This window comes from Buttiauxella sp., assembly GCF_049686335.1.
In the GTDB taxonomy this organism is placed as follows: domain Bacteria; phylum Pseudomonadota; class Gammaproteobacteria; order Enterobacterales; family Enterobacteriaceae; genus Buttiauxella.
In genome coordinates, this window is sequence record NZ_JBAVHX010000034.1 from 1 (window position 1) to 115,343 (window position 115,343).

97 protein-coding genes and 2 pseudogenes (1 of these 99 running past the window's edge) are annotated in these 115,343 nt (G+C 50.5%); 36 read left to right on the forward strand and 63 right to left on the reverse strand.

The window, feature by feature from the left end:
- The first annotated feature begins 57 nt into the window (after positions 1 to 57).
- Together selA and selB are read left to right on the forward strand one after the other, a co-directional pair.
- Positions 58 to 1,446, forward strand: coding sequence for an L-seryl-tRNA(Sec) selenium transferase (gene selA, locus WBL83_RS19940; protein ID WP_424590897.1), 1,389 nt, complete (start codon positions 58 to 60; stop codon positions 1,444 to 1,446).
- Positions 1,443 to 3,293 carry a selenocysteine-specific translation elongation factor gene (selB, locus tag WBL83_RS19945; protein WP_424590757.1) on the forward strand — a complete coding sequence of 617 codons (1,851 nt, stop codon included), beginning with the start codon at positions 1,443 to 1,445 and terminating at the stop codon, positions 3,291 to 3,293. The genes selA and selB overlap by 4 nt, the downstream gene beginning before the upstream one ends.
- An 882-nt stretch (positions 3,294 to 4,175) precedes the next feature.
- Here the strand turns inward: selB and exaC are convergent.
- The gene (exaC, locus tag WBL83_RS19950; protein WP_424590758.1) at positions 4,176 to 5,714 is read right to left on the reverse strand and encodes an acetaldehyde dehydrogenase ExaC; all 1,539 of its coding nucleotides are present in this window, start codon (positions 5,712 to 5,714) and stop codon (positions 4,176 to 4,178) included.
- Between the two features lie 189 nt (positions 5,715 to 5,903).
- Between exaC and WBL83_RS19955 the strand changes: the two genes are divergently transcribed.
- Entirely contained in the window at positions 5,904 to 6,773 is an 870-nt protein-coding gene (locus WBL83_RS19955) for an ROK family protein (protein WP_424590759.1), read from the forward strand.
- 113 nt (positions 6,774 to 6,886) lie between these two features.
- Here WBL83_RS19955 and WBL83_RS19960 read toward each other — a convergent pair whose 3' ends face one another.
- A complete protein-coding gene (locus tag WBL83_RS19960; RefSeq protein ID WP_424590760.1) occupies positions 6,887 to 8,854 on the reverse strand; it encodes a glycoside hydrolase family 127 protein in 1,968 nt (655 codons plus the stop codon).
- A gap of 9 nt (positions 8,855 to 8,863) precedes the next feature.
- Positions 8,864 to 10,267, reverse strand: coding sequence for an MFS transporter (locus WBL83_RS19965; protein ID WP_424590761.1), 1,404 nt, complete (start codon positions 10,265 to 10,267; stop codon positions 8,864 to 8,866).
- Positions 10,268 to 10,503: 236 nt separating this feature from the next.
- On the opposite strand from WBL83_RS19965, the gene WBL83_RS19970 reads away from it, so the two are divergent.
- Entirely contained in the window at positions 10,504 to 11,328 is an 825-nt protein-coding gene (locus WBL83_RS19970) for a helix-turn-helix domain-containing protein (RefSeq protein WP_424590762.1), read from the forward strand.
- Positions 11,329 to 11,373: 45 nt separating this feature from the next.
- Here WBL83_RS19970 and WBL83_RS19975 read toward each other — a convergent pair whose 3' ends face one another.
- The 15 genes from WBL83_RS19975 to WBL83_RS20045 form a co-directional block, all read right to left on the reverse strand.
- Entirely contained in the window at positions 11,374 to 12,813 is a 1,440-nt protein-coding gene (locus tag WBL83_RS19975; RefSeq protein WP_424590763.1) for a capsule assembly Wzi family protein, read from the reverse strand.
- Positions 12,814 to 12,891: 78 nt separating this feature from the next.
- Positions 12,892 to 14,058, reverse strand: coding sequence for a nucleotide sugar dehydrogenase (locus tag WBL83_RS19980; protein WP_424590764.1), 1,167 nt, complete (start codon positions 14,056 to 14,058; stop codon positions 12,892 to 12,894).
- Between the two features lie 108 nt (positions 14,059 to 14,166).
- Positions 14,167 to 15,156 (reverse strand): hypothetical protein, encoded by a 990-nt coding sequence (locus WBL83_RS19985; RefSeq protein WP_424590765.1) that lies wholly within the window; start codon positions 15,154 to 15,156, stop codon positions 14,167 to 14,169.
- Entirely contained in the window at positions 15,146 to 16,303 is a 1,158-nt protein-coding gene (locus WBL83_RS19990) for a glycosyltransferase family 4 protein (RefSeq protein WP_424590766.1), read from the reverse strand. The genes WBL83_RS19985 and WBL83_RS19990 overlap by 11 nt, the downstream gene beginning before the upstream one ends.
- Entirely contained in the window at positions 16,300 to 16,872 is a 573-nt protein-coding gene (locus WBL83_RS19995) for an acyltransferase (RefSeq protein ID WP_424590767.1), read from the reverse strand. The genes WBL83_RS19990 and WBL83_RS19995 overlap by 4 nt, the downstream gene beginning before the upstream one ends.
- A complete protein-coding gene (locus WBL83_RS20000; protein ID WP_424590768.1) occupies positions 16,865 to 17,950 on the reverse strand; it encodes a glycosyltransferase in 1,086 nt (361 codons plus the stop codon). The genes WBL83_RS19995 and WBL83_RS20000 overlap by 8 nt, the downstream gene beginning before the upstream one ends.
- Complete coding sequence (locus WBL83_RS20005) at positions 17,940 to 19,163, reverse strand: hypothetical protein (RefSeq protein WP_424590769.1); 1,224 nt, start codon at positions 19,161 to 19,163, stop codon at positions 17,940 to 17,942. Before WBL83_RS20005 ends, WBL83_RS20000 begins: the two co-directional genes overlap by 11 nt.
- Positions 19,164 to 19,166: 3 nt before the next feature.
- Positions 19,167 to 20,381: an oligosaccharide flippase family protein gene (locus tag WBL83_RS20010; protein ID WP_424590770.1), complete on the reverse strand. Its 1,215-nt coding sequence runs from the start codon at positions 20,379 to 20,381 to the stop codon at positions 19,167 to 19,169.
- A 174-nt stretch (positions 20,382 to 20,555) separates the two neighbouring features.
- A complete protein-coding gene (locus tag WBL83_RS20015; RefSeq protein ID WP_424590771.1) occupies positions 20,556 to 21,665 on the reverse strand; it encodes a glycosyltransferase family 4 protein in 1,110 nt (369 codons plus the stop codon).
- A 79-nt stretch (positions 21,666 to 21,744) separates the two neighbouring features.
- Positions 21,745 to 23,892 (reverse strand): polysaccharide biosynthesis tyrosine autokinase, encoded by a 2,148-nt coding sequence (locus WBL83_RS20020; protein ID WP_424590772.1) that lies wholly within the window; start codon positions 23,890 to 23,892, stop codon positions 21,745 to 21,747.
- A 23-nt stretch (positions 23,893 to 23,915) separates the two neighbouring features.
- Positions 23,916 to 24,350 (reverse strand): protein tyrosine phosphatase, encoded by a 435-nt coding sequence (locus tag WBL83_RS20025; protein ID WP_424590773.1) that lies wholly within the window; start codon positions 24,348 to 24,350, stop codon positions 23,916 to 23,918.
- A 2-nt stretch (positions 24,351 to 24,352) separates the two neighbouring features.
- Positions 24,353 to 25,486, reverse strand: a complete 1,134-nt coding sequence (locus tag WBL83_RS20030) for a polysaccharide export protein (protein ID WP_424590774.1) — start codon at positions 25,484 to 25,486, stop codon at positions 24,353 to 24,355.
- 73 nt (positions 25,487 to 25,559) lie between these two features.
- Positions 25,560 to 26,657: a UDP-N-acetylglucosamine--undecaprenyl-phosphate N-acetylglucosaminephosphotransferase gene (gene wecA / locus WBL83_RS20035; protein WP_424590775.1), complete on the reverse strand. Its 1,098-nt coding sequence runs from the start codon at positions 26,655 to 26,657 to the stop codon at positions 25,560 to 25,562.
- A gap of 1,259 nt (positions 26,658 to 27,916) precedes the next feature.
- Positions 27,917 to 28,387, reverse strand: coding sequence for a hypothetical protein (locus WBL83_RS20040; RefSeq protein ID WP_424590776.1), 471 nt, complete (start codon positions 28,385 to 28,387; stop codon positions 27,917 to 27,919).
- Entirely contained in the window at positions 28,377 to 29,186 is an 810-nt protein-coding gene (locus WBL83_RS20045; protein ID WP_424590777.1) for a winged helix-turn-helix domain-containing protein, read from the reverse strand. The genes WBL83_RS20040 and WBL83_RS20045 overlap by 11 nt, the downstream gene beginning before the upstream one ends.
- A gap of 612 nt (positions 29,187 to 29,798) precedes the next feature.
- Between WBL83_RS20045 and WBL83_RS20050 the strand changes: the two genes are divergently transcribed.
- Both WBL83_RS20050 and WBL83_RS20055 read left to right on the forward strand, forming a co-directional pair.
- Complete coding sequence (locus WBL83_RS20050) at positions 29,799 to 30,233, forward strand: winged helix-turn-helix domain-containing protein (protein ID WP_424590778.1); 435 nt, start codon at positions 29,799 to 29,801, stop codon at positions 30,231 to 30,233.
- Between the two features lie 242 nt (positions 30,234 to 30,475).
- A complete protein-coding gene (locus WBL83_RS20055) occupies positions 30,476 to 32,410 on the forward strand; it encodes a methyl-accepting chemotaxis protein (RefSeq protein WP_424590779.1) in 1,935 nt (644 codons plus the stop codon).
- A gap of 129 nt (positions 32,411 to 32,539) precedes the next feature.
- Here the strand turns inward: WBL83_RS20055 and yajD are convergent, their stop codons facing one another.
- The 7 genes from yajD to hypA form a co-directional block, all read right to left on the reverse strand.
- Positions 32,540 to 32,887, reverse strand: a complete 348-nt coding sequence (yajD, locus tag WBL83_RS20060; RefSeq protein WP_034460453.1) for an HNH nuclease YajD — start codon at positions 32,885 to 32,887, stop codon at positions 32,540 to 32,542.
- A 42-nt stretch (positions 32,888 to 32,929) separates the two neighbouring features.
- Positions 32,930 to 35,014, reverse strand: coding sequence for a formate hydrogenlyase transcriptional activator FlhA (flhA, locus tag WBL83_RS20065; RefSeq protein ID WP_424590780.1), 2,085 nt, complete (start codon positions 35,012 to 35,014; stop codon positions 32,930 to 32,932).
- Positions 35,015 to 35,152: 138 nt separating this feature from the next.
- Positions 35,153 to 36,163, reverse strand: a complete 1,011-nt coding sequence (hypE, locus tag WBL83_RS20070; RefSeq protein WP_424590781.1) for a hydrogenase expression/formation protein HypE — start codon at positions 36,161 to 36,163, stop codon at positions 35,153 to 35,155.
- 99 nt (positions 36,164 to 36,262) lie between these two features.
- Positions 36,263 to 37,384 (reverse strand): hydrogenase formation protein HypD, encoded by a 1,122-nt coding sequence (gene hypD, locus WBL83_RS20075; RefSeq protein ID WP_424590898.1) that lies wholly within the window; start codon positions 37,382 to 37,384, stop codon positions 36,263 to 36,265.
- Positions 37,384 to 37,644, reverse strand: coding sequence for a HypC/HybG/HupF family hydrogenase formation chaperone (locus tag WBL83_RS20080; protein WP_424590899.1), 261 nt, complete (start codon positions 37,642 to 37,644; stop codon positions 37,384 to 37,386). Before WBL83_RS20080 ends, hypD begins: the two co-directional genes overlap by 1 nt.
- Complete coding sequence (gene hypB / locus WBL83_RS20085) at positions 37,635 to 38,498, reverse strand: hydrogenase nickel incorporation protein HypB (RefSeq protein ID WP_424590782.1); 864 nt, start codon at positions 38,496 to 38,498, stop codon at positions 37,635 to 37,637. The genes WBL83_RS20080 and hypB overlap by 10 nt, the downstream gene beginning before the upstream one ends.
- The gene (gene hypA / locus WBL83_RS20090; protein WP_424590783.1) at positions 38,491 to 38,850 is read right to left on the reverse strand and encodes a hydrogenase maturation nickel metallochaperone HypA; all 360 of its coding nucleotides are present in this window, start codon (positions 38,848 to 38,850) and stop codon (positions 38,491 to 38,493) included. The genes hypB and hypA overlap by 8 nt, the downstream gene beginning before the upstream one ends.
- 359 nt (positions 38,851 to 39,209) lie before the next feature.
- Between hypA and hycA the strand changes: the two genes are divergently transcribed.
- From hycA to WBL83_RS20155, 13 genes and pseudogenes are all read left to right on the forward strand, one after another.
- Complete coding sequence (gene hycA, locus WBL83_RS20095; protein WP_424590784.1) at positions 39,210 to 39,665, forward strand: formate hydrogenlyase regulator HycA; 456 nt, start codon at positions 39,210 to 39,212, stop codon at positions 39,663 to 39,665.
- A gap of 87 nt (positions 39,666 to 39,752) precedes the next feature.
- Complete coding sequence (locus WBL83_RS20100; protein WP_424590785.1) at positions 39,753 to 40,358, forward strand: 4Fe-4S dicluster domain-containing protein; 606 nt, start codon at positions 39,753 to 39,755, stop codon at positions 40,356 to 40,358.
- Positions 40,355 to 42,163: a formate hydrogenlyase subunit 3 gene (gene hycC, locus WBL83_RS20105; protein WP_424590786.1), complete on the forward strand. Its 1,809-nt coding sequence runs from the start codon at positions 40,355 to 40,357 to the stop codon at positions 42,161 to 42,163. The genes WBL83_RS20100 and hycC overlap by 4 nt, the downstream gene beginning before the upstream one ends.
- A 10-nt stretch (positions 42,164 to 42,173) precedes the next feature.
- The gene (locus WBL83_RS20110; RefSeq protein ID WP_424590787.1) at positions 42,174 to 43,100 is read left to right on the forward strand and encodes a respiratory chain complex I subunit 1 family protein; all 927 of its coding nucleotides are present in this window, start codon (positions 42,174 to 42,176) and stop codon (positions 43,098 to 43,100) included.
- 17 nt (positions 43,101 to 43,117) lie between these two features.
- Positions 43,118 to 44,827 (forward strand): NADH-quinone oxidoreductase subunit C, encoded by a 1,710-nt coding sequence (locus WBL83_RS20115; RefSeq protein ID WP_424590788.1) that lies wholly within the window; start codon positions 43,118 to 43,120, stop codon positions 44,825 to 44,827.
- 170 nt (positions 44,828 to 44,997) lie between these two features.
- Positions 44,998 to 45,540, forward strand: coding sequence for a formate hydrogenlyase complex iron-sulfur subunit (locus WBL83_RS20120; protein WP_424590789.1), 543 nt, complete (start codon positions 44,998 to 45,000; stop codon positions 45,538 to 45,540).
- Positions 45,540 to 46,307 (forward strand): NADH-quinone oxidoreductase subunit B family protein, encoded by a 768-nt coding sequence (locus WBL83_RS20125; protein WP_424590790.1) that lies wholly within the window; start codon positions 45,540 to 45,542, stop codon positions 46,305 to 46,307. Before WBL83_RS20120 ends, WBL83_RS20125 begins: the two co-directional genes overlap by 1 nt.
- Positions 46,304 to 46,690 (forward strand): annotated as a pseudogene (locus WBL83_RS20130) (formate hydrogenlyase maturation HycH family protein); the annotation flags it as partial. The gene WBL83_RS20125 and the pseudogene WBL83_RS20130, both read left to right, overlap by 4 nt.
- A gap of 90 nt (positions 46,691 to 46,780) precedes the next feature.
- Positions 46,781 to 47,305, forward strand: a complete 525-nt coding sequence (hycI, locus tag WBL83_RS20135) for a hydrogenase maturation peptidase HycI (protein WP_424590900.1) — start codon at positions 46,781 to 46,783, stop codon at positions 47,303 to 47,305.
- Positions 47,306 to 47,586: 281 nt separating this feature from the next.
- Positions 47,587 to 48,132: an electron transport protein HydN gene (gene hydN / locus WBL83_RS20140; RefSeq protein WP_424590791.1), complete on the forward strand. Its 546-nt coding sequence runs from the start codon at positions 47,587 to 47,589 to the stop codon at positions 48,130 to 48,132.
- Between the two features lie 35 nt (positions 48,133 to 48,167).
- Positions 48,168 to 50,318, forward strand: a complete 2,151-nt coding sequence (gene fdhF, locus WBL83_RS20145; RefSeq protein WP_424590792.1) for a formate dehydrogenase subunit alpha — start codon at positions 48,168 to 48,170, stop codon at positions 50,316 to 50,318.
- Positions 50,319 to 50,490: 172 nt separating this feature from the next.
- Entirely contained in the window at positions 50,491 to 52,728 is a 2,238-nt protein-coding gene (gene hypF, locus WBL83_RS20150; RefSeq protein ID WP_424590793.1) for a carbamoyltransferase HypF, read from the forward strand.
- Positions 52,729 to 52,732: 4 nt separating this feature from the next.
- Positions 52,733 to 53,755: a HoxN/HupN/NixA family nickel/cobalt transporter gene (locus WBL83_RS20155; protein ID WP_424590901.1), complete on the forward strand. Its 1,023-nt coding sequence runs from the start codon at positions 52,733 to 52,735 to the stop codon at positions 53,753 to 53,755.
- Positions 53,756 to 53,918: 163 nt separating this feature from the next.
- Here the strand turns inward: WBL83_RS20155 and avtA are convergent, their stop codons facing one another.
- Complete coding sequence (avtA, locus tag WBL83_RS20160; protein WP_424590794.1) at positions 53,919 to 55,172, reverse strand: valine--pyruvate transaminase; 1,254 nt, start codon at positions 55,170 to 55,172, stop codon at positions 53,919 to 53,921.
- Between the two features lie 202 nt (positions 55,173 to 55,374).
- Positions 55,375 to 57,393 carry an alpha-amylase gene (locus tag WBL83_RS20165; RefSeq protein ID WP_424590795.1) on the reverse strand — a complete coding sequence of 673 codons (2,019 nt, stop codon included), beginning with the start codon at positions 57,391 to 57,393 and terminating at the stop codon, positions 55,375 to 55,377.
- 314 nt (positions 57,394 to 57,707) lie between these two features.
- Between WBL83_RS20165 and WBL83_RS20170 the strand changes: the two genes are divergently transcribed.
- Positions 57,708 to 58,556, forward strand: coding sequence for a protein bax (locus WBL83_RS20170; RefSeq protein WP_424590796.1), 849 nt, complete (start codon positions 57,708 to 57,710; stop codon positions 58,554 to 58,556).
- Between the two features lie 81 nt (positions 58,557 to 58,637).
- Here WBL83_RS20170 and xylR read toward each other — a convergent pair whose 3' ends face one another.
- The 4 genes from xylR to xylF form a co-directional block, all read right to left on the reverse strand.
- Entirely contained in the window at positions 58,638 to 59,816 is a 1,179-nt protein-coding gene (gene xylR / locus WBL83_RS20175) for a D-xylose utilization transcriptional activator XylR (RefSeq protein ID WP_424590797.1), read from the reverse strand.
- Positions 59,817 to 59,912: 96 nt separating this feature from the next.
- Positions 59,913 to 61,094 (reverse strand): xylose ABC transporter permease XylH, encoded by a 1,182-nt coding sequence (xylH, locus tag WBL83_RS20180; RefSeq protein WP_424590798.1) that lies wholly within the window; start codon positions 61,092 to 61,094, stop codon positions 59,913 to 59,915.
- A complete protein-coding gene (locus tag WBL83_RS20185) occupies positions 61,072 to 62,613 on the reverse strand; it encodes a xylose ABC transporter ATP-binding protein (RefSeq protein WP_424590799.1) in 1,542 nt (513 codons plus the stop codon). Before WBL83_RS20185 ends, xylH begins: the two co-directional genes overlap by 23 nt.
- 58 nt (positions 62,614 to 62,671) lie before the next feature.
- On the reverse strand, positions 62,672 to 63,664 hold the full coding sequence (gene xylF / locus WBL83_RS20190) for a D-xylose ABC transporter substrate-binding protein (protein ID WP_424590902.1): 993 nt from the start codon (positions 63,662 to 63,664) through the stop codon (positions 62,672 to 62,674).
- 376 nt (positions 63,665 to 64,040) lie between these two features.
- Here xylF and xylA point away from each other — a divergent pair, with 376 nt between their 5' ends.
- Together xylA and xylB are read left to right on the forward strand one after the other, a co-directional pair.
- A complete protein-coding gene (gene xylA / locus WBL83_RS20195) occupies positions 64,041 to 65,363 on the forward strand; it encodes a xylose isomerase (protein ID WP_424590800.1) in 1,323 nt (440 codons plus the stop codon).
- A 175-nt stretch (positions 65,364 to 65,538) separates the two neighbouring features.
- Positions 65,539 to 66,993 (forward strand): xylulokinase, encoded by a 1,455-nt coding sequence (gene xylB, locus WBL83_RS20200; protein WP_424590801.1) that lies wholly within the window; start codon positions 65,539 to 65,541, stop codon positions 66,991 to 66,993.
- A 220-nt stretch (positions 66,994 to 67,213) separates the two neighbouring features.
- Here the strand turns inward: xylB and gntU are convergent, their stop codons facing one another.
- The 5 genes from gntU to WBL83_RS20225 all read right to left on the reverse strand — a co-directional run bounded on the left by gntU (position 67,214) and on the right by WBL83_RS20225 (position 72,424).
- The gene (gntU, locus tag WBL83_RS20205) at positions 67,214 to 68,554 is read right to left on the reverse strand and encodes a gluconate transporter (RefSeq protein ID WP_424590802.1); all 1,341 of its coding nucleotides are present in this window, start codon (positions 68,552 to 68,554) and stop codon (positions 67,214 to 67,216) included.
- Positions 68,554 to 69,084 (reverse strand): gluconokinase, encoded by a 531-nt coding sequence (gntK, locus tag WBL83_RS20210; RefSeq protein WP_424590803.1) that lies wholly within the window; start codon positions 69,082 to 69,084, stop codon positions 68,554 to 68,556. The genes gntU and gntK overlap by 1 nt, the downstream gene beginning before the upstream one ends.
- 383 nt (positions 69,085 to 69,467) lie before the next feature.
- Positions 69,468 to 70,463 (reverse strand): gluconate operon transcriptional repressor GntR, encoded by a 996-nt coding sequence (gene gntR / locus WBL83_RS20215; protein ID WP_424590804.1) that lies wholly within the window; start codon positions 70,461 to 70,463, stop codon positions 69,468 to 69,470.
- A 104-nt stretch (positions 70,464 to 70,567) separates the two neighbouring features.
- A complete protein-coding gene (locus WBL83_RS20220) occupies positions 70,568 to 71,263 on the reverse strand; it encodes a pirin family protein (RefSeq protein ID WP_424590805.1) in 696 nt (231 codons plus the stop codon).
- Between the two features lie 123 nt (positions 71,264 to 71,386).
- The gene (locus WBL83_RS20225) at positions 71,387 to 72,424 is read right to left on the reverse strand and encodes an oxidoreductase (protein WP_424590806.1); all 1,038 of its coding nucleotides are present in this window, start codon (positions 72,422 to 72,424) and stop codon (positions 71,387 to 71,389) included.
- A gap of 509 nt (positions 72,425 to 72,933) precedes the next feature.
- Here WBL83_RS20225 and yhhY point away from each other — a divergent pair.
- Positions 72,934 to 73,431 carry an N-acetyltransferase gene (gene yhhY / locus WBL83_RS20230; RefSeq protein ID WP_424590807.1) on the forward strand — a complete coding sequence of 166 codons (498 nt, stop codon included), beginning with the start codon at positions 72,934 to 72,936 and terminating at the stop codon, positions 73,429 to 73,431.
- A 94-nt stretch (positions 73,432 to 73,525) separates the two neighbouring features.
- Here the strand turns inward: yhhY and ggt are convergent, their stop codons facing one another.
- Positions 73,526 to 75,292, reverse strand: a complete 1,767-nt coding sequence (ggt, locus tag WBL83_RS20235; protein WP_424590808.1) for a gamma-glutamyltransferase — start codon at positions 75,290 to 75,292, stop codon at positions 73,526 to 73,528.
- Positions 75,293 to 75,438: 146 nt separating this feature from the next.
- On the opposite strand from ggt, the gene WBL83_RS20240 reads away from it, so the two are divergent.
- A complete protein-coding gene (locus tag WBL83_RS20240; protein ID WP_424590809.1) occupies positions 75,439 to 75,828 on the forward strand; it encodes a DUF2756 family protein in 390 nt (129 codons plus the stop codon).
- 83 nt (positions 75,829 to 75,911) lie between these two features.
- Here the strand turns inward: WBL83_RS20240 and ugpQ are convergent, their stop codons facing one another.
- The 10 genes from ugpQ to livK all read right to left on the reverse strand — a co-directional run bounded on the left by ugpQ (position 75,912) and on the right by livK (position 86,086).
- A complete protein-coding gene (gene ugpQ, locus WBL83_RS20245) occupies positions 75,912 to 76,652 on the reverse strand; it encodes a glycerophosphodiester phosphodiesterase (RefSeq protein ID WP_424590810.1) in 741 nt (246 codons plus the stop codon).
- Positions 76,649 to 77,734, reverse strand: a complete 1,086-nt coding sequence (locus WBL83_RS20250; protein WP_424590811.1) for a sn-glycerol-3-phosphate import ATP-binding protein UgpC — start codon at positions 77,732 to 77,734, stop codon at positions 76,649 to 76,651. Before WBL83_RS20250 ends, ugpQ begins: the two co-directional genes overlap by 4 nt.
- Before the next feature lie 4 nt (positions 77,735 to 77,738).
- Positions 77,739 to 78,584: a sn-glycerol-3-phosphate ABC transporter permease UgpE gene (ugpE, locus tag WBL83_RS20255; protein ID WP_424590812.1), complete on the reverse strand. Its 846-nt coding sequence runs from the start codon at positions 78,582 to 78,584 to the stop codon at positions 77,739 to 77,741.
- A complete protein-coding gene (gene ugpA / locus WBL83_RS20260) occupies positions 78,581 to 79,468 on the reverse strand; it encodes a sn-glycerol-3-phosphate ABC transporter permease UgpA (RefSeq protein WP_424590813.1) in 888 nt (295 codons plus the stop codon). The genes ugpE and ugpA overlap by 4 nt, the downstream gene beginning before the upstream one ends.
- Before the next feature lie 212 nt (positions 79,469 to 79,680).
- A complete protein-coding gene (gene ugpB / locus WBL83_RS20265; RefSeq protein ID WP_424590814.1) occupies positions 79,681 to 81,000 on the reverse strand; it encodes a sn-glycerol-3-phosphate ABC transporter substrate-binding protein UgpB in 1,320 nt (439 codons plus the stop codon).
- 195 nt (positions 81,001 to 81,195) lie between these two features.
- Positions 81,196 to 81,909: a high-affinity branched-chain amino acid ABC transporter ATP-binding protein LivF gene (livF, locus tag WBL83_RS20270; protein ID WP_424590815.1), complete on the reverse strand. Its 714-nt coding sequence runs from the start codon at positions 81,907 to 81,909 to the stop codon at positions 81,196 to 81,198.
- Positions 81,910 to 81,926: 17 nt separating this feature from the next.
- Positions 81,927 to 82,694: a high-affinity branched-chain amino acid ABC transporter ATP-binding protein LivG gene (gene livG, locus WBL83_RS20275; RefSeq protein WP_424590816.1), complete on the reverse strand. Its 768-nt coding sequence runs from the start codon at positions 82,692 to 82,694 to the stop codon at positions 81,927 to 81,929.
- Positions 82,691 to 83,977 carry a high-affinity branched-chain amino acid ABC transporter permease LivM gene (locus tag WBL83_RS20280; RefSeq protein WP_424590817.1) on the reverse strand — a complete coding sequence of 429 codons (1,287 nt, stop codon included), beginning with the start codon at positions 83,975 to 83,977 and terminating at the stop codon, positions 82,691 to 82,693. The genes livG and WBL83_RS20280 overlap by 4 nt, the downstream gene beginning before the upstream one ends.
- Complete coding sequence (gene livH, locus WBL83_RS20285) at positions 83,974 to 84,900, reverse strand: high-affinity branched-chain amino acid ABC transporter permease LivH (protein WP_424590818.1); 927 nt, start codon at positions 84,898 to 84,900, stop codon at positions 83,974 to 83,976. The genes WBL83_RS20280 and livH overlap by 4 nt, the downstream gene beginning before the upstream one ends.
- Before the next feature lie 73 nt (positions 84,901 to 84,973).
- Positions 84,974 to 86,086, reverse strand: a complete 1,113-nt coding sequence (gene livK / locus WBL83_RS20290) for a high-affinity branched-chain amino acid ABC transporter substrate-binding protein LivK (RefSeq protein WP_424590819.1) — start codon at positions 86,084 to 86,086, stop codon at positions 84,974 to 84,976.
- 419 nt (positions 86,087 to 86,505) lie between these two features.
- Here livK and panM point away from each other — a divergent pair, with 419 nt between their 5' ends.
- A complete protein-coding gene (gene panM / locus WBL83_RS20295) occupies positions 86,506 to 86,886 on the forward strand; it encodes an aspartate 1-decarboxylase autocleavage activator PanM (RefSeq protein ID WP_424590820.1) in 381 nt (126 codons plus the stop codon).
- 96 nt (positions 86,887 to 86,982) lie between these two features.
- Here panM and WBL83_RS20300 read toward each other — a convergent pair whose 3' ends face one another.
- The 5 genes from WBL83_RS20300 to ftsY all read right to left on the reverse strand — a co-directional run bounded on the left by WBL83_RS20300 (position 86,983) and on the right by ftsY (position 92,996).
- A complete protein-coding gene (locus WBL83_RS20300) occupies positions 86,983 to 88,086 on the reverse strand; it encodes a branched-chain amino acid ABC transporter substrate-binding protein (protein ID WP_424590821.1) in 1,104 nt (367 codons plus the stop codon).
- Between the two features lie 423 nt (positions 88,087 to 88,509).
- On the reverse strand, positions 88,510 to 89,364 hold the full coding sequence (rpoH, locus tag WBL83_RS20305) for an RNA polymerase sigma factor RpoH (RefSeq protein ID WP_034499532.1): 855 nt from the start codon (positions 89,362 to 89,364) through the stop codon (positions 88,510 to 88,512).
- Between the two features lie 257 nt (positions 89,365 to 89,621).
- Positions 89,622 to 90,677, reverse strand: coding sequence for a permease-like cell division protein FtsX (gene ftsX, locus WBL83_RS20310; RefSeq protein ID WP_424590822.1), 1,056 nt, complete (start codon positions 90,675 to 90,677; stop codon positions 89,622 to 89,624).
- The gene (ftsE, locus tag WBL83_RS20315; RefSeq protein ID WP_216375999.1) at positions 90,670 to 91,338 is read right to left on the reverse strand and encodes a cell division ATP-binding protein FtsE; all 669 of its coding nucleotides are present in this window, start codon (positions 91,336 to 91,338) and stop codon (positions 90,670 to 90,672) included. Before ftsE ends, ftsX begins: the two co-directional genes overlap by 8 nt.
- Positions 91,339 to 91,340: 2 nt before the next feature.
- A complete protein-coding gene (gene ftsY, locus WBL83_RS20320; protein WP_424590823.1) occupies positions 91,341 to 92,996 on the reverse strand; it encodes a signal recognition particle-docking protein FtsY in 1,656 nt (551 codons plus the stop codon).
- 160 nt (positions 92,997 to 93,156) lie between these two features.
- On the opposite strand from ftsY, the gene rsmD reads away from it, so the two are divergent.
- A complete protein-coding gene (gene rsmD / locus WBL83_RS20325) occupies positions 93,157 to 93,732 on the forward strand; it encodes a 16S rRNA (guanine(966)-N(2))-methyltransferase (RefSeq protein ID WP_424590824.1) in 576 nt (191 codons plus the stop codon).
- Positions 93,733 to 93,743: 11 nt separating this feature from the next.
- Positions 93,744 to 94,013: a DUF1145 family protein gene (locus tag WBL83_RS20330; RefSeq protein WP_424590825.1), complete on the forward strand. Its 270-nt coding sequence runs from the start codon at positions 93,744 to 93,746 to the stop codon at positions 94,011 to 94,013.
- Between the two features lie 13 nt (positions 94,014 to 94,026).
- On the opposite strand, the gene WBL83_RS20335 is transcribed toward WBL83_RS20330, so the two are convergent.
- Complete coding sequence (locus WBL83_RS20335; RefSeq protein WP_424590826.1) at positions 94,027 to 94,383, reverse strand: DUF2500 domain-containing protein; 357 nt, start codon at positions 94,381 to 94,383, stop codon at positions 94,027 to 94,029.
- Between the two features lie 248 nt (positions 94,384 to 94,631).
- Between WBL83_RS20335 and WBL83_RS20340 the strand changes: the two genes are divergently transcribed.
- Both WBL83_RS20340 and zntA read left to right on the forward strand, forming a co-directional pair.
- On the forward strand, positions 94,632 to 95,258 hold the full coding sequence (locus WBL83_RS20340; RefSeq protein ID WP_424590827.1) for a lysoplasmalogenase: 627 nt from the start codon (positions 94,632 to 94,634) through the stop codon (positions 95,256 to 95,258).
- A 164-nt stretch (positions 95,259 to 95,422) separates the two neighbouring features.
- Positions 95,423 to 97,621, forward strand: coding sequence for a Zn(II)/Cd(II)/Pb(II) translocating P-type ATPase ZntA (gene zntA / locus WBL83_RS20345; RefSeq protein ID WP_424590828.1), 2,199 nt, complete (start codon positions 95,423 to 95,425; stop codon positions 97,619 to 97,621).
- 189 nt (positions 97,622 to 97,810) lie between these two features.
- Here zntA and WBL83_RS20350 read toward each other — a convergent pair whose 3' ends face one another.
- From WBL83_RS20350 to tusA, 4 genes are all read right to left on the reverse strand, one after another.
- Positions 97,811 to 99,097: a TRAP transporter large permease gene (locus tag WBL83_RS20350; protein WP_424590829.1), complete on the reverse strand. Its 1,287-nt coding sequence runs from the start codon at positions 99,095 to 99,097 to the stop codon at positions 97,811 to 97,813.
- A gap of 14 nt (positions 99,098 to 99,111) precedes the next feature.
- Positions 99,112 to 99,621, reverse strand: a complete 510-nt coding sequence (locus WBL83_RS20355) for a TRAP transporter small permease (RefSeq protein ID WP_424590830.1) — start codon at positions 99,619 to 99,621, stop codon at positions 99,112 to 99,114.
- A 33-nt stretch (positions 99,622 to 99,654) separates the two neighbouring features.
- A complete protein-coding gene (locus WBL83_RS20360; RefSeq protein WP_424590831.1) occupies positions 99,655 to 100,638 on the reverse strand; it encodes a TRAP transporter substrate-binding protein in 984 nt (327 codons plus the stop codon).
- Positions 100,639 to 100,839: 201 nt separating this feature from the next.
- Positions 100,840 to 101,085: a sulfurtransferase TusA gene (gene tusA / locus WBL83_RS20365; protein ID WP_424590832.1), complete on the reverse strand. Its 246-nt coding sequence runs from the start codon at positions 101,083 to 101,085 to the stop codon at positions 100,840 to 100,842.
- Positions 101,086 to 101,387: 302 nt separating this feature from the next.
- Between tusA and WBL83_RS20370 the strand changes: the two genes are divergently transcribed.
- Both WBL83_RS20370 and WBL83_RS20375 read left to right on the forward strand, forming a co-directional pair.
- Positions 101,388 to 102,053, forward strand: coding sequence for a 7-cyano-7-deazaguanine/7-aminomethyl-7-deazaguanine transporter (locus tag WBL83_RS20370; RefSeq protein WP_424590833.1), 666 nt, complete (start codon positions 101,388 to 101,390; stop codon positions 102,051 to 102,053).
- Positions 102,054 to 102,125: 72 nt separating this feature from the next.
- Positions 102,126 to 102,683, forward strand: a complete 558-nt coding sequence (locus WBL83_RS20375) for a DcrB family lipoprotein (RefSeq protein WP_424590834.1) — start codon at positions 102,126 to 102,128, stop codon at positions 102,681 to 102,683.
- Here the strand turns inward: WBL83_RS20375 and WBL83_RS20380 are convergent, their stop codons facing one another.
- On the reverse strand, positions 102,684 to 103,907 hold the full coding sequence (locus tag WBL83_RS20380; protein WP_424590835.1) for an MFS transporter: 1,224 nt from the start codon (positions 103,905 to 103,907) through the stop codon (positions 102,684 to 102,686). It abuts the gene before it with no gap.
- Positions 103,908 to 104,049: 142 nt separating this feature from the next.
- Between WBL83_RS20380 and WBL83_RS20385 the strand changes: the two genes are divergently transcribed.
- Entirely contained in the window at positions 104,050 to 105,099 is a 1,050-nt protein-coding gene (locus WBL83_RS20385) for an AI-2E family transporter (RefSeq protein WP_424590836.1), read from the forward strand.
- A gap of 63 nt (positions 105,100 to 105,162) precedes the next feature.
- Positions 105,163 to 106,551: a M24 family metallopeptidase gene (locus WBL83_RS20390; protein ID WP_424590837.1), complete on the forward strand. Its 1,389-nt coding sequence runs from the start codon at positions 105,163 to 105,165 to the stop codon at positions 106,549 to 106,551.
- Here WBL83_RS20390 and WBL83_RS20395 read toward each other — a convergent pair.
- Together WBL83_RS20395 and WBL83_RS20400 are read right to left on the reverse strand one after the other, a co-directional pair.
- The gene (locus WBL83_RS20395; RefSeq protein WP_424590903.1) at positions 106,548 to 107,789 is read right to left on the reverse strand and encodes an MFS transporter; all 1,242 of its coding nucleotides are present in this window, start codon (positions 107,787 to 107,789) and stop codon (positions 106,548 to 106,550) included. The two genes, WBL83_RS20390 and WBL83_RS20395, sit on opposite strands and share 4 nt — an antisense overlap.
- A gap of 28 nt (positions 107,790 to 107,817) precedes the next feature.
- Complete coding sequence (locus WBL83_RS20400; RefSeq protein WP_424590904.1) at positions 107,818 to 108,735, reverse strand: LysR family transcriptional regulator; 918 nt, start codon at positions 108,733 to 108,735, stop codon at positions 107,818 to 107,820.
- 186 nt (positions 108,736 to 108,921) lie between these two features.
- Between WBL83_RS20400 and WBL83_RS20405 the strand changes: the two are divergent.
- Positions 108,922 to 109,899: pseudogene (locus tag WBL83_RS20405) on the forward strand (NAD(P)H-dependent flavin oxidoreductase).
- Positions 109,900 to 109,993: 94 nt separating this feature from the next.
- On the opposite strand, the gene WBL83_RS20410 reads toward WBL83_RS20405, so the two are convergent.
- Positions 109,994 to 111,187, reverse strand: a complete 1,194-nt coding sequence (locus tag WBL83_RS20410) for an NAD(P)/FAD-dependent oxidoreductase (protein ID WP_424590838.1) — start codon at positions 111,185 to 111,187, stop codon at positions 109,994 to 109,996.
- A 229-nt stretch (positions 111,188 to 111,416) separates the two neighbouring features.
- Here WBL83_RS20410 and pitA point away from each other — a divergent pair, with 229 nt between their 5' ends.
- Positions 111,417 to 112,919: an inorganic phosphate transporter PitA gene (gene pitA / locus WBL83_RS20415; RefSeq protein ID WP_424590839.1), complete on the forward strand. Its 1,503-nt coding sequence runs from the start codon at positions 111,417 to 111,419 to the stop codon at positions 112,917 to 112,919.
- Positions 112,920 to 113,164: 245 nt separating this feature from the next.
- Here pitA and uspB read toward each other — a convergent pair whose 3' ends face one another.
- Positions 113,165 to 113,500, reverse strand: a complete 336-nt coding sequence (uspB, locus tag WBL83_RS20420; protein WP_183272359.1) for a universal stress protein UspB — start codon at positions 113,498 to 113,500, stop codon at positions 113,165 to 113,167.
- A 489-nt stretch (positions 113,501 to 113,989) separates the two neighbouring features.
- Between uspB and uspA the strand changes: the two genes are divergently transcribed.
- Positions 113,990 to 114,427 (forward strand): universal stress protein UspA, encoded by a 438-nt coding sequence (gene uspA, locus WBL83_RS20425; RefSeq protein ID WP_424590840.1) that lies wholly within the window; start codon positions 113,990 to 113,992, stop codon positions 114,425 to 114,427.
- Between the two features lie 236 nt (positions 114,428 to 114,663).
- Here the strand turns inward: uspA and rsmJ are convergent, their stop codons facing one another.
- Positions 114,664 to 115,343: the 3' portion of a 16S rRNA (guanine(1516)-N(2))-methyltransferase RsmJ gene (gene rsmJ / locus WBL83_RS20430; RefSeq protein WP_424590841.1), read on the reverse strand. Its footprint extends 73 nt past the window's final position; only the last 680 of its 753 coding nucleotides appear in the window; its start codon lies off the right edge, out of view; it ends in the stop codon at positions 114,664 to 114,666.

A 115,343-nucleotide genomic window follows, 5' to 3' on the forward strand; every position in this document is an offset into this window, starting at 1 on the left:
CAGGGGGCCAACTCCCCCTGTAAACTATCAGGATATTTCACCACTCTGCGGCTTGTTATGACTACCCATCGCACCTTGTACAGCCAACTTCCGGCCATCGACAAACTGTTACGTGACGCCTCATTCAACACTTTGCTTCACACATTCGGCCACACTCAGGTGGTCAATACCTTGCGTGAAATGCTGGAGACTGCGCGGGAGCACATCCGCTCGCAAGAGCTGCTGCCAGCGTGGAATGACGACTGGGCAGCACAGGTGCAGTTGCGTCTGGAATCCCACCAGCGCAGCGCGTTGCTGCCGGTGTTTAATCTGACTGGCACGGTGCTGCACACCAATCTTGGCCGTGCATTGCAGGCGGAAGCGGCGGTTGAAGCGGTTGCGCAAGTGATGCGTCATCCCGTCACGCTGGAATATGACTTACACGGCGCTGCCCGTGGGCACCGTGATAAAGCGCTGGCCTCCCTGCTTTGTGAGCTAACCGGTGCCGAAGATGCCTGCATCGTGAATAACAACGCGGCGGCGGTACTGTTGATGCTGGCGGCCTGCGCCAGTGGTGAAGAAGTGGTGGTATCTCGCGGCGAGCTGGTCGAAATCGGTGGGGCATTCCGTATCCCGGATGTGATGCGCCAGGCGGGCTGCCAACTGGTGGAAGTCGGCACCACCAACCGCACACATTTGAAAGATTACCGCCAGGCTGCAGGTGAAAACACCGCACTACTGATGAAAGTTCACACCAGTAACTATCAGGTGGCGGGCTTTACCAAAGCCGTCAGCGAAGCAGAACTGGTTGCACTCGGCAATGAGCTAAATATCCCAGTTGTCACCGACCTTGGCAGCGGCTCGCTGGTTGATCTGAGCCAGTGGGGTTTGCCGGAAGAACCGATGCCTCAACAGCTGATTGCAGCGGGTGTGAGCCTGGTGAGTTTCTCCGGGGATAAACTGCTCGGTGGGCCTCAAGCGGGCATTATCGTGGGTAAAAAAGAGCTGATTGCCCGTATTCAGCAACATCCGCTTAAACGCGCATTGCGTGCCGATAAAATGACACTCGCGGCACTGGAAGCGACATTGCGCCTGTATCAGCATCCCGAAACGCTGGTCGAAAGATTACCGACTTTGCGCTTACTCACCCGCAAAGCGACTGACATCACCGAACAAGCCCATCGTCTGCTGCCCGCGCTAAAGGATAAGTATGGTGCGCAATTTACGGTGCAAGTCGAGGCGTGTTTATCGCAGATTGGTAGCGGATCGCTGCCGGTTGACCGCTTACCTAGCGCAGCGCTGACCTTCACCCCCAAAGATGGCCGCGGCACCACGCTAAGTACGCTGGTAGATAGCCTGCGTGACTCATCGACACCGATTATTGGTCGTATCAATGATGGACGTTTATGGCTGGATTTACGTTGTCTGGAAGATGAAGTTCAATTCATGGAGAGTCTGAACCGATGATTATTGCTACTGCCGGTCACGTTGACCATGGCAAAACCACCCTGCTGCAAGCCATAACCGGCGTGAATGCTGACCGTCTGCCGGAAGAAAAAAAGCGCGGCATGACTATCGATCTCGGTTACGCCTACTGGCCACAACCCGATGGCCGCATCCCCGGTTTTATTGATGTGCCAGGCCATGAAAAATTCCTCGCTAATATGCTGGCGGGCGTTGGCGGCATCGACCACGCGCTGTTAGTGGTGGCTTGCGATGACGGCGTGATGGCGCAAACGCGCGAGCACCTCGCTATTTTGCAACTCACCGGAAAACCGTCGCTCACTGTCGCCCTGACCAAAGCCGACCGCGTCAGCGAAACGCGTATTGAAGAAGTGCGCGAAGAAGTGATGGAAGCCCTGCGTGAATGGGGCTGGCACGACGCGGCTTTATTTGTGACGGCGGCCACCAGCGGTAACGGAATTGACGAACTACGTGAGCACTTACTTACATTGCCCGAGCGTGCACATCCGCGTCAGCATCGTTTCCGTCTCGCCATCGATCGCGCTTTTACCGTGAAAGGTTCCGGCCTGGTAGTCACCGGCACCGCGTTAAGTGGTGAAGTGAACGTGGGCGATACGTTATGGCTGACAGGTGCCGATAAACCGATGCGCGTGCGCGGTTTACATGCGCAAAACAGTAAAACCGACACTGCCTTTGCCGGGCAGCGTATTGCTCTGAATATCAGCGGTGATGCGGAAAAACTGGATATCAAACGTGGCGACTGGTTACTGGCTGAAAAACCTCTCCAGCCTGTCGAGCGCGTCATTGTTCAGCTGCAATGCCACGCTCCGTTACAGCAATGGCAACCGTTGCATATTCATCATGCCGCAAGCCATATCACGGGGCGTATTTCGCTGCTGGAAGACGACCTCGCCGAACTGGTGTTAGATGTCCCGCTATGGCTTGCGGATAACGACCGCCTGGTGCTGCGCGATATCAGCGCTCGGGTCACACTCGGTGGAGCGCGAGCCATTCTTTTGCACGCCCCACGTCGTGGCAAACGCCAGCCAGCATTTTTGGCGTGGTTACAGCAACTTAAACAAGCTGAAACCGACCAGCAGGCGCTCGATACGCATTTGCAACGCAGTGCCGTCACGCTAACGGACTTCGCGTGGGCGCGGCAGCTGACATCTGAGGGTTTGCAGGCGTTGCTGACCGACACCGCCGCTTTACGCGCAGGCAACAGCCTGCTCAGCGACGCAATGGCGGCGCGCTGGAAGCAGAAGCTGCTCGACACCCTCGAGCGTTATCATCAACAACATGACGACCAACCCGGCCCTGGGCGCGAACGCCTGCGCCGCATGGCGCTGCCAGGTGAAGATGAGCCGTTAGTTCTGGCGCTGATTGAAAAAATGCGTCAGGAAGGATTACTCGCAAGCCGCCAGGGCTGGCTGCATCTGCCCGAGCACAAACCAGGTTTTTCTGCTGAACAGTTGGCTGTGTGGCAAAAAGTGGATGCGTTATTTGGTGATGAACCCTGGTGGGTGCGTGATCTGGCTCGTGAAACGCAGCAAGATGAACAAGCCATGCGCCAGCTGTTGCGCTTTGCCGCACAACTTGGGCTGGTCACGGCGATCATAAAAGATCGTTATTATCGAAATGATCGGATTCAGGTGTTCGCCAATTTGATCCGTGAATTAGATCAAACGCAAGGTGCCACCAGCGCTGCGGATTTCCGCGATGTTCTGGGCGTGGGTCGCAAACTTGCGGTGCAAATTCTTGAATATTTTGATCGTATTGGTTTTACCCGCCGTCGTGGGAATGACCATTTATTGCGTGATAAAGCATTGTTTATGGTTGAGAAACCGTAGGTCGGATAAGCGTCAGCGTCATCCGACAAAAACGGTGAAAATGGTGGATGACGCCTGCGGCTTATCCACCCTACAACAACTCTCCGTAGGTCGGATAAGCGCCAGCGTCATCCGACAAAACGGGCACAAATGGTGGATGACGCCTGCGGCTTATCCCCCCTACAACAACTCTCCGTAGGTCGGATAAGCGTCAGCGTCATCCGACACAACCGGTGAAAATGGTGGATGACGCCTGCGGCTTATCCCCCCTACAACAACTCTCCGTAGGTCGGATAAGCGTCAGCGTCATCCGACACAAACGGTGAAAATGGTGGATGACGCCTGCGGCTTATCCCCCCTACAACAACCCTTCGTAGGTCGGATAAGCGCCAGCGTCATCCGACACAACCGGTGAAAATGGTGGATGACGCCTGCGGCTTATCCACCCTACAACAACCCTTCGTAGGTCGGATAAGCGCCAGCGTCATCCGACACAACGGGCACAAATGGTGGATGGCGCCTGCGGCTTATCCACCCTACAACAACCCTTCGTAGGTCGGATAAGCGCCAGCGTCATCCGACACAACTGGCACAAATGGTGGATGACGCCTGCGGCTTATCCCCCCTACAACAACCCTTCGTAGGTCGGATAAGCGCCAGCGTCATCCGACACAACCGGTGAAAATGGTGGATGGCGCCTGCGGCTTATCCACCCTACAACAACCCTTCGTAGGTCGGATAAGCGCCAGCGCCATCCGACACAAACGGTGAAAATGATGGATGACGCCTGCGGCTTATCCCCCCTACAACAACCCTCCGTAGGTCGGATAAGCGCCAGCGTCATCCGACACAAACGGTGAAAATGGTGGATGACGCTAACGCAAATCCACCCTGGCAAACCCGTTAGAACAGCCCTAACGGCTTATCGGAATAACTCACCAGCAAACATTTAGTTTGTTGATAATGCTCAAGCATCATTTTGTGAGTTTCGCGCCCGATGCCCGATTGCTTATACCCGCCAAACGCAGCGTGTGCCGGATAGGCGTGATAACAGTTTGTCCACACGCGACCCGCCTGAATGCCACGCCCCATTTTGTACGCCAGATTGCCGTTGCGGCTCCAGACACCTGCACCCAGGCCGTATTCCGTATCGTTCGCCAGCTCAAGCGCCTCTTCCATGGTCTTGAAGGTAGTGACGGCGAGAACAGGGCCGAAGATCTCTTCCTGGAAGACACGCATGTTATTTTTACCAAACAGAATCGTCGGCTCGAGGTAATAACCGGCTTTCAAATCACCTTCCAGGGCCTTACGACGCCCACCGGTAAGCACATCAGCGCCCTCTTTTTTGCCGATATCAATGTAATTCAGGATAGTTTCCATCTGCCCTTGTGAAACCTGCGCACCCATTTGCGTGCGGGAGTCCAGCGGGTTACCGCTGCGGATAGATTCGACGCGGCGAATGGCGCGTTCCATAAAACGTTCGTAGATGGATTCTTGCACCAGCGCGCGGCTCGGACAGGTACAGACTTCGCCCTGGTTAAAGGCAAATAGCGCGAAACCTTCCAGCGCCTTGTCGAAAAACGCATCCTCTTCGTCCATCACATCGGCAAAGAAGATGTTTGGGGATTTACCACCCAGCTCAAGTGTCACCGGAATAATATTCTGGGTCGCGTACTGCATGATCTGCTGACCCACTTCGGTTGAACCTGTGAACGCAACTTTGGCGATGCGTTTTGAGGTCGCCAGATATTCACCGATTTCCCCCCCAGCGCCATTCACCACGTTGATAACACCCGGCGGCAGTAAATCGCCAACCAGCTCCATCAGCAGCAATACTGACAGCGGCGTCAGACGCGCCGGCTTCAGCACGATGCAGTTACCTGCCGCCAGTGCCGGAGCCATTTTCCAGCTCGCCATCAACAGCGGGAAGTTCCACGGAATGATTTGGGCGACCACCCCGAGCGGTTCATGGAAGTGATATGCCACGGTATCGCCGTCAACTTCGCTGATCCCGCCTTCTTGTGCGCGAATACAGGAAGCAAAATAACGGAAATGGTCGATAGCCAATGGCACGTCAGCGCCGCTGGTTTCGCGGATAGGTTTGCCGTTATCCCAGGTTTCCGCCGCCGCGAGCAGCTCGATATTCTGTTCCATACGATCGGCGATTTTAAACAGAATATTGGCGCGATCCTGGACAGACATCCCGCCCCAGGCTGCTTTCGCCTCATGTGCCGCATCCAGCGCTAAATCGATATCGCCTTTGCTGGAGCTGGCAATCTCACAAAGCGGCTGGCCGGTCACAGGCGTCAGGTTTTCGTAGTATTGTCCTTCGACCGGTGGAACCCACTGGCCACCGATAAAGTTGTCGTAACGCGGTTTAAGTTTGAGCGGGAAACCATACTCGCCGGGGATAATTCGGGTATCTGGAGGATTATTTGTCATCTGTGTCTCCTTGTCGGTTTGCACTCTCAAGCGTAGTCGCCAGTGGTGATTTCTTCGCCAACGTTTGGAGGCTTTACGACACAGGTCACGGATTAATAATCGAATGATTCGGAGTATTCATCCTGCAGGCTATTGGTTTTGATACATACTTAAAAATTGCCTTTTTCTATTTAACAACAAGGAATGCTCATGCGCCTGTTTATAGGTTTTGATGTAGGCGGTACTCATGTGAAGCACGGTTTATTCACCGAAGAGGGAGAGGTGCTGATTGCCGAAGAATATGACACTCACTACGACAAGCAGCTGTTTCTTGATGCCTGGCAAAGTGTGGTGGCAGGCTACCGGCAACATAATGAAATTGCCGGTATTGCTATCAGTTTCCCCGGATACATAAACCCTCATACCGGAAATGTCCCCAAGGCAGGGGCGCTAGAGTTTCTTGATGGCAGCAATCTTCTGGAGATTTTCGGTGCTCTAACTGACCTGCCGATTACCGTTGAAAATGATGCCAACTGCGCCGCCCTCGGTGAGATGTGGCTGGGCGCGGGCAATGAATATAATTCGCTGGTCTGCATCACCATTGGCACCGGTATCGGTGGCGGCATTATCGTTAACCGTGAGTTAATGCGCGGTTCGCACTTCCGCGCGGGCGAGTTTGGCGTGCTACCGGTCGGAAAATATGGTGAAGACATGCACAAGCTCGCCTCTGCGAAAGGGCTTATGGAAGCGTGCCGTCGTGAGATGAACATCCCCGCCGAGGAGAAAATCAACGGCAAAGATATTTTTGCCCGTGCCGAAACGGATCTGCATATTCAGGGCGTAATCGACAATTGGGTTAAATATCTGGCTCGTGGCATTTACAGCGTGGTCTCGCTGTTTGATCCGCAGGCCATTTTGCTCGGTGGCGGCGTCAGCTCACAGCCAATGCTGTACCCAATGCTGGAACGCCATCTGGAGGAATTTAAATTCTGGGATGTTCTGAAAGTCCCAATCCGCCCCTGCAAACTGGGCAATAAAGCAGGAATGCTGGGTGCGGTGTGGCTGGCGAAGCAGAAATAATATTGCAAAATGGTGGATGTCGCTTACGCTTATCCACCCTACAAAACCGATTCATCCTGCTTTTGTAGGTCGGATTAGCGCAGCGACATCCGACATTAATTACATAATCCTCGTCACTCGCCATTTACCCAAATACGCATTTCCCCTTCCCCGCGATTTGCCCAACTAAACCACGGAATAAAGGTCAGTTTTTGTGGCTCGGTGATGACCGGGGGTTGGTCGTAGTGATACAGCGCCTGCTGTTCAGCTTGTTGGCTTGCCCTGCGCAAACCATCGGCCTGAATCAGCACTTTATGGGCGAAAATACCTTTGCCCTGAATCAGGCTAAATGCGCTGTCTTTCGGCAGCCATAAATTATGCAGCTCTGCGCCGTTATCAGCCTCTTCAAGGCAATAGACCAGCGGCCCGCGTTGGACGGCGACTTTACCGGCCACATGGCGCAGCAGCGGGTTGCCATACACACGGCGCACCGGCATCGGTAAGGTTAGCGCGATACGGTCGCCCTCTTGCCAGCGACGAGAAATGTGCAAATAACCTTTACGGATTTCACCTTCGCAGGTTTCACCGTTCAGCATGACCTGCGGTTGCGCACACCAGTCCGGCAAGCGCAGCGCGAGCGTGTGTTGCACGGGCTGTGCCGACGTGACCACGATTTCTATCTGTTCATGCCATGGATAGTCGCCGCTGATTTTCAGTCCCAGTGATGTATCGCCCACCGGAACGTCCATTTCGTTGCCCACATACAAGTGAACGTAAAGCGCATCCGGTCGCGGGGTATAAATATAATGACCCAGCGACGTCAGCACGCGGGCGATGTTCGGTGGACAGCAGGCACAGCCAAACCAGCGCTGGCGAACAGGTTTTACGTGATCGTAAATATGGTTTAAGGCCAGACTTTTTGGATGCACTTCGAGCGGGTTAACGTAGAAAAAGTGTTTACCATCCAGAGCCATACCGCCGAGCACGGTGTTGTATAACGCACGTTCCATCACGTCGGCGAAACGGCTGTCGGCTTCCATTTGCAACATGCGGCGGGCATACATCATCAACCCAATCGACGCACAGCTCTCAGCGTATACCGTGTCGTTAGGCAAGTCGTAATCCGAACTAAACGCCTCACCGCTGCTTTGTGAGCCAATCCCGCCGGTGATATACATCTGGCGCTGCACCATGTTGTCCCACAAACGCAAACAGGTCTGGCGCTTCTCTTCGTCTTTATGCAGCCGCGCAAGATGCGCCACTCCCGCCATCAGATAAACAAAGCGCACCGCATGCCCAATCGCAGTTTGCTGCAATGCCAGCGGTTGATGCGCCTGGCTGTAGGCTTTGTCTTTTACCATCCACGCCGGGCCGTGAATGTTCCAGTGCGAGGTACGCCCACGTTTTTCATATTCGATGTCGTAAAAATGCGGCTGTGCACCACGTTCTTCGACGAAATAATTCACCAGATTCAAATAGCGCGGGTTGTCCGTCACTTCATATAAACGCATCAACGCCAGTTCGATTTCCGGATGCCCCGGGTAGCCATGCAGCTGGTTTTCACCTGGACCAAACACGCTATCAATGTGGTCGGCCAGACGGCATACCACATCTAACAGGCGGCGTTTCCCCGTTGCCTGGAAGAACGCCACGCCCGCTTCAATCATATGCCCGGCGCAGTACAGCTCGTGGCATTCGGCGAGGTTCGTCCAGCGCAGTTCCGGCTCTTTGACGGTGAAATAAGTGTTCAGATAGCCATCCTCACACTGCGCCGCCTCGACCAGTTCGATAACTTCGTCAGCGGTTTTTTCAAGCTCTGCATCCGGCTTCTGGCACAGTGACCACGCCACCGCTTCCAGCCATTTCGCCACGTCGCTGTCCTGGAAAACCATGCCGTAAAACTCGCCGTCTTTGCGCCCTGCGGCTATCTCAAAGTTTTCGATGGCGTGGCTCGGGTCAGCCTCACTAATGCGGTCATTCAGAGCATCCCACTGATAAGGGATCACCACATCGCGCACCAGCCGTTGGTACTGGCCCAAAAACGCATCGGTCACTTTCAGTTGGTGCAGGTCTACTTCCTGTAAAATATCAGGCTGATTCATAACAACTCCTCAGGCGGTCTGGACATGGCGCTGACGTAAGTCAGTGGAAATCTGCGCCATCATGGGGTTATTCAAACGGCAACGGCGAATAGCCAGAGCCAGTAACAGGTGAAATACGGCCGGCAACAGCGTTTCCAGCGCGGTAATGCCGGAGAGTGAAGCCGCCGTCTGGTGTTCCGGGCCGGGTTGATAAGCCACGAATATAAACACCACGCTGATGATCCCGGCGCTGGCGGCCCAGGCTAATTTGATGAAGAAAAGGTTGAAGGCGAAGTTCATGCCCGACGAGCGCACACCAGTTTTCCACTCGCCGTAATCATCGGCAAACGCCATGATCGAAAAGTGCAGCGGCAGTGTGAAGCCAAGAATAATGCCGTTTGCCAGAATCACGATTAACCATAAAGTCTGGAACGCCGCGCCTGTTGGCAGAAGCCACATGCCGAACGCCAACGCCGCCAAAACCAGGTTGGTGTAGTAGTAGAGTTTTACGGTATCAAAGCGTTTGGCGAGTGGGTTAACAATCACCGCGCCGAGAATGGAGGCGAAGGTCACCATGGTGAAGAACAGCGAGGCAAACCCGGCGCTACCTTGCAGCACGTAAGTGATGAAATACATGTAGCCACCGCCGCGCAGGTTAAACACGTTGATAAGCAGGAACGACATCACCAGGCTCAGCAATAACTGGTCGTTTTTACGCAGACCCGCCAGGTGTTCGCGCAGGGTAAATTTGCCCATCAACGCCAACGGCACGCGTTCACGCACCCAGAAGAAGCAGCACAGGAACATCACCACCGCCACGGCACACAGGATGCCGACACCCATCTGGTAACCTTTTGCAGCGTTACCCTGGCCGATGATTTCGACCAGCCACGGCAAGCCAACCGATACCAAAAAGCCCGCCACGCCGCACAACACAAAGCGCCAGGACTGGCAGGAAATCACTTCGTCGTGGCGCGTGGTCATGGTGTTGATAAGCGCGCAGTAAGGCACGTTGATGGCGGTATAGCCGACAGAGAGCAAAAGGTAAGTGCCGAATGCCCAAAGGATTTTCATATTGGCACTGAGGTCTGGCACGGTGAAGGTCAGCACACCGATAATCCCAATCGGCACAGCCACCCACAATTGCCACGGACGGAAACGTCCAAAGCGGCTTTGTGTGCGGTCGGCAAGGATCCCCATCAGGGGGTCGGAGATGGCGTCAATGACACGCAATGCGATAAACAGCGTGCCGACAATAGCGGGAGTTAATCCAAAAACATCTGTATAGAAAAAGGTGAGAAAGTTCATGATAAGGCAGGTAATGACGGTTCCACCCGCATCCCCTAATCCGTAACCTATTTTCTCGCGAACAGAGAGCCTGCCATTTAAATCTGAGGTAACAATATCAGTATTATTTATAGGGGTAGAGGTCATGATAAAGCCTCGCATCGGGTTAGAAATCTGGAGTTATTATTTTTGTATTTACAATGTTCCAGAATAATTTTGCACTCAATCCAGGTACCAACAAGGCGAGAGAAAAGTATAAAAAGAGGACAATTCCGACCTAAAGATAAAATTGTGAAGGAGATCGCCAAACGTCGGTAGCCAGCCCACTATTTGAGAGGTTTTATCTACACTACATTGGGTGAATGGATCAAAGGAAAACCTAATTGCTTGATTTAAAGATATCTTTACCTATTTCCGTGCAAAACGGTGGCTTGTTTATTTCACGAGGCGTGGGGAGCCATCCGCAGCGTGAACTCGACTCGTGGGAATTGATTTTTGTTGAAAAAGGGACACTTACGATCCGTGAGGATGACACGCTGTTCAGCGTAAAGGAGGGGGAAAGTTTATTGCTCTGGCCACACAGGAAACACGTCGGAGTAGGAATCTTCCCGTCTGATTTAAAATTCTACTGGCTTCACTTCGAACTTAATCCACCACTGGATAATAAAACAGACAATCCGGCATCGTTAATTTCATTGCCGCAACACGGGCAAGTGATAAATCCCCAATATGTTATTTCTTTATTCCGCCAGTTCTTAAGCGAACAAGAATCTATCACTCGTAGCAGCGCGCTGGAATTAATATTGCTGCTGATCATGCAGCAACTTTCTGTGGTGGTGAACGATAGCCAGCAAACAGATAACAGCGGCGTCGCACTGGCGTATAAAGCGCAGCAGTTAATTCGAACTCAGTTTCATCTGCCGGTTTCTACCTCAACACTCTCCAGCCAGCTTCATTGCAATGCGGATTATCTGGGGCGTGTTTACCGTCAAACATTTCAACTGACTATTACCGAGGCGATACACCGCCAGCGCGTGCTCAGTGCAGAAAAAATGCTGATAGGCGATGCATGTTCGTTAAGTGAAGTCGCCGAACGCTGTGGATTTCAGGATGTGGGATATTTCAGGAAGGTGTTTCGCAAAGCGATGGGATTAACGCCCGCAGCATGGAAGCGGCGCTATTGTAAGGTGCATATTAATTCGGATTAGAGGCGAGTAACGTTGCGTTACCCGCCCATATCTTTTACCGGCAGATTACCAGTTGAACGGGACTTCAGCCCCCACGCTCACACCGGCATCGTTATCACTATGACTGGCTTCGGTGTACCAGAGACCGAGTTTCAATCTTGCCGCCTGGTACACAGCACCATTCCAGCCAAGTTGAATCCCCGTCAGAGTGTCTGACTGAGGGAAAGCACGGTTAATCTCATCACTTTGTGGATTGACGATCGCGTGAGTCAAACGGACGCTCCAGCGCTGGTCATTTTCGGTCGCTAACTCCACTCTCGCCGCCAGCAGACGTCCATCGCCACCAATCGCATCTCCCAGCGGATACCCCTGCTGGTAATAGCCGTCGGTGTAAATATGGTGGGTGTAGCTGGAACCGAGGCGGTTGAAGTTGCGACGCATATCATGCGCTTCCATATACCAGTTAATCGCATTATTCCCCGCAATATGATGGCCTTCCACGCCGCCAAGGAACAGATTTCCGCTGGGCAGAAAGCCCGCTTCATCTTCACCAATCATCTGACCGTAAAAGTTAACAGGCCATCCGAGCGTGGGTTGAAGTTTCAATTTGAAATCAAACCCCGCCAGTTGGTTACCCGGATCATTCCCCGTGCTGGAGTTATCCTGGCCGGTAAAACCTTTCATAAATGTGCTGAATGATTCAGACCGCCCTTGCCCTCCCCATTGCATCATGCGTGAAGCGCCAAACTCCAGGGATGACACCGGGGAAAAGGTCAGCCGCCCGCCGGTAAGTAGCGTATGAGGTACAGCGGCATACTGGCTGAGTTCCCCGGCAGTGAGCTGATATTGCCATGGGCCAATCCAGTTCAGCCACCAGGTTTCAGGTGCAGTTTGTTCCGCTCGCTGCATCAAAAAACCCGTTACCGGGCGTGCGGCATCAGAACGAATAAGACTGCCTTCATAGCCTGGCCCCCACCACTGCGGGATTTGTCCAAAGGCGAGCCACTGATTCGCGAATTTTAGTGCGCCATAGGAATTATTAAGATTGTATCGGGAACCATTACTTATCTGCATATCTGCTTCGGCATTACCCTGCAGATGCACGTCCCATGCGTCGCCGCCGAGATTGAAAGCCAACGAAGCTTCTTGCCCGGCATAAATCGCATTGCCAAATCCCTGAGGTGTGCCGGGTTCATTGCTATATGAATGTGCGGTTATTCGGGCATCGGCTTTCAAAGCGGCAAGACGACTCTGCGCTCTTTGCAGTGCGGCACGTTCAGAAACATATTCTGAACGGGCATTTGTCAACGCCCTCTCGACTTCCTCCTGGCTGAGAGGCCAGGTGGATAATCCCAGATTGATAACGCCTCTATCAGAAAGGAAAGCGAGATCGTTACGCAGCATTTCATCTGGCAAAAGAATACCCGATGCGTTTGCTGTGATGCTGATACTTAACAGGGCTATTCCGGTTGTTACCCGAAAAATATTATTAAAGAAAGAGTGCACAGAGTATCCTTTCTGGTGAAATCAGAAATCCATTGATGAGAAGTGGGTTTATTTAAACCAGATGATGATGACTAAGCCTTAATTATCGCCAAAAATATCTCGCGTATAGACTTTATGTTCCACATCTAAAAGTTCTTCCATCATGCGGTTAGAAATAATGACATCTGATGTTTTTTTAAATTCATCAAGCGAACGAATAACTCTGGAATTAAAGAATTCTTTTTCTTCAAGTACAGGTTCATAAACCACAACTTCAATACCTTTGGCTTTAATACGTTTCATGATCCCCTGAATAGAAGAGGCGCGGAAGTTATCTGAACCCGCTTTCATGATCAGGCGATAAACACCCACACATTTTGGTGAACGGCGAAGAATGGCATCGGCCACAAAATCTTTACGGGTTCGGTTCGCATCTACAATGGCGTTGATCAGGTTATTTGGCACATTACTGTAATTGGCCAATAACTGTTTAGTATCTTTTGGAAGGCAATAACCCCCATAGCCAAATGAAGGGTTGTTATAGTGCGTTCCAATTCGCGGATCCAGGCAAACACCTTCGATGATATGACGAGCGTTCAAATTATATGATTCAGCGTAGCTATCCAGTTCATTAAAATAAGCTACACGCATAGCCAGGTATGTATTTGCAAATAACTTGATGGCTTCCGCTTCAGTCGAATCAGTAAACACAACGGGAATGTCTGTGGTAACAGCGCCTTCGACCAAAAGGCTGGCAAATAATTCAGCACGTTTGGAACGCTCCCCTACAACGATACGTGATGGATGGAGATTATCGTGCAATGCTTTCCCTTCTCGTAAGAATTCTGGCGAGAAGAGGATGTTGTCAACGCCGAACTGTTCTTTAATGCGCTGTGTATAACCAACTGGAACGGTTGACTTAATCACTATTACTGCTGAAGGGTTAATTGCTAACACATCAGTAATGACAGTTTCCACCGAGGAAGTGTTAAAATAATTTGTCTTCGGGTCATAATCGGTAGGCGTAGCGATAATAACAAAATCGGCATTTTTATAAGCCTCTTGTTTATCAGTGGTCGCCACAAAATTTAGCTCTTTATTTTTAAGATAGTGCTCAATATCTTTATCAATAATTGGAGAACGACGGTCATTTAGTAAGTTAACTTTATGCTGAATAATATCTAATGCGACAACCTGGTGATTTTGGGCAAGTAAAATTCCATTGGACAGCCCTACGTAGCCAGTTCCGGCTATAGTGATTTTCATTCTATAAGCTCATCGAAATTAAGACAAAAGGTTCAAAGTGTTTTGTAATTAATAACACACACTAAATTTATAACAGTTACTAATTTGTGGCATCCATTTATAACTCCCTTATTTACGCATAAAATCAAGCCAGCAAAGATTATCAGAATTAAAAGCCCCCAATGCATAACCATCAGAAAGGCCTGAAATATTACAGATATAAACCTTAGAAATTTTATAATCCATTATGACATTGTCATGAATGTCATAATGCCATCCGGTTAACGCGCGAATATCAAAAGCTTGTGATCTTATAAAAATACCACGATTGGTGTTTTGGATTTCATTGCCGTAAATGAATACATTGCTGATAACAGATTTCAATTTAGATTTTATACTAACAACAATTGCAGCCTTTCCGCCAATGTTTGAAAAGACATTATGAGAAATCGTGATATTGTTCACCACATGTTCTTTATTCCTGTTGGGTTCTATATCAATCGCCCCAGGCATATCTCTTCTGGTGGTATTGTGGAATTGATTTTTCGTAATGCTAATATTATTGCCATCAATGATACTAATCGCATTTCGATTATTTTTTGTTATTCCATCAAAAGTCGATGAACTAATAGAAATGTTTTTGTTATGCTTACCATGAAAACCTAGATAAATACCATCCCCTCTAAAACCAGAGAGATTAACATGATTAATATCAACATTACTGGCACCAAACAGTTCAATCAAATGTACGTGCTCAGAAAAACCTAACGTCGCGACATTGCCTTGCAAAGACAGATCCTGGATCGTTAGGTTATTGGTTTCGTTAAAGCTTTGATTGGTTATCAAACTCTCTGGATTAGAATTTTCGCGACCATCTTCAATAACAGATTTCCCTTCCCCTGCACCAATAATTAAAACATTACTTCCAATTACTATTGCTTGCTTGAAAATACATTTACCGCTTGTAAGATGTAATCTGACATCATCCAGAACCAATTTCTCATTAATAACAGTTTCATTATTATCTTTTGAGCAATTCAAAATTAAGTCTTGTTGTTCTGCGTAGCCATAACCCATTTTGAATATTAGAAGCAGAAATAGCATTAATCTAACTTTCATTAAGCACACCTGCACAATATGATTTGAAAAAATCATAGCGTTTAATAGCGAGCGCTCCTGAATCGAACCTTTCCGATGTTTTTATTGAGGATTCAACGCATCTATTAAACTCACTCTCATTCTCAACAAGTCGGGCAATAATATCAGCCAGAGACGCATAATCTCCGGGTTTATGAAGGTACTCAGATGTGACTAACTCTGGCATACCCCCCGCAGTGCTCAGGACGACAGGACACGCTCTGGACATCGCTTCAATAACAGAGCGCGGCAGTCCCTCCTGGTTACTCGGTTGCACATAAATATCAGTTGTATCTAAAAAGTTGTAAATGTCTTTTCCCGGTTTGATATTGCCTAAAAAAAAGACTTTATCTGTAATCTTCAACTCATTTAAAAGAGCTTCGTTTTTATACTTTTCCCCACCACCAACAATGTGCAATGAGATATCAATATTTTTATTGGCTAAAATATTCAAAGACTTATAGATTGTATCGAATCCTTTATGAGGACTGTCCAACGAACCAATCAGTCCGAGTCTTACCGCTTTTTTAGGATGTGTTTTAACTATTCGTTCTTGATTTGAATTGAGCAATTCAACATTGGATGCCGCAATCGAGCGATTGTTAGGATAGCGCTTTTGCAGAAAATGATCGGTGACGTAGATAGCTCCCCATGCATTCTTAATCGCCAGCCTGGTTCTCATAGTCAATAAAGGTGCATATAAATACCCTTTTACTGATTTGTACCCAGTCATGGCATCCCAGGGACAGGCAACGACCTCCGCTATATATTTCTTCCCAAGTTCGCGAGCGATTCCAGCGACCATAATGCCTATTTCACTAGGAAGGCGGACAACAATACCATCAGCACTTTTTATTAAGGCATAGAGTTCATCAATTCTCTTTTTATCTTTCAGAAACAAACCTGATAAAGACGATTTGTTTTCCATCTTGAAAAAATCGATGTTTTCGCCATCAGATACTGACCAGTTGGTGGCGACAGAGTCCATTTCTTTATAACGGCTAACAACGCTGATGCTATCAAAATGATTAAAATATCTTCGAAATGAAACATAGGGCAATTTTCCAGCCGAATATACCTTTCCTTTTACATGGTAAAAATAGTGATCATGGGCAAATACCATCTTCATAAGATATCTTTCCGCTTTGTCGAAGGAATGCCGGCATATAAGCCACTGGACAAATTATGTTTAACCACCGAATTTGCGCCAACGACGGTATCTGAGAAAATCGTCGCCCCAGCCAGAACCCTTACTCCACATCCGATCCAAACATTGGAGTGAATTTCTACAGGTTTCATAACGACATGTTGGTATTTGAAAGGAACAGCACTTTTCACATATGAATGTTCGAATGTTAAAATAGAGGCTCCGTGAGCAATGGATACATCGCTCCCAATAGATAATTCACCTATCCCATCAATATAGTTGTAGTCATGTATACTGACATTATCACCAACCTTGATGTTTTGAATATTCTTAATAATGCACCATCGGCCTATATATACATTATCACCACAATACTTTGCCAATGAACTGAATGTTATATACCGCAGAACAACGCCAGGTTTTCCAGGTAAACCCGAGAACATGGACATTAATGTCACTCTTATTGACCTGGGAAGGATAGAAACGCTCTTTACTATTAATTTAATCAGCCATTTCCATCGACCGAATTTCTTTCTGCCTGTTTCACGCATTATAAATCTCTTCTATCGATCGAATATTATTTACAATTGAATATCGGCCTGAACAAATGTCTGCGTTAACACTCTTCTGTTTATTTTTACTGCATAGATCCTGTATTTTCTCTATCCACGCAGAAGGATTAGAAATATCTATGCTGTAATAATCACTCGTCAAGCATACTTCAGCAGGGATCGATGATGATGCAATAACTGGCAATCCAGCAGCTTGTGCTTCTATCGCCGCTAACCCCAAACCTTCGTTGTGCGAAGGGAATAAAAATAAATCTGCGACGTCACGTAAAATCCGTAATACATCTTGAGATACCCCCGCAAAAAACACCCGGTGCCCTACATTCAATTCTTTTACAAGTATCATTAATTCCTTGTAAAGGTTTCCGTCACCGACAATTAAAAGTTTATATTTTTCATCAAGTTGGGGTAGTAATTTGATTAAAAAAGATTGATTTTTTACCGTAGTAAGTCTTCCAACGTTGATTAAAACAAAATCATTCACGTCTAATTTAAATTGCTTCCTGGTTAACTTTTCATCTATTCTCAATAAATCTGAAAAGTCTTTACCGCACGGTATGATGCTGACACCATCGATTTTCCTGTAGTGGCAAAGTGCTGACTCTCTACTCACTGCAGACTTATAGTTTGAAAAAATGTTAGTCAGGAGTATTTGCATGTTAATTAATACTTTGCCTGCAAATCCTTTATTATTATAAAAACCACTGCGATCGCTATGTGAATAAGAAACTCTTTTATCGACACCGCAAACTGTGGAAACTAATGAGACTATTCCATTCGTAAAACTGACATGACTATGACATATATCTGGATTTACTTTTTTTATAGTTGTATATAAATCTTTAATATAATTCAGTTTATTTTTGGGTGATGATATGTGATATATTTTGCAACCTAGATCAATCAGATGCTGTTCGTAATATCCCTTCTCGGGCCTGTCAACAATGAAATGATATTCATAATCTTGATGAGTCTTATTAACAAAATCCACGAGCCATGACTCTATTCCGCCAATATTGAGTTGCCCCAACACATGCAATATTTTTTTCCTAGTCTTCATTCAAACTCTTTCTCATTAACAATAAAAGTGAAAGCATTACCATTGGGATAATTAATAGCTGCTTTCTAAACATAGCATCCCCAGCCCGCCCTAGTTCATAACTTCCTTCCTGGTTGTCAATAGAATAAAAACCAACCAAAGTCATAATTGCGGAAAATATGAAAACGACGATAAAGGAATTAACTAAAAGTGAATCAAATATAATGCTTTTAATATTTACCAATTTAACCAACAAATACACGGCAACGCCGACAGTACAAAGTGCTGGGATCAATGTAAAACTTGAGTAGTTTGCAATTTGCATTGGATTTGGCGCAAGATACATAAAGCCAGAAATGAGAGGCCAGTTAAATATTACAGCCAGATCTTTTAACGTAAAGTAAGAAATAATAACAGCAGTAACAAGAAGAGCGAGTTTAATATATTTTTTATAATCAGTAAAATACAGGCTATATAGTATAGCCACAAATGGTGAGTACGGTCGTAGTAAAATGCAATAAGAAAACAATACCATTGACGCTATAAATAGAAATAACTTTTGTCGGAAAGAATTACATGACAAAAATTTGATAATGGTTATACATAACAAAAAACACAACATCATGATGAAGATATCTTTCCCCATCACGCTCGAAAAATAGGTTATCGTTGGAGACAATATTATCAACACGACTATATAGAAAGAATATTTATCTGAATGTAAATAGCTAAAAATTTCTTTAAGCGTAAAAACCAATAACATTTTACATATATTATTGAGTATAACTATATAGTAAACATTCTTTGATGGCATCAATAGATAAAAGTAATGCACTGGAATGCCAAAAATAAAGTACGATCCTGGACCACTGAGAACACCATTATCCTGGTTTTCACTTACTCTAAAAATCCCATCTCGTAAAATGTCAGAAATACTGTTGTAGGATAGTAAAAAATCATAATATCGAGTGGCATCTAATCCTGGCATGATATCAAATTGATATACGCACACCATGCTATAAAACCATGAGAAAGCTAAAGACAGTGCAACTACACTCACTCTAAATTTATCTTCTACTTGCAGGATAAATGGGAGTTGTATGAGTAATGAAAAGAACAAAAACACACAAATAGAAATTTGTGGATCAAAGTTAGATAAAGCATTAGTGACAAGTGAAGCGATAAGTAAATTACAGATGCCAATAGCTAAAAATTTAGAATAAAAAGAGTTCAAAACTCACTCCACATTTTGAAAATTTAACTTCCTGAAAATCGCAATGTATATAAGGACTGAGATTGCTATATTAGAGACCAGCAATACCATAGGGATATAAAATATATTTAGTTTTAGGCATACAACATAGAGCAATATGGCGTGAATCACTCCGCCAGTAAACGTACAGTATGATATCTTTTTATTTTCATTGAAATACATGCACGTCGTTGCCATGATCATATAAAACCCTTGCGATAAAAATGCTGGTACCATCAAAAAAGATATATCTTTCACATAGTCATAGCCTTTGCCTGTAATGATTTCGTATAACTGATGAGGAAGAAAATATGATAAAACCGTTACTAACAGGCTAAGTAGCAAGTACTTAATAAATATGGAATTAAAGAATTTCAAATCATATTTATGATTTTTCAGATTTTCATATACATGTGGTGTCATAGCCTTATTAATGGCCATGAGTATCACTGTGATGAATACGGTAAGCTGAAATGCTGCTGAATAGTTACCTAATAACGACTTTGAAAAAAACTTCGCTATTAATATCCTGTCTAATCCTGAGCGAGCAAAAAAACTTAAATTATGTATGATTAATGGAAAACCAAATAAAAACATTCTCTTAATAGCGACTGTAATATCTTCCTGCGTGCTGACATTGAAATACCGCCTGCTCAAGTATATCGAGATGAGTATCGATACCAAATAACTTGCAGAAACAGCATAAACTCTCAATTTGTATGTGATTGGCAGATAAGCCAATAGCAGGAGGGTAAGCACAAATGAAATAATTGCGTTTGAAACCTGTATAACTAAATATTTCCTGGCTTCCTTGCGCGCTTGCTGCTGTGATAACAGATTAGTATATATACATTGTAGAGAAGTCGTTAAGACAGCAAGCAGAAAGATAGCATTAGAAAAAAAGATTGCCGAAATGAACAAAAACAATATGGTTATTAATAACACTATTATTACTGAGGCATTAAAATAATCACTATCTTTTAAGCCATCAGGCACAAAGTAAAACTGTATTACGGCTGAAGAAGTATTGATACCTATGAATATAAACAATATTGACACATAAGTATTAAATAGTGATATGTCACTGTATCCTTCTGGCCCTAAAGCTCTTGATAATATAGGTAGGAGAACAAAAGGGAAAAGCTTTACCAATAGCTCCCCGCCAACATATATCAATGTATCACTTGTTATCTTGCGCATTATGTCCTGCTAAAATTTGGTGATGATTTTAAACAAAAAAATAGGGTGCCAACATTAAAATCTAATAAGATCAATTTATGCTAGTTATGCATATCAGTTTCATCACCAATATTTAATTTACTAATAGAAGCTATGACATGTTATTTCATTGAGAGATTATTATTATGAGTAGTTTTAGCTAGCCCCATTAATGATCTGCATATACTTATTGATAACGATTCTTTCATCAAAAATCTTCTCAATGATTTTCCTTCCTTCCATTCCAAGACTTAGTCTTTCTTGATGGTTAACATTTATGACCTTCTCCATGGCCTCAGCTAAAGAGACAGGATTTTTCTTTTCACATAAGAAACCGTTAACGCCATCAAACACAACATCACGACAACCCACGTTATCTGTGGCTATCAGGGGTTTCCCCATAGCGGCAGCTTCAAGCAAGGAACGAGGCACACCTTCTCTATAGTATGAAGGAAGCACCACACAGTCGTAATGCTCGACTATAGAAGCAACATCGTCACTGGTTCCCAAATAGTTAATAATATGCCGTGAATTACACTCAATTAGATTTTTTTCATCAATTGAATTGGGATTGTTGTGGTCTATAGGGCCAAGAATGGCAAACTCTACATTATTATATTTTTTTTGTAGAATTGTTGCTGCTTCAATATATTCTGGCACACCTTTCTGTTTTAAAAGGCGAGCAACAAGAAGAAATCTTACTTTGTTATCATCCGGAGATGGCTTTACAAAAAACTCTTCCAGGTTAACGCCTGAACCGGGAATGTTTTTTGCCTTATGCTGTGGAACAATCTTATGCTTTAAGAAGAAATTGAGGTCTTCGTCATTTTGGAAGAAAATCGTGTTAGTTGCCAGGTTAGACACTCTATATGCAAGACTAACAATTTTTGTTAGCAGGTTGTTTTTAATAAACACTGCTCCCAATCCTGAAATGTTATTAATGACCTTTGCTTTACAAGCCCAGGCACCAATACTGCTGTAGATATTAGCTTTGGGTGTAAAATTTAAAACAATTGAAGGTTTTTCTTTAAAATAAATCATACCATATTTGATTATGGTCTTCATTTCCTTAAAGATATTGCGCCCTGCTCGGTCAATATCAATTCCTATGTGACGACACCCCATAGAGATTAGTTTATTTTCATACCCATCCTTAGGTGTGATAACAATAACCTCATGACCTTTTTTTAGTAGTTCAGAGATTGTTCCTTTTCTAAAATTAAACACATACCACGACGTATTCGCGGAAATAACAATTTTTTCCATGATAGTTCCATTATCTATGAGAGGATAACAACAGGATTTATATTATTGGAGAGTGATTATTTGATAACGCTTGAGGATATTACTTATATTCATAACTCCCATATTCGTAATAATTGCTGGCTCTTTTCTCAACACCATTAAATATGACGCCACTGATGGTCAAATTATTTTGCGAGAAACGCTTCGCGGATACTTCTATTTCTTTCAAGGTATTTTTTTGGAAGCGCGCGACAAGCATTGTGGTCCCTGCATATTTAGCTGCGATGCAGGCGTCACTGACTGCCAATACCGGAGGAGTATCTATAATGACCAGGTCATACTGGCTCGCAGCCCATACCATGAGATGCTTAAAGTTAGCATTCATTAATAATTCAGAAGGGTTGGGTGGGATTTTGCCTCGGGAAATAAAATCCAGGTTTTCAATTTCGGTCTTTTGTACCGCTTGATCAAAGCTTTTTCTACCCACTAATACATCTGACAAACCATCTTTTTCATGACAACCCAATACGTGATGTACCTGCCCTTTACGCAAATCAGCATCGATTAACAATACTTTCTTACTGGACTGGGCAATCACTGCTGCAAGGTTGCAACTTACGAAGGTTTTACCGGCTTCCGGTGTTGCGCCGGAAATAAGCAGTATATTATTTTCTGCCTGTAACATGGCAAAGTGAAGACTGGTACGCAGACTACGAATCGCTTCTACAGATAAATCTGTCGGATTGTCTTCGGCAAGTAACGTCACCGAACGAACCGACCGGTTTTTGTTCTTCATTAGCTTAAGGTTTTTCTCCTTGAGCCATTTAGATACAGGGATAGTGGCATAAACATTCAATCCCAGATTTTCAATCTCTTCACCGCTTTCAATACCCGTATGAAGCAATTTGTTCAGCAGACATGCCGCAATTGAAATGAATAGTCCTGACACCAACCCGAGTATTACTATTAAAAACTTTTTAGGTGATATCGGTTTTTTCTCTGCAATGGCATTATCAATGATACGAACATTACCTACTGTGCTAGCTTTGTTAATATTAAGTTCCTGTTGTTTATTCAATAACAACATATAGACTTCCTGACCAGACTGCACGTCACGCGTCAGACTTAATATTTCCTGCTGAGTTTTTGGCATGTTACCAATGCGGGCATTGAGTTTTTCACGTTCTTTTAACAAAAGGGATTTCTTTTCCAAAAGAGTACGATACGCAGGGTGGTCGCGTGTATACAGTTTTGAGATTTCCGCTTCTTTAAACGTTAATTCATTAATTTGTGTTTCCAAAGCAACGGTATTATCCAGTACAGATTTTGCTTCAAGAGACAAATCAACGGATTCATTCTTCTGACGGAATAGATTTAATTTATTTTCAGCTTCATCCAGTTTGGCACGAACTTGTGGGAGTTGCTCTTTCAAGAAATCCAGGCTTTTTGCCGCCTCTTCAGATTTACGCCCCACGTTTTGCTGTAAGTAATTATTGCTTATACTATTTAATATCTGTGTTGCCTGCCTGGCGTTTTCCCCTTTATAGGTCAGCTTCAGCATACCGCTGTCTTTGCTCAAATCCGCTACTGAGAAATTATCAAGCAATTGATCAATAGCAGTACGCTTATCAAGTTTAGTAATTTCAAAGGTGGTATTGGCTGGTGCATCGATTTCACTCACCAGTAGATTCATATTTTCTTTTACGAGTAATTCGCCGGTCTTACCTTCAAAAGTTTCATCATCAACTGTGATGCTGTAGCGCGATGGCGAAATCACGGTAAGTGTAAAAGAATTATCCAGTAATTCATTAGCTACTGTCAGGCGCGAAATGGCTATTTTGCCATCATGATGTCCTGTCAGGCGCGCCAACCCTTTACCGATTAATGGGAAATGTTTCTCATGTACGACAGTATCTAAGGCCAGGTCATCGACTGTTTGACCCAGAACCATACGTGATTGTAATAACCCAATTTCAGTCTGAGATTCTGGTTTGCTATCAGGTAAAATTTCAGAAAGTTTACTTAATACATTACTACCAGAATTCTGCTCTACTTGTATTAATGCATTAGCGCTATATATTGGTGTTGCCAACAAAGCATAGGCTATTCCCGCCATAGTAAATAGCAAAGTGATGGCGGCAACTTTCCATTTATTATCAGCTAATACGCCAAATGCATTTTGTAGATCTAATTGCTCTATTCTGTTTGTATGGTTATTTTTATTAGTATAAGAAATTTGCTCAGACATTTAACGACATCTCATTACAGTAACTATTTCTTTAATGCCAGAACCCAACGCGCGGTGCTTTGAGCCAGCTGTGTATAAACCAGTTGGTACATGTCTCGGCTTTTTTTGTAGGGGTCGCCAATTTCAAGCTGGTTCTGCCAGTGCCCCATTAACATGGTTTTGCCACTGGCCTCTGGGTAACTTTTTTTAATTCGTTCGAGGTGGGATTTTTCCATCACCAGGATAAGGTCGTACTGCATCGCGAGTTCTGAAGAAAATGCCTGAGCACAATGTCCATCCAGGGATAAACCATGTCCGGCAGCAACTTCCGCGGCCATTGGATTTGCCCCCTCCCCAACTAATGCACCCAACCCTGCTGAATCAATCTTTCTATCCGGCAGAGCCTGACGTAATAACCGCTCCCCAGTCGGGGAACGGCATATATTGCCAATGCAAACCACTAATATTGAATTGAACATAATTACCAGTTCTTAATCATGCGAACGGTTTCAGTCATGTCATTAATCCCTGTAATAGTTGGGACTAACTGACCCAGAACGCGATTCCAGCGGGTAACAGGGGCCGTGGTGACATAAACAATGTCGTACGGTTGCAGTTTGAATTCGGTTCCCATAACCATGGCAGCGGCATCAGAAATATTCAGTTGGTAGATATTCGCTATTTTGCCGTCGCTATTTTTACCGCGGGTTGAGCGGATAACGAAAATACCCGTCGCATCAGAGGTCATCTGGTCGATACCCTCCGCGTTGCCCAAAGCTTCGGTCAATGTCATGCCGCTGCGGTCCATTTTCAGGGTGGTTTGTTTCTTCACTTCACCCATCACGAACACTTTCAGGTCATCGTTACGCGGTACGAAAAGAATGTCGCCGTTGACCATCAGGCGGTTCTGCTGCAGATCGCCATTTTTCATTAGCGCCTGGAGAGAAATACGTTCGTCTTTGCCGTTATGGGTCAGAACCGCATTATTCCAGTCCGCATTTTCAGCCAGGCCACCGGCCTGGTTGATGGCATCCATAATCGTTAACGGCACGTTGGTAATGGCCAGTTGACCGGAATGGGCAACTTCACCGGTCACATAGGCTTTTTGGGAACGGAAAGCAGCAACGCTAATATCGATTTGTGGAGATTCAATATAAGCCGCCAGTTTACGGGTCAACTCTTCGCGTAATTCAGCCAATGTGCGGCCAACCACTTTGACCTTGCCCGCGTACGGGTAGAAGATTGTGCCGTCTGACTGCACCCAGTTACCGGTATCTGATGCGCTACGGTACTGGCCAGCAGGCGTTGTCAGTTCCGGGTGATCCCAGACTGTGACCATCAATACATCACCCACACCAATACGATATTGATAATCCTGCACCTCTTGTTCGAGCTGCGAGTTAGTACGCGCGACCACTGGCGTTGGGCTGAGTGATTCAATCAATTTTGGGGTAACGGCGTAGACGTTAACCTTGTCATTGATATTCACTGAGTCGTCTTTATTAACGATGGTCTTACCGGAAGTGGTGAGGTTACTGCCAGGAACAATCGTGCAGCCACTGAGCAGGACAGCTGAAATCAATAACGGCACAGCTGCAAATTTTACAATTATCATGTTGGTCACTTGGTTTATCGAAGTGTTTAAAACCCAGCGACACTGGGCTTTTACATAGAGAAAATGGGAGGTATTAGCGGTGGCTGACCGGTACTTCTACATTCACAGGACGAGACGATTTAAGTTGAACTCTCATATCCGGGTGCCGCTGTTGTAGCTTAGAGTTGACGGCAAAATAGCTGGCAAATACGCCGATAAACAAAGCCAGTGAAAGCCACTCAGAAATACCAATGATGGAAAGTACAATTCCGACACCCGCAAGTGTTGCGGTCAGCAGTGAAGCAAACACAACCGTCTGGCGGCCTGTTAACCCGCTGCGTAATAAAATATGGTGTAGATGATCGCGATCTGGATGGAATGGGCTTTGCCCACGACGCAAACGGCGCACCATAATTGTCACCATGTCCATCAAAGGCAGCGCAATCAGCCACAACGCAGTCACGGGTGCCATTGCGGCATCGTTGTCCTGGCTGCCGAGCATGACTAGCCACAGCACCGAAAAACCAATCACCATGCTGCCTGCATCACCCATGAAAACTTTTAGGCGTTTGCTGCCGAAGAAACCCATGTTGAGCATCAAATAAGGGATCAAGGCGACTATCATTAACAGGCACCACATGCCGTGAATTTGTTTCCCAGCCAGTAAGAAGACCACCATTAGCGCTGCGAATATCACGCTGGATACAGAACCGAGCAAACCATCCACACCATCAATCATATTGAAAGCGTTGATAGCGGCCCAGGTAGCAAACAGCGTCACCAGATACCCCAGCGGGCCAAGCAGCAATTCTTGTTCGCCTAGCAAGTGGCCGAAGGTTTGCAGGTGAAGTCCATCGACCATGAGAATGACGGCAGAAAGTGCCTGAATAACCACTCGTGGAGCGACTGGAAGGTCAAAACGGTCATCGGCAATGCCGACAAAAAGCAGCAACGAAATACTCAGTAAATAGCTAAGAAAATGCGCTTCGGTTTGGGGCAATAGTTCAGGTCTGAACAGATAACAGATGGCAATGGCGCAATAGAAGGAGATCCCGCCCACCAGAGGTATTTCACCTTTGTGTTGTTTACGCCCACCGGGCTTGTCCACCAGGCCACATTTTAAGGCCACGATTCGAGCAATAAGGAGCGAGGTCATTGCGGCCAAAAAAATGATGATGATTTCTTTACTCATGATGGTAATACCTTAATTCCTTTTAACAACGCTACCGCCCATGGCGAACGTGGAAATAACCACGTGCCATTACAGAAATTCAGACTGTGCACACATCACAATAACCACATCCATGTGGTTAATTGAGTCTTAAGAAGAGTGAATTTCGCGCATTCTATTACAGGAAATTATTGGGAGCAAAAAAGCGCCAGAGTGATATTGATTCATAAAAACCTCAAGATAAGGCTATATTTACAAATAACATTCACTTATAAAACAACGACATAGATGGATTATATTAATAAAGCACAACATTTTTAAATTTCTAAATAAATGAGATTGAGTGATTTTTAATTATCGAATAATTGTATATTGATGCTTTGGTTTCTATATTTAAATAAATTACAACCTGAATGTAATCACATTATTCCAATGATTAATAAAAGACTTATTTATAAATTACAGAAAACTTCAAATTACATTAAATGGAGATGACCTATGCCTGTTAATGCTTAATATGTTGACATGAAGTATTTATCGAACAAAAAACAATGGAATAGTGATAATCACCCCGAACGAGTAGCCTGTTTATTTTTTACACGCTTCGTGTAAATGAATCGCTATCAGATTATTCCAGGTAAGCCCAGGCAGAGAATCGTGGATCTGGCAGACAAGAAAACCCCTCTCGTCATGGAGTGGCTTTAGCCTGTGACGGATAACTGATTGAAAGTATGATTATTTATTACGAACGGAGTTTGCTTTGAACGGGGATTTTTCGCACCAGAACAGTAGCAAGCTAATTTCATCAGTAATTAAGCAAACACAAATAATTACTTAATTAAAACTGCATACCCATTGCGGAAAGTTCGTTTCGTGGACAGAAGATGGGAATAAATGGGTGATAAGCAGCCATTTTTCGGCATGCTTTCTTGTGAAGTGGGTCGCTCACTAACAGCGAGTGGTCCTGGATCTCTTTATTTTTAAAGGACAGAAAGGGGGGAATACTTGTTGAAAATCTAACCACTGTCGCTACAGGACAGGTTCAGATTTTTCCTACCAGAGCACTCTGTGCACAATTAAATCCTTTGCGAAAATTCCGTAAACCCACTACGAAAATTCCGTAAAGTCACCTTCCTGGCCGCTGGCCCAGGAAAGCCTGTCCAAACAACGGATACAAAAAAAGTGGGCTACGCTTCCGTATGCCCACATTCATCGTTCACGCTCAGCTACGACCAGCATCGACCAGCAACCATAACGGCTCAGCCGTGAGGGCCTGTTCACTACGGGTTGCTACGTGTGCAAAAAAACAGCGGTGTATTGTCATAGCTAAACAAATAACTTGATTCGTTTTCACGTCTAATCTCCAGACTAATCCCTCGCTCGCGGTAAAGGAAGAAATCGGGTGTATAGGGGAAATACTGACTGAAGATATTTTCCATCCCGCTGTTTTCGCTCGAGATCATGATTATTTTCCCGTCTTCATGCCAGTATTTAAACGTGAAATGATTATTGGTATTAATCTCGGGCTTTCCTGTTTGATGCAAACGTCCAAGCGATGTATACGTGCCACTGCCGTCATTAAAGACAAAATGCGTAATCATCTCATAGCTGATATTTTTACCTACAATGGTTGCGGTTGCGTCACAAGAAAAGTGATTACGCTGATAGGTATGATACCAGGCAAACACCAAAGGCAATGATATCAATAATAAGATCAATACCCAGCTCGCTACCCCTTTTCTAACTTTCATAGCGATCTTTCCTGAAGATATAAGACTGGCACTCAGCATTGCTGTATTGAATTTTGCGATTGCAGAGGAGTACGGATAAACCTTGCAAAGATCGATTGAGGGTTAAATACGCGACCCCATCCGTTTTGCAGATAAGTGAATAGCGCTTACCCAGTTCGGTAAACGTCTGAGCGCTTTTCTCTTCGCCAGACCAGGACGAATAAAGCACACAACCATTGACCTTCCCAATGTAGTTGTATTCAGAATAGTAAGACTCCCCTCCCGCTCGCTGCATATAAACCACGCCGCAAGAAAGTATAAAAGTGATGCATGCCAGCAGATATGCCCAACGTGAATGAAAGAAATTTGCAACGTGCTTTTTTCGCGGCGACAGATCATTCGGTGGAATTTCTGGCTCTGTCTTTTCATCAACAGCGGGTAACGATACGCTATGAACCGGAGCGATAAAGTCATCGATTGTTCCTTCACGAATCGTCGCTACCGATTTAAAGCCCATCTTCGGGACCGTTTTAATAATATTTTCCGCAAGCCCAGCCGATTGAAGCCCCTTTCTTAAGGAGGCAATACTTTGATAGAGAGCATTGGTGGTGACTACTGCACCATGTCTTTCCCACACTTGCTCAAAGAGAAATCGTTGAGTTAACACCTGGTGATTGTGGCGCAGTAGAAGGAGTAAGCATTCACTTGCAGGAGTATGGATGACAATCTTGCTACCGGGCCGTCCTTCCAGTGGGCGAAGACTATGTTCATCCGGTTCAAAAAGAAGCGTGTCATTGATCAAAAAGATTGTCTTCATCATGTCATCCTCACCAAAAACAGATCGGTCAATGCCGCTTCATCAAGGGTTAACAGCACAGAAAAAATCTTATTCAGATTTTTTTATATTATAATCAATAAATTATATCCTTCATTTTTAAACCCTCTCTTTTGTCCCTTAACTTCTGACTAAGTATAAATCATAGAAAATCACTCCTCCTTTTCCTCAGAATCGTTATGCTTTCCTCGTCGCTAAAACGACCAGGCCCGAGAATAGCCTTAAAATTTTTAGGAATAATCGCGAGTCTGGAAGCCAGTGCGGGGTGGATAAATAGATTTTCAAAACAACAGATTAGTCACTTAACCAGAGCAATGTACTGGATATCACAACTAATTTGGAATTTTACCTTGAGCCATGGACTAATGATGAGTTTCCGGATTTACGCCGTGTGATTTCTATAAAGGTATTTTTTTGTTCTTTTTTCACAAACAAAGCAGGTTTTAAATGCTGAAAAAAGTCAGCCCATGTCCATGATCTGCTCTCCTGGAACATGAGTTGTAAGTATTCACCGGAGTCATATAATCTTCCCTTATAAACAGTAGGGCTTATAGGAAATGGACACGAGCAACGCAACAACCGTCGAATTTATTTTATATGAGCGTGAAAGAAATGGACTATCAATTGCATGGATTTATGATCGGTAAAGAAATCCATTTCGATATTGATAATGGCAGAATATACCGACTTCCGGCAAACAGCACAGAACGTAGTTTTATTTTTGGTTCGATATTTTTTAATGCAACCATGCTGAAACTATTTATTTATCTGCTATTGCATGCGCGACATAAAAAAGTCACCAAAGACGAACTACTTAAGAATGTATGGGAAGAAAATAACCTCATACCTTCAACGCAACGTTTATGGCAGGTGTTAAACAACCTGAATAAAAAACTACGCCTTCTGGGGTTACCCGGTGATTTCATTCTGAATATGAAAGGGAGTGGTTATATAATTAATTATCTTGATGTAACACCGATTTATTATCGAATAAGTGATCTCAGCCTTACCTCTGGGAAAGAAAAGGAATAACACCATAAGATAGCACCTTGAGTAAGTGCTATCACGTAGGATGCATTTGCCCTGATTATGAATAATTTTCAGGGCCTTTTTTTATAAATATCCTCATCGGCAACTGATTTCGCGCCTCTCCGTTCGACATTTAGTTGCCGGTGAGGGTATTTATCAAAAGCATCACGACTTTTATTTTTAGCATGATAGCTCTCTTAAATAACTACGCTCACCATAGGCTCTAAGCCTTTACTGGATAAAATATGAGTATAATTAATTCGTTTTTAAATTTAAAAGTCAGCAAAAAACTCTTCTTAGGGTTTGCAGTTGTCTTTATTGTCACGATTGTTATCGTACTTACTGGGATGATGGGCTTGCGAGATGTCCAGGATAAAATTAGCAAAAGTGCTTTAACGGTTGAATTAAACAAAGCTCTGACCACGGCACGTTTGACCCGCACCAACTATCAATATACCCATGATGTCCATTATGTGGAGCAAAATAGCAAGGCCATCAATCAAATGGCCGAAATAGTTACCCAGCTGAAAAACTACACCTGGGCAGCAGACAGTATGGACGCCGTATTGAAAACTGAAAGTGCGGTAAAAAATTACGTGCTGAGCACCACACCTTTCATTAATGCTTTGAGTCAAACAACCCGTGATAAAGAACGTCTGGACTCTAAAGACCTCTATAAAAAGTCCGTCATGGCAGACACACTGAGTCATAGCGAATCATTGCCATCAGATCTAAAAACACAAGTGGCTCAACTGGGCTTTATCTTCAACGACATTGATTCGATGTTAAATGATTACAAAGATAAACCTACAGAGCAGGGGCGAGAAGCCTTACAAGCGCGCCTGACCGCAGGCATTAACCATGCTGAGCAACTTTTACCTAATTTGCCGCCTTCAGAGCAAGTATGGGTGCAGGCAGGTATTATTGAAATCCAGGGTTTTTCTACAGACCTGCCGTCGTATCTTGCGGCGTGGACACAACAAAACGTCCTCTCCTCACAGCTGACAGACAGAGCCGTGGAGCTCACTCGCGCCATTGGCGTGCTGTTTGACCTCCAGCAACTCAAAGCCGAAAGAGTCGTTGCTACCGCTGAGTTAGAAATGGCCATTGTTGCCATTATTGGGATACTTATTGGGGTGTTGATGGCCCTGGTGATTACTCGCTCAATCACTCGCCCGCTTAATGAAACACTTCTTGTAGCCGAGCAAATTGCGAATGGCGATCTTACTGGCACACTGGCGAGCCAGCGCAGCGATGAACCCGGTTTATTGATGCAAGCGGTGGCGACGATGAATAACAATCTAAAGGACATTATTCATAACGTTCGGGATGGGGTGGACAATGTGGCACGTTCGTCTTCTGAGATTGCGGCTGGGAATATGGATTTATCCGCTCGCACGGAACAGCAATCCGCTGCGGTAGTTGAAACGGCCGCCAGCATGGAAGAACTCACCTCTACGGTCGCGTTGAATGCTGAAAATGCTGAACATGCCCGGCAATTAGCGGAAGCTGCTTCGCAAAAAGCGAATGAGGGAAGCCAGATTTCTAAGATGGTTATCGACACGATGAAGAATGTGCAAAACAGTTCGCATCGTATTTCTGAAATCACGACCGTGATTAACAGCATCGCATTCCAGACCAATATTCTGGCACTGAATGCGGCTGTTGAAGCAGCGCGAGCTGGGGATCAAGGGAAAGGATTTGCCGTGGTGGCAGGTGAAGTGCGCAACCTGGCACAACGAAGTGCGCAGTCGGCAAAAGAGATAGAGTCGCTAATCCATGAATCTGTTTCTTATGTCGATTCAGGATTCCGTCTGGTTGAAGGCGCCGGGATCGCGATGGATAACATTGAAACGTCGGTTATTCAGGTGCGAGATATTATGAGTGAGATTGCGGCCGCTACGGATGAGCAAAGCCGTGGGATTTCTCAAATTGCGCAAGCGATGGCAGAAATGGATACCACTACTCAGCAAAATGCGGCGCTGGTCGAAGAATCTTCAGCTGCTGCCAGCTCGCTTGAAGATCAAGCCGTACAACTCGAAAAGGTTGTTTCAATTTTTCGGGTGTCCAAAAACCAAAATACTAAAGCAGAAAATATCCCGGTGAGCAGAACACCTACGCTGGCATTGCTCGCCAAAAAATCGGGATCAAACAATAACGATAATTGGACTGAATTCTAAAAGTACTTTGCTTTGCTTTGCTAACACCAGGGAAACAAAGGGCGGGAAACCGCCCTTTTCTTTGACAGTCATTTCAAAACAGTGGGATTCGCCGGCGCTTCTCCCCTACGAACTCCATTCACCCAAGCGTTACTTCTTCTTATTGAGCATCGACTTCAAATCCGCGAAAGGATTGTACGTCGCTTCGCCAACATCTTTTTGCGCGTCTTCGCCTGCCACAACCGTAGTGCCGTATTGGTCGGCTTCGGTGTACTTCGAGTGCTCATGGTCATGGCAATACAGGCACAACAGCTCCCAGTTACTGCCATCTTCCGGGTTATTGGTGTGGTCGTGGTCGATATGGTGAACCGTCAGTTCGCGCAGGTTTGAGTAAACAAATTCACGCGAGCAACGCCCACATACCCACGGGTAGATTTTTAATGCTTTCTCACGGTAGCCGCTTTCCAGCCGCGTGTAGTTTTTAGGGATCAGAGCCATGATTGATGAATACCTGGTAAATAAAGTTTGGATATAACTAGTTTATATACCCTCTTTATCAATCCCCAAACGTTTCATGCGCGAAAGCAATGTCGTGCGTTTAAGTCCCAGGCGTTGTGCCGCACCACGCGGGCCGGCAACCACACCATTGGTCTCTTTTAACACACGCAAAATTCTCTGCGCTTCATCTTCCCCTTCTCGAATCTCCTCACTCGCCATAACGGGGTGTGCTTTTTCTTCTGGCCGTTGGTAGTCCATTTCCGGCAGCGAAAGATGCAGCACATTGCCGCGCGTCAGTAACACCGCACGTTCAATCACGTTTTCCAGTTCACGGACGTTACCCGGCCAGTCCATACGGCTGAGCGTCCGCAAAGTTTCCGCCGGAATACTGTCGATGTTACGGTTCATGCGATGGGCGATTTTAAAGGTGAAAGATTTCACCAGCAGCGGAATGTCTTCCGGACGCTCGCGCAGCGGTGGCAACATGATTGGGAACACGTTCAGGCGATAATAGAGGTCGCTACGAAATTCACGTTCGGCCACCATCTCTTTAAGATTGCGGTTGGTCGCGGCGATTAAACGCACGTCCACCTGCTGAACTTTGTTGCTTCCGAGCCGCTCAAATTCCTGTTCTTGCAGGACGCGCAACAGTTTAGGTTGCAGCTCCAGTGGCATATCGCCGACTTCATCAAGGAACATCGAGCTTTTGTCCGCAAGCTCAAAGCGGCCGATACGCTGCGTATTGGCGCCGGTAAACGCACCGCGTTCATGGCCGAACAGGTCACTTTCCAGTAATCCGGCAGGCATCGCCGCACAGTTAATTTTCACCATCCGGCGGCTGTTACGCTCGCTCAGGTTGTGAATGGCGCGTGCAATCAGCTCTTTGCCGGTGCCGGTTTCACCGAGGATCAGCACCGTACTGTCGCTTTTTGCCACCATATCGACTTGTTTGAGCACGTTCGACATCACGTCGCTGCGGCCAATAATCTCGCCAAAATCGCTGGCGACATTGTTGATTTGCTCGGTGAGGTAGAGGTTTTCGTCGACGAGGTTCTCTTTTAAGCGATTGATTTCCTGATACGCCAGCGCGTTATCCACCGCAATGGCGATACGCTCGGCAATCTGGCGCAGCAGTTTAAGATTTTGCGGGGTAAAGACGCCTGCCTCGCATTGTGCCAGTTTCAACACGCCCAGCATGTTGCTGCCAAACGTGAGCGGCAGCAGGCACAAGGTCTGGATTTGGTTGCCCCACATTTCAAACAACATGCGCTCATACGGCGCGAGTTGGTCACCGTGATGCAAATTCAGCAGCAGCATTTCACCGCTTTTAAACACCCGTTCGGAGAGCGTTCCCGCCTGGGCGACATCGCTCCGGTCGTGGATCGGCGATTGCTCTTTGACGAAGTGGGTGGAATAGACCTTCAGGCGATCTTTTCGGTTGCCGCGTAAAACGATGCTTATCGAGTCGATGGAGAAATAGTGGTGAATTTCGTTGGCGATTTCGCGGATCAGTTCATCGAGATCGAGCTTCGACAGTACGGCGTTGGTCACCGCCACCAAAATGCGGTAGTCATCACGTTCGCGGCATAGTTGTTGGTAATCGTGACTGGAGTCGAGGCGGCTTTGAATTTGTTCCGCCACCAGCCCGACAACTTGCGCCAGCGTATGCAGACGATTGAGTTCTTTATCTGTCCAGGTAACATCGTTATTGCGAATAAACTCGCAGCCACCAAAGATTTTGCCTTCTGCCGCCAGAGGCAACAGGCAGTAGCGACCAAATGGCGCGTAGAGCTCAAGGCTCATTACCTGTGGCCAGGTGTCGTTAAATTCTTCTTCGGTACAAATCAGCGCTTCCGGGCGCGAAAGCACCCGCCGAACAGGCCCATTAGCCAGCACCATCTCATCTTCGTAATGCAGCTCTTTGCCATGTTGATCCCTGCCATAAAAGGCCACACGCTGATGCAACGGATGGTAAAGCAGAATATTCACGCGGTCGGCGAGTGCACCCTGTTTGGCCATTTGCGTCAGGCATTGAGCAAGCGCCGGAAGATCAGGTTGCTGCAACAGGGTACGCGTAATATCAAATAACCCCTGCTGCCCGAGATCGCTCATCGGAGTGTATGGCATTTTGCTTATCCAATTGGTAGTGCGGAGGCGGTGGATGACGCTGGCGCTTATCCACCCTACGAAATCAAACGCCTGGCGATTTGTATTATGAAACCGCTCAAGTGTAGCCAGGACGGCACCCGGCGTTCCTGGCTTAGGTCAACAAATCCGTGGTAGCGGCTCTGAATGTGGCAAATCGAGTGTCCGTTTTACGCCATAAAGACCGGCGACTCGCACCCCTTTTCGCTCGACGACATCACCAATAATAGCCGCGTCCTGGCCTAATGGGTGCGCACGTAATGCAGCCAGCACCGCATCGGCAGATTCACGTTGTACCGCAATCACCAGTTTGCCCTCGTTGGCAAAATTCAGCGCATCGAGGCCAAGCAGTTCGCACACGCCACGCACCGCCGGGTTCAAAGGCAACTGGCTTTCAGTGACTTCCATCCCGCAACCGCTCGAGGCCGCAAACTCATGTAGCACCGCATTCACCCCACCGCGCGTGGCATCGCGCAGCGCCTTGACGCCCGCTATATGCAGCAAGGGTGCGATTAACGGAGCCAGCACCGCGCAGTCACTCACCAGTTGTCCTTCAAGACCCAGCGATTCGCGCAAGTTAAGGATAGTAGCGCCATGGTCGCCCAGCGTTCCGCTGACGATAAGCACATCACCGGCGCTGATTTGCTGCGCGCCCCAACTTAAACCGGCAGGGATCGACCCGATACCGGCCGTATTGATAAACAGTTTGTCCGCCGCACCGCGCTGCACCACTTTGGTATCGCCGGTGACGATTGCAATTCCCGCGGCTTTTGCGGTCGCCGCCATGCTGTGAACCACGCGTTCCAGCGTTTCAACAGGCAAACCTTCTTCAAGGATAAACCCGCAGGATAACCAGCGCGGTGTTGCGCCGCTGACCGCCACGTCGTTCGCCGTTCCACAAATGGCGAGCTTGCCAATATCGCCGCCAGGGAAAAAAAGCGGGTCGATGACGTAGCTATCGGTTGAGAAGGCCAGGCGGTCGCCATGAGCCGCGAGTTCAGCCAGCGGTAAACGTGCCTGGTCTTCCTGTTCAGCCAGCCACGGATTATCAAATGCCTGCACGAACAAGTCAGCTACCAACTTTTGCATTGCCTGGCCGCCACTGCCGTGGGCGAGTTCGATAGTTTTCATGATTTTTTACCTGTGTCGGATGACGCTGCGCTTATCCGACCTGGATTGGACTCGTTTTTTGTAGGTTGGATAAGCGCAGCGTCATCCAACGAAAAGGTTTTATGCCTCGCATTCCTGGCTGCGATATTGATACCAGGCGGCACATGCGCCTTCGGACGAGACCATCAATGCGCCAAAAGCATTTTGCGGATTGCAGGTTTTGCCAAACATCGGGCACTGGTGCGGTTTGCAACGCCCGGTGAGCACATCGCCGCAGCGTGCCATCGGGTCGTCATAAACCTGCTGCGGCGCGGGTTTGAAATGGTCCTCGGCATCAAACTGGCGATAACCGTCGGTCAACTGAACACCGGAATCGCTGATGGTGCCAAGCCCGCGCCATTCAGCGTCACCCCGCACAGCAAACACCTCAGCAATCGCCTGCTGCGCCAGATTATTGCCCGCATCCGGCACCACACGCTTGTACTGGTTTTCCACGGCACTGTGCTGATGGATTTTTTGCTCCACCAGCATCACCACACCCTGCAATAAATCCAGCGGTTCAAAGCCTGCAACCACCAGCGGGCGATGATGCTGGGTGGCGATAAAATCATAGGCTGCCGTGCCAATCACCATGCTGACATGGCCTGGCGCCAGGAACGCATCAATGCCGTTATCCGGCTGCTCGAGCAGACTGCGTAGCGTAGGAATAAGCGTTATATGCTGGCAGAAAAAGTAGAAATTGTTGATGCCCTGCGCTTTGGCCTGTTGCAGCGTGATGGCGGTGGTCGGCATGGTGGTTTCAAAACCAAGGCCAAAGAACACCACTTTTTTGTCCGGATTCGTACTTGCCAAAGCGAGCGCGTCCATTGGTGAGTAAACCACACGCACATCTGCGCCACGCGCTCTCGCCTGCATCAACGAGCCATTTTTCCCCGGCACGCGCATCGCATCGCCAAAGGTGCAAAAAATCACCTCGGGATGGCTGGCGATTTCAATACAGGCATCGATGCGCCCCATCGGTAACACGCACACCGGGCAGCCAGGGCCGTGAATAAATTCGATGTTTTCCGGCAGCAACTGGTCGAGGCCAAACTTAAAGATGGCGTGGGTATGTCCGCCACACACTTCCATAATGCGCAGCGGGCGCTGGGCGGTGTAAGGCAATTTTGTCGCGCGATCACGCAGCACATCGATAAGCTGCATCACTTTATCCGGCGCGCGATATTCGTCTACAAAATGCATCATCGGCGCTCTTCCCCAAACAGTAAGCCGCCGACATCGGGTTCCACTTCAAACATGTTTTGCAGCGCATCTAAGGTGTCGCGGGCTTCGGCTTCATCAATAATGCTCATCGCAAACCCGACGTGAACCAGCACCCACTGGCCGATTTGTGCGTCGCCCACCAGCATCAGGTTAACGTCACGCTTGATGCCGCAGACATCCACTTTGGCGCTGCCGTCTGGCAGTTTCTCAACAATCTGACCGGGAATGCCTATGCACATCGCTGCGTCTCCAGCCAGTTCAGCCATTCATCCATGCCTTCGCCACTGGTGGCGGAAACGAGGATGATTTCGATATTCGGGTTCACCTGACGGGCGTAATCAAGGCACTTTTCGACATCGAACTGCAAATACGGCAGCAGGTCGATTTTATTCAGTAACATCAGCGAGGAGGCGGCAAACATATGCGGATATTTCAGCGGTTTGTCTTCGCCTTCCGTCACCGAAAGCACCGCCACTTTATGACGCTCACCAAGGTCAAAACTCGCCGGGCACACCAGGTTGCCGACGTTTTCAATAAACAGAATGCCGTTGCGCTCAAGCGGCAGGCGCTGCATGGCATCGCGGATCATCTGTGCGTCGAGGTGGCAACCTTTGCCGGTGTTCACCTGAATCGCAGGCGTGCCGGTGGCGCGAATACGCGCGGCATCGTTTACGGTTTGCTGATCGCCTTCAATCACGGCGCAAGGTACACGCCCAATCAGGCGTTTCAAGCTTTCGGTCAATAGCGTCGTTTTACCGGAGCCTGGACTTGAAACCAGGTTCAGCACCAGTTGTTGCTGTTTAGCAAACTGCTCTCGGTTGAACTGTGCCAGCTGGTTGTTTTTATCCAGCACGTTAAGTTCGATTTCCAGCATCCGGCGTTGCGTCATGCCCGGTGCGTGAGTACCTGCCGCGCCGTGACCGTAATGCAGATCGCCTTGCTCATCAGCTGTCGGAGCAAATTTCACGCCGGTGATGGGGGTTAAAGCGCGCGCAGCAGGCGCGAAAGGTGCGCTACGGAAACCCGAGTGCGGATTGCGCTCGTCGCCTTCTATATAAAGGTTGCCTTCAGCGCAACCACAGGTACTACACATGATTTGTCTCCTCTACTTCCAGACGCTTAATCTGCACGCCATCATCGGCAACGATGCGTAAATTACTGCCCTCGCATAACGGACAACGCCGGACCAGCTGCGTTAACAAGGTGATGTGCTGCTGGCAGTCGTAGCACCAGCATTCCGCTTCTTGTTGATGAATATGAAGCTGGCAGCCTTCGGCCAGGGTGTCGCGGCACACTAATTCAAAACAAAACTCCAGCGCGCTTTGTTCAACACATGAGAAAGCGCCCACTTCCAGCCATACAGCCGTGACGCGTGTCGCGCCGTGTTGGCGAGCTTGAGTTTCGATGAGTTCCAGTGCGCGTTGGCAGAGGGTGATTTCGTGCATATTGCCTCCGGGGTGTCTGGAGGGGGTGATGCAAGGATGATGCCAAAACAACCCTCACCCTAACCCTCTCCCTGAGGGAGAGGGGATGGTCCGGTTTTCTCCCTCTCCTGGGGGAGAGGGGATAGCCCGGTTTTTTCTCCCTCTCCTGGGGCCCGGTTTTTTCTCCCTCTCCTGGGGGAGAGGGTCGGGGTGAGGGCGTCCCTGACCCGACACCGACTCCGTCAAACATGTCGAAATGACATGTCACGCCTGTGGCTATTCGCCGACATTCACTACAAAAACCAATAATTTCAACGAAATACAATATTGGCACGAAACGTGCTCTGTAGCTGCAACAGCAAAAACAGAGTGATTTAATAATGAACATTTGGGAACTGAGCGAAAAAGCTGAATACATTGCCGACAAGCACCAACGCATGACCGCGCAATGGCAGCAGTACTGCAATAGCTTGATTCAAGGCATCACCCTTTCTAAAGCCAGGCTGCATCACGCCGTCGGGTGCAATCCTGACGATTCACTGCGCTTCTTCTTATTTGACCACTTCGTCATTCACGTCCGCCTGGCGGAAGGCTTCAACAGCCACACTATCGAGTACTACGTGGAGAAGCGTAATGGCGACGATAGCGTCTTGATTGCAAAAGCAATCCTTGATGAAGAAGGCCGTATCGACAACAGCATCAGCAACCGTAACCGCGAGAATGTTCTCGAGCATTACCTCGAAAAAATTCGTCCGGTCTACGAGAGCCTGTATAGCGCAGTTCACAGCGACACCCCTGTGTCGATGGCGAAACTGCAACAAAGTGCTCAGGCCTGATAGCCCCGTTGGGTGTCGAAAACTGTCGAAATGGCAGTCGTCGGCACGGTTTCGTCAAAAATGATGACGTGTTCTAAGGAAGACCTGGTGAATCGCTTTATTATCGCCGACTCCAAACTCTGCATGGGTTGCCATACCTGTGAGGCGGCTTGTTCGGAAACGCACCGCCTGCACGGCCTGCAATCTATGCCACGCCTGAAAGTCATGCGTGATGCTAATGATTCTGCGCCGCAAATGTGCCACCACTGCGAAGATGCGCCTTGCGCGGGCGTCTGCCCGGCAAACGCTATCACCCGTATCGACGGGGCGGTACAGCTGAACGAAAGCCTGTGTGTGAGCTGCAAACTGTGCGCCATCGCTTGCCCGTTTGGCTCTATTGAATTCTCCGGCAGCCGCCCGATTCATATTCCCGCGAATGCCAACAGCCCGAAAGCGCCACCTGCGCCACCTGCCCCTGCGCGTGTCAGCACGCTTATCGACTGGGTGCCTGGCGTTCGTGCCATCGCCGTGAAATGCGATTTATGCAGCTTCGATGAAAGCGGCCCTGCGTGTGTCCGCACCTGCCCGACCAAAGCGCTGCGAGTGGTTGATAACAATGACATCGCCAAATCGAGCAAACGCAAACGTGAACTGACCCTGAGCACAACGCTTGGTGATCTCACCCTGTTTACCCAGCCTGAGGTAAAAAAATGAGTGCATTTATCCTGATTCATTGGGCGCTAATGGGTTTTCTGCTGAGCGCGGTACTGGCAGGAATGACGGCATTTCATAAACCACTGAGCGGTTTTATTGCCGGGATTGGTGGGGCCATCAGTTCTGTACTGGTGTTGATTGCGGGCTTCGATGCGTTAACCGGCTTTAGCGGCATGGCGCAAGTCTGGCAGCTGCATTTACAGCTCAATGCGTTTAACGGCGTGTGGCTGGTAACACTGGCTCTGCCGGGTCTGTTTATCTCGCTGTTTAATATCGACTGGCATCGTCATCAGGCAGTCAAAGCCAACGGCTTACTGGTAAACCTGGTGATGGCGGCAGCGGTCGCGGCAGTGGTTGCCGATAACCTCGGCATGTTAGTGGTGCTGGCAGAAATTGTCGCACTGAGCGGTTACTTCCTGACAGGCTGCCAAAAATCCGGTCAATTGTGGTTTGCGCTGGGCCGTCTCGGCACCGTGCTGCTGGCCGTGGCGTGCTGGATGCTGTGGAAACAGTACGGCACGTTGAGCTATGCCGAGCTGCATCAGTTAACCAACGGCACGCCGGTTAGCTCCGTGGTCTGGCTGCTTGGTTTGACTGGCTTTGGTCTGCTGGCGGGAATTATTCCGCTTCATGGTTGGGTGCCACAGGCTCATGCCAACGCGTCTGCTCCGGCAGCGGCGCTGTTCTCGGCGGTGGTACTGAAAATTGGCCTCTACGGCATCATGAGTTTCTCGCTGATCGGCAATGTCATGCCGCTGTGGTGGGGCATTCTGGTGGTCGTTCTGGGGATGATTACGGCGTTTATCGGCGGCTTGTATGCGCTGATGGAGCACAACATCAACCGCCTGCTGGCTTATCACTCGCTGGAAAACATCGGCATTATTCTGCTCGGCCTCGGCGTTGGCCTGATGGGTCTGGCGCTCAACGAATCTACGCTGATTGCCCTTGGCATGATTGGTGGCTTGTACCACCTGTTCAACCATAGCGTGTTCAAAACCACGTTGTTCCTCGGCGCTGGCGCAGTCTGGTTCCGCACCGGTCATCGCGATATCGAGAAGTTGGGCGGTATCGGCAAACGCATGCCGCTGATTTCTATCTCCATGTTAGTCGGCCTGATGGCGATGGCCGCGTTGCCTCCGCTGAACGGCTTTGCGGGCGAGTGGGTGATTTACCAGTCGTTCTTCCATCTCGGCACCTTGCCACTGTTTATTACTCGTTTCTTAGGCCCGATGCTGGCTGTAGGCCTGGCGATTACCGGTGCGCTGGCGGTGATGTGTATGGCGAAAGTGTATGGCGTGACGTTCCTTGGCGCGCCTCGCACGCCGGAGGCTGAAAACGCTACGTCCGCCCCATGGTTGATGAACCTGAGTGTCGCAGCACTGGCTGCCTGCTGTGTGATTGCCGGTGTGGCGGCACCGTGGCTGATTCCGCTGTTACAGAACGCAGTTCCACTGCCTCTGGAAACCGCCAACACCACCGTTTCACAACCGATGATCACCCTGCTGCTGATTGCCAGCCCGCTGCTGCCATTCATTCTGATGGTGATTTTCCGTGGCGATCGCCTGCCAAACCGTTCACGCGGCACGGCCTGGGTTTGTGGTTACGACCATGAGCAAGCGATGGTCATCACCGCAGGCGGTTTTGCTCAGCCAGTGAAAGCGGCGTTCGCGCCACTGCTCGCACTTCGCAAAACCCTTAACCCTGTGAAATGGGTACCTGGCTGGCAGTGTGATTGCCTAGCCGGTACGTTCCGTCGCCTGGCGATGATTGAACTAGCCGTGTTGCTGGTTGCGGTTTGCGCTTAAGGAGCCTGAGATGAATACCATTTTCTTTTCACTGATTCAGGCGCTGGTGTTATTTGCCTTCGCGCCGCTGCTGTCCGGTATCACTCGCGTCACTCGCGCTCGCCTGCACAACCGTCGCGGGCCTGGCGTGATGCAGGAATATCGTGACTTATTCAAATTGTTCAGCCGCCAGAGTGTGGCGCCCGCCGCATCCGGCTGGGTATTCCGCCTGATGCCGTTTGTCATGGTTGGCGTGATGCTGACGATTGCAACCGCACTGCCGGTGGTCACGCTCTGGTCGCCACTGCCGTCGCTGGGCGATTTGATAACGCTTATCTACCTGTTCGCCATTGCGCGTTTCTTCTTTGCGATTGCAGGCCTTGATACCGGTAGCCCGTTTACCGGGATTGGTGCCAGCCGTGAAGCGATGCTCGGCGTGCTGGTTGAACCGATCCTGATTCTGGGCCTGTGGGTTGCGGCACAAGTGGCTGGCAGCACACACATCACCAATATCGCCTCCACGATTTACCACTGGCCTGCCGCGCAGAGCTTAACGCTGATTCTGGCGCTCGCCGCCTGTGCCTTCGCCACGTTTATCGAAATGGGCAAACTGCCATTCGACCTCGCAGAAGCCGAGCAAGAGTTGCAGGAAGGTCCATTGACCGAATACAGCGGCGCGGGTTTTGCAGTGCTGAAATGGGGGATTTCCCTCAAGCAACTGGTGGTGCTGCAAATGTTCGTTGGCGTGTTTATCCCATGGGGTCAGATGAGCGAATTCAGCTGGGGCGGCTTAGTTTTAGCGCTGGTTCTGGCGGTCGTGAAACTGGTGCTTGGCGTGCTGATTATCGCGCTGTTCGAAAACAGCATGGCGCGTTTGCGGATGCTGGAAACTTCGCGCATTACCTGGGCCGGTTTTGGCTTTGCCTTTTTAGCCTTCGTCTCCTTGCTGGCGGCGTGATTTAAGAGAATTTATCTATGTCTGAAGAAAAGATTGGCCAACATTATCTTGCCGCACTGCATAAGCAATTTCCTCATGCGGTGATCGACGAAGCCTGGCAGACCAAAGACCAAATCACTGTCACGGTGAAGCTCAACATGCTGCCAGAAGTGGTGGAGTGGCTTTACTACCAGCAAGGCGGCTGGTTATCCGTACTGTTCGGTAACGACGAACGCCAGTTGTGCGGCAACTATGCGGTGTATTACGTGCTTTCGATGGAAAGCGGCGTGAAATGCTGGATCACCGTGCGCGTCGAAGTTGATGCTGATAAACCGGAGTTCCCGTCCGTAACACCGCGTGTTCCAGCCGCCGTTTGGGGCGAGCGTGAAGTGCGTGATATGTACGGCTTACAGCCTGTGGGCCTGCCGGACGAACGCCGTTTAGTGCTGCCTGATGACTGGCCAGACGATTTGTATCCACTGCGCAAAGACAGCATGGATTACCGTCAGCGCCCTGCTCCCACCACGGACCAGGAAACTTACGAGTTCATCAACGAACTGGGCAGCAAAAAGAACAATGTGGTGCCGATTGGCCCACTGCACGTGACCTCCGATGAACCGGGCCACTTCCGCCTGTTCGTTGACGGCGAAAACATTATCGACGCCGATTACCGCCTGTTCTACGTGCACCGTGGCATGGAAAAACTGGCTGAAACCCGCATGGGTTACAACGAAGTCACCTTCTTGTCTGACCGCGTGTGCGGCATCTGCGGCTTCGCCCACTCCACCGCCTACACCACCTCTGTTGAAAACGCGATGGGGATTGTGGTGCCAGAACGCGCCCAGATGATCCGTGCGATTTTGCTGGAAGTGGAACGTCTGCACAGCCACTTGCTGAACCTCGGCCTGGCCTGCCACTTTGTCGGCTTTGACTCCGGCTTTATGCAGTTCTTCCGCGTGCGTGAGATGTCCATGAAGATGGCGGAAATCCTCACCGGCGCGCGTAAAACTTATGGCCTGAACCTGATTGGCGGGATCCGTCGCGATCTGCTCAAAGACGACATGATCCAGACGCGCCAGCTGGCACAGCAGATGCGTCGTGAAGTGAAAGATCTGGTCGATATTCTGATGAGCACGCCAAACATCGAGCAGCGTACCGTCGGCATTGGCCGCCTTGACCCGCAAATCGCCCGCGATTTCAGTAACGTCGGCCCGATGGTTCGCGCCAGCGGTCACGCCCGTGACACCCGCGCCGATCACCCGTTTGTCGGTTACGGCTTGCTGCCAATGGAAGTTCACAGCGAGACCGGTTGTGACGTGCTGTCACGCCTGAAAGTGCGCATCAACGAAGTGTATACCGCGCTGAATATGATTGATTTCGGTCTGGATAATTTGCCTGGCGGCGCGCTGGCAGTTGATGGCTTTACCTATATTCCAAACCGTTTTGCGCTTGGTTTCTCTGAAGCGCCACGCGGCGATGATATTCACTGGTCGATGACCGGCGATAACCAGAAGCTGTACCGCTGGCGTTGCCGTGCGGCGACGTATGCCAACTGGCCGACACTGCGTTACATGCTGCGTGGCAATACCGTTTCCGATGCGCCACTGATCATCGGCAGCCTGGATCCTTGCTACTCGTGTACCGACCGCATGACGGTGGTTGATGTGCGTAAGCGCAAAACCAAAGTGGTGCCGTACAAAGAGCTTGAGCGCTACAGCATTGAACGCACCAATTCGCCGCTGAAATGATTGAGATGCCTTTGGCTACGGTCGCCCTCACCCCGGCCCTCTCCCCCAGGAGAGGGAGAAAACCAGTCGACCCCCTCTCCCTGGAGGCGGGAAAACCGATCTGTCCCCTCTCCCTCAGGGAGAGGGTTAGGGTGAGGGTTGTTTCAGCCTGGGCTAAACCAAGGAACATCATGTTTAACTTCATCAAAAAAGCCATTAAAGGCGGCGTGGCCACCGAGTCGTACCCGCTTCAACCGATTGCCGTGGATCCTAATTTCCGTGGCAAACCGGAACACAACCCGCAGCAATGCATCGGTTGTGCGGCGTGCGTTAACGCGTGTCCTTCTAACGCGTTAACCGTAGAAACCGATCTGGTTGCCGGGCAGCTGGCGTGGACCTTCAACCTCGGTCGCTGCATTTTTTGTGCGCGTTGCGAAGAAGTCTGCCCAACAGCGGCTATCAAACTTTCGCAGGAATACGAACTGGCGGTGTGGAACAAAGCCGACTTCCTGCAACAAGCGCGTTTTGATTTATGCAACTGCCGCCAGTGCCATAAACCTTTTGCCGTGCAAAAAGAGATTGATTACGCCATCGCATTGCTTGAGCACAACGGCGACAAACTTGCCGAAGCGCACCGCGCCTCTTTTGAAACTTGCCCGGAATGTAAACGCCAGCAAAGCCTGGTGTCTTCCGACCAAATCGACCTTAGCCGCCAGATAAGAGAGGCCAGCTAATGAGCATTTTACTCGGCCCACGCGACGACAACGGCATGCCAGTACCGATGACGGTGGATGAATCCATCGCCGCGATGAAAACGTCGTTGCTGAAAAAAATTAAACGTTCCGCCTATGTTTATCGCGTTGACTGCGGCGGCTGTAACGGCTGCGAAATCGAAATTTTCGCCACGTTATCGCCACTTTTCGATGCAGAACGCTTCGGTATTAAGGTGGTTCCATCGCCTCGTCATGCGGATATTTTACTGTTCACCGGCGCGGTGACCCGCGCAATGCGTTCCCCAGCACTTCGTGCATGGGAATCAGCGCCGGATCCAAAAATCTGTATCTCTTACGGTGCGTGCGGTAACAGCGGCGGTATCTTCCATGACCTGTATTGCGTCTGGGGTGGCACCGACAAAATTGTCCCGGTCGATGTGTACATACCGGGTTGCCCGCCAACGCCTGCGGCAACGCTGTACGGTTTTGCCATGGCGCTGGGTCTGCTGGAGCAAAAAATCCACGCCCGTGAAGCCAGCGAGATGGACGCTCAAGCGGCACAAATTCTGCATCCGGACATGGTTCAGCCGTTGCGTGTGCGTATCGATCGCGCTGCGCGTCATCTGGCAGGTTATCGCTATGGTCGCCAGATTGCTGACAGCTACATGGAAAATCTCATCGCCGGCGGCGGCAATGTTCAGCAGTGGCTGGCGCATGAGAACGACCCACGCCTGACTGAAATCGTCACGCAACTGGAAGAACTGGTGAAACAGGAGCGCGTGTCATGAGCGAGTCGGTGGTTTTTTGCCAGCTTAGCCGTAAGTTTGTCGATGAAAACGACAACACCCCGAGTGATGCGCAACAGGTGGTTTATTACAGCCTGGCAATCGGCCACCATCTCGGCGTTATCGACTGCCTGAAAGAGAATCTGGTTTGCTCGTATGAGCCTTACAAAGCGTGGATTGCCACGCTTGAAGAAGGCAGCGAAGCGCGGCGCAAAATGGAAGGTGTGCCGCGTTATGGCGAAATTGTTATCGACCAAAGCCATGTGGTTTTGTTAGCCAAAGCCTTTGATGCGGCAAAACCGACGCAAACCGAACAGCAGCAAATCTGGAGCCAGGAACTGCTCGATATGCTGCAAGCCATTCAACAAGAACCTGCCATTTATTTGATGGTCCGGAGGCGTTATGACCCCGACCAAAATAATTCGAGTTGCAGTAAGGCGGCAACTGAGCAAGTCCCTGGGAGCATAGATAACTATGTGACCGGGGCGAGCGAAGGCAGCCAACGCGACTGCGGCTCGAAGAATGACGGTCGTAATGTTTTACTTTGTGTCGGCAACACCATGATGGGCGACGACGGCGCTGGCCCGTTGTTGGCTGAAAAGTGCCTGGCCGCGCCACAAGGCGATTGGGTGGTTATCGACGGTGGCACCGCACCGGAAAACGATGCGGTGGCTATCCGTGAATTACGCCCGGCAAGATTGCTGTTGGTCGATGCGACAGATATGGGCCTGGCACCGGGTGAAATCCGCGTGATTGACCCGGATGACATCGCTGAAATGTTTATGATGACCACCCACAACATGCCACTCAACTATCTGATTGATCAGTTGAAAGAGGATGTTGGTGAGGTGATTTTCTTAGGGATTCAGCCTGATATCGTCGGCTTTTACTACCCGATGACCGATGCGATTAAAGCCGCGGTTGAGACGGTGTATCAGCGCCTGGCTTGTTGGGAAGGTAATGGCGGATTTGCTGATTTGGAAGCGCCGGAGTTCTCATAAGAGTTGTCGGATGACGCTACGCTTATCCGACCTACGGGTATTGTGGGTCGGATAATCATTGGTGACATCACTCGACCGGTTTTGTAGGTCGGATAAGCGTTAGCGTCATCCGACATTAAACCCAATCACGCCTCTGTCATTTGCCCAAATGACATCGACAAATGTGTCGATGTCACTGTCATCCCACCCCGGATCAAAGCTTAAACTGTTGAATCACGCTAGTTTCAAAGTTGGCACACTTTATGTATGTCTAAGCCAACTAATAAAAACAGGAGTCTCTGATGAACCGCTTCATCATTGCTGATTCGAGCAAATGTATTGGCTGTCGCACTTGCGAAGTGGCCTGTGTCGTGTCCCACCAGGAAGAGCAAGACTGCGCGGCTTTAACTCCGCAAACCTTCCTCCCCCGTATTCACGTCATCAAAGGCGTGAATGTTTCTACCGCAACGATGTGTCGCCAGTGCGAAGACGCACCTTGCGCCAACGTCTGTCCGAACGGTGCTATCAGCCGCGAACACGGCTTTGTCAATGTGATGCAAGAACGTTGCATCGGCTGCAAAACCTGTGTGGTTGCCTGCCCGTATGGCGCGATGGAAGTGGTCGTGCGCCCGGTTGTGCGTAACAGCGGTGCCGGTCTGAACGTGATGGCTGAAAAAGCTGAAGCGAACAAATGCGACCTTTGCCATACCCGCGCAACAGGCCCGGCCTGTATGGAAGCTTGCCCAACCAACGCGATTATTTGCGTTGATCGCAACAAGCTTGAACAAATGAGTGCTGAAAAACGCCGCCGTGCTGCGTTCGACGCGACTTCATCTCTGATTTTCTAAATCCATTTAAATCTCCGTTAACAGGTCTGTTACTGATGAAAAAAATTACCAGCGTCTGCCCTTACTGTGGCGCAGGCTGCAAATTGAAACTGGTTGTTGAGAAAAACAAAATTATCCGCGCTGAAGCGGCTGATGGCGTGACTAACCAAAATGAACTCTGCCTGAAAGGCTACTACGGCTGGGATTTTCTCAACGATACCAAACTGCTCACCCCGCGTTTAACGCAGCCGATGATTCGTTACGAAAAAGGCGGAAAACTCCAGCCAGTCAGCTGGGATGAAGCCATTAGCTATACCGCCAGACGCCTGAAAGCGATTAAAGAGCAATATGGCCCGCGCTCGATTATGACGACCGGTTCGTCACGCGGCACCGGTAACGAAACCAACTATGTGATGCAGAAATTTGCTCGCGGCGTGTTGCATACCAACAACGTCGACTGCTGTGCGCGTGTGTGCCACGGGCCGTCGGTTGCCGGTTTGCAGGTGACGCTGGGAAATGGCGCGATGAGTAACTCCATCGGCGATATCGAGCACTCTAAATGCCTGCTGGTGTTTGGCTATAACTGTGCCGATTCGCACCCGATCGTGGCGCGTCGCGTGATTAAAGCGAAAGAAAATGGCGCGAAAATCATTGTTTGCGATCCAAGACGCATCGAAACCGCGCGTATCGCCGACCAACATTTGCAGCTGAAAAACGGCTGCAACATGGCGCTGGTGAATGCCTTTGGTTACGTGCTGCTCGAAGAGAATCTCTACGATAAAGAGTATGTGGCGAAATTCACCGACGGCCTGGAGGCTTACCGCGAGGTCGTCAAAGGCTACGCGCCAGAAGACGTTGAGCACCTGACCGGCGTTCCGGCACAGCAAGTCCGCCAGGCGATGCGCACCTTTGCCGCAGCCCCTTCCGCCACCATCATGTGGGGCATGGGCGTAACGCAGTTTGGCCAGGCCGTTGACGTGGTCAAAGGCTTATCAAGCCTTGCGCTGTTGACCGGGAATCTCGGCCGCGAAAACGTCGGTGTGGGTCCAGTGCGTGGGCAAAACAACGTGCAGGGCGCGTGCGACATGGGCGTGTTGCCAAACCAGTTCCCGGGTTATCAGGATGTGGTTGACCCGCAAGTGCGTGCCAAATTCGCCAAAGCCTGGGGCATCAACGTGGATGACATGGACGACAAAGTCGGCGTGCGTATCACCGAAGTGCCGCACATGGCGATTCACGGCGAGATGAAAGCCTACTACATCATGGGCGAAGACCCATTGCAGACCGAAGCCGATCTCGGCCTGGTACGCAAAGGCTTTGAAGCGCTCGATTTTGTGGTGGTGCAAGACATCTTCATGACCAAAACGGCGGAAGTCGCCGACGTCATTTTGCCTGCTACTTCCTGGGGTGAACACGGCGGCGTATTTACCTGTGCGGACCGTGGCTTCCAGCGTTTTGAAAAGGCGATTGAGCCGAAATATAACGTCAAACGTGACTGGGAAATTATCAGCCTGCTCGCAACCGAGATGGGCTACCCGATGCACTATGACAACAACCAGCAAATCTGGGACGAGCTGCGCGAACTCTGCCCGCTGTTCTATGGCGTGACTTACGAGAAAATGGGCGATATGGGCCATGTGCAGTGGCCGTGCCCGACGCTTGACCATCCAGGCACTCAATACCTCTACAAAGACAGCAAGTTCGATACGCCAAACGGTAAAGGCCAGCTGTTTGCTGCCGAGTGGCGCGCGCCTGCCGAAGTACCGGACGCGGAATATCCGCTGGTGCTGTGTACCGTGCGCGAAGTCGGCCACTACTCCTGCCGCTCGATGACCGGTAACTGTGCTGCGCTGCAAACTCTGGCCGATGAACCTGGTTTTGTGCAGATGAACCCAGCGGATGCTGAGAAGCTTGGTATCAAAGACAAGCAACTGGTGTGGGTCAGCTCGCGTCGCGGCAAAGTTATCAGCCGTGCCGAAGTGAATGAGCGCATCAACCTGGGCTCGGTTTACATGACCTATCAGTGGTGGATTGGTGCCTGTAACGAACTGACTCAGGACAACCTCGATCCGATTTCCAAAACACCGGAAACCAAGTATTGCGCGGTGAATGTCAGCCAGATTGCCGACCAGCAATGGGCGGAGAATTACGCGCAGACAACCTACAGCGATATGAAAGCGCGTCTGCGTCAGGCGGTAGAAGCTTAGGTTCAAGTGAAAAAATAACCCTCGCCCTCACCCCAACCCTCTCCCCCAGGAGAGGGAGGTTTTCTCCTTCTCCCTCAGGGAGAAGGCCGGGATGAGGGTGTAAACATCAAACAGTTGTAGGTCGGATAAGCGTAAGCGTCATCCGACAAAAAAAACCACATGAGTACCGATAATGAATTTTAACGGCGTGATGCTACGCATTCGCGGCAAAGTACAGGGTGTTGGTTTCCGGCCTTTCGTCTGGCAACTGGCCCAGCAACTCAAACTCTCCGGCGACGTCTGCAATGACGGCGCGGGAGTGTTGGTGCGCCTGACGTCGGCTGCGGATGCGTTTATTACTCAGCTTCACGCCCATTGCCCGCCTCTGGCGCGTATCGATAGCGTTGAACAAGCGCCTCTGCTTTGGGAAACGCTGCCGCAAGATTTTACGATTCGTCACAGTGGACAGAGTTCGATGGACACGCAAATCGTCCCCGACGCCGCAACCTGCCCGGATTGCCTGCGTGAAATGAACGATCCCAACGATCGCCGCTATCGCTATCCGTTTATCAATTGCACCCACTGTGGCCCACGCTTCACGATTATCAACGCCATGCCGTATGACCGGCCAAATACAGTTATGGCGGCGTTTCCGTTATGCCCGGCGTGTGAAAAAGAGTATCGCAACCCGATGGACAGGCGCTTCCATGCGCAGCCCGTCGCCTGCCCGGATTGCGGCCCGCAAATCGCCTGGCATGCGAGCGAAGTCATGCTTGAACGCGAAGCCGCATTACACGCAGCCATCAGCGCGTTAAAAGCCGGGAAAATCGTGGCGATAAAAGGGCTGGGTGGGTTCCACCTGGCGGTTGATGCGCGTAACACCGCCGCAGTGACCCGCTTACGCAGCCGTAAACATCGCCCGACAAAACCTCTGGCGGTGATGCTTGCGGACTCAAACGGCTGTCCTGCGCGTGTTGTCGCCCAACTGGCAACACCTGCGGCACCGATCGTGCTGATGGCGAAATCCGCGTTACAGGGATTGAGTGACGCCATTGCGCCACAGCTGAATGAAGTTGGTGTGATGCTGCCCGCCAACCCGTTACAACACCTGCTGTTGCAGGATTTCGGCGGCCCGCTGGTGATGACTTCCGGTAACGTAAACGGCCAGCCTCCGGCCATCACCAATCAACAGGCGCTCGAAGAACTCGCCGATATTGCTGACGGCTGGCTACTGCATAATCGCGACATCGTGCAACGGATGGATGACTCTGTGGTGCGTGCTAACGGTGAAATGCTGCGCCGTGCCAGAGGATTTGTGCCGGATGCCCTGCCGCTGCCGCCAGGTTTTACCGCACTGCCGCCCATTTTTGCGACCGGTTCCGATCTGAAAAACACCTTCTGTTTACTGCGCGGCAACCAGGCGGTACTAAGCCAACATCTGGGCGATCTCGCTGAAGAGGGAGTCGAGGAGCAATGGCAAAAAGCGCGCGCGCTGATGTGCGAAGCTTATGATTTTACGCCACAACATATCGCGATAGATGCCCATCCTGGCTACCACAGCGCCCGTATCGGGCTGGAAATGGATTTGCCGGTCAGCAAGATTTTGCATCATCACGCTCATGCTGTGGCGTGCCTTGCCGAACACCTCTGGCCACGTGACGGCGGCGATGTCATTGCGCTCACCCTTGATGGGATTGGTTATGGCGAGCATGACCAGTTGTGGGGTGGCGAATGCCTGCGCGTTAACTATCAGGAATGTGAGCACTTAGGCGGTTTACCCGCAGTGGCGTTGCCTGGCGGCGACCTCGCGGCTCGCCAGCCGTGGCGTAACCTGCTCGCCCATTGCCTGGCATTTTTACCGGACTGGCAACAATGTCCGGAAACCGTCGTGGTACGTGAACAAAACTGGCCGCTGCTGGCAACGGCGATAGCGCGTGGTATTAACGCTCCGCTGGCCTCATCCGCAGGCCGTTTATTTGATGCCGCTGCCGCCGCTCTTAACTGCGCGCCGCTGCAACAAAGCTATGAAGGGGAAGCCGCCTGTCGCTTTGAAGCGCTGGCCTCGCAAAGTGGCGCGTGTCTGCATCCAGTCACTCTGCCTTTTGTTGAAGGCAAACTGGATATGGCGGCCTTCTGGCAGCAGTGGATGAACTGGCACGACTGCGCCCCTGCTCGCGCCTGGGCGTTTCATGATGCGCTGGCAAAAGGGTTTGCTGACCTCGCACGTAGCCATGCGCGTCGGCTATCGATTAACACCATCGTGTTCAGCGGTGGCGTACTGCATAACCAACTGATGCGTGAACGGTTTGCGCATCATCTCGCAGATTTTAGTCTGCTCTTCCCGACACAGTTGCCAGCCGGTGACGGTGCCCTTGCATTGGGTCAGGCGCTGATTGCCGCCGCCCGCTTCTCCCTTCCTTCACAAGGATAAAATGATGTTCCTGCGTGTTCTTCGTAATAATCCGCGCGCTGCCGTTTTACTGGCAGTGTTAGTTGCCGCAAACCTTGCCGCCTGGGCGTGGGCACTGGTTTCGTTTCACCACAGCACTGCGTTGATGGCCGCAAGTTTGCTGGCCTGGTGCTACGGTTTGCGGCATGCAGTCGATGCCGATCACATCGCAGCGATTGATAACGTGACGCGCAAAATGATGCAGCAAGGCAAGCGCCCATTTGGCATCGGCGCCTGGTTTTCCCTCGGCCACTCCAGCATTGTGGTGCTGGCGTCCGTTGCGATTGCTGCCACAGCAGCGGCGTTCCAGAGCGATATGGACTGGTTTCATGACGTCGGCGGTGTGATTGGCACCAGCGTGTCGGCGATCTTTTTGCTGGCAATGGCGCTGGTGAATCTGGTGATTTTACGCGGCGTATGGCGCAACTTCCGTCAGCTTAAGCGTGGCGAACCCCTGTCTGCCGGGGCGACAGATTTTACGGGCGGCGGTGTGATGAGCTGGTTGTTCCGCTCCACGTTTAAGCTGATCAACAAAAGCTGGCATATGTATCTGGTCGGTTTTTTGTTTGGTTTAGGGTTTGATACTGCGACAGAAATTGGTGTGCTCGGCATTTCTGCTGCCAGCGCATCCAGCGGCATGTCGATATGGTCGATTCTGGTGTTCCCGGCGCTGTTTGCCAGCGGTATGGCGCTGATTGATACGCTCGACAATATGATTATGGTTGGCGCGTATGGTTGGGCGTTTAACAAGCCGCAGCGCAAACTTTATTACAACATGACGATTACCGGCACTTCTGTGGTTGTCGCGCTGTTTATTGGCGGCATGGAAGCATTAGGCCTGTTGGCAGATAAATTCGACCTGCATAGCGGCATGTGGAAGTGGGTTGATGCGCTTAATGAGAACCTCGGCAATGCGGGCTTTATCGTGGTGGGGTTGTTTATCGGCTGTTGGATTGTGTCGATGCTGAATTATCGCTGGAAGGGTTACGATTCTTTGGTGGTTCGCTAACTCGGTTATGGATTGTCGGATGACGCTTCGCTTATCCGACCTACATAGCTAATTCGGTTATTAATTGTCGGATGACGCTTCGCTTATCCGACCTACGAAACTGCGTAACGATATATGCTTTTGTAGGGCGGATAAGCGCTAGCGTCATCCGCCATTTCACAAATTACTTCGATTCAGCCCACGCGCGTTCAATCTCTTCAGCCAGAATTTTCACCCCCGCCTCGATTTTCTCCGGCTCCGGCACGTAATTCATACGCATACACTGATGCGTGTGCGGCCAGGGTTTATCCAGCCCCGGGAAGAAATAATCCCCCGGCACCATCAAAACACCCCGTTTTTTCAGGCGCTGATAAAGCAGTTCGGTGGAGATCGGCAGGTCTTTAAACCACAACCACAGGAAAATCGCGCCCTCAGGTTTGTGGATCAGGCAGCGTTCTGGCGACAAATAGCGGCGAATAATCGCAATCGTGTCCTGAACACGCTGGTAATAGAACGGTTTGATCACCGTTTCAGATAAACGCAGCAAATCCTTACGCTTAATCATCTCGCACGCCATCGCCGGGCCAACGCCACCCGGCGCCAGGCTGATGATGCCATTCATATTACTGATAGCTGAGATGATTTTGTCATTGGCAATGATGATGCCGCAACGACTGCCCGGCAGACCCAATTTTGACAGGCTCATGCACAAGATGATGTTTGGATTCCATAGCGGACGGGCTTCGCTGAAAATAATCCCCGGGAACGGAACGCCATAAGCGTTATCAATCACCAGTGGAATACCGTGCTGGTTAGCCAGCGCATCGAGTTTAATCAGCTCTTCATCGGTAATAACGTTGCCCGTCGGGTTGGTCGGGCGTGAGACGCAAATCATGCCGGTATCAGGGCCGATGCGCAGATGTTCAAAGTCTACGTGATATTTAAACTGGCCTTCTGGCAGCAGTTCGATGTTCGGACGTGTCGAGACAAACAGGTCTTCTTCGAGGCCGGAATCGGCATAACCGATGTATTCCGGCGCCAGTGGGAACAACACCTTTTTAGTGCTGCCATCGGCGTAACGGCCCGCGAACAAGTTAAATAAGTAGAAAAACGCACTCTGACTGCCATTTGTCAGTGCAATATTCTGCGCAGTGATATCCCAACCTAATTCTGTGCGCAGCATATCCGCAAGCGCGTCAAGTAACTCACTTTTCCCCTGCGGACCATCGTAATTGCATAGCGCGTCGGTCATTTTCCCGTTTGCCAGCATGTCTGCCAACAGATCCTGGAAGTAGTCATTCATCGCAGGAATTTGCGCAGGATTACCGCCACCGAGCATGATAGCGCCAGGTGTGCGCAGGCCGTCGTTCAAGTCCTCCATCAGGCGTGTAATGCCTGCATGGCGGGTAAATTTGTCGCCGAAAAGTGAAAACGTCATAACGTAAATCTGTCTTTGACCATCAAAAGAGGCTAACCATAACGCCGTAGAAGACGCGGTGCAAACGCATTAAGGATAGCCACTTGTGGTCAATATGCTGTTTGAAATTCATATCCCAGCATTTTATGTCGGATGACGCTGCGCTTATCCGACCTGCAAATATTTAAGTAGGGCGGATAAGCGCAGCGTCATCCGCCATCATTTACTGGTTGCCCGCCCAGACCACCATCACTTTGTCATCTGTCGACTGGCGGCTGAAACCATAGCCCTGCTTCATGCTGAGGGTATTTTGTGTACCCGCGCCAATGGCCGGGTGGCGAGCCCGGAACTGGCTTATTTTCTGCCAGTGCGACAGGGTTGCCAGATTTTGCCCCCAGTTCATATCAGAACGCGTTCCTTGCAGCGGGTCGGAACCGGTTGGGCCAAACGGACGTTCGGTTTCATCACCATAGAAAATCTGCACCGCACCTGGCGCTAACAGCAGCAGTTCCGCAGCACGCTGCCCGCCTTCACGGAACAGGCGTGTATCGTGCGAAGAAAGGTAGCTAAGCACGTTGAAATCCTGCAACTTTGTCGCCATCTGCTGCCAGGTGAGGTCGATATTCGCCAGGCAATCAACCGCTTTTGCCGCTTGTTCCTGATAATCAAAATTGATCATCGCGTCAAAACCGCTGTTGTAGTAATCGCTTTTCATCACCCCATGGCCCCAGGATTCTCCGGTCATCCAGAAAGCGGCGTCATCCAGCTTCTTCTCGGGATGGGCTTTTTTCCATTCCGCCAGCGCACTCACCGACTGCTCTTTCAGTTGCTGCCAGCCCGCTTTCTCAACGTGTTTAGCGGTATCGACACGAAAACCATCAATGCCGTAATCACGCACCCACTGGCTAAGCCAGTGAGTCAGGTAATCGCGCACGGTATAGCCGGTAATTTCTTTGGCATGGGTATCGGGCTTATGACGATAAAACACTGGCAAACCAGCAGCTTGAGTAGATTCAGTTTTCAAATCCGGTAAGAACGCCAGCGACATGGTTAAATCATCAAAACCAGGGGTGTCGTAATCGCCAATATCGGTACGAACCCAATTTTTCCCCCACCAGTTCTGCCAGGCGTTATGGTCGCCGAAGCTGATGTAGTCATTGAAGGAATGCCAGCTTTGGCCCGCTGCAGGCTTCCAGTCGGTCCAGTTTTTCCCCAGCGTTTTAGTCAGCTCGTCACCTTTCAGGTAGAGCGCGCCAAACTGATACTCCTGCATATCCGCAAGGGTGGCGTAGCCGGTGTGGTTCATCACGATATCGAACAAAATACGGATGCCACGCTTGTGGGCTTCATCCACCAGGGTACGCAGTTCGTCCTCAGTGCCCATATTGGCGTCGAGTCTTGTCCAGTCCATGGTGTAGTAACCGTGATAGGCGTAGTGCGGAAAATCACCTTTTGTGCCGCCGCCAACCCAGCCGTGGATTTGTTCCAGCGGTGAGCTTATCCACAAGGCGTTAACGCCCAGTTGCTGCAGATAGTCGAGCTTATGGGTGAGACCGGCGAGGTCACCGCCGTGGAAAGTAGCAATTTCTTGCATGCCATCTTTATGACGACCATAGCTGTTGTCGTTTTTCGGATCGCCATTTTCAAAACGGTCAGTCAGAACAAAGTAGACGGTGGCATTGTGCCAGCTAAACGGCGCAGTCTGTTGCGTGCTGGCTGATTCCAACAATAACAAGCCATTGCTGTTCGCCGCAGGCATCAGGGTTATCTGCCCTTGTTTGACGGTGGCAATCGCACCGCTGTAGAAATCGCGCACCTCACTGCCTTCGGCGAAGGTTTTGCTGACATCAACGGTTAACGCTTTACCGTCCCATTTCGGACACTGTCGGGTGACATCGACCGGTGCAGCTTGCGGCTCACTATTAACGCTCAGGCTAAGCGTGGGCGTGCCACTTCGGGTGTCGATCTGCACCCGATACTCACCTTCACGAAATAAACGCCAGACGGGTGCCTCTCCTTCGCATGGCTTGAGTGAAAGTGCCTGGTTGAGCTTGATGGATTCTGCGGGCTGCCAGCAGGCCTGGTCGAGCTTTAGACTCAGTGGAAGCGTCCCTTTTGCAAGCTTTGCTTCACTGACAAACACGCCTGCAGATTGCTCTTTGAAGGCCGGAATTCCGGAGGCAGTCCACCCGGCTTGTACCAGTCCAGGAAACAGAAGAAACAACAGAGGTAATTTATTCATAGGGTTAAGCCCGCATTTATCTTTTATCCAGTGTGGCACTGTTTTTAATCGTAGAGTTCATCCCAAAAATGGATAGTTGGGGAGGAGATAATAGGGTGAGTGATGGCGGTATCAATTCAGTAAAATATGCGATAACCATCGCAAAATATGACACTTTTTGCCGTCATAAGAAGTTCGTACGTGACATCGTTTCAGAATCGGATTATTTCTTTTGGTGCTCAAGAGGTCTATTTTTGTTAGTATCTGCGTTCACTTTGTTCGAAACCTTTCACGAATAAGGCACTACAGACGCAACGATCCGACCAGGAGTTCTAATGATATCAACCCCAATCCGACGATTTGGGGCTGCGATACTTATGTTACTGACCTTCAGTTTTTCAACTGGGGTATTAGCAAGTAAACATGAGCCAAAATCGCATAAAGCCCATTTAGTTAAGACTAAAAGTACTGCGACAAAAAGCACGAATACACAAAGTAAGAAACTGGCAAGTAGTAAAAAAGAGTATTCTCGCAATAGTGAAATTGCATCGCTCCCTGATTTGCGAAAATACCCTTCCGGAACACCTCGAAAAAAAGCGTTTCTCCGGACGGTCATGCCATATATTACTAGTCAAAATGCAGCGATCACTGCTGAGCGTAACTGGTTGGTTTCAAAGCAGTATGAGAAACGCTGGTCACCTTCAGAACGTGCGCGTCTGAAAGATATTACCCAACGCTATAAAATTGCGTGGAACGGTAATACCAGAAGCGTGCCGTGGAATACGCTGATGGAAAAAGTCGACATCATTCCTACCAATATGGTGGCAACGATGGCCGCAGCCGAGAGTGGCTGGGGTACGTCTAAACTCGCGCGTAGCAATAACAACTTGTTTGGCATGAAGTGCAGCAAGCGCCATTGCAATAGCGAGCCTGGCAAAGTAAAAGGCTATTTGCATTACGATTCAGTTAAAGAAGGCGTTAACTCTTACGTAACAAATTTGAATACGCACCCGGCCTATAAATCTTTCCGTAAATCGCGTGCTCAATTGCGTAAAGCGGATCAAGAAGTGACGGCCAGCAATATGATTCATAAGCTGAAAGGGTATTCCACAAAGGGTAGTAGCTATAACAACTACCTATTTGCGATGTACCAAACTAATCAGCGTTTTATGACAACGAACTAAATAACTAAAAATAAATTGTTAATAATAAGTAATAATTTACGCCTTCAAATTGAAGGCGTTTTTTTTATTAAATATCAGAATTCAAACCAATATCTCACTGTACCGCTCCCGATGTTCCTTCGGCGTCGCGTCATACTCTTTTTTGAAGACAGAATAGAAATACTGCAACGAAGGATAGCCGCACATTTGCGATATTTCGTTAATAGACAACGACGTAGAAACCAGCAAGCTGCGCGCCTTTTCGAGCTTTTCAGCGTGAATCATGGCATGAATGGTTTCGCCAACTTCCTCTTTAAAACGCTTCTCAAGGTTTGACCGCGAGATCCCAACCGCATCCAGCACCTGTTCCACTTTTATCCCTTTGCAAGCGTGATTACGGATGTAATGCATCGCCTGGATGACAGCAGGATCGTGCAAAGAGCGGTAATCCGTTGAGCGACGTTCCACAACCCGCACCGGTGGCACCAGAACTCGTTGCAAAGCGAGCGGCTCGTTATCTAACAGACGATGCAGCAGTTTGGCAGCCTGATAACCCATTTGCCGCGTACCCTGCGCCACGGATGAAAGAGCCACCCGCGATAAATAGCGCGTGAGTTCTTCATTATCGATTCCGATCACACACAGCTTTTCCGGCACCGGAATATGCAGATGCTCGCAAACTTGCAGCAGATGGCGCGCACGCGCATCGGTCACCGCAATAATCCCGGTCTGTGGAGGCAGCGTTTGCACCCAATCAGCCAGACGATTTTGCGCGTGTTGCCAGTTTTCTGGCGCAGTTTCTATTCCCTGATAAACCACTCCACGATATTTTTCCTTCGCCACCAGTTGGTTAAAGGCATATTCACGCTCCATCGCCCAACGTTTGCCGCTGGAGGTGGGCAAACCATAGAACGCAAAACGCTGAACGCCCTTCTCCTTGAGATGTAAAAATGCACTTTCCACTAGCGCGTGGTTATCAGTGGCAATGTAATGCACGGGCGGATAGTGATCGGGCAAATGATAGGAGCCTCCGACGCCGACAATGGGCACTTCGGCGCCCGCTAATAAGCGCTGAATTTCTGCGTCATCGAAATCGGCAATGACTCCATCACCCAAACACTCTTTAATGTTATCGATACGAGCACGGAAATCTTCTTCAATAAAAATGTCCCACTCAGATTGAGACGCCTGCAAATATTCGCCGACCCCTTCCACCACCTGGCGGTCGTAGGCTTTATTGGCATTGAATAACAACGTAATGCGATGACGTTTCTCAAACATGCTTTATGTTTCCTGAAAAAAAACCCGTATGTGCAATACCATAATTGCAAAAGTGCCGGGTAATCTTCCCCCGGCACTGTGATCATTTGCACAGTCTTACGCTCTGCGTTTGGTCGCCGAATCCATCCATACCGCCAGCAACAAAATCGCGCCTTTGACGATGTACTGCCAGAACGTGGGTACATCCATCATGCTCATGCCGTTATCCAGAGAAGCCATGATAAATGCCCCCATCACCGCACCGGCAACACTCCCTACGCCACCCGCAAGGCTGGTGCCGCCAATCACACATGCAGCTATGGCATCGAGTTCAGCAATGTTCCCGGCTGATGGAGAGCCAGCCCCCAAACGTGAGCTAAGAATCAACCCGGCAATCGCCACCATCAGACCATTAATGGCAAAGACCGCCAGTTTGGTGCGCTCAACATTAATACCAGAAAGTCGTGCCGCTTCGATATTGCCGCCAATCGCATAAATACGCCGACCAAATGCGGTGCGGGTCGCCATAAACATGCCTGCCAACAGTAATAACGTCAGAAGCAGTACGGGGGTTGGCACACCGCGATAATCATTGAGCAACCAGATTGCCCCTAACACGATGACCGCCGTGATGGCCTGGCGCCCAACAACGCCTGTCGAGGCAGGTGTTGCCAGTCCCAACCCCTGACGTCGGGTACGCATCCGCCATTGCCAGGCAACAAACACCACCAGTCCCAGGGTGCCGATACCAAAGCCAATTCCGTCCGGGAGATAGCTTTGTCCAATTTGCGACATTGCGGCGCTGGTTGGCGAAACGGTGGTGCCGTTAGTAATGCCTATCAGCACACCGCGAAACGCCAGCATTCCGGCAAGAGTGACAATAAACGAAGGGACTTTGCGATAAGCCACCCACCAACCGTTCCATGCCCCGAGAACCAGGCCAAGGGCCAGTGTCACGACGATAGTCAGCGGTAACGGCCAGCCTAACCAGACATCAAAAATCGCCGCCACTCCGCCCAACAACCCCATCATCGAGCCAACAGAAAGGTCAATTTCTGCAGAGATAATGACGAATACCATGCCAACCGCCAGGATCCCGGTAATGGCCGTCTGGCGCAGTAAGTTGGAAACGTTCCTGGCACTGAGATATGCACCATCGGTAGTCCAGGTGAAAAACAGCATGATCACCACAATCGCGGCAATCATGACAAAAACCTGTAGATTAAGCGCCCGCAACCCCGCCAAAGGAGAAGCTGCTGGTGCCGTGAGTTTCAGTTCAGACGGGTTGCTTTTCGACATGCTTTTCGCTCCTCAGTGCGGCTTCCATAACCTGTTCCTGGGTCAAATTGTTGTTAATCAGGTCGGCTTTGATTCGCCCCTCGTGCATCACCAGCACGCGGTCGCTTAGACCGAGTACTTCCGGCAATTCAGATGAGATAACAATCACCGCAATGCCTTGCTGCACCAGTTGGTTGATAAGTTTGTAGATTTCATATTTCGCGCCGATATCAATGCCACGCGTGGGTTCATCCAGAATCAGAATGCGCGGATTGAGCAGCAGACAACGCGCCAGAATCGCTTTTTGCTGATTGCCTCCGCTCAGGCGGCCAATAGCCAGCTCAGGCGATGAAGTTTTCACTTTTAGTCGCTGAATGGATTGCAGGATGCAGTTTTGTTCTGCGGCATCATCGAGATGAGTTAACGCTCCAGAAAACTGGTTTAGTGCAGCAAGCGTGATGTTTTGCCCGACTGCCATAACCGGCACGATGCCGTCTTTTTTGCGATCTTCAGGCACCATCGCAATCCCATGGGCGATAGCTTGCTGGCAGTTATTGATAGCGACTTGTTGATTATCAATGAAAATTCGGCCTTCAGATTTACCCGGCCAGACACCAAATAAGCACTGCACCGCTTCGGTTCGCCCCGCGCCTACCAGCCCTGCAATCCCCAGAATTTCGCCTTTATGCAGTGAAAACGAAATGTCGTTCACCCGTTTGATTTGGCGGTTTACCGGATGCCAGGCAGTGAGATGCTCAACACGCAGAATTTCATCACCCATCTGGTGTGGCTCATTGGGGTAAAGTGCCGTAAGTTCGCGCCCAACCATCATGGTGATAATGTCTTCTTCACGAAGCAGCGCCGCATCACGGGTCCCGATGTGTTGACCGTCGCGAATGACGCAGATGGTGTCGGAAATCGCTTTCACTTCATTGAGCTTGTGGGAGATATAAACACAGGCGATGCCGTGCGCTTGCAGGTCGCGAATAATCCCCAGCAGAACAGCCGTTTCTTGCTCGGTTAACGAAGCGGTTGGCTCATCTAAAATCAGCAGACGCACTTGTTTATTCAATGCCTTAGCAATTTCGACCAGCTGTTGCTGCCCAAGCCCCAGCGACCCCACGCGCGTATCAGGAGAAATATTTAAGCTCACCTGCGCGAGTAGCTTTTGGCAACGAAGCGTCATGCTGTCGTAGTCCAGTACGCCATGCCGCGACATCTCGGCGCCAAGGAAAATATTCTCCAGCACCGTCAAATGCTTAACCAGTGCCAGCTCCTGGTGAATGATCGCAATACCTTTGCGCTCGGTATCGCGGATATGGCTCGCCTGAAGTTTTTCTCCGGCAAACCAAATTTCCCCCTCGTAGCTGCCGAAAGGATAAATCCCGCACAGGACTTTCATCAGCGTGGATTTACCGGAGCCGTTCTCGCCACACAGCGACATCACTTCACCGGAATCAACGGACAGACTGACACTATCAACCGCCTTCACGACGCCGAAAGTCTTGGTGATATTTTTCATTTCCAGTAAACAAGGCATAGCGACTCCTTAACCTGTTTTAAGGGTATTGCCCGTGGTAAACCACGGGCGCAGTAGGCTATAGCTCGTTTTTCTTATGGAAACCGTCTGCCACAACGGTGCTGTCGATATTGGCTTTATCGACTTCGATTGGGGTCAAAAGGCGTGACGGGACATCTTTAACGCCGTTATTAAGCATGGCATCTGAAGCGGGTTGCTTACCTTCGCCTAATTCCACGGCAATTTCGGCAGCGGTATTCGCAAGCTTGGTGATGGGCTTATAAACCGTCATAGTCTGCGTACCGGCAATAATACGTTTCACCCCGGCTAAATCTGCGTCCTGGCCGGAAATCGCCACTTTGCCTGCCAGCCCCTGGGCACTTAATGCCTGGATTGCGCCACCTGCCGTCGCATCGTTTGACGCCACCACTGCATCAATTTTATTGTTATTCGCTGTCAGCGCATTTTCCATGATTTTCAATGCGTTTTCAGGCAACCAACCATCAGCCCATTGATCGCCGACGACTTTTATTTTCCCGCTATCAATATAGGGTTTTAATACCTTCATCTGCCCTTCGCGGAATAACTTAGCATTATTATCAACAGGTGAGCCGCCCATCAAAAAATAATTACCAGAAGGGACTTTATTAACAATACTTTGCGCTTGAAGCTCACCGACTTTTTCATTATCAAAGGAAATATAATAATCAATATCGGCATTATTAATCATGCGATCGTAAGCTAATACTTTTATCCCCTCTCTTTTGGCTTCCGCAATCACGTTGCTTAATACTTGCCCGTTGTAAGGAATAATGACCAGCACATCCACACCACGGTTGATCATGTTTTCTATTTGCGACATTTGCGTTTCTTCGTTGCCATTAGCGGACTGAACAAAGACTTTCGCCCCCAGAGATTCGGCTTTCTTAACAAAAATATCGCGGTCTTTCTGCCAGCGTTCGAGACGTAAATCATCGATTGCCATGCCGATCTTAACTTCTTTTGCGATGCTGCAGGTACTGGTTAGAACGAGTGAGGCACACAACGTTAGTAAGAGGTTCTTAATCTTCATTCTCATTTTTTTATACCTGTGTAGGGTGGGATAAATCGGATTAAAAATTATTAACAACTGTTGACCGGGGGAATTGTTATCTGTGATTGCCATTCCAGCAATTACAGATTTTTATCTTCTCATTATGTTTTTTGGTTTAATTGTTAATTTATGATGGCGATCGTCTTTTAATTTAACAATCTCATTCCTTGCAATATTTATTGGAATAACGCTCGAGATGTTTCTTTGATTAATTTCAGCCTTTTTTGCGAGGCAGCGCACATTTGAGCATTCTCTTAATCGCAGTGTGAAATAACGTAATTGAGCAAACTCCAGGGAAAATACAGGATGGTTACAGAATCGCTTACTTGCTATACCAAAAATGACGGAGTCAATTATGCAAGCCTATTTCGACCAACTTGAACGTGTACGTTTTGAAGGCCCTAAAACCGCTAACCCGCTGGCATTTCGACACTACAACCCAGACGAAATCGTGCTGGGCAAACGTATGGAAGAACACCTGCGTTTTGCTGCTTGTTACTGGCATAACTTCTGTTGGAATGGGGCAGATATGTTTGGTGCCGGTTCCTTTGAACGTCCGTGGCAGCAAGCAGGCGACGCATTAGGTCTGGCAAAACTAAAAGCGGATGTGGCCTTCGAATTCTTCCACAAGCTGAACGTTCCGTATTACTGCTTCCACGATGTGGACGTTTCTCCAGAAGGGGCGTCACTGAAAGAGTACCTGAATAATTTCGCGAAAATGACCGAAGTGCTGGCGCAAAAACAGCAGGAAAGCGGCGTGAAATTGCTGTGGGGTACCGCCAACTGCTTTACCAATCCGCGTTATGGCGCCGGTGCGGCGACCAGTCCAGACCCGGAAATCTTCTCCTGGGCGGCAACACAAGTCGTTACCGCGATGAATGCGACTCACCAATTGGGTGGCGAAAACTATGTGCTGTGGGGCGGTCGTGAAGGCTACGAATCCCTGCTCAATACCGATTTGCGTCAGGAGCGTGAGCAAATTGGCCGCTTCTTACAGATGGTGGTTGAGCACAAACACAAAATTGGTTTCCGTGGCACGTTGCTTATTGAACCAAAACCGCAAGAACCAACCAAGCATCAATACGATTACGATGTTGCGACGGTCTACGGTTTCCTGAAGCAGTTTGGTCTGGAAAAAGAGATCAAAGTAAACATTGAAGCGAACCACGCGACACTCGCGGGCCACTCTTTCCATCATGAAATCGCCAGCGCCATTGCCCTGGGGATCTTTGGTTCCGTCGATGCCAACCGTGGCGACCCGCAACTGGGTTGGGATACAGACCAGTTCCCGAACAGCGTGGAAGAAAACTCGCTGATAATGTACGAAATCCTGAAAGCAGGCGGTTTCACCACGGGCGGCCTGAACTTTGACGCCAAAGTTCGTCGTCAGAGTACCGATAAATATGACCTGTTCTATGGCCACATCGGTGCGATGGATGTGATGGCGCTTTCGCTGAAAATTGCTGCACGCATGATTGAAGATGGCGAGCTGGATAAACGCGTTGCGAAGCGTTATGCCGGTTGGAATGGTGAACTTGGCCAGCAAATTCTGAAAGGCCAAATGTCACTTTCACAAATTGCGCAGTACGCTGAACAACATGACCTGAATCCGCAGCATCAGAGCGGTCGCCAGGAGTTGCTGGAAAACCTGGTGAATCATTATCTGTTCGACAAATAAATTTAAGCCATGACCAATGTGGTGGGTGGCGCTAACGCTTATCCACCCTACGAAATACTTTTGTAGGTCGGGCAAGCGTAGCACCCCCGACAATGCTGTTGCAAAAGGGTGGATGACGCTAACGCTCATCCACCCTACTATTTCGAAACCAAACCTCTTGCAAGGAACGGCCACTATGTATATCGGAATCGATCTCGGCACCTCGGGTGTTAAAGCGATTTTGCTCGGAGAGCAAGGCGAGGTGCTGGCAACACGCACTGAAACGCTGACGGTGTCTCGTCCGCATCCGTTATGGTCGGAGCAAGATCCAGAGCACTGGTGGCAAGCAACAGACCGTGCCATGAAAGCACTCGGCGAACAGCATTCTCTAAAGGATGTAAAAGCGCTGGGGATTGCGGGGCAAATGCACGGCGCAACATTACTGGATAACCAGCAGAACGTTTTACGCCCGGCGATTTTGTGGAACGACGGACGTTGTGGAGAAGAGTGCGCCTTGCTGGAAGCAAGCGTACCGAACTCTCGTGAAATTACTGGCAACCTGATGATGCCGGGCTTTACCGCGCCAAAACTGCTTTGGGTGAAGCGCCACGAGCCTGAGGTTTTCGCGCAGATCGATAAAGTGCTGTTACCGAAGGATTATCTGCGATTGCGGATGTGCGGTGTTTTTGCCAGCGATATGTCCGATGCGGCAGGCACCATGTGGCTGGATGTGGCGAAGCGAGACTGGAGCGATAAAATGCTCGATGCATGTCAGTTGAGCCGCAAGCAAATGCCTGATTTATACGAAGGATGTGAAGTTACCGGCAACTTGAAAGCCGATGTCGCACAGGCGTGGAATATGCCTGCAGTACCGGTAGTGGCAGGCGGTGGCGATAACGCCGCGGGTGCCGTCGGTGTCGGCATGATGGATATTGGGCAGGCGATGTTATCGCTGGGTACCTCAGGCGTTTACTTCGCGGTCAGCGATGGTTTTCGCAGTAAACCGGAAAGTGCCGTCCACAGCTTCTGCCACGCTTTACCCGATCGCTGGCATCTCATGTCGGTGATGCTTAGCGCCGCATCGTGTCTCGATTGGGCCGCGAAATTAACGGGCCTGGGTAGCGTTCCGGCATTGCTGGAAGCCGCTGAAAATTCTAATGACGATGCGGGAGATGTCTGGTTCCTGCCGTATCTGTCTGGTGAGCGCACTCCGCACAATAATCCGCAAGCAAAAGGCGTTTTCTTTGGCCTGACTCATCAGCATGGACCAGCAGAACTGGCTCGCGCAGTGCTGGAAGGTGTGGGTTATGCATTAGCGGACGGGATGGATGTGGTGCATTCGTGCGGAGTCACGCCGCAAAGTGTCACGCTGATTGGAGGCGGTGCGCGTAGCCCGTACTGGCGGCAAATGCTGGCGGATATCAGTGGGCAAACGCTGGATTATCGTACGGGTGGGGATGTCGGTCCGGCGCTTGGCGCGGCTCGTCTGGCGCAAATCGCGATGTCGCCGGAGAAACCTCTACAAGCGTTGCTGCCGCAGTTACCGCTTGAGCAACAACATAAGCCAGACATGGCACGACATGAGCGCTATCAAGGGCGTCGTAAAGTGTTTAACCAGATTTATCAGCAGTTGTTGCCGCTGATGTCGTGAGTTTTATCTCTTCAAAAGCATGACGCTCTGGGTTTCCAGAGCGTCAGATTAATGTCGGATGACGCTGCGCTTATCCGACCTACGAATGCCATCATATAATCGTCATTACGCAGCCGTAGGGTGGATAAGCGCAGCGCTTATCCGACCTACAAATGCCATCATACAATCGTCATTACGCAGCCGTAGGGTGGATAAGCGCAGCGTCATCCACCATTCAATCTCAGGACAACAGCGAGAAGGCAATCATCCCGACAATCGCACCGGTGGTGCCCAGGATGGTTTCCATCATGGTCCAGGTTTTCAGGGTTTGCGCTTCTGTGGCACCGGTAAATTTACCGAATAACCAGAAACCCGCATCGTTAACGTGACTCACAACGATAGAACCGCCTGCGATACAAATAGACAATGCTGCCATTTGTGCACCACTGTAATTAAGCTGTTCGATAACCGGCATCACCAGGCCAACTGCGGTCAAACACGCCACGGTTGCAGAACCCTGGATAATACGCACCGCTGCCGCCAGCACGAAGCAGGTCACCGCAATCGGCAAGCCCAGGCCTGTCAGCGCTTCGCCCAGTGCCGGGCCAACACCTGAATCCACCAGCACTTGTTTGAACACGCCACCCGCACCGATAACCAGCAGGATGATGCCCGCTGGTTGCAGCGCGTGGCCACAGATTTCCATCACCTTCTCTTTCGCCATACCCTGACGATACGCCAGACCGTAAATTGCCACCAGGCAGGCAACCAGAATCGCGGTGAACGGGTGGCCGATAAATTCAAGCCATTCATACAATGTGGAACCTTGCTCAACGAAACGCGCGGCGATGGTTTTCATTCCCACCAACACCAGCGGCAGCAGGATCAGCGAAAGGCTGAAACCGAACGATGGCAGCTTACCTTCGCCCAGATGCGGCTCGGTGATGTCGTCAGGAATATGCAGCTCGACGTATTTGCTGATGAAGTTACCAAACAGCGGCCCGGCAATAATCATGCTCGGAATGGCAGCGCACAGGCCCAACAGGATCATCCAGCCAAAATCGGCATGCATCTGGGAGGCCAGCAACATCGGCGCAGGCCCTGGCAGCAGAAATGCCGCAGCGGCTGCGACGCCCGCAAACAGAGGAATAACCAGTTTAACGAGGTTAGTGCCGGTATGGCGCGCCATAGAAAAGGCCACACTGATCAGCAGCACAATGGCGACTTCGAAGAACAGCGGCAGCGCGCAAATCAGACCTGCCAGGCCAATCGCATAATGCGCGCGGCTGTGACCAAAAGACTTCAGCATTTTGACCGCAATCTGGTCTACCGCGCCGGTTTCATGAAGGATCTTGCCAAACATCGCCCCGAGCGCGACCACGATAGCCAGAAAGCCGAGCGTGCCGCCCATCCCTTTTTCCATGGTTGCCGCGATTTTATCTAGCGGCATGCCGGAAAATATCCCTGCACCAATGGAAACTACCATCAAAGCCACGAAAGCGTGCATACGCGCCTTCATCACTAAAAATAACAACAGTAAAACTGACCCAACAGCAGTTAAAACAAGCGTTAATGTACTCACTACACTCGGCCTTTATTAATCACATCAATAGTGCTGGCCACCACGCCTTCAAGCGTCTGGTCGATATCCACTACGACAACATCCGGTTCGTCTGACTGAGGTTCTTGCAACGTTTCGAACTGCGTCACCAGCATCTGCGTTTTAAAGAAGTGGCCTTTACGCGCTTTCAGACGGTTTTCAATCACCTCGAAATCGCCTTTCATGTAGATGAAAGAGAGATTCGGATTACCCTCGCGTAATTGGTCGCGATAGACTTTTTTCAGGGCGGAGCAAACAATCAGGGAGACTTTGTTGGTGCGCTGCATAGCGAAAGCCGCATCGTTTAAGGCTTGCAGCCACGGCTTGCGATCTTCATCGTTGAGTGGCTCACCGGAGGCCATTTTCATGATGTTGCAACGGGGGTGCAGGAAATCGCCGTCAAGAAATGCCGCGTTGAGTTGGTGTGCAACTTCGCTTGCGACAGCAGATTTACCGCTGCCAGAGACGCCCATCAGGACGTAGATGTGGTGGTCATGGTTGGTAGTACTCATAGCGAAGCTCCGACTGTTATACCCTTCATACTTCAAGCTGCATCTTTGTTGGCTGCATTCACTGGTCCGAATCACTTAGTTACTAAGCTCATCGGAACTCCTTCACTTGCCGCCGCGATGCAACTCGAATTATTTTGGGAATATTGAAATTGTTACGGGTAACTGTTATCGGTAACATTGTCTAAGCTGACTGCGCAATAAGCAATAACCATTAGCTTGCAAAGCGTATAACTGTGAACTAAATCAAAAAAACACTGCCATTCCCCCTAAATAAATCGAGGTGCAGGAAGGCAGCAAGACCGTAAGTCCCCTGGAACATAGATGACTATGTGACTGGGCCGAATATTGCCAACGCACCTGCACCTTGAAGAATGACGGGGGAATTAAATTGAGCCGCCCGGTGACAACGTAAAGCCTAAATCTAACCTCTGCGGCGTGACGGTTTCGCCGCGAATTCTCGCCAGCAATCGTTCAGCACCAATACGCCCCATACGCTCACGCGGCGTTAATACGCTGGCAAGGCGGGGCTCCATAACCTGGCCAATGTCGTGACCATGGAAACCGGCAATCGCCATATCCTGCGGAATACTCAGCCCCTGGCGTTGGCATTCAAATGCCGCGCCGATGGCTAAGTCATCGTTTGTACAGAAGATACTGTCGAGCTGCGGATATTCACGACGCGCCTGGCGGAACAGTTCGATACCGGTGGAATAAGACGAAGATTGTTCAACCATCACGCTGTACGGCACCAGACCCGCGTCAAGCATCGCTTGCTCGTAGCCTTTTTTCTTAATCACGGTACGCTCATCCAGACGAGCCCCAAGATAAGCCACGTGGCGGTGCCCGCGAGCAATAATCGCGGCAGTCATCTGGCGCGCGGCTTCGAAGTTGTCGAACCCTACGGCGATATCGAGACAAGGAGAAATGCTGTCCATCAGTTCCACGACGGGAATACCTGCCACCTCAATCATTTTCAACGTGCGCGGGGTATGGGTACGTTCAGTGAGGATCAGACCGTCGATATTCCAGGAAAGCATTGATTCCAGACGCTCTTCTTCTAACTCCGGTTTATAACCGTAGTGAGCGAGCATGGTCTGGTAGCCGTAAGCATCAATCACGTTTTCAATGCCACGCAGCACTTCCGCGAAAACCTGGTTGGTTAGCGAAGGCAGTAACACGCCGATGGCGCGACTTGTTGAGTTGGAAAGAATGTCTGGAGCACGGTTGGGGATATAGCCAAGTTCATCAAGGGCTGCGGCAATTTTTACCTGTAACGCGGCTGAAACCTGATCAGGGTTACGTAAAAAACGACTGACCGTCATTTTGGTTATGCCAACGCGGTCTGCAACGTCCTGTAATACCGGTCTTTTCTTTTTCATTGTCTGGCTGTGTGAGTTGACTATCGACAACGAAGTTTAGCACGGACAAAGCACAACCTTCCCCTGTTTCAAGGAAGGTTGTGACCGGTAACTATCGGTATTTATCAGACGGGTGGCAAATCAAACAGCAAAATCTCGCTCGCTTCGTTGGCATGAATCGAAATCGCTTGTTCATCCCATACGGCGATGGCATCGCTGGTTTTAGCCTGAGTGCCATTAATCGACACATCGCCCTTCACAACCTGTACCCAAATGCGGCGATCTGCCGGAATTTGATAGACAGATTGCTCATCTTTGGCCAACGCCCAGCGCGACAGTTCCATATCCTGATTCACCTTCAACGAACCGTCACGTGCATCCGGTGACAGTACCAGCTGGCGACCTTGTGGCGCATCAAAACGGCGCTGATCGTAACGCGGCGTGATGCCAGTTTTTTCTGGAATGATCCAGATTTGGTACAGGCGCAGACGCTCGGTTTTGCTTGGGTTGTACTCGGAGTGAGTAATCCCGGTACCGGCACTCATAATCTGGAATTCACCCGCCGGAACTTTCTCTTCGTTACCCATGCTATCGCGGTGTGCTACGGCACCTTCGAGCACGTAAGTGAGGATTTCCATGTCTTTATGCGGATGGGTACCAAAACCTTCACCGGCGTCCACCACATCTTCGTTAATCACACGTAATGCCGAGAAACCCATGAAATTGGCATCGTAATAGTTGGCAAATGAGAAGGTATGCCAGCTGTCCAACCAACCATGATTCGCGTGACCACGTTCTTCGGCTTTTCTTAAAAAGATCATTTTGTTTCTCCGCAATTCGTTTGATGGGCTAAGTGTGGACCTGAATCGGAAATGATCATAGAGGGTGAAAATTGACGCCTCTGTTCAAAAAATGTGAACGAGTCTGAGGCGTCAATTTTAAGGTCAGGCGAGAGTGATTGTTGAAGGCGAAGCCTGCTCGAAGCCGCGTTCGAGGATCTCAAGATTGGTCAGTGCTTCAATTTCTCTGACGTAATTGGGCTTGCCGTTGAGAATGGTTTCATACAGCGCATCGTACACGCGCCCGTAGTCGCCCATTTCTGGTTTCAGCTCTTCTCGCACGGTTTCACCCGCATCGTTGACGTACTCAAGCTGGCCAACGCTGTTGTCAGCCGCAAAGCCTGGTTCGCCCGGCATGATATATGCCTTGAGGCTGGTTTCTTGCTGGTCGATTCCGTATTTAATAAACGAGCCTTTGGTGCCGTGAACCTGGAATTTCGGGTAATCGATTTTCACCAGATGGCTGGTTTTCACGATGGCTTTCATGTCGCCATAGAAAAGCTGCGCTTCAAAGGTATCGTCTGGATTGGCTTTATTGCGCACGCTACGAATATCGTAGGCGACGTGATCCGGGCGGCCAAATAACGAGATGATTTGGTCCATGGTATGGACGCCGAGGCCGTAGAATGCGCCATCTGCCGGTAATCCGGGTTTGGTTTCGGCAACCGGGCGATACATATCAAAGTGGCTTTCTATTTCGACAATTTCACCCAACTTGCCGCTTTCGATGGCTTTTTTCATTGTCAGGAAGCAGGAGTCAAAACGGCGATTCTGATATGGCGTAACGGTCAGCCCTTTCGATTTCGCCAGTTCAAACAGTTGTTTTGCTTCGGCAAGCGTCGGGGTAAACGGTTTTTCCACCAGCACATTTTTACCCGCTTCCAGCGCCCGTTTCGCATAATCAAAGTGGCTGTCGGCATGCGTACACACCACCACCAGTTTTACCTGCGGGTCGTTCAGAATGTCGTCCAGCACGCTGGTGAAATGAATATGGCTGTATTGCGGCTGCTGCTCGATTTCGGGCTTTTCATTGCGGCGGAAGATATGGGCAACGTGGAATTTATCTTTGCGAACCAGAACGTAAGGGAGGTGGTAGCGGGTGGTGCTTTTGCCAAAACCTATAAAAGCGCAGTGTAGGGTCATTGCTTTGTCCTTTTGACTTTGAATTGCAATTACCCTACTTCATTCTTTGGTTTTTTGGCACCGTGATTTTGCGGCGGATGACGCTGCGCTTATCCGCCCTACAAACAAGTTTGCCCGAATGAGTTGGCGTTGTAGCAAGGCGGCAAGGGAACGACAAAATCTCCGTAAGGAGTTTTGAACGCTGCTTGCAGCGGCCCCAAAGGGGGAATAATCCCGATGAGCTTATTTATGGAAGTGATTCGGGTGAGAGCGCGCAGCCAACACAGCTACAGCTTCAAATAAGAAGGGCAAAAAAAAAGCCAGCAGAGCTGGCTAAAGTAATACTGGAAGCAATGTGAGCAATGTCGTGCTTTCAGGTTATCTCCGTAGGGGTCTCCCCTGAACGCATGGCAATAATAATCATTATCATTCGCACTTGTCTACTTTTTTTTAGAAAAAGTTAGCAGTTGACGAAAACTAAAAAGTCAATAATGTTGAAAGGGTTACCTAACCATTTGAGGAGAAAAGGAATGAGCGAGATAGTGATACGTCATGCTGAAATCGGTGATGCGGAAGCTCTGCATCAACTTTACTCTCAACCGACGCCGCAACGCGACACGCTACATATTCCTCATTCTCCGCAAGCCCAGTGGCTAGAACGTTTGAAGGAACCAAAACCAGGCAGCCGTAATCTGGTCGCCTGTATTGATAGAAAAGTTGTTGGTCAACTGACGCTTGCAGTAGAACCATCACCGCGCCGCAGCCACGTCGCAAACTTCGGCATAGGCGTGGACAGCAATTTTCATGGCAGAGGTGTGGCCAGCGCGTTGATGGCAGCGATGACCGACCTGTGTGATAACTGGCTGCGCGTCGAGCGTATCGAGTTGACGGTGTTTGTCGATAACCAACCGGCAATCGCGGTGTACCGCAAATTCGGTTTTGAGATTGAAGGCACCGGCAAGAACTACGCGCTGCGTGACGGGCAGTATGTGGATGCGTATTTTATGGCGCGATGTAAGTGTGAGTAATTTAATGGCGGATGGCGCTTGCGCTTATCCGCCCTACAGTCACTCTACGGCTTTCTCCCTCTCCTTTGGGAGAGGGCTGGGATGAGGGGGAAACTCAATACCCCGCAGTTAAATCGTCCACAGAACGCGGGTCAGATGCACCGTACAACATGCCATCTGGCCCAACCATAATACTCTGCGTACTCCCCATCGCTTCTTTCACCTGCACATTTTGCCCTTTGTCTTTCAGCAGTTTGATAGTGTCCGGGCTAAAACCTTTCTCCACTCGCAATTCATCTGGTAGCCATTGATGATGGAAACGCGGTGCGTTAGTCGCTTCGGCGACGTTCATCCCATAATCGATGGTGTTCATCACCATTTGCAGCACCGTGGTGATGATACGGCTACCACCAGGGCTGCCGGTTACCAGCCAGGTTTTCCCGTCTTTTACTACGATGGTTGGTGACATCGACGACAGCGGGCGTTTATGCGGCCCGACGGCATTGGCATCGCCCCCCACCAGCCCGTATACATTCGGCACGCCAGGTTTAGCGGAGAAATCATCCATTTGATTGTTCATCAGGATGCCGGTATTTCCCGCCACGATGCCCGTCCCGAACACGGTATTCAGAGTGTAAGTCACCGCCACGGCATTACCGTCTTTATCCACGACCGAGAAATGCGTGGTCTGGTTGCTTTCATACGGCGCGAGCTTGCCGGGCTTAATTTCACTCGATGGACGCGCTTTGTTGATGTCTATCTGCTCGGCCAGCGATTTGGCGTAGGCTTTGTTGGTCAGCGCCTGCCACGGCACTTTGACAAAGTCAGGATCGCCGAGATATTCCGAACGATCGGCATAAGCATATTTTTCAGCTTCTGCCGTTAACTGCATGGCATCGGCGCTACCAAAACCGTATTTGGCGAGGTCGAAGTTTTCCAGAATATTGAGGATTTCCACAATGTGGATGCCGCCTGAAGACGGTGGTGGCATGGAGAAAATCTCGTAACCCCGGTAATCACCGCTAATTGGCGTACGCTCAACCGCTTTGTAATTTGCCAGATCGACTTTGCTAATCAGGCCGCCATTTTTTGCCATTTCTTCAGCAATCTGGTCCGCAATCGCCCCTTTATAGAAAGCATCCGGGCCATTTTCGGCAATCATTTCAAGGCTTTTGGCGAGGTTGGTCTGCACTAGTTTGTCGCCCTTTTGCAGCGGTTCACCGTCAGCTTTCCAGAAAATCGCTTTGCTGTTTGCATGATTTGGCAGAACTTCTGCGCCGTAAACCTTCAGGTCTTCAGCCAGCGCATCGTTCACGGTAAAACCCTCCTGCGCGAGCTTGATCGCAGGTTGGATAACTTTGTTCAGCGGGAGCGTGCCGTATTTCTCCAGCGCCATGGAGAAGCCCGCCACGGTGCCCGGTGTACCGGACGCAAGATGAGAGGTCAGGGATTTTTTACTGTCCGCGTTGCCCTCAGCATCCAGGAACATATCGCGGGAAGCTTTTTCGGGTGCCATTTCGCGGAAATCAATGGCGGTGGTTTTACCGTCTTTGGTACGCAACATCATGAAACCACCGCCGCCGATATTACCCGCCTGCGGATGCGTTACCGCCAGCGCGAAACCGACCGCAACGGCGGCATCCACCGCGTTACCGCCCTGTTTCAGAATATCGACACCCACTTGCGTGGCCAGCGAATCTTGCGAGGCCACCATACCGTTTTGCGCTTGTACAGGATGATAGACATCCGCTTCAACACCGTAGGATACGGGTGCAGCAACCGGAGGCGGTGCGGCACTAACAGAGAGGCACAGTCCTATCGTGAGCGCAGGAATGGTCATCCAGCGCAGAATTCCAGTATGAATAGTATTCCACTGCTTCATCGTTATTTTCTCCATATTTGTTACCCGTTGATTCGAAAGGATGACGAGTCAATCCCCCATTCAGCCTGGTCCATAATTCTTAAATAATCTTCGTAACTATGGATAACGAGTAAACTTAATAGGTCCCCCTAATGGAGGAAGTGACGATGAAAAAAATATTAGTTCTGGCGGCGTTGCTGCCATTTACCTGTTTGGCACAGCCGATTAATACTCTGAATAATCCAAATCAACCGGATTACCAGATCCCAAGTCAGCAACGGATGCAGCAGCAAATGCAAACACAGCAGACTCAGCAAAAAGGGATGTTGAATCAGCAGTTACAAACGCAAACCCGCGTGCAACAACAGCATTTGGAATCGCAGATCAATAACAATTCGCAGACGTTGCCTAATAACAACGGTGGGATGTTAAGTGGCGCTGGAAACAGCGGTCAGGAACACATGCTTCAACCGACTACCAACGGCAGCATGTTGAAGCAAGGGACTCACTCGGCACCGCTACAGCCAAGTATTCCGCTGAAAACGATTGGACCGTAAGGAAGAGGGTGGATGACGCTTTCGCTTATCCACCCAATAACGTAAGTCGGATAAGCTTGCGCCATCCGACATTGGCCAGGCATTTAGCCCGTAAAGTCCGGGCCAATTTGGTCGATACGGTCAGTACAAATAGTATCTACTCCCCAGCGCAGCAGCGTTGCTGCTCGTTGGGGAATATTCACCGTATAAACCAGAATATGTAATCCCGCCGCTTTGAGCTCCTGCACGCGCGTTTCATCCAGCAATTTATGATTCAAATGAATGGAAACACAGCCTAGTAGCGTCGTCAGCTCACGCCAGTCATCACGCCAGTCATCGAGCAATAACCCACGCGGTAATTCAGGAACGGCGAGCTGTGCCGCTTCCAGCGCTTCAATAGAAAACGAAGATAACAACGGTGCCGTTTGCCCCTGCCACAACTCTTTTGCTGCCAGGGCTATCACTTTTCCGCTGTGCGCATCAGTGCCGGTCGTCGGTTTGATTTCAATGTTGGCCATCATCGCGTGTTGCTTACAACGCGCCGCGACTTGCGACAGTAGCGGTAATTGCTCGCCTTTAAACTCACCGCTAAACCAGCTGCCGGCATCGACATTGAGCAGTTTATCCCATGGTAAATCCCCCGCTATCCCCCAGCCGTTACTGGTGCGTTCCAGCGTGTCATCGTGCAGCAGGAAGATTTGCCCATCTTGTGAAAGCTTGGCGTCGAACTCAATCATGGTGTGGCCGTAACGCGCACCAACATCAATCGCCGCCAGCGTGTTTTCCGGTGCCAGTTTGCCACCGCCGCGATGTGCAGCGATTTTTGGGTAAGGCCAGTGACTCATAAACGTTGTCCATTTTCTTTATCAAAGCTGTCATTGTTAAAATAATGCAGATGATTTTCAGGCAGATGCAGCCACAACGTGCTGCCAGGCTGGGGACGTTCCTGGTGGGACAGACGCACCACCATTTTTTGCTCGCCCCAGCGCCCATGCACCAGATTATCTGCGCCCAGCATCTCCAGCGTGTCGACCCTGAATGGCACTCCGCCTGCGGTTTGTGAGCTTAGCGCAATATGTTCCGGGCGGATACCCAGCGTCACCGCACGTCCTTGCCATGAACGTTGCGCATTTCCCAGTGGCAACGCCATCCCGCCGGCCAGCTCAAAACGCGTGCCGTCGGCGCTGATATTCCCTTCCAGCAAGTTCATGGCTGGCGAGCCGATAAAACTCGCCACAAAGCGGCTTGCCGGGCGTTCGTAAACCTCAACTGGCGTCCCGATTTGTTCGGCGACGCCTTTGTTCATTACCATCACGCGCTGCGCCAGCGTCATCGCTTCGACCTGATCGTGGGTGACGTACAAACTGGTGGTTTTCAGGCGGCGATGTAACTGCTGGAGTTCCAGACGCATTTGCACCCGCAGTTTGGCATCAAGATTCGACAACGGCTCATCGAACAAGAATACCGCCGGATCGCGCACGATGGCACGCCCCATGGCTACGCGCTGACGCTGGCCGCCAGAAAGTTCACGTGGGCGACGCTTGAGCAAGCCATCAAGCTCAAGAATACGTGCCGCCTCCACCACTTTCTGTTGAATATGCGCTTTGCCCATACCGCGGATTTTCAGGCCCCACGCCATGTTTTCTTCCACACTCATATGCGGATAAAGCGCGTAGTTCTGGAACACCATCGCGATGCCGCGCTCTTTCGGCTCCATTTCAGTGACACGCTGGCGATCAATCCAGATATCGCCACTGGTGACGCGTTCAAGCCCGGCAACCATCCGCAGCAGCGTAGATTTCCCGCAGCCTGACGGACCCACCATCACGATAAATTCACCGTCTGCCACATCCAGCGTCAGTGGCTGAATCACCTGAGTGTTGTTGTCCCAGGTTTTTGATACTGCCTGTAATTTTAATCCTGCCATGGGGTTATTTCTCACTGTCTACCAGACCACGCACAAACGCACGTTGCATGGCTAAAACGATAATGACCGGCGGGATCAGCGTGAGCAGCATCGCCGCCATCACTTGATTCCACTGGGTAGTGCCTTCGCCTGAAGACATCATGCCTTTGATACCTGCTACGGCGGTGCCGAGGTTGACGTCGCTGATAATCAGCAGCGGCCACAGATACTGGTTCCAGCCGTAGATAAAGGTGATGACGAACAACGCCGCCAGATTGGTTTTTGAAAGCGGCAGCACAATGTCGCGGAAGAAACGCATTGGCGATGCGCCGTCGATACGCGCCGCTTCCATTAATTCATCGGGCAATGTCATAAAGAACTGGCGGAACAAGAAGGTCGCGGTTGCCGACGCCATTAACGGCAGCGTCAGGCCGGTATAGCTATCGAGCATTTTGAGACTGGCGATCACTTCAACCGTCGGGAAAATTCGCACCTCAACCGGTAGCATCAGGGTGATAAAAATCATCCAGAAGAACAGGTTACGGAACGGGAAACGGAACCAGACAATCGCAAAGGCTGACAGCATGGAAACCGTGATTTTGCCGATGGTAATGACCATTGCCATCACAAAACTATTGAGCAACATCAGGCCAAACGGCGCGCTGTTCGCCCCCACGCCATGCACCCAAATCCAGGCCATGTTTTCCAGTAAATGGGAGCCCGGGATCAGCGTCATTGGCGTCTGAAAGACGGCTTCGTTATCCAGCGTCGCCGCGACAAACGCGACATACAGCGGGAACAAAATCACGATGATCCCCAGAATCAGCATGGTGTGGCTGAAGATTGTCAGCCCACGGCGGTTCTCAATCATTGGTAGCGCACCTTACGTTCCACGAAACGGAACTGAATAACCGTCAGGATGATGACCAGGAACATCAGCACCACGGATTGTGCTGCCGATGTCGAGAGGTCGAGTCCGGCAAAACCTTCGCGATAAATTTTGTAGATAAGCGTGGTGGTCGCCTGTACCGGGCCACCGCCAGTTGCGGCGTCGATAACCGGAAACGTATCGAAAAACGCGTATACCAGATTGACCACCAGCAGGAAGAAACTCACCGGTGCGATCAACGGCAGCGAAAGTTTAAAGAAACGGCGCACCGGCCCGGCGCCATCAATAGATGCGGCTTCGATTAACGAGCGCGGGATGGACTGAAGAGCGGCAAAGAAAAACAGGAAGTTATAGCTGATTTGCTTCCATACCGAGGCGAACACCACCAGGAACATCGCCTGACCACTGTTTTGCGCATGGTTCCAGTGATAACCAAACTCTTCCAGTACGTGGGTTATCAGCCCGCGCCCCGGGTTAAACAGGAAAATCCACAGCACGGCGGCAATCGCCGGCGCCACCGCATAAGGCAGCAGCATTAAGGTTTGATAAATACGGCTGCCGCGCACGACATAATCAGTGAGAGCGGCGAAAAAGAGCGACACCAGCAGGCCGCTACCCGCCACTAATCCACTGAAAATTAAGGTGGTGTAGAAAGAGTCGAGATAGTAGCTGTCGTGGAAAAGCTGTTTGAAATTTTCCAGCCCGACAAACGTGCTCGAAAGACCAAACGGATCGACATTTTGCAGTGAATACCACAACGCTTCTCCGGCAGGCCAGATGAAAAAGATAATGGTGATAATCAGTTGCGGCAGCACTAGCGCATAAGGAAGCCAGCCGGAACGAAATACCGGACGAGATGATGACATAAGACAGCTCTTGTATGTGTTATTGGGCGCCCTCACCCCGACCCTCTCCCCCAGGAGAGGGAGAAAAAAAGTTCCCCTCGCCCCCAGGAGAGGGAGCAACAAAGATCCCCTCTCCCTCAGCAGAGGGAGAAAAGAAGATCCCCTTTCCCCCAGCAGAGGGAGCAACAAAGTTCCCCTCTCCCTCAGGGAGAGGGTTAGGGTGAGGGTTGTTTTCAGGACTTAGTCGACTGCTCGAAACGGCGCAGCAATTGATTACCGCGTTCAACCGCGCTGTCTAACGCTTGTTGAGGGGTTTTCTTGCCGGTCCACACTGATTCCAGTTCTTCGTCCACGATGGTACGAATCTGCGGCATATTGCCCAGACGCAAACCTTTGGTGAATGGCAATGGTGGCTTGTTCAGCATCTGGCGCGTCGCAATGTCAGCACCTGGGTTTTTCTCGTAGAAACCTTGCTCACGCGTCAGATCGTAAGCCGCTTTGGTGATAGGCAGGTAACCGGTTTTCTGGTGCCATTCCGCTGCGATTTCTGGTTTGGCGAGGAATTGCATGAACTCAGCAACGCCTTTGTAAGTCGCGGCGTCTTTGCCCTGCATCACCCACAAACTGGCCCCACCAATGATGGCGTTTTGTGGCGCGTTCGGGATAGAGGAATCGTAAGGCATCATGCCCACGCCGTAGTTGAATTTGGCGTACTGACGGATATCAGCCAGCGAGCCAGAAGAAGCGGTGGTGATCGCACAATCCCCGTTGTAGAACTTCTCGGTGGATTCGTCTTTACGGCCAAAGTAGCTGAAATCCCCTTTCTTGTTCAGTTCCTGGAGCATGGCGATGTGTTTCACCTGCTCAGGTTTGTTGAACTCCAGCACCGCCTCAGTGCCGTCAAAGCCGTTGTTTTTCGTGGCAACCGGCAGGCCGTTCCAGGCACTGAAGTTTTCAATCTGAATCCAACCCTGCCAGCCACTGGCGTAGCCGCATTTCATGCCCGCAGCTTTCAGTTTGGCGGTGTACTCAGCCAAATCCTGCCAGGTTTTTGGTGGCTGGTCCGGATTCAGACCGGCTTTCTTAAAGGCGTCTTTGTTGTAATAGAGAACCGGCGTGGAGCTGTTAAACGGCTGGGAGAGCAAATGGCCGGTTTTTGAATCGGTGTAGTAACCGGAAACCGTCGGGACAAACTGGGATTCGTCAAACTTAATGCCTGCATCGTTAAAGACTTCATACACCGGCTTGATCGCTTTCGAAGCCATCATGGTTGCAGTACCGACTTCATACACTTGCAGAATTGCCGGGGCGTTACCCGAGCGGAAGGCCGCAATCCCTGCCGCCAGGTTTTGTTCGTAGTTGCCTTTATAAACCGGGACAATTTTGTAGTCAGGATGGGTCTGGTTAAAGCGTTGTGCTAAAGAGTCCACTTCTTTACCCAGTTCACCTTCCATCGAGTGCCAGAAAGGAATTGAGGTGGCGGCGATAGCGTTGCTACTAAGTACGCATCCAAGCGCAAGGCAAAGTGCTGTACGTCGTAATGATGCAGTCATGTCTTATCTCTCTAGTTATGAGGCATTTAAGCTGCGCGAAAGTACGCGTTTTTGTTCGCATCAAAACATGACATGCGCGTATGACAGTAAAATAACCATCAGGTGACAGGATCGTGACAGAGAGGTTAAAGAAAGTAGTAAAAGTGATGACATAAAAAAAGGAGCCCGCAGGCTCCTTCACGATTAAGCAATCAATTATCCGCCGAGATAAGCGCTACGTACCGCTTCGTTAGCCAGCAGCGCGTCGCCGGTATCTTCCAGTACGACGTGACCGTTCTCCAGCACGTAGCCCCGGTCAGCAAGCTTCAACGCCTGGTTGGCGTTCTGCTCGACGAGGAAGATAGTCATGCCTTCGCTACGCAGTTGCTCGATGGTATCGAAAATCTGCTGAATGATGATTGGCGCCAGGCCAAGCGATGGCTCGTCCAGCAACAGCAAGCGCGGCTGGCTCATCAACGCACGGCCAATCGCCAGCATCTGCTGCTCGCCACCGGACATGGTGCCCGCACGCTGAATGCGGCGCTCTTGCAGGCGGGGGAACAGTTCATAAACGCGTTGGATGCGTTCCTGATACTGGTCTCGCTCAGCGAAGAAACCGCCCATCGCCAGGTTCTCTTCCACCGTCATGCGTGAGAACACACGGCGACCTTCCGGCACAATCGCCACCGCTTCACGCATGATGCGCGCGGTGTGCCAGTCGGTGATGTCTTTGCCATCAAAAGTAATTTTGCCGCTGGAAGCGCGCGGGTCGCCGCACAACGTGCCGAGCAGCGTCGTTTTGCCCGCGCCATTCGCGCCAATCAGGGTCACAATCTCACCCTGTTTGATATGTAAACTGACTCCGTGCAGCGCCTGAATTTTTCCGTAATGGGCGCTCACCTGGTCAAATGACAACATGATATTTTCCATCTTTGCCTCGCCCATTCTTATGCTTCACCCAGATACGCGCGGATTACGTCAGGGTTATTACGGATTTGCTCCGGTGTGCCGTTCGCAAGCGGCGTCCCCTGGTTCACAACGTAGATCCGGTCAGAAATGCCCATCACCAGTTTCATATCATGCTCAATTAACAGCACGGTGGTGTTGTGGTGGTTACGTAACTCCATGATCAGCTCATCGAGTTCGTGCGTTTCTTTCGGGTTAAGGCCTGCGGCAGGTTCATCCAGCATCAGGATTTCTGGCAGCGTGACCATGCAGCGCGCAATCTCCAGACGACGCTGATCGCCATACGCAAGGTTGCTTGCCTGGCGGTTTGCCTGCTCAAGCAGACCAATACGCTCAAGCCAGGTGGCGGCGCGGTCCAGCGCTTCGCTTTGGGCACGACGGAAGCCAGGTGTTTTCAGCAAGCCTGAGAACACGCCGGTTTTCAGCTGCTGATGTTGAGCCACCAGCAGGTTTTCAATTACGGTCATTTCACGGAACAGACGCACGTGCTGGAAAGTACGCACCACGCCCATTCGCGCAATTTGCTGGCCCGGCAGACCTTCAAGATGCTGATCACGCAACATGATGGTGCCGCCTGACGGCTTATAGAAACCGGTCAGGCAGTTGAACACGGTGGTTTTACCGGCACCATTGGGGCCGATTAACGACACAATTTCTTGAGGATGCAGTTCCAGAGAAACATTGTTTACAGCGAGCAGGCCGCCGAAACGCATCATCAGACCGTTTACGGATAACAATGGCTGACTCATGCCTGCTCTCCTTTGACTTGTTCCACTTGTTCTTTCTTCAGCTTCAATTGCGGACGTGTCATCGGCAGCAAACCTTGTGGACGCCAGATCATCATCAGCACCATCAGGCCACCCAGCACCAACATGCTGTATTCGTTCAGATCACGCATCAACTCGCGGGAAACCACCAGCAGCACGGCGGCGAGGATAACGGCAAACTGCGAGCCCATCCCACCCAGAACCACGATTGCCAGCACGAATGCCGACTCAGCAAAGGTGAATGATTCCGGACTCACAAAGCCCTGACGTGCAGCAAACAGCGTACCGGCAAAACCAGCAAACGCGGCGCTGATGGTAAATGCAGTCAGCTTAATGCGCGTTGGGTTCAGACCCAGTGAACGACAGGCGATTTCATCTTCACGCAACGCTTCCCACGCACGACCCAGCGGCATACGCAGCAGGCGGTTAATCACAAACAGCGACAGCACCACCAGCAACAGGGCGACGAGGTAGAGGAAGATAATGCGATCGCCGGGGTTATAGGCGACGTTGAAGAAGTTGCTGAAGGTATCCCAGCCCCCTTCACGTGCGCTGCGGCTGAACTCCAGGCCAAACAGCGTTGGCTTTGGGATCTGGCTGATGCCGTTCGGGCCACCGGTAATTTCGGTGTTGTTGAGCAGCAGAATACGGACGATTTCACCGAAACCGAGCGTCACAATCGCCAGATAGTCACCGCGTAAACGCAGCACCGGGAAGCCCAGCAGGAAACCTGCAGCAGCCGAAACCAGGCCTGCAATCGGCAGACATGTCCAGAATCCCAGACCGTAATAGTGGTTGAGCAATGCGAAGGTGTAGGCGCCGATGGCGTAGAAGCCGCCGTAACCCAGCACCAGCAAGCCAGATAAACCGACCACCACGTTCAGACCAAGGCCGAGGATAATGTAGATCATCGTCAGTGTTGCGATGTCGACCGTACCGCGTGACACGACAAACGGCCAGGCCACAGCCAGCACCAACAACGCCAGCAAGAACAGTTTCTGTTTTGGTGTGGAGCCGTCTAACGCAGGCAGCACAAACTTCGGGCCGGAGACTTTTTTCATACCTTTCTGGAAGGCAGGGCGCAATAACTGGAAGACGAAAACAATCGCCGTACCTATCAGAACCCATTCCCAGCGCACTGATTCGGCGCTGTTTACCACAAGCTTAGTGCCGTCGAGGCTCAGCTGTACGCCCATAAAGACGCCAGCCAGAACGAAGAAGATAGCCGCCGAAAGGAGTGCTAAAACAACATGCATCGGTTTCATACTTTTTCGACCTCCGGACGGCCCAGGATACCGGTAGGCATCACCAGCAGGACGACAATCAGCAGCGCAAAGGAAACCACATCTTTGTATTCAGTACTCAGATACGCCGAGGTCAGCGCTTCCGCAACACCTAAGATCAGGCCACCAATCATCGCACCAGGAATACTGCCGATACCGCCAAGAACCGCGGCGGTGAAGGCTTTCATACCTGCCATAAAGCCGATGTACGGGTTGATAACGCCGTAGAACTGGCCGAGCAGGACGCCCGCAACCGCCGCCATTGCCGCACCAATCACAAAGGTCAGAGAGATAACGCGGTCAGTGTTAATGCCGAGCAGGCTCGCCATTTTCAAATCTTCTGCACACGCGCGGCAGGCGCGGCCCATGCGCGAGTAACGAATAAACAGCGTCAACGCCAGCATCGCCAGGAACGTCACCACCCAAATAACCAACTGCATAGTCGTGATGGTTGCGGTGAAGTTTTCGCTCGCTCCGATAACCCACTGGCCGTTAAACAGGCTTGGCAGTGCGATGTCGCGCGAACCTTCAGTGAGGCTAACGTAGTTTTGCAGGAAGATGGACATACCGATGGCAGAGATCAGTGCAATCAGACGCTTAGAATTACGAACGGGTTTATACGCGACGCGTTCGATGCTCCAGCCGTAAGCACTGGCGATGACAATTGCACCAATGAAACCGGCACCGACCAGCATCCAGCCCACATCAATGCCCAGCATCATCAGCGCTGCGATGATCATAAACGAGACGTAGCTGCCAATCATGTAGACCTCGCCGTGGGCGAAGTTGATCATGCCGATAATGCCGTAAACCATGGTGTAACCGATGGCGATCAGCGCGTAGGTGCTGCCCAGCGTGACGCCGTTAAACATCTGCTGCAGGAAGTAGAGGAACTGCTCGGACATACAATGACCTTATTTATTCCCTCTCCGACGCATAGCCGCCGGAGAGGAGGGATGACCCAGAATGACTGGCGACTTACTTCTTCGCTACGGAAGACGAACCGTCGGCATGCCACTGGAAGACACCAAATTCAAATCCCTTCAGATCGCCTTTCTCATCCCAGTTCAGCGGCCCAATCACGGTTTTCGCACCGTTTGCTTTTAAATCTTTAATTAAATCTGCAGGTTCTTCGCTACCGGTACGCTCAAGAGCGGTCGCCAGAGACTGAACGGCTGCATATGTGATCCACACGTACGGGCCGCTTGGATCTTTCTTCTGCGCTTTCAGCTCATCTACGATAGCTTTGTTGGCGACGTCCTGGTCATAGCGTTTTGGCATCGTGACTAACATGCCTTCGCCCGCGGCACCCGCGATATTAGACAAAGATGCGTTACCCACACCTTCTGGTCCCATAAACTGAGTTTTCAGGCCAACAGCACGCGCCTGACGCAGGATCTGGCCCATTTCCGGGTAATAGCCGCCGTAGTAAACGAAGTCGATATTTTCTTTTTGCAGGCGAGCCACCAGCGTGGAGAAGTCTTTGTCGCCCGCAGTGATACCGTCGAAGAAGACGATATCCGCGCCGCCTTTTTTCAGGCCGTCTTGTACAGAACGCGCCAGACCTTCACCGTATTGCTGTTTGTCATGAATGACGGCAATACGCTTCGGCTTCACGGTTTCAAGAATGTATTTAGCCGCGGTTGGACCTTGGGAAGAGTCCAGGCCTGCGGTGCGCATAATCATTTTGTAGCCGCGTTGAGTCAGCTCTGGGTTAGTCGCACCAGGGGTAATCATCAGAATGCCTTCGTCTTCGTAGATATCAGACGCAGGCTGAGTGGAAGAGGAGCACAGGTGGCCAATAACGTAACGCACACCGTCGTTCACGATTTTGTTGGCAACCGCAACGGCTTGTTTTGGATCGCACGCATCGTCGTATTCAACCGCAACCAGTTTGTCGCCTTTGATGCCGCCCTTAGCATTGATATCTTTGATCGCCTGGCGCGCACCGTTGAACTCCATGTCGCCCCACTGCGCAACCGGCCCTGACATTGCACCAACAACCGCAACTTTAATGTCTGCTGCCGTTGCCGCGTGAGACACCGCCAAAGCAACCAACCCGGCGACTAATGTCTTCGCGTTTACCTTCATTCTTTGAATCCCCATTTTTCGTGATTTTGTGGTTTTATTTTGGTTAAAAAGCATACTGTGCATTTTTCAACCTTTAACCATTTTTATGAGCGCCGTTAAGGGTTTAGCGTTAATATTTACAATATTTAAGGCTAAACTCTCTATTTTTCAGGCTATTAAGCAAAGATATTATTCTGTATTTGCTGATAGTTAAACAAAAAAAAGCAGCGTTTTCAGCATAAAATAGCGATACAAAGAGCGGAATAAAACACCAGGTTTTAGGGTTTTATACTGACCATTTTTCAATCCACCACTTATCAAACTGGCTTATGTTTGACGTAAAACTTAATCGTCTGGTATCTGGCAATTAAAAGATAAAGCGTCTGACGCAAATAAATTGGTTACACTCGGGGTTTTCCCGCTTTTTGGTTAGCTCGCTTATGAAACTCACCATCATTCGTCTGTTTGAGTGTAGTGCTCAGGATGAGATCGATCTTGCAAAGATCTGGCCGGAATATTCCAGCGCTTCGCTTACCCTTAGTGATACCCACCGGATTTACGCTGCAAAATTTAACGACCGGTTGCTGGGCGCGGTTCGCGTCACACTGGCTGATACTGAAGGCGCTTTAGATTCGCTGCGGGTGCGTGAAATTACCCGTCGTCGTGGCGTGGGGCAGTATTTAATGGAAGAGGTGATTCGCAGTAATCCTGACATCACGCGATGGTGGATGAGCGATGCAGGTGTGCAAGACCGTGATGTTATGACGGCGTTTATGCAGGCGGTTGGGTTTGAAGTTCAGAGTGGTGGCTGGAAGAAGTAATTAAACAACCCTCACCCCGACCCTCTCCCTGAGGGAGAAGGGGGTTACCGAAAAATCCCCTCTCCTGGGAGAGGGTGAGGGTGAGGGCGTAAAAACTTACTTAGCGTCAGTCGCTGTGCCGTTCGCATGCCAGGTAAACACGCCGAACTCAAAGCCTTTCAGGTCGCCCTTCGCATCCCAGCTCAATGGACCCATTACGGTATCCACAGAAGCGCCTTTCAGATAGGTTGCGATTTCAGCCGGATCTTCTGACTTGTTCAGACCCGCTGCCAGAGATTGCAATGCCGCGTAAGTTGTCCAGACGAACGCACCACTTGGATCTTGTTTCTTCGCTTTAATCGCATCTACAACCGGTTTGTTCGCAGGAACCTGGTCGTAGTTCTTCGGTTTGGTGACTAACAGGCCTTCAGCAGATTCACCGGCAATGTTAGACAGAGAAACGTTCGCCACACCTTCTGGACCCATGAACTGAGTTTTCAGACCCGCAGCGCGAGACTGACGCAGGATCTGGCCCATTTCCGGGTGGTAGCCACCGTAGTAAACGAAATCGATATTTTCTTTCTTCAGGCGCGCCACCAGCGTGGAGAAGTCTTTCTCACCTGCGGTGATGCCGTCAAAGAACACCACGTTTGCGCCGCCTTTTTTCAGGTTATCCTGAACAGAGCGCGCCAGGCCTTCACCGTACTGTTGCTTGTCATGAATAACCGCGATGTTTTTCGGCTTCACATGATCCAGGATGTATTTCGCTGCGGTTGGGCCCTGATCAGAATCCAGACCGGTGGTACGCATCGTCAGTTTATAACCACGTGAGGTCAGCTCTGGAGCCGTTGCCGCAGGTGTAATCATCAGAATGCCTTCGTCTTCGTAAATATCAGACGCAGGCTGAGTGGAAGAGGAACACAGGTGGCCGATAACATATTTGATGCCATCATTAACAACTTTGTTGGCAACCGCTACCGCTTGTTTCGGGTCACAAGCATCGTCGTATTTAGTGATAACCAGTTTGTCGCCTTTGATGCCGCCTTTGGCATTAATATCCGCAACCGCTTGTTCTGCACCGGTAAATTCCTGGTCGCCATATTGTGCAACCGGGCCAGACATCGCCCCAACTACCGCTACTTTAATGTCCTTAGCAAATGCCGCGTTGCTCATCGCAAGCGCAATACAACCCGCCAATAATGCTTTGCCCTTCATGTTCATCCTGAGAATCCCCATTCTTGTTGTGATTGGTATTTACCCATCATCCTTCAAGCTGCAGGGGTGTTGGCTGCACTCACTGACCCAACAAATCTGCCGGGAGCAGATTTGAACGCTGTTACCAGCGCCCCGAAGGGGTGAGGCCCATGGATGGGCCGAATAATCACTTACCTTAGTAAGTTCATCGGGATAAGCTCCCTGGCCGCCTACCTGCAACTCGAATGCTAATGGGTATTTGTTGTGTTGTTTTGGCACTGTTTTATTTTTTAGGTGGAGATTACCGCGCAGGCCTTCGCCGCACTCCGTGTTAAAAACATACCCGAATTTGCGGCTTTTGGAATAACAATTTTTTCACAAGATGAACAGGAAAGTGACAGGCATAAAAAAACCGCCCTGCAAGGCGGTTTTTTTGTCTTTCTGAAGAACTTACGCTTCGATGGCCATGCGCAGTTTTTTCATGGCGTTCTTTTCAAGCTGACGCACACGCTCGGCGGAAACGCCATAGCGGTCGGCCAGTTCTTGCAGGGTGCTTTTATTGTCTTCATCCAGCCAACGTGCACGGATGATGTCCTGACTACGCTCATCCAGGCCCAACATCGCATCGCTGAGTTTGTCAGCGGCGTGGGATTCCCAGTTGTCGTCTTCGATGCCGTCGGCAAAGTTAGAAGACTTATCTTGCAAGAACAGCACTGGAGCCATTGGCGCGCTGTCTGAGTCGTCGTCATTACCCATGTCAAAAGTCATGTCCTGCGCCGCCATGCGAGATTCCATCTCACGGACATCTTTGCTGGAAACACCCAGCTCGTTGGCGACCATTTCGACTTCATCCTGGTTGAACCAACCCAGACGCTGTTTTGTTTTGCGCAGGTTAAAGAACAACTTACGTTGTGCTTTAGTGGTTGCCACTTTCACAATACGCCAGTTACGCAGCACGTATTCGTGAATTTCCGCTTTGATCCAGTGCACGGCAAACGACACCAGACGCACACCCACTTCTGGGTTAAAGCGACGTACAGCCTTCATCAGGCCGATGTTGCCTTCCTGAATCAAGTCAGCCTGCGGCAAGCCATAGCCCGAATAATTACGAGCGATATGAACAACAAAGCGCAGGTGAGACAGGATCAGCCTTTTCGCTGCTTCCAGATCGCCCTGGTAATGCAGCTTTTCAGCCAGCTCCTTCTCTTCCTCAGCCGTTAACATCGGCCAGGAGTTAGCGGCCCGGATATAGGATTCCAGGTTACCAACAGGGGCTAAAGCTAAATTTTGCATTTCTTTGGTCATTCAAACCCTCTCTTAGAGACTAACGTACAGGTTGCTACACCGTGCTGCACCTGACTCCACGTCAAGCGCCAAACCGTAACACTCACAGTAAACTCAGACAGTGATGTTATCCACAAGTTCACTGTAAAGCTGTGCATATATTACACACAAAATGTGACAGAGCTATGAAACTAGGCAGGAGATACACTAACCGAGGTGGGAGCGTGTCCCCTGCTGACGGGTACTTCGTAGCAGGGAACAAGTATACCAAAAAAATTTTACTCTGGGGTAAAACGACGTAAATGTTGCACAGTTGCTATCCAGGCAGCTAACCAACCGCTCATGGATGCGACTAGCAACAGCAACAAGCATTCATCGAATCCTAAGCCTGTGAGATCAAACTTAGTGCCGAACACTTGCGCCACTTCCGTTACTGCCGAAGACAAACGCCACACCAGAATTTCAGTCAGGATCAGCGACAAGAACGCTCCGCTAAACCCTAACAGCGCACCGCCGTACAAGAACGGGCGCAGGATAAATCCGTCAGTCGCACCAATCAGTTTTTGCACGTTAATAGTGTCGCGACGGGCAAAGATGCTCAGGCGCACGCTGTTACCAATCACGAGGAACACTGCCGCTACCATCAGCAGACCAATCATTGCCGCCACACGGCCCACAAGACCGGTAAGCGAAGCAAGACGGGCGAACCAACTGTCATCCATACGCACTTCATCGACACCGTTAATCCGCGCCACGCGGTCACGCAAGGTATTCAGATGGTCGGTGGTCTGGAAGTCGAGTTTTGGATTCACGACTGCAACAGCAGGCAGCGGGTTTTCTTCCAGCATATCCAGCGCGCCGCCAAAGCCTGACCAGTTACGGAACTCGCCCAGCGCTTCATCACGGGAAAGATAGTTAACTTTATCGACGCCCTCTTCCGCCTGAATCGCTCCCACAACTTGCTGGGCAGCATTGTCATCAAGCGCTTTATCGAGATAAACCGTGATTTGCGGTGAAGGATAATACTGTGTGGCGGCCTGGTTCACGTTCTTGTAAACCATGTAGCACACGCTAGGTAACGTCAGGGAGATGGCGATAACCATCACCGTCAGGAAGGTGGCTAAAGGCTTGCTGCGTAAATCCTGCAAAGCACCCTGCCAGGCGTAACGGAATTGTTCATTTACGCCGCCCTTAAGGGATTTACTTTTCGATTGAGGACCTTTGCCGCGTTTTTTCACCGAGCGGCCTAAATCCCCTAACTTATTCAGCGAGTTGATTTTATCCAGCTTGTTGCTGAAGCGCTTTATGTGATTGAGCGCGCTGCGTTTATTCACCTGCCAGGCCTCCATGCAAATGGCCGTCACTTAGGGTCAACATGCGATAGTTACGGCGGGAAATCAGCCCCATATCGTGCGTCGCCATCAGAACCGTTACGCCAACGCGGTTAAACTCCTCGAACAGACGCAAAATCCCTTCCGAGAGCGCGTCATCAAGGTTACCAGTCGGTTCATCCGCCAGCAGTACCGCAGGCTTATTCACCACGGCTCGGGCAATGCCAACGCGCTGTTGTTCACCGCCAGAGAGTTGAATCGGGAAATTCTTCGCTTTATCGAGCAGGCCGACTTTATCCAGTGCCGCGCTGACGCGACGGCGAATGTCTTCGCCGCTAGCACCCGCGATAATCAGCGGGATGGCTACGTTGTCGTACACCGTTCTGTCCATCAACAAATGGTGATCCTGGAAGATCATACCAATCTGGCGACGAAGGAATGGCACTTCGCGGCTCTTGAGGCGGCTAATATCATGGCCGCTAAAAGAGATCTTTCCGGCACTTGGCCGCTCAATACCGCAGATAAGCTTGAGCAGGGTACTTTTCCCGGCTCCTGAGTGACCGGTCAGAAAAGCCATCTCGCCAGGTTGCATATGGAAGGTGACTCCCTGCAACGCTTGTCTCCCACCGAGATAGGCCTTACTAACGTGTTCAAAGCGAATCATGGTTAATCCTCTCGGGCAAAAAGTGCCTCTATAAAATCGCCCGCATTAAACGGACGCAAGTCCTCAATACGCTCGCCGACGCCAATGTAGCGAATCGGAATACCAAACTGATCGGCAACGGAGAAAATCACGCCGCCTTTGGCTGTACCATCCAGCTTGGTTAACGTAATGCCTGTCAATCCAACGGCTTCATGGAACAATTTAGCCTGGCTTATCGCATTCTGGCCAGTGCTGGCATCGAGAGTGAGCATAACCTCATGCGGTGCGTCGACGTCCAGTTTTTTCATCACACGGACGATTTTCTTCAGCTCTTCCATCAGGTGCGCTTTGTTCTGCAAACGCCCGGCGGTATCCGCCAAAAGGACGTCGACATTACGTGCTTTAGCCGCCTGAATCGCATCGAAAATCACCGATGCAGAATCGGCACCGGTGTGCTGAGCGACAACCGGAATGTTATTGCGCTGGCCCCAAACCTGGAGCTGCTCAACCGCTGCGGCACGGAAGGTATCGCCCGCCGCCAGCATGACAGATTTGCCTTCTTGCTGGAACTGACGCGCCAGTTTGCCGATGGTAGTGGTTTTACCCACCCCGTTGACGCCCACCATTAAGATAACAAACGGTGTTTTGCCTTCAACGTTGAGCGGCTCATCGACTTTCGCCAGAATTTCGCCCATCTCTTCTTTCAGCAGGCCATATAACGCTTCCGCGTCACGCAGATCTTTACGGCTCGCGCCTTCTGTCAGATTGGTGATGATTTTGCGCGTTGTTTCTACGCCGACATCGGCGATAAGCAACTGCTCTTCGAGCTCTTCAAACAGATCATCGTCGATTTTCTTGCCGCGGAACAGACTGATAAATCCGGAACCGAGGTTCTGTTTGGTCTTGATTAAGCTACGTTTGAGGCGCGCAAAGAAACCTTCTTTGGTCGGTTTCTCTTGTTCTTGTTGCTGCTCTTCTTCGGCCTGAGTTGCTTCGACTTCTTCAGGTTCGAGTTCAACCGGCGCCTCTTCAACGACAACGGCTGCAACAGGTATCGCTTCAATCAACTCTTCTTCGACAACAACGTCTTCAACCGCAAGAATGGCAACTTCTTCTGGCTCAACAACGGTTTCAGGCTCAATTTCTGGCTCAGGTTCAGCAACCACTGGCTCTTGTTCTGGCTGCCACTCTTCTGCCTGTTGTTGTTGCACAATCTCAGGCTCAGGGATGACTTCTTCCGGAACCCGTAATTCTTCGTGCTCGATAGCAATTTGCGCCGTGATTTCCGGCTTACGTTCTGGCTCTGGCTCTGGCTCTGGGATAATTTCAGGCTCAGCCACCTGCACTTCGCTCTCAACGAGCTTTTCAGTGACTTCGACGATCTCTTCTGCGAAGGCTTCTGGTTCTTCGTGCTTTTCAGGCACAACGGATTCAACTTCAGTCAGAATTTCTGGCTGAATGTCAGGTTGCACCTCAGGATGGGGTTCTGGCTTAGCTTCTTCTGGCTGTGTCGCTTCTTCCGTCGCTTGCGGTTGTTCAGGTTCGATAACCTGCTCAACAACTTCTTCTGCAACCGATTGTTCTTCAGCTACTTTTTGTTCTGGTTCTTGTTCAGAAGCCTGCTCTTTCTGGCCAAAGCCTAGCCATGAAAAAAAGCCACGTTTTTTCTCTTTCGCCATTTGCGAACACACTCCTCGCTGTTAATTCATGGCACAGGCCCGATTGAGCATGCCACGGGCACTGAAAATAATTATCGAATGAATACGTTAGTCTATCACTTTCCCCGCCTTACACACACCGTTACACTAGACGGCAAGAAATTGCATCGCTGTGAGTCTCATGAAAAAACCGCAATCTACTGGCACCGGCCAGATCCGTATTATTGGTGGCCAATGGCGCGGCCGTAAACTGCCCGTTCCTGACAGCCCAGGCCTGCGACCAACCACGGACCGGGTGCGTGAAACCCTGTTTAACTGGCTGGCTCCGTCGATGGTTGACGCCACTGTGCTGGATTGCTTTGCCGGAAGCGGTGCGTTGGGGCTTGAAGCTTTATCGCGTTACGCAGCCCGTGCCACGTTGCTGGAGATGGACCGCCATGTTTCTCAACAGCTGCAAAAAAATCTCGCCACGCTAAAAGCTGACAATGGAAAAGTGGTGAACACCAATACGCTTAATTTCCTCGCACAACCTGGCGAACCGCACACCATCGTTTTTGTTGATCCGCCATTCCGCAAAGGGTTGCTGGACGAGACTTTAGCGCTATTGGAGACCCATGGCTGGCTGGCAGATGAAGCACTTATTTACGTTGAAAGCGAAGTGGAAAACGGCATGCCCGCTGTGCCTGCAAGCTGGTCGCTGCACCGTGAAAAAGTCGCAGGCCAGGTCGCTTACCGTTTATTTAGCCGTGAAATTTAAGGAGCGATACAGTGTTGATAAATATAGGCCGCTTGCTGATGCTGGGCGTGTGGGGATTTTTGTTGATGAATATTTTCCATCCGTTCCCGCGCCCGCTGAATATCTTTGTTAACGTCGCGCTGATCTTCACCGTGTTGATGCATGGGATGCAACTGGCGTTGCTGAAATCAACCCAGCCAAAAGACAGCCCGCCGCTCAGCCGCGCTCAACAAATTAAGATTTTCATCTTTGGCGTATTTGAGCTGCTGGATTGGCAGAAAAAACTCCGCCAGGGTAAGTAAAAATAGCCTTTTCTTAATCGGGGACGAAGCCTACAAAGCGTGTCCCCTTATACTGCAACGTCCCTTTGTCACCCACGCTGACGGCGTGATATTGCACTGCCGTTACGCGCATTTTCAGCTCCAGTCCACCGCTTTGCGGGCGAAACCAAATCTCATAGCGCGTCGTATCTTCAACCGGCGTCACCTCACGTTGACGCGAGCGTCTTTCATTGGTTGGCGTCTCACGTTTTGTGGCGACGATAACGCTTCTTTGCATCACCGGAGCCGCATCATTTTCCGCATTCTGGCGGCGCTGTTGAACAAAGCGAAACGATGCTGCAACGACGATGATCGCCACGACGGCAATGAAGAAAAGTGGCATCTTACTCATAGATTTATCTCGTATTGTCAGGCACTTTTAAGAATACCCTGCCGTTCTGGACATTGTCATCAGTTGCAATTGCCCACTAGACTTAAGAAAAACGGCAGATTAACTCATATTTACCCAAAATAATTCGAGTTGCAGGAAGGCGGCGACACAGGGAATCCCCAGGAGCTTACTTGAGTAAGTGACTGGGGTGAGCGAGGAAAGCCAACGCACATGCAACTTGAAGTATGAAGGGTACAAAAGGACACGTCATGCTTTGGTCTTTCATCGCTGTATTCTTTTCCGGATGGCTGTATGTAGACGCCTCCTATCGCGGTCCAACCTGGCAACGTTGGGTCTTTAAACCCGTCACCCTACTGCTGTTACTGCTGCTTGCCTGGCAAGCGCCAATGTTTAACGCGACAGGATATTTGATTGTTGCCGGCCTGCTGGCAACGCTACTGGGTGACGCGCTAACACTGCTGCCAACGCAGCGCATGCTGTACGCCATCGGGGCATTCTTCCTTTCACACCTGCTGTATACGCTCTATTTTGCCAGCCAGATGACCTTTAGTTTGTTCTGGCCGTTACCGCTGCTGTTGTTAGTGGTTGGCGCACTGTTGGTGGCGGTGATCTGGACGCGTCTCGAAACATTCCGCTGGCCGATTCTGACGTTTATCGGCATGACCTTGGTGATGGTGTGGCTTGCAGGTGAGTTGTACTTCTATTTGCCAACGCGCCCAAGCTTCTCGGGCTTTGTCGGCGCGACACTGCTGCTGTTAGGGAATATTGTCTGGTTAGGTAGCCATTATCGCCGTCGCTTTACCGGTGACAGCGCCATCGCCGCCGCCTGCTATTTTGCGGGTCACTTTATGATTGTCCGCGCGTTGTATATTTGAGGCTAAACAGTGTCGGATGGCGCAAGCTTATCCGACCTACTCATTCCCCGCATGTAGGGTGGATACACGAAGTGTCATCCGCCAAAAAAATCCCTCTTGACTCTGGAGTCAACTCCAGAGAGTAACATGGGTAATGAGAACATTATCATTACCCAGGAGGGCACATGCTCAACTCAACAAAACCACCACAATTTGCCAGGGCAAAACTCAGCCCGTTGCCTGCGCAAACGTCCTCCTGCTGTAACAACGACACTTGCAGCGCCACACCAGAAGCAGAAACCGTGCCGGATAACGGCGAGCGTTATAGCTGGCTGGTTGACGGTATGGATTGCGCCGCTTGCGCCCGCAAAGTTGAAAATGCGGTGAAGCAATTGCCTGATGTGGAGCGCGTTCAGGTGCTTTTCGCCACTCAGAAACTGATGGTGACCGCCAGTCATGATATTCGGCCACAAGTTGAAAAAGCAGTGAAAGCCGCGGGCTACAATCTGCGCAACAGCACGGCACCCGCCCCGAAAATCTCTTCTCTGCGCGAGAACTTACCGCTGATTGTGTTGATCGTGATGATGGCGTTGAGCTGGGGTCTTGAACAATTTAACCATCCGTTTGGCACGTACGCTTTTATCGCCACCACGCTGGTTGGCCTGTGGCCGATAGCCCGCCAGGCAGTGCGCCTGATGCGCAGCGGCAACTGGTTTGCCATTGAAACATTGATGAGCGTCGCCGCCATTGGTGCGCTGTTTATCGGTGCGACGGCTGAAGCTGCGATGGTACTGCTGCTGTTCTTAATCGGTGAGCGTCTGGAGTCTTACGCCGCCAGCCGCGCACGCCGTGGCGTCAGTGCCTTGATGGCGCTGAAACCCGAAGTCGCAACCCGCATTCGTCATGGCGAACGTGAAACCGTTGCCCTCGCGGATTTGCGTCCTGGCGATGTCATAGAAGTGGCAGCCGGGGGACGTTTACCCGCTGATGGCCGGTTACTCACGCCATTTGCCAGTTTCGATGAAAGTGCGCTAACCGGAGAATCCATCCCCGTCGAGCGCCAGCTTGATGAGAAAGTGCCTGCGGGCAGTACCAGTGTCGACAGACTCGTGCAGCTCGAAGTGATTTCAGAACCCGGCGACAGTGCCATCGACCGTATCCTGCGCTTAATTGAAGAAGCGGATGAGCGCCGTGCGCCGATAGAGCGCTTTATCGACCGTTTCAGCCGCATCTACACGCCAATTATTATGGCGATTGCGCTGCTGGCAGCCGTCGTCCCGCCACTGTTCTTCGGGCAAAGCTGGGATGAATGGATTTACAAAGGGCTGGCGTTATTACTGATTGGCTGCCCGTGTGCGTTGGTGATTTCCACCCCTGCGGCCATTACCTCCGGGCTTGCCGCCGCCGCACGACGCGGTGCTTTAATCAAAGGCGGAGCGGCACTCGAACGCCTCGGCAAGATTCAGCATATCGCTTTCGATAAAACCGGCACGCTGACCGCAGGTAAACCGCAAGTCACCGCCATTGAAGTACAGGGTGATCTTGAGGAAAACACGTTACTCGCACTGGCGGCTGCCGTAGAACTGGGTTCGTCGCATCCGTTAGCGCAAGCCATTGTCCGTGAAGCACAAAGCCGCAGGTTGGCGTTACCGGCGACCAGTGCGAACCGCGCGTTGGCAGGCATTGGCGTAGAAGCCACTATCAACGGCGAAACTCTGCTGCTGAGCTCACCGGGTAAACTCGCAGAAAACGTTCTCGACGCCACCTGGCAGCAACGCATTACCCAGCTTGAAGCCGAAGGCCAGACGGTCATTGCGGTGGTGCAGAATAATCGCTTACTCGGCGTGATTGCACTGCGCGATACCTTGCGTAGCGATGCCAGCCAGGCTGTCGCGGATCTGCAAAAAATCGGGGTGCAGAGTGTGATGTTAACGGGCGATAACCCGCGAGCGGCAGCAGCAATTGCTCAGGAGTTAGGCATGGATTATCGCGCCAGCCTGTTGCCCGCCGATAAAGTCAGCGTCGTGAATGAACTCAACGCTCGTTCCCCGCTGGCGATGGTAGGTGATGGCATCAACGATGCGCCAGCCATGAAAGCCGCCACTATTGGTATCGCCATGGGCAGCGGCACGGATGTGGCGCTCGAAACCGCCGATGCGGCTCTGACGCACAACCGCCTGACCGAACTGGCTGGGATGATTAATCTGGCCCGCGCGACGCATAACAATATTCGCCAGAATATTACGATTGCACTGGGCTTGAAGGGGATTTTCCTGGTCACTACCTTGCTGGGGATTACGGGTTTGTGGTTGGCTGTGCTGGCGGATTCGGGGGCAACCGCTTTGGTTACCGCGAATGCGTTGCGCTTGCTGCGGAAAAAATAAAAGCGTCGGGTGACGCTGCGCTTACCCGACCTACGGTACACAGGATTTCGTAGGTCGGATAAACAACAGCATCATCTGATTTTGTAGGTCGGATAAACAACAGCGTCATCTGATTTTGTAGGGTGGATAAACAACAGCGTCATCTGATTTTGTAGGGTGGATAAGCGCAGCGTCATCCACCATCTTGATTTAGTTCATGCCCAGCGCGTGCGGTAACCATAACGAAACTGCCGGAATGTAGGTCACCATCGCCAACACCACCAGCAACACGGCGTAAAACGGCAACATCGCCCGCACCACCACTTCGATTTTCTGTTTACTCACCGCACTGGCGACAAACAGCACCGAACCCACAGGCGGCGTAATCAAACCGATGCCCAGGTTGATCATCATAATCATGCCGAAATGCACCGGATCGATTCCCAGTGAATTGGTCACTGGCAGCAATACGGGAGTCAGGATCAGGATTATCGGCGCCATGTCCATCAACGTGCCAATCAGCAGCAACATGATGTTGATATACATCAGAATCACATACTTATTGTCAGACAACGAAGTGAAGAATTCCGTGATTCGCGAAGGCAACTGCATGTATGTCATCACTGCGCCAAACGCGGAGGCAAAACCAATCAAAATCATCACGATAGAGACGGTTTTTACGGTGCGGAACATCAACTTAGGCAGTTCGTTCCACTTGTAATCACGGTAGATAAACATGGTGACGAAGAACGCCCAGACGCAGGCCACCGCCGCCGATTCTGTCGCCGTAAATACCCCGGTCAGGATCCCGCCGAGAATAATGACAACCGTCATCAATCCCCACAGCGCATCGAAGAAAATTTTCAGCGCTTGTTTGAAGGGAATGCGTTCGCCTTTCGGATAACCGCGTTTATGAGCAAAGCCCAGACACATCACCATCAGGCATAAACCGAGCAGCAACCCCGGCAACACACCGGCGATAAACAGCGTGGCAATAGACACCGTGCCGCCTGCCGCCAGCGAGTAAATCACCGAGTTGTGACTTGGCGGGATCAAAATCGCCTGCACCGAACCACTCGCCGTGACCGCCGCTGCATACTCACGCGGATAACCTTTTTTCTCCATTTCGGGGATCATCACGCTGCCAATGGAGGCGGTATCCGCCACTGACGAGCCTGAAATCGCCCCGAAGAATGTCGAGGCGACGATATTCACCAGCGACAAACCGCCGCGAATAAACCCAACGAAAATATAAGCAAAGTTAACCAGGCGACGTGCAATGCCCCCTTCCGCCATTATCGCCCCTGCCAGGATGAAGAATGGGATAGCCAGCAGAGTAAATTTATTCACCCCGCTGGTGATTTGAATCATGATCGCTTCCAGCGGTAAATCTATCCATAACGCCCCGACAATGGCGCTTAGCCCGACGGCAAACGCCACGGGCATTCCCACTGCAAGCAACACCGCAAGTGTGGCTAATAAAATAAATGCGTCCATGTTATCCCCTGGTCTTAGCCGTGGTTACCCAGCAACACGATTGGGCGATTCTCTTGTGAGCCATACAGCAAACGCTCGACCACAAACAGAATCAGTAAAATCGCGCCGACGGGCAGCGGAAGGTAAGTTTGGCCGGAAGTGAGAACCGGGAATTCAGCAACAGGCTGTTCCCATAAATCGGCGCACAGATAGAAGCTGTAATAGAACATCACCAGCGAAATAATCAGCATCAGCACATCAACAACACGGGCGCAAAACGTCTGCCACGCGAGCGGCAGACGATCTGTCAGCATATTCACAGCAATATGCGAACCGGCGCGGTAACTCACCGCCGCGCCGATAAACGTGAAGGTCACCATGCAGATTATCGCCAACGGTTCCGGCCAGGATTCACCACGGTTCAGCACATAGCGCGAGAAAATCCCGATCGGAATGATGATGGTCATGATCAACAGAGACAGACCCGCAACAAACATCGCCAGCAAATAAACTTTATCCATCAAATCTGAGTAGCGTTGGGTCATAGAATGCCCTCCACGAAAGCGTTAGCGACAATGTTACTGAACGTCAGCGATGGCTTTCATCAGATCCTGATGCTTATCGCCGTACTCTTTACGCACCGGCTCAGTCGCTTTCACAAACCAGGCTTTGTCGATTTCGTGGAACTGAACGCCACCGGCTTTCATTTTTTCCAATGCTTGTTTGTTGTAAGCATTCCACAGTTCACGCTGTTCCATTTGCGCATCACGAGCCAGTTTGAGGATTTTTTGCTGCTGGTCAGGGTTTAATTTGTCCCATTTCACTTTGGAATAAAGCAGCATTTCTGGAGTGATGAAGTGGCCGCTCAGGGTGTAGTTTTTGGCGACGGGCATATAGTTGTGGGCAATAAACGTAGGCGGGTTGTTTTCCGCGCCGTCGATAACCCCGGTTTGCATCCCGCTATACACTTCGCTCACGCCCATGGCGACTGAGTTTGCCCCCATGTCTTTCAGCGTAGCCAGTGCGACCGGGCTGCCCTGAACGCGAATTTTCATCCCTTTCAGATCTTCCGGTTTCACGACTGGATTTTTGGTAATCAGGTTACGCGTGCCGGAGTCCATCCAGCCGAGGAACACCAGGCGGGATTTCGGGTTGTTAGTCAGCTTGTCGCCGATTTGTTTACCCAGATCGCCATCGATCACTTTGTGCATATGATCTTCATCGCGGAACACATACGGCAGGGTAAAGACTTCGACATCAGGAAGGATCGCCGCAACCGGTGCCATCGACACACGGATGATGTCGATGGCGCCCATCTGCGCTTGTTCAATCATCTGTTTTTCATCGCCCAGCACACCACTTGGGAAAACTTTGATCTCCAGGTCACCGTTGGTTTCTTGCTTGAGTTTTTCACCCATATGCTGCACCGCGACCACGTTTGGATAACCTTCCGGGTGGACATCGGCGGCTTTAATCACCTGGGCGATAGCAGATTGAGCAAACAGAACTGACGCGGTAGTCAGACATAAACCAGCAAAAGCAGGCAGAAAGGTCTTCTTCATTGTGTCGCTCCAGCAGAGGTAGGGATATCGAGGTAAGAAGTAAAACAATGTTTTAATTTATCGATTAAAAACTAGACTACGTGGAGAAAAGCGTGGGTGAAGCACTTCACAAAAAGCGACAAAAAATGAAATTGGGGTTCAGCGTAGATGCAAAGAGGGTTCAGAAGCCCAAAGCGGGGGGAGCAAAGGGCTATCGCGGCGCTACTGGCCTTTACGCAACATGTAGCGATAAGGCAATGATTCTACTTGTTTAGCCAGCAGTTCATGCTCCATAAAAACGCAAAAACCAGGGATGTCGCGCGTAGTAGCAGGATCATCAGCAATGATAAGCAGCGTTTCGCCAGGCTGCATATTGCGCACGGTTTTGCGCACCATCATTACGGGTTCAGGGCAGCGCAGGCCCAAAGCATCAAGCGTGTGGTCAGGATTGGCGAAAAGATCTGTCATGAGCGGTCTCGAATTTAACAAACCGCGCTAGTTTACCCCCGGCAAATTATCGCGCAAGTCACGTGAACGATTGCGCTAAAATTAACCGTTGCAATGCCTGAGTAACGCAGTATCATCGCCCGGTTTTAAAATCACCAGGCGTTATTGTCGCAGCCAGTTTGAATACGGCCAGCGTGCAGGCACCGCAGCGTATTTTAAGTACCTGAGGATGACGAGCACTGCAGCGGATTCAAAATGGCAAGTAAAATAGCCTGGAGCACACTTTAGGGTTCCCTCACCCCTTTCACTAAAAAGGCTACAAAATGATGCAGTTCAATTCTACTCAGCGCACTAAGGCGCTGTTCTGGCTATCGCTATTCCATTTGCTGGTGATCACCTCCAGCAACTATCTGGTGCAATTACCGGTTTCGGTTTTTGGTTTCCATACCACCTGGGGTGCATTTAGCTTTCCGTTTATCTTCCTCGCCACTGACCTGACGGTACGCATTTTTGGTGCACCGCTGGCACGCCGCATTATTTTCGCCGTGATGCTTCCCGCGCTGGTGATTTCCTACGGTATTTCTGCACTCTTTTATATGGGTAGCTGGCAAGGGTTTGATGCGCTATTGCACTTCAATCTCTTTGTCGCCCGTATCGCTGTCGCAAGCTTTATGGCGTATGCACTGGGGCAGATTCTGGATGTGCACGTGTTTAACCGCCTGCGTCAGAGCCAGTACTGGTGGCTTGCGCCGACCGCATCTACGCTATTCGGTAATGTCAGCGACACGCTCTCTTTCTTCTTCATTGCTTTCTGGCGCAGTCCGGATGCTTTTATGGCGCAGCATTGGGTGGAAATCGCTATCGTTGATTACTGCTTCAAAGTGCTTATCAGCATTGTATTCTTCCTGCCGATGTATGGCGTGCTGCTGAATATGTTGTTGAAACGACTGGCAGACAAATCTGAAAATTCAGCGTTACAGCCTGGTTGACGGTGGTTGAATTATCTTATGATAAGATGCTGAGATAGGCCGTAAAGGCTGGCTAACGTAAAGGAAGAAGTCATGGGTAACCTGGTAAAATATGTCGGTATCGGCCTGCTGGTATTGGGCCTGGCCGCTTGCGATAACAACGACAGCAAAACGGCTACAACGACTAAAGCGGCAGAAAGCAGCGCAGCTGGCCAACCGGTGAGTTTGCTGGATGGGAAAATCAGCTTTGCACTCCCTGCGGAGATGACCGACCAGAGCGGTAAACTGGGCACTCAGGCAAATAACATGCACGTCTATTCTGATGCTTCTGGTCAGAAAGCTGTGATTGTCATCGTTGGCGATAATACTCCAGACGACCTGTCAGCTCTGGCAAAACGTCTTGAAGATCAACAGCGTGCCCGTGATCCACAGTTGCAAGTTGTGACTAATAAATCCATCGAGATCAAAGGCCATACACTGCAGCAGTTAGACAGCATTATCTCAGCCAAAGGCCAGACGGCTTACTCATCAGTCATTCTGGGTAAAGTTGATAACCAACTGTTAACTATGCAAATTACGCTGCCTGCTGATAATCAGCAACTGGCGCAAACTGCCGCTGAAAATATTATTAATACCATCACTATCAAGTAATTATTGTTGTGATGATGATACGGCCTCCGGTTGCTCAACCGGGGGCCGTTTTTTTAACTGCCACGCCATCAAAAGCGCGATACAGACCAGTGCCGCCGCCGCCAGATAAATCGCCGATACGCCCGCGTAAGCCATCATGAATCCGGCCAATGGCCCGGTGATCCCCAGAGATAAATCCATAAATACCGTGTAAGTCGCCAGCGCACTGCCCTGGTTTTGCTGCGGCACCATTTTCACCGCCACTACGCCAAGCGCAGGGAATACCAGCGAGAAACCCGCGCCCGTCAAAAATGTGCCTGCTTTTGCCATCCATGGGTCGGCGGCAAAACCGACCAGCAGTAAGCCGAGTATCTCCACCGAGAAGCAAATCATTGCTACATTCAGACCGCCAAGCCGGTTAATTCCGTTCGGGAAAAGTAAGCGAGTCCCCACAAATGCACAACTAAACAGGGTCAGTGCAAAGGCCGCGCCGTCCCATCCTTTGGCGTCGTAAAACAGTGTGATAAAGGTGGCAATAACCCCAAACCCTGCCGATGCCAGCGCTAATGCCATGCCGTATGGCCAGACGCGTCCGAGCACCGCACGAAACGGCAACGGCTTGCCTTTGCTGGCTTTCACCGCAGGGCGAGGCAGCGCCAACAGCACCGCCACCAGCGCGACTGCCATAATTATTCCGGCTAACAGCCTAAGCCCGCCAAGATGGTAGAACAGCACACCCAGCGGCGCGCCCATCGCCATCGCACCGTAAGTTACGATGCCGTTCCAGGAAATCACCCGCCCAATATGCAACGAACCCACCACGCCGACACCCCAAAGCGTTGACCCGGTGCCTGCAAAACTTTGCCCAATCCCCAAAATCACGCGACCCAAACAGAGCAACACCAGGCTCACGAGCGGCCATGCGCTGCCAAACGCCGCCAGCATGTAACTCGCGCCACTCAGGAAACAGCCGCATAAACCGAAGATAACGATTTTTTTCGGCCCAAGAATATCAGCGTAACGCCCGGCGTGCGGACGACTCAGTAAGGTGGCGAAATACTGCAGGCTAATCACCAGACCTGCCCAAAATGCGCTGTATCCCATCACGTCGTGAACGTAACCCGGTAGCACCGCGAGCGGCAGGCCAATGGTCATGTAACTGGCAAAGTTGAACATCACTACAGAGACTATCTGTAGATTAAGGCGGAAACTGCTTGTTACGGGGGCTGGGGCGAGATCAGGCATGGTCGTTCACTTTTAAAACAGCGTTCCACAGTATAACCACTTCGAGTTTCATATTTCAGCTACAGACTTTAAGACTTGCCCTGCACGTAAGAAATAAACGAAGCGCTACACTAAGAATATCCATCGCACACAGGATCTTTCCATGCTCTCTCCAGAACCCGATAAAACCGGGCTACACATTCTGCTAAAACTTGCCGCACTGGTGATTATTCTCGCCGGGATCCATGCGGCGGCAGATATTATCGTCCAGCTTTTGCTCGCACTTTTCTTCGCGATCGTACTTAACCCGCTGGTCACCTGGTTTATTCGCCGGGGAGTGAACAGGCCACTGGCAATCTCCATTGTCGTGTTTGCCATGCTAGTTGTGCTGACGATGCTGGTTGGCGTTCTGGCAGCCTCTATGAGTGAATTCATCGATTTGCTGCCTAAATACAATAAGATGCTGACGCAAAAAGTATTCGAGCTGGAAAAGATGCTGCCCTTTATGCATCTGAGATTATCGCCTGAGCGCATGTTGCAGCGCATGGATTCTGAGAAAGTGATGTCTTATGCCACCACGCTAATGACCGGGCTTTCCGGGGCGATGGCCAGCGTTCTGCTGCTGGTGATGACCGTCGTATTCATGTTGTTCGAGGTGCGCCACGTTCCCTATAAACTGCGTTTCGCCCTTTCCAATCCAAAAATTCATATCGCCAGCCTGCATCGTGCACTCAAAGGTGTGACGCATTATCTGGCTCTTAAAACGCTGATTAGTCTGTGGACCGGGCTGATTATCTGGCTTGGGCTGGAGTTGTTGGGCGTGCAATTTGCGCTGATGTGGGGCGTGCTGGGCTTCTTGCTGAATTACATCCCCAACATCGGTTCGGTGATTTCCGCCATTCCGCCAATGGTTCAGGCATTCTTATTTAACGGAACCTACGAAATGGTGCTGGTAGGGTTGCTGTTCCTTGCGGTGCATATGGTTCTGGGGAATATCGTCGAACCGCGCATGATGGGCCGTGGCCTGGGGATGTCGACCTTCGTGGTATTCCTGTCGTTACTGTTCTGGGGCTGGCTACTCGGTCCGGTTGGGATGCTACTTTCGGTTCCCCTCACCAGCGTGTGTAAAATTCTGATGGAAACCACGCAAGGCGGCAACAAACTGGCAGTTTTACTCGGCCCTGGTCGACCTAAATCACGGTTGCCGGGATAGGCTGAACATTAACCAGGTGGTAAGTTAAGGGTTATCCAGGGAAAGAGAAAAAGGAGTGACTCCATGCCGATTACGCTTACCACCATCAAACAGCCAGAAATTTACCTCAACGTTCCGGGCGTTGTTCTCGATGACCAAACCATTCAGCAGCGTCGCAGCAAAGTTTTGCAGGGAATGGCGAAGCAGCATCTGGATGCGTTAGTTGTTTATGCCGATAAAGAGCATGGCGGGAATTTTGAGTATCTGACCGGTTTCATCCCGCGCTTTGAAGAAGGTTTACTGGTTCTGCATAAAAGTGGCGAGGCGGTTCTGGTTCTTGGCAATGAAAACCTTAAGCTCGCCCAGTACGCCAGAGTGCCGGCCAGTGTGGTGCATGCGCCATGGTTCTCCCTGCCAAACCAGCCCATGGACACCACACTTTCACTGCAGGAAGTGCTGCAACAGGCTGGGCTTCGTGACCAGCAGCGCCTAGGGATCGCGGGCTGGAAGCTTTTCACCGGCGCTAACGGTAACAACACCTCAATGTTTGATATCCCTACTTTTATTTTCCAGGCGCTGCAATCAGCCCTTCCAACCACCTGTGAGTTGCTGAATGCCACCGGTCTGTTTATTTCGCCACGCGATGGTGCGCGTATCACCAATAACGCGAACGAAATCGCCCATTACGAATACGGTGCGAACCTCGCCTCGAGCGCTGCTTTGACCGCACTTAACGCGGTTGAATTGGGCAAAACTGAAAAATCGATTGCCGCACTGCTGGCTGCTGAAGGGCAAGCCAATAACGTCGTCACTATCGCCGCCACGGGCGATCGTTTTGAAAATGCGAATCTCTACCCTTCAGATAAACAGATTCAGTTGGGCGATAAATTCTCGCTTACCGTCAGCTATAAAGGCGGCTTAACCAGCCGGGCGGCTTACGTTGTCAGTAATGCCGGTGAGCTTCATCCTGACGTTAACAATTATCTGGATGTGGTCGCCATTCCTTATTATCGCGCGGTAGTGAGCTGGCTTGAGAATATGCGCGTTGGTGTAAAGGGCCATGAAGTTTACCAACTGATTGAACAGGTTTTACCAAAAGACGAATATCACTGGCACCTGAATCCGGGCCATTTGGTCGCTGATGAAGAGTGGCTATGTTCGCCAATTTATCCGGCGTCAGATATCCCTTTATCCAGCGGCATGCTGCTGCAAATCGATATCATCCCCTCGCGTAAAGGGTACGCTGGAGCGAGTATTGAAGACACCGTTGCTCTTGCCGATGAAACTTTGCGACAGCAACTCGCCGCACAATATCCAGAGCTCTGGCAGCGCATTGGTGCACGCCGGGCGTACATCCGCGACGTGCTGAATATTCAGTTACATGAAGATGTATTACCGCTCTCCAACACCGTTGGATATCTGCGACCTTACCTGCTGAATCAAGATTTAGCGTTAACTTGCCTGAAAGGTTAAACCTGGTGCTGCCTGACCTTAGCGGCATTATCGAGCCGCCTGATGGACGGTGTGAAGCTGGCGGCGAACGTTGCCAGCACAACAGCGACCGCGCAAGCCAGTAAGACTTTTTCATTGCCGTAGTGCATCGCCAACGGGCCTGCGGCAAGTTCCCCCACAGGGATCGCCACAAAAGAACCTAATGCGTCGTAGGCGTAAACTCGTGCCAGTTTTTCCGGCGGGATATGCGTTTGCAGCGATTGCGCCCAGGCGACACCAAACAAGCCGAAGCCCACACCAGCGATAAAGAATGCCACCATCAGGACAGGTGTCGATGGGAGCAGCGCCAGCACGATAATCGGCCCGGCGCAAAATGCCGTTAGAATGGTGCCAATAAATAAATCGCGGCGAGGCCGCCAACGCAGCGCAATAACAGAGCCGACAATCAAGCCAGCACTTTGTGCCGCGATAGCCATTCCCCAACCCGCACGGCCAAATGTCGCATCGGCTACGACCGGGCCGAGTATCATCATCACGCCGCTGAAAGCCGCATTCACAATGGTAAACTGCACAACGATCGCCCAAACCCACGAGCGAGAAATAAACTCGGTCCAGCCGTCTTTTAAATCCTGCAATATGTTGGATTGCGAGCCTTGCGGTTGTTTCGAATGGGTGCGGATCATCAGATAAAGTGGTGCTGATGCAGCAAACCCTAAGGCATCTACTGCCAGTCCCCAACCCGGCCCCATCACGCTGATAAGCACCCCACCCAGCGACGCGCCAAGCACCGTTCCGCCGTAAATCCCAAGTTGAATAAAGGCATTTGCCTCTCGCAACGAATGCACCGGAACGGTTTGAGGAACCATTGATTGTGAAGCCGGTAATGACGCTCCTGCCGCCGCACCATTTATCGCACCGAGTACTGCCAATAGCGCGATGGTGGCTGAACCATCCAGCACTAAACCCGCGACGATCGCCTGCGAAATAGCAGCGATAACGGATGAATAGAGCAGAACTTTGCTGCGGGAGTAACGATCGGCAAGCACGCCGCCAATCAGCAAGAATGCCACATTGAAGATAGAACGCGCCGCGATAACAATGCCCAAATCAGCAGCGGTTCCGCCCATATCGAGCACGGCAAAAGCCAGAGCAATCGGCGCAATGCCATTGCCCAGTACCGTCAGCAGACGGGCGAAAAACAGATGACGAAACGAAGCGTAGTGAAATGCCCGCCGGGATGTCGAAGCCGCCGCATCCATGTTCAAAAAGTTATCTCCGTTTGGATTGTCATTGCCCATTAGGGGTGAGATTAAAATTTGTTGCGTCATTTAATAACCGCTCTAACCACTCAGCAAATACGCGCACTTTGCGAGAAAGATGGCGGTGCGGATAAAGCAGTGACAATTTTCGCGGTGGAGCGGGATAGTCTGGCAATACTTCTGTCAGGCGACCGCTATCGAGAAAGGGCTGTAAAAAAACATTCATGCCTTGCAGCAGCCCGAGCCCGGCCAGACCTGCGGCAATATAGGCTTCGGAGTTATCCAGAACCAGTTTACCTGGGAGGAGGAGTTCTTCTGTCCCCGCCGCCGTCTGAAACGTCCACGGCATTATCTGGCGGCTGCTGCTGTTAATCCAGTTTACCGCTACATGTTGCTGCAAATCTTCCAGCGTTTCTGGCCTGCCACAGGCAGCAAGGTAATCCGGACTGGCGCAGGTCGTCATTTTAATCTTACCCATTGGCCGGGCAATATAGTCGCCATCTTCCAGCGCTCCCACGCGCAACACACAATCCAGTCCATCGCGAAGCATATCCTGCCGACGATCTGAGCTACTCAGGATGATTTCAATATCGGGATGCTGGCGGTAAAAATCCGGCAGATTTGGCACTACCAATAGAGCGGCAAACGCAATGGGCATATCCACCCGCAGCTGCCCGTGCAAAGCACGCTCGGGGGAAAATGACTCCAGTAAATCATCGGCTTGCGCCAGCAAAGGTTTGCTGCGGCGATAAAATTCTTCGCCTTCGGGGGTCAGGTTAATCCGCCGCGTGGTCCGTTGTAACAAGCGTACGCCACTCTGCTGTTCCAGTTGTTGCACCGCTTTGGTCACTGCGGGACGGTGTAATTGCAGATTTTCCGCCGCCTGAGTAAAGCTTCCTGATTCAACAATTTCGATAAAAATCTTAATAGATTCAAAAAGATTAATTTGCATAGCGGGCTTCTTTTGCAGGAGAGGGAACGCTTTTCAGCATAGATCGAATGACCGTATTGTTACTTATTTCGTAATAGTGATGAATTGTTTTCGCTATTTTTCCGAACAATTTAACTCCCTACACTGTGTCCATTCCGAAGCTTAAGCAGCCTCAACAAACATTTTTAAGGACACTCCGTCATGCAAAATAACCGTATCTGCCAGATTCTGGGCATCGAAAAACCTGTGATTCAGGGTCCTTTATCCTGGCTTACCGACGCCCGTTTAGTCGCCGCTGTCAGCAACGCCGGGGGGCTTGGCGTGCTGGGCCCAAACGCCGGTTTAACCGCTGAAACCGCGGTATCCACGCCGGAAGAAACCGCCGAAAAAATGCGTGAAGAAATTCGTAAAACCAAAAAACTGACCGAGAAACCTTTTGGCGTCAATCTCATCCCAACCCCTGAGAACGATATCTGGACACCGCCAATCATGCGGGTGATAAAAGAAGAAGCGGTGAAAGTGGTGGTCTATACGGGTTATGGCGATGGCGCGGTAATTCCGGCGCTGTTTGACGAGCTCAAAAACGCGGGCATCAGTATCATTTACCGCGATATCAATCCTACCCCGGAAAATACCCGACTTGCCGAAGCCGCGGGCGCAGACATTATTGTAGCCACCGGTTTTGATGAAGGAGGCACATTACCCGGTAAGGCTTTGGGGACATTTTCCATCGTCCCGCTGATTGCCGATGCCGTACAAAATGTCCCGGTGCTGGCGGCAGGAGGGATCACTGACGCTCGTACCGCCAGAGCAGCCCACGCCCTTGGGGCAAGCGGAGTGTTTGCAGGCTCGGTCTTCATCAGCACCGAAGAAAGCCGCGTACCTCAGTCCGTGAAAGACAAAATCATCCATTCCAACGGCCTGGATATGCTTCTGTTCCGTACCATGCCCGATTACTACCGCTCGCTGCCTGGCAAGCTGGCAGAAAAATTAGTCTAGATGGATAAAGCGGGAGCCAGTAACGAAGAACTGGGTAAAACGATGGGCGGTTTGCGTGGCTTACGTATCGGTATGCTCGAGGGAAATACCGATGAAGGCTATATCTCGCTGGGTACCAGCATCGGCAATATCCGGGATGTAAAAAGCGTTGCTGCAGTGGTTAATGAATTAGCGGTGTGACAGTTAGCCGTCGTTTACGGTGGGAATGCCTGTAAATTCGCTTTCAGAAAAGCCTGTCACTATGACAGGCTTTTTTAGGGATTTTATAGGTGATTCACTGACCAACCAAATCCTGCGCGCACGCCCACGCAGAGCTCCACGCCCACTGGAAATTATACCCACCTAACCAACCACTTACGTCCATCACTTCACCGATGAAATAGAGGCCGGGGACATTACGCGCTTCCATGGTACGTGAGCTGAGTTCGTTGGTGTCCACGCCGCCAAGCGTCACTTCAGCGGTGCGATAGCCCTCGGTGCCGTTGGGTTGCACACGCCAGGCTTGTAGCGTTTCGGTTAATGCAGTTTGTTGACGGGTATTAAGCTGTTTTAACGTGACATCTGGAATCTGCTCAAGCTGTTGCAGACACTCCACCAGGCGTTTTGGTAACACCATGGCCAGGGTATTTTTCAGGCTTTGATTCGGATGAGCCGTGCGCTGTTCGTTAAGCAGTTCATCCAGGTCGGTATCAGGAAGTAAGTTAACACTGACAAATTCACCCGGCTGCCAGTAGCTGGAAAGTTGCAATACCGCCGGGCCAGAAAGACCCCGGTGCGTAAAAAGCAAACTTTCGCGGAAGCTGACACCGTTTTCGGCAGTGATCACCGAAGGGACGGAGACACCAGACAGCACCTGCAACTGTTCGAGTAGCGGTTTGTGCAGCGTAAATGGCACCAAACCTGCGCGAGTCGGTAAAACTTTCAGCCCAAACTGCTCGGCAATTTTGTAGCCGAACGGTGTGGCGCCAAGGCCAGGCATCGAAAGCCCGCCTGTCGCGATGACCAGTTTTGCCGCTTGTACGGTGTCGCCATTTAACTGGATGGTGTAGCCGTTTTCATCACGTTCGATGCTTAGCACTTCGCTGCGCAGGCGCGTGGTAACTTGCCCTTTCTCACATTCAGCAACCAGCATATCGACAACTTGTTGTGCCGAATCATCGCAAAAAAGTTGGCCTAAGGTCTTCTCATGCCACGCAATACCATGTTTACCGACCATGTCGATAAAATCCCATTGGGTATAACGCGCCAGTGCAGATTTGCAAAAATGCGGGTTTTGGCTGAGATACGCCGCAGGCTCGATATAAAGATTAGTAAAGTTGCAGCGCCCGCCACCGGACATCAGGATTTTACGCCCCGGTTTTTTACCGTTATCGAGAAGCAACACTCGGCTACCCGCCTGCCCAGCCATCGCTGCGCAGAACATTCCTGCGGCACCCGCACCAATAATAACGGTATCAAACTTTCCCACGACCTACTCCCGACTATGCTTAGTGAAAGGAAGTGTAAAGATAGCGCGTTGGTCACACCAGCTAAAAGCGTCTTAACAATTGCAGGTGATTGAAAATAAATATGTAAATCTTTTCAATGTTTGACGAAGGACAGACAAACATCAAGAAAAGGCCATATTTCTGTTGGCGCATTACGGAGTTGTCTTACATAATGCGCCGCGTTCATGTCCTCACAATGGCGTAACGTCTATGGAATTTTTGTTTACCGGCCTGGATCTACATACCGGGCTATTGCTATTACTTGCCCTGGCATTTGTTCTCTTCTACGAAGCGATCAATGGCTTCCATGACACTGCGAATGCAGTGGCTACTGTTATTTATACACGTGCAATGCGATCGCAACTCGCGGTGGCAATGGCTGCGTTATTTAACTTCCTCGGCGTTCTGCTCGGTGGATTGAGTGTTGCGTATGCCATCGTGCATATGTTGCCAACCGATCTGCTGTTGAACGTAGGGTCCGCTCATGGCCTCGCCATGGTGTTCTCTATGTTGTTGGCCGCTATCATCTGGAACCTCGGCACCTGGTATTTTGGTCTGCCGGCCTCCAGCTCCCATACGCTTATCGGTGCCATTATTGGTATTGGTTTGACGAACGCACTGATGACCGGTACCTCGGTTGTTGATGCGCTGAACATCCCGAAAGTGATTGGGATTTTCATGTCGTTGATCCTTTCTCCCATCGTGGGTCTGGTGATTGCGGGCGGGTTAATCTTTTTGCTACGTCGCTACTGGAGCGGCACCAAGAAGCGCCGCCGTATCCACCTCACACCGGCTGAACGTGAAAAACAAGACGGCAAGAAAAAACCGCCATTCTGGACGCGTATCGCCCTGATTATCTCCGCTATTGGCGTGAGCTTCTCTCATGGTGCTAACGACGGGCAGAAAGGCATTGGTTTGATCATGCTAGTGCTGATTGGTGTGGCCCCTGCGGGCTTCGTGGTGAATATGAATGCTTCCGGCTACGACATTGCTCGTACTCGCGATGCCATCACCCACCTTGAGCAATATTACGCACTGCACGGTGATGTGATTAAGCATGTGGTTGATCTCAATCCGGCTATCCCAACCCCTGAAGAAGTGAAGGGCCAGGATAAACCTGCTGAGTTCCATTGCGATGCGAGCCGCGCCATGATTGCGGTCCAGCGGGCGAAAGAGCTGCTGGGCACTATCGACAGCTACGATAAGTTGAGCATTGAACAGCGTAGCCATATGCGCCGCCTGTTACTGTGCATCTCTGATACTTCAGAGAAAGTGGCTAATCTGCCGGAAACCAAACCGGACGATAAGCGCTTCCTGAAAGAGCTGAAAACTGACTTGCTGTATACCATTGAGTACGCACCAATCTGGATAATCATGGCGGTCGCGCTGGCGCTCGGCATTGGTACCATGATCGGCTGGCGTCGTGTGGCGACCACTATCGGTGAGAAGATTGGTAAGAAAGGCATGACCTATGCGCAGGGTATGTCCGCGCAGATGACAGCCGCCGTCTCCATCGGTATTGCGAGCTACACCGGTATGCCGGTTTCCACAACTCACGTGCTTTCTTCTTCCGTTGCGGGGACGATGGTGGTTGACGGTGGTGGTTTGCAGCGTAAAACGGTAACCAACATCCTGATGGCGTGGGTGTTTACTTTGCCGGTGTCGATTCTGCTGTCTGGTGGCTTGTACTGGATTTCACTGCACTTCATTTAAGCGTTTTGTCGGATGGCGCTTCGCTTATCCGACCTACAAACCATCATTAAATGTCGTCGTCCAAAACGACAAAAAGCGGGTCAGTTTACTGGCCCGCTTTTTTTATGTTTCCACCATACCTATACCCTAAATAATTCAAGTTGCAGAAAGGCGGCAAGTAAGCGAATCCCCAGGAGCTTACTAAAGTAAGTGACTGGGGTTCGTGAGCGCAGCCAATGCATCTGCTGCTTGAAGTATGACGGGTATCAGTGCCAAATCATCAAACCGATCAGGCTTATGACAACCAATCCACACAACGCGCTAGTCAAAATAAACTGGCGGCGCAGACGTTCACAGCGGCGGATAAACTCATCGTCGTGATGGTCAAGATAACGCTGCGCGTAGATATAGCTCACCAGCCGGATCTGTTTACTGGGCTGCCCGTGAGAGGTAAAAAAACCACCTCCGTCGACATACTGATAAAGCAACGGATCGCACCCGCGCAGTACCACCAGTAACGCGCGCAAAGATGAGTAATAACGCGCCATATTCACAACACAAACTACACAAAGCGCCCAAAAAAGCGCGACGGTGCTGATCATCATAATTCCCCCCCGGTGAAGCCCCAGTACATCACTCCAGGGCAACCTCTCACCCCGAAAACCAGAAAGACCGTTCAGCGAGCCCAAAAAGCCGATCCAGTTCACATTACTATACCCAATGGATATCGAGTTACAGGCAGGCGGCAAGAAATTGAGTCCCGATGAGCTTACACTAGTAAGTGATTCGGGCGATTGAACGCAGCCAACGCACATGCAACTCGAAAGACGAAGGGTATATTCCGGAACGGCTTATTTAATAGTGTAGGAGATCCGTTAATTTTTTCGCCACATCGTTAATCATTATCAAAGCGATAAAAGTCATTTAAGACTTAAATGTATAAAGCGGTGGCACATTGACGATATCTATCATTCGCTATAGGGTAGAAATATCATCTACAATTTAGGTCCTTACACGCGGGTAACAGCGATGAGGTGCATCGTGCTATCCGACCAGGCTGGTCATCGACAACTTATGGAAGGAGTAAAATTATGGCTTACAAACACATTTTGATCGCGGTAGACCTCTCCCCGGAGAGCAAAGTACTGGTGGAAAAAGCGGTTTCAATGGCTCGTCCATACAACGCGAAGGTTTCCCTGATTCATGTCGATGTAAATTACTCCGATCTCTATACCGGATTGATCGATGTAAATCTGGGCGATATGCAGAAACGCATTTCTGAAGAAACTCACAACGCACTGAGCGAATTGTCTACCGGTGCAGGTTATCCGATTACTGAAACCCTGAGTGGCAGCGGCGATCTGGGCCAGGTTCTGGTCGATGCCATTAAGAAATACGATATGGACTTAGTGGTCTGCGGCCACCACCAGGATTTCTGGAGCAAACTGATGTCATCTGCACGTCAGCTGATCAACACCGTTCACGTGGATATGTTGATTGTTCCTTTGCGTGACGAAGACGAAGACTAAGTTTAGAACGTTTGCCCTCACCCTAACCCTCTCCCCCAGGAGAGGGAATTGTATGGTGCCCCCTCTCCCTCAGCAGAGGGTATTGTATGTTTTCCCCCTCTCCCTCAGCAGAGGGTATTGTATGGTTCCACCTCTCCCTCAGCAGAGGGAATGGTATGTTTTCCCCCTCTCCCTCAGCAGAGGGAATTGTATGTTTTCCCCCTCTCCCTCAGGGAGAGGGTCGGGGTGAGGGTTGTTTAAACAGCCGTTCCTGAATAGATATCAAAGCGGTGCCCTTTGGTCACCACGGCGTTATGCGTTTCCACACCCGCCAACGGCGGTGCGTAATCCGGGCGTTTCACCACCACGCGCTTTGTTGCAAGCAGCCGGGCAGGCCCAAGCAGCCCATCGGCATCTTCATCCGGCCCCACCAGCGACTGGAACACTCGCATCTCTTTCTTCACCAGCGCACTTTTCTGCTTATGTGGGAACATCGGGTCGAGATACACCACTTCCGGACGCGGCGTAATGTCGCTTAATGCCGTCAGGCTCGAAGCGTGGATCAGTTGCAAGCGCTCTTGTAACCAGCCGCCGATTTCCGCGTCCTGATAACCGCGACGTAAACCGTCGTCGAGCAACGCCGCCACTACCGGATTGCGCTCAAGCATCCGCACCCGACATCCTACAGATGCCAGCACAAACGCATCGCGCCCTAATCCCGCCGTAGCATCCACCACATTGGGCAAATACCCGCTCTTAATCCCGACCGCTTTTGCCACGGCTTCACCGCGTCCTCCGCCAAACTTGCGGCGATGCGCCATGGCGCCTGAGACAAAATCGACAAAAATGCCGCCAAGCTTTGGCTCATCGCGCTTACGCAGCTCAAGATGTTCTGGCGTTAAGACCAACGCCATCAGGGACTCGTCATCGTGCTCGA

Coding starts and splice junctions, on each gene's coding strand:
- selA (WP_424590897.1), top strand. CDS start 58: ATGACTACCCATCGCACCTTGTACAGCCAACTTCCGGCCATCGACAAA.
- selB (WP_424590757.1), top strand. CDS start 1,443: ATGATTATTGCTACTGCCGGTCACGTTGACCATGGCAAAACCACCCTG.
- exaC (WP_424590758.1), bottom strand. CDS start 5,714: ATGACAAATAATCCTCCAGATACCCGAATTATCCCCGGCGAGTATGGT.
- WBL83_RS19955 (WP_424590759.1), top strand. CDS start 5,904: ATGCGCCTGTTTATAGGTTTTGATGTAGGCGGTACTCATGTGAAGCAC.
- WBL83_RS19960 (WP_424590760.1), bottom strand. CDS start 8,854: ATGAATCAGCCTGATATTTTACAGGAAGTAGACCTGCACCAACTGAAA.
- WBL83_RS19965 (WP_424590761.1), bottom strand. CDS start 10,267: ATGACCTCTACCCCTATAAATAATACTGATATTGTTACCTCAGATTTA.
- WBL83_RS19980 (WP_424590764.1), bottom strand. CDS start 14,058: ATGAAAATCACTATAGCCGGAACTGGCTACGTAGGGCTGTCCAATGGA.
- WBL83_RS19985 (WP_424590765.1), bottom strand. CDS start 15,156: ATGAAAGTTAGATTAATGCTATTTCTGCTTCTAATATTCAAAATGGGT.
- WBL83_RS19990 (WP_424590766.1), bottom strand. CDS start 16,303: ATGAAGATGGTATTTGCCCATGATCACTATTTTTACCATGTAAAAGGA.
- WBL83_RS19995 (WP_424590767.1), bottom strand. CDS start 16,872: ATGCGTGAAACAGGCAGAAAGAAATTCGGTCGATGGAAATGGCTGATT.
- WBL83_RS20000 (WP_424590768.1), bottom strand. CDS start 17,950: ATGAAGACTAGGAAAAAAATATTGCATGTGTTGGGGCAACTCAATATT.
- WBL83_RS20010 (WP_424590770.1), bottom strand. CDS start 20,381: ATGCGCAAGATAACAAGTGATACATTGATATATGTTGGCGGGGAGCTA.
- WBL83_RS20015 (WP_424590771.1), bottom strand. CDS start 21,665: ATGGAAAAAATTGTTATTTCCGCGAATACGTCGTGGTATGTGTTTAAT.
- WBL83_RS20020 (WP_424590772.1), bottom strand. CDS start 23,892: ATGTCTGAGCAAATTTCTTATACTAATAAAAATAACCATACAAACAGA.
- WBL83_RS20025 (WP_424590773.1), bottom strand. CDS start 24,350: ATGTTCAATTCAATATTAGTGGTTTGCATTGGCAATATATGCCGTTCC.
- WBL83_RS20030 (WP_424590774.1), bottom strand. CDS start 25,486: ATGATAATTGTAAAATTTGCAGCTGTGCCGTTATTGATTTCAGCTGTC.
- wecA (WP_424590775.1), bottom strand. CDS start 26,657: ATGAGTAAAGAAATCATCATCATTTTTTTGGCCGCAATGACCTCGCTC.
- WBL83_RS20040 (WP_424590776.1), bottom strand. CDS start 28,387: ATGAAAGTTAGAAAAGGGGTAGCGAGCTGGGTATTGATCTTATTATTG.
- WBL83_RS20045 (WP_424590777.1), bottom strand. CDS start 29,186: ATGATGAAGACAATCTTTTTGATCAATGACACGCTTCTTTTTGAACCG.
- WBL83_RS20050 (WP_424590778.1), top strand. CDS start 29,799: ATGAGCGTGAAAGAAATGGACTATCAATTGCATGGATTTATGATCGGT.
- WBL83_RS20055 (WP_424590779.1), top strand. CDS start 30,476: ATGAGTATAATTAATTCGTTTTTAAATTTAAAAGTCAGCAAAAAACTC.
- yajD (WP_034460453.1), bottom strand. CDS start 32,887: ATGGCTCTGATCCCTAAAAACTACACGCGGCTGGAAAGCGGCTACCGT.
- flhA (WP_424590780.1), bottom strand. CDS start 35,014: ATGCCATACACTCCGATGAGCGATCTCGGGCAGCAGGGGTTATTTGAT.
- hypE (WP_424590781.1), bottom strand. CDS start 36,163: ATGAAAACTATCGAACTCGCCCACGGCAGTGGCGGCCAGGCAATGCAA.
- hypD (WP_424590898.1), bottom strand. CDS start 37,384: ATGCATTTTGTAGACGAATATCGCGCGCCGGATAAAGTGATGCAGCTT.
- WBL83_RS20080 (WP_424590899.1), bottom strand. CDS start 37,644: ATGTGCATAGGCATTCCCGGTCAGATTGTTGAGAAACTGCCAGACGGC.
- hypB (WP_424590782.1), bottom strand. CDS start 38,498: ATGTGTAGTACCTGTGGTTGCGCTGAAGGCAACCTTTATATAGAAGGC.
- hypA (WP_424590783.1), bottom strand. CDS start 38,850: ATGCACGAAATCACCCTCTGCCAACGCGCACTGGAACTCATCGAAACT.
- hycA (WP_424590784.1), top strand. CDS start 39,210: ATGAACATTTGGGAACTGAGCGAAAAAGCTGAATACATTGCCGACAAG.
- hycC (WP_424590786.1), top strand. CDS start 40,355: ATGAGTGCATTTATCCTGATTCATTGGGCGCTAATGGGTTTTCTGCTG.
- WBL83_RS20110 (WP_424590787.1), top strand. CDS start 42,174: ATGAATACCATTTTCTTTTCACTGATTCAGGCGCTGGTGTTATTTGCC.
- WBL83_RS20115 (WP_424590788.1), top strand. CDS start 43,118: ATGTCTGAAGAAAAGATTGGCCAACATTATCTTGCCGCACTGCATAAG.
- WBL83_RS20120 (WP_424590789.1), top strand. CDS start 44,998: ATGTTTAACTTCATCAAAAAAGCCATTAAAGGCGGCGTGGCCACCGAG.
- WBL83_RS20125 (WP_424590790.1), top strand. CDS start 45,540: ATGAGCATTTTACTCGGCCCACGCGACGACAACGGCATGCCAGTACCG.
- hydN (WP_424590791.1), top strand. CDS start 47,587: ATGAACCGCTTCATCATTGCTGATTCGAGCAAATGTATTGGCTGTCGC.
- fdhF (WP_424590792.1), top strand. CDS start 48,168: ATGAAAAAAATTACCAGCGTCTGCCCTTACTGTGGCGCAGGCTGCAAA.
- hypF (WP_424590793.1), top strand. CDS start 50,491: ATGAATTTTAACGGCGTGATGCTACGCATTCGCGGCAAAGTACAGGGT.
- WBL83_RS20155 (WP_424590901.1), top strand. CDS start 52,733: ATGTTCCTGCGTGTTCTTCGTAATAATCCGCGCGCTGCCGTTTTACTG.
- avtA (WP_424590794.1), bottom strand. CDS start 55,172: ATGACGTTTTCACTTTTCGGCGACAAATTTACCCGCCATGCAGGCATT.
- WBL83_RS20165 (WP_424590795.1), bottom strand. CDS start 57,393: ATGAATAAATTACCTCTGTTGTTTCTTCTGTTTCCTGGACTGGTACAA.
- WBL83_RS20170 (WP_424590796.1), top strand. CDS start 57,708: ATGATATCAACCCCAATCCGACGATTTGGGGCTGCGATACTTATGTTA.
- xylR (WP_424590797.1), bottom strand. CDS start 59,816: ATGTTTGAGAAACGTCATCGCATTACGTTGTTATTCAATGCCAATAAA.
- xylH (WP_424590798.1), bottom strand. CDS start 61,094: ATGTCGAAAAGCAACCCGTCTGAACTGAAACTCACGGCACCAGCAGCT.
- WBL83_RS20185 (WP_424590799.1), bottom strand. CDS start 62,613: ATGCCTTGTTTACTGGAAATGAAAAATATCACCAAGACTTTCGGCGTC.
- xylF (WP_424590902.1), bottom strand. CDS start 63,664: ATGAAGATTAAGAACCTCTTACTAACGTTGTGTGCCTCACTCGTTCTA.
- xylA (WP_424590800.1), top strand. CDS start 64,041: ATGCAAGCCTATTTCGACCAACTTGAACGTGTACGTTTTGAAGGCCCT.
- xylB (WP_424590801.1), top strand. CDS start 65,539: ATGTATATCGGAATCGATCTCGGCACCTCGGGTGTTAAAGCGATTTTG.
- gntK (WP_424590803.1), bottom strand. CDS start 69,084: ATGAGTACTACCAACCATGACCACCACATCTACGTCCTGATGGGCGTC.
- gntR (WP_424590804.1), bottom strand. CDS start 70,463: ATGAAAAAGAAAAGACCGGTATTACAGGACGTTGCAGACCGCGTTGGC.
- WBL83_RS20220 (WP_424590805.1), bottom strand. CDS start 71,263: ATGATCTTTTTAAGAAAAGCCGAAGAACGTGGTCACGCGAATCATGGT.
- WBL83_RS20225 (WP_424590806.1), bottom strand. CDS start 72,424: ATGACCCTACACTGCGCTTTTATAGGTTTTGGCAAAAGCACCACCCGC.
- yhhY (WP_424590807.1), top strand. CDS start 72,934: ATGAGCGAGATAGTGATACGTCATGCTGAAATCGGTGATGCGGAAGCT.
- ggt (WP_424590808.1), bottom strand. CDS start 75,292: ATGAAGCAGTGGAATACTATTCATACTGGAATTCTGCGCTGGATGACC.
- WBL83_RS20240 (WP_424590809.1), top strand. CDS start 75,439: ATGAAAAAAATATTAGTTCTGGCGGCGTTGCTGCCATTTACCTGTTTG.
- ugpQ (WP_424590810.1), bottom strand. CDS start 76,652: ATGAGTCACTGGCCTTACCCAAAAATCGCTGCACATCGCGGCGGTGGC.
- WBL83_RS20250 (WP_424590811.1), bottom strand. CDS start 77,734: ATGGCAGGATTAAAATTACAGGCAGTATCAAAAACCTGGGACAACAAC.
- ugpE (WP_424590812.1), bottom strand. CDS start 78,584: ATGATTGAGAACCGCCGTGGGCTGACAATCTTCAGCCACACCATGCTG.
- ugpA (WP_424590813.1), bottom strand. CDS start 79,468: ATGTCATCATCTCGTCCGGTATTTCGTTCCGGCTGGCTTCCTTATGCG.
- ugpB (WP_424590814.1), bottom strand. CDS start 81,000: ATGACTGCATCATTACGACGTACAGCACTTTGCCTTGCGCTTGGATGC.
- livF (WP_424590815.1), bottom strand. CDS start 81,909: ATGGAAAATATCATGTTGTCATTTGACCAGGTGAGCGCCCATTACGGA.
- livG (WP_424590816.1), bottom strand. CDS start 82,694: ATGAGTCAGCCATTGTTATCCGTAAACGGTCTGATGATGCGTTTCGGC.
- WBL83_RS20280 (WP_424590817.1), bottom strand. CDS start 83,977: ATGAAACCGATGCATGTTGTTTTAGCACTCCTTTCGGCGGCTATCTTC.
- livH (WP_424590818.1), bottom strand. CDS start 84,900: ATGTCCGAGCAGTTCCTCTACTTCCTGCAGCAGATGTTTAACGGCGTC.
- livK (WP_424590819.1), bottom strand. CDS start 86,086: ATGAAGGTAAACGCGAAGACATTAGTCGCCGGGTTGGTTGCTTTGGCG.
- panM (WP_424590820.1), top strand. CDS start 86,506: ATGAAACTCACCATCATTCGTCTGTTTGAGTGTAGTGCTCAGGATGAG.
- WBL83_RS20300 (WP_424590821.1), bottom strand. CDS start 88,086: ATGAACATGAAGGGCAAAGCATTATTGGCGGGTTGTATTGCGCTTGCG.
- rpoH (WP_034499532.1), bottom strand. CDS start 89,364: ATGACCAAAGAAATGCAAAATTTAGCTTTAGCCCCTGTTGGTAACCTG.
- ftsE (WP_216375999.1), bottom strand. CDS start 91,338: ATGATTCGCTTTGAACACGTTAGTAAGGCCTATCTCGGTGGGAGACAA.
- ftsY (WP_424590823.1), bottom strand. CDS start 92,996: ATGGCGAAAGAGAAAAAACGTGGCTTTTTTTCATGGCTAGGCTTTGGC.
- rsmD (WP_424590824.1), top strand. CDS start 93,157: ATGAAAAAACCGCAATCTACTGGCACCGGCCAGATCCGTATTATTGGT.
- WBL83_RS20335 (WP_424590826.1), bottom strand. CDS start 94,383: ATGAGTAAGATGCCACTTTTCTTCATTGCCGTCGTGGCGATCATCGTC.
- WBL83_RS20340 (WP_424590827.1), top strand. CDS start 94,632: ATGCTTTGGTCTTTCATCGCTGTATTCTTTTCCGGATGGCTGTATGTA.
- zntA (WP_424590828.1), top strand. CDS start 95,423: ATGCTCAACTCAACAAAACCACCACAATTTGCCAGGGCAAAACTCAGC.
- WBL83_RS20350 (WP_424590829.1), bottom strand. CDS start 99,097: ATGGACGCATTTATTTTATTAGCCACACTTGCGGTGTTGCTTGCAGTG.
- WBL83_RS20355 (WP_424590830.1), bottom strand. CDS start 99,621: ATGACCCAACGCTACTCAGATTTGATGGATAAAGTTTATTTGCTGGCG.
- WBL83_RS20360 (WP_424590831.1), bottom strand. CDS start 100,638: ATGAAGAAGACCTTTCTGCCTGCTTTTGCTGGTTTATGTCTGACTACC.
- tusA (WP_424590832.1), bottom strand. CDS start 101,085: ATGACAGATCTTTTCGCCAATCCTGACCACACGCTTGATGCTTTGGGC.
- WBL83_RS20370 (WP_424590833.1), top strand. CDS start 101,388: ATGATGCAGTTCAATTCTACTCAGCGCACTAAGGCGCTGTTCTGGCTA.
- WBL83_RS20375 (WP_424590834.1), top strand. CDS start 102,126: ATGGGTAACCTGGTAAAATATGTCGGTATCGGCCTGCTGGTATTGGGC.
- WBL83_RS20380 (WP_424590835.1), bottom strand. CDS start 103,907: ATGCCTGATCTCGCCCCAGCCCCCGTAACAAGCAGTTTCCGCCTTAAT.
- WBL83_RS20385 (WP_424590836.1), top strand. CDS start 104,050: ATGCTCTCTCCAGAACCCGATAAAACCGGGCTACACATTCTGCTAAAA.
- WBL83_RS20390 (WP_424590837.1), top strand. CDS start 105,163: ATGCCGATTACGCTTACCACCATCAAACAGCCAGAAATTTACCTCAAC.
- WBL83_RS20395 (WP_424590903.1), bottom strand. CDS start 107,789: ATGGATGCGGCGGCTTCGACATCCCGGCGGGCATTTCACTACGCTTCG.
- pitA (WP_424590839.1), top strand. CDS start 111,417: ATGGAATTTTTGTTTACCGGCCTGGATCTACATACCGGGCTATTGCTA.
- uspB (WP_183272359.1), bottom strand. CDS start 113,500: ATGATCAGCACCGTCGCGCTTTTTTGGGCGCTTTGTGTAGTTTGTGTT.
- uspA (WP_424590840.1), top strand. CDS start 113,990: ATGGCTTACAAACACATTTTGATCGCGGTAGACCTCTCCCCGGAGAGC.